Below are 86,747 nucleotides of genomic sequence, written 5' to 3' on the forward strand. Positions count from 1 at the left end.
CCCGGTCCGTCTCCCTCGATCTGTCCCCCGGTCTGTCTCTCCCGGTATGTCTCCTTGGGAAGTCATCACCGACGGGACAACGCATATGTCCCCCTCGAACACACTCGTTCGCATGGATCCACCGCAGACGATCGGGATCGATCCGTCCGTGAGCGATCTGTTTCCACCCGCCGTACTCGTCGAGCGCCTCGAGGACGTCCCCACGACGATCGCGGTGATCGACGAGGGTGGCGATCCGGCCGGGTACGACGGCGTGATCACCTTCGAATATCGCGAGGCGCAGCTTTCGGCCGACCCGTCCTGGATCCACTGTGTCCTCGCGGGCGTCGACGCGTTCCCGCTTGCGGCGCTTGAGGCGCAGTCGATCGCGTTGACGAACAGTACCGGCATTCACGGTGACGCCGTGGGCGAAACCGTCCTCGGTTATATGCTTCAGTTCGCCCGCCGGCTCCACCGACATCGGGATGCCGAGGATGCCCGCGAGTGGGAGTATCCGGACTGGAACGTGCCGTTCACGCTTCGCGGGGAGACGGTTTGTGTGGTCGGGCTTGGGACCCTCGGCCGCGGGGTCGCAGCGCGTGCCGACGCGGTCGGCATGGACGTCGTCGGCGTCCGACGAACGCCGACCCCCGTGGAACACGTCGATCGCCTCTACACCCCGGATTCGCTCTCGGAAGCGGTTTCGGAGGCCCGATTCGTGGTCCTCACGGTCCCGTTGACCGATCGAACGCGGGGACTCGTCGGCGCCGACGAACTGGCCGCGATGCGCGAGGACGCCTACCTCGTGAACGTCGCACGAGGGCCGGTCGTCGATCAGGACGCGCTCGTCGAGACGCTCCGGACGAAGGGGCTCGCCGGGGCCGCCCTCGACGTCACGGATCCCGAACCCTTGCCCGACGACTCGCCGCTTTGGGAGATGGACGATGTCGTGGTGACCCCGCACGCCGCCGCGGCCACGCGGGATTACGTCGATCGGGTGGCCACGATCGTTCGCGAGAATCTTCGACGGCTCAAGGCAGGCGAGTCGCTCGCCAACCGGGTGGTCTGAGCGCCACCCGCGCGAGTCCGCAGGGGTCTCGTGAGCATGGCGGACGGGACCAAGCGAGAAAACGAAGTGAGTGGACTCGCGGAGAACGTGATCGATCCTGGAGCATCACTTTTGACGGATGGCGACGTAGTCAGACACATGGCCAATGACGACACCGTGGACGACCTGCTCGATGCGGAGACGATCGTCGTCGTCGGCTGTTCGCGCTCGCCCGAAAAGGACGCCCATCGGATTCCGAAGTATCTCAACGAACACGGGTACCGGATCGTTCCGATCAACCCTCACGCCGAATCGATCCTCGGCGAGACGTCCTACGACCGGCTCACGGACGTCCCGGAGGAGATCGAGATCGATGTCGTCGATGTGTTCCGACCGAGCGAGGCGGTTCCGAACATAATCGAGGACGCGCTCTCGAGACGAGACGAAGTCGGCGACGTCCAGGGCATCTGGCTCCAGTTGGGCATTCGAAACGACGAGGCTGCCGCAAGCGCCGAGTCGGCGGGGATCGCGGTCGTTCAGGACCGCTGTATGAAGATCGAACACGGACGGCGGCGGTGAGAGTGTCGAGAGCCACGCGGTCGTCCACGTCCGCGTGCCGGGACCGACCCAAACGGTATCAGCTCTCCCACTCCTCGTAGGAGCGGTAGACGCCCTTCGAGAGGTATCGCTCGGCGGAATCGGGGAAGATCGTCACCACCGAATCGTAGGGGACGTCGAGGTCGCCGCGATCGATACGCTGTGCGACCGCTCGAGCGGCCACGCTGTTGGCCGCCGAGGAGGAGGCGACGAGGTGTCCCTCCTCGGCTGCCAGCCGGGACATTTCCTCGTGGGTCTCCCGATCCGGAACCGTCTCTATCGCATCGATCAGCTCCGGATCGAACAGATCGTTCGTCTCGATATCGTGGGTGCCGATCCCCTCGGTTTTGTACGCCTCGTGATCGACGTCCTCACCGAAGAATTCCCGATATGCTGACCCTTCCGGCTCGACGGCGACGATGTGGGTGTCGGGATCGTGCTCAAGAAAGTACTCGGCGAGACCCATGAGCGTTCCGCCCGTGCCGCATCCGACCACGACTGCGCCGATCTCGCCGTCGAGCGCGTCGTCGATCTCGGGGGCGGTCGTCTCACGGTGCGTCTCCGTGTTGAGCGGATTGGAGAACTGCTGTGGCACGGCGGCGTTGTCGAGTTCCGCCGCGAGTTCGTGGGCGCGGTCGATCGCGTAGCCCATTCCCTCCTCGCTTGGCGTGTTGATCACGTCCGCCCCGAGCGCGCGCATCAGCTGCTGTTTCTCGACGGAAAACCGCTCCGGGACGACGAACACCGCCTCCAGGTCGAGTTGTCCCGCGGCGATCGCGATCCCGATCCCCGTGTTTCCCGCGGTCGGCTCGATGATGGTGCCGCCCGGCTCGATGTCGCCCCGTTCGAGCATTCGTTCGAGCATGTACTTGCCGATGCGGTCTTTGATGCTCGCACCCGGATTGAACGACTCCAGTTTCGTATAGACTGGCACGTCATCCGGAGCGGCGTGGACGTGCACGAGGGGCGTCTCGCCGATCGTCTCGTTGACCGACGAGATCGGCTCGCGGCGGGGATTCATGGTCCCAGCAAGGAGGTGCCGCCTTGTGTAGTTATCGTCCCGAACGGTCGATAGTCGGGGCATGCTGGATTCTCTGTATCCGACCGGTATCCACCATGCTGCCTCCGCAACGATTAGGAAGCCTCCGGTTCCAGTTGGAAACATGGTTCATTCCGACTGGGGCGATTGGCTGCCGCGGGCCGTCGCGGATGCGGATCCCGAAACGGTCTCGCTTTGGTACCTCGGCTGCAACGGCTTTGCGATCAAGGGGTCGAACGGAACGGTTCTGTGGATCGATCCGTACCTGGGAACCGGCAATCCGCCGCGAACCATCCGCATGATCCCCGTCCCCTTCGATCCGGAGGACGTGACCGTCGCCGACGCGGTGTTCGCCACTCACGAGCACACCGATCACACCCACGGTCCCTCCCAGGCCCCGATCCTGGCGAACACCGACGCGGAGTTTATCGCGCCCGACGATTCGATCGCGGTCGCTCGCGGGGAGAACTGGACCGATCGATGGGACGTCTCCGCCGATCAGTTCACCGAGATTCAGGAGGGGGATACCGTTCGTGTCGGCGAGTTCTCCGTCGATATCGTCGAGGTGAACGATCCTGATGCGACGCATCCAGTCGGCTACGTCATCGAACACGACTCGGGAACGATCTTCCATGGGGGAGATACCAAGCCCGCCGGCACCTTCGACGAGATAGGCGACCAGTATGACATCGACCTCGGGATCCTCGCGTTCGGATCGGCCGGAACGGTTCCCGACAAGGAGACGGGGGCGCCACAATACACGACATGGTACGCCGATGAGAACGGGATCGTGGAGGCGGCTCGCGCGCTGGACGTCGATCGCCTCCTTCCGACCCACTGGGACATGTGGAAAGGGCTCACTGCTGACCCGACCGCCCTCCATTCGCACGTCCGGAGCTTCGAGCATCCGAGATCGCTCCGGATCGTGGAGATCGGCGACCGCACCGAACTCTAAGCGAGGAGCAAGTCTCAGCGAGGAGCGATTCTCTCGCGTGCCCTTTTGGCCCCACCTTTTAAGATGCTACTCGTGAACCGATACCTCATGAGCGATTCGCAAACGACGGAGGAACGTGTGCTTGAGGAGGACGGGATCACCGTTCGAAAGTCGTTCTCGACCGACGAGTTTCCCGTCCCCGCAGTCACGTTTCGTCTCGAGTCCGATCGGAGCGAGCCCGTTCGCATCCGATTGACCGATACGATTCCGGAGTCATTCTCGATGGATCGAATCGGGTTCCATCCGGAGTTCGAAAGCGAACACTGGACGGCCTACAGCGACCACCGCGTCGAGTTCGAACGGCTCCTCGAACCCGGGTCGACGATTCAAACCGTCTTCGGCATCCGCGGCGATGATATCGATCCCGAACCGTTCCTCACCATGCCGTCCGTCGATCACGTCCCGGCGGGCGAGACGATGGAGGACGTCCTCGGGACCGACGGAACCGATCCGGTCCGAGAGGTCCTCTCCGGGGACCGGGAGTCACTTCCCGGCATGGACTCGACGTCGGAATCCGCGTCGAACGACGAGGACGAAGTTGACGGTGACAGTGACGGTGAGACGGAGGGCGACGACGAGACGACGGTCGAAGCCGATCCGGACGTCGACGCATCCGGACCGGCTCCGCACTCGATGGATCCCGGTACCACCCCGGCGGTGACTGACGCTTCCGAGGCGTCCTCGGCGGTCGATCACTCCGTTCGGAGTGGGACCGAACCGAGAGCGGAGGACGACTTGGAGGCAGAATCGGGCGAAGTGGAACCTGCCGGCTCGATCGCCGCCGCGCTGGCGTCGGAGATCCGTGCCGGAGAAGTAGACGACTCCGATCTCGAGGTCCTGCGTTCGGAACTCGACATCGACACGCAGGAGAGGGGTGTTCCCCGAAGCGTCGACGTCCGGATCGGTCGACTCCAATCGCAAATAGGGGATCTCGCGGCCTACACCGACGCACTGGAGGCGTTCATCGACGAGCAGGGAACCGCCTCGGGGGTCCTTGAGGAGGCTCAATCGGCGATCGAGGACGTCTCGGATCGGATCGGCGTCGTCGAGGAGCGGATGGACGACGCGGACGAAGAGCAGTCGGTCCTTGCGGACGGCCTCGAGGACGTCGAGACGGAACTGGACTCGCTCGCGGGCGATCTCTCCGAAGCGACGGATCGGGTCACCGATGTCGAGGATCGCCTCGCGGAACTCGATGGGATCACCGAGACGGTCGAGGACGTGGAGGAAACGGTCGGGAGTCTCGACACGAAACTCGACGACGTGCGCGATGATATCGCTGATCTCGACTCGCGGGTACTTGGAGTAGAGGACGCCGTCCACGACGACGTTGCCGACCTCGAGACGGAGATCGATCGGATCGACGAGGAACTCGCCGATCTCGAGGCGTTCCGCGAACGGCTCAACGACGCCTTCGGAACGTAACCGAGATCCAGTCCGCGATCTTGGCTTCTGGTCCCCGATCTCGTCGGTCCGCTCGTTCGGAACGCAACCCGTTTGAACGTCGAGCACGGAGTGGCGACGATGACTACGCCGGTACCGATCGCGGTTCCCCGCAAGGGGCGTCCGCTCGAGGCCGTCCTCGACCGCTTTGCGAACGTGGTCGGCCCCGAGGTGGAGTCGCTGGCCGACGACGTGAGTTCGACCCTCCGCTATGAGAAGGCCGTAACGAAGGACTCCCTCTCCGACGACCGAGGCCCCTACGAGCGACTCGCCGCCTACTCGACGCCCGAGGATCCCTACGCCCCCGAGTACACGCTCCTTCGCGACGATCGGGAGGGGATGCCGCGTCGGATCGTCTTCGATGCGGTCCGGATCGACGTCGGCGGCGTTCCCGTGGAGCTTATTGGCCGCGAGGAGCCGTTTCGATCGCTTCGAACCCACGAGTTTGCGCTCGGGTTCGACTCGGCCGACCTCGTGTTAGAGGAGGTCGTCGAACTTCGCCCCTCCGGCGTCGAGGGACTTGAGGACGTTAACGACCGTATCGACCCCCGCGAGTCCGACGTGCGCGTCGTCACCGGGCTCGGTGATACGGTGTATCACACGCTCATGGCCACGCCGGAGTTGCTTCCGGCGGGTGCCGATCTCGACCGGTCGTTCGTGACCGACTACGAGGGAACCTTCTGTATCTCCCCTCGCTACGAGCGACTCGTGACGGCGGTCCTTGGTACTGACGCGACCGCCGACGTCTCGTTTACCTATCCCGGCGCGGATCACGGCGAGGAGGAGGCCGCGATCGCGGAGACAGGTATCGGCGTTTACTTGACCGTCACGGGATCGACCGCGCGCGAGCATGGGCTCGTGCTCGGCGAGCACCTCTTTCCGAGCGAGACCGTCCTGATGAGCAACGCCGCCGAAACGTCGAGGACGATCGACCGTGTTCGCGATCAGCTCGTCCGACCCGAATCCGCCTCCGTCCTCTCGGTGTAACCGGTGACGTGGACGATCGGATCGCCACAGCAGTTAATGCGGTGTGGCACCACGTAACAGTATGGTCGACGAGGGTGATCGATGTCTCCGGTGTAACGAGCGCTTTGAGTACGACCGCGGAACCTGTCCGAACTGCGGGTGGGACAGCCAGGCATTTCGGGATCGAGGCCGCTACGGTCTGGCTCGACCGGGAACCGGCGAATGGAGTGGTGACTGACCGGTAGCGATAGGGACGACCGACGATCCGGTTCCCGAGGAGAATTAAATCGGATTTCGGCCGAAGTTCGAACCGGGTTTCGAGCCGAAATTCGAATCCGGTTCGGGACCCATTCACTCCGCGAGCGCGGACTGTCTGGCCTCGTGGAGGGCATCACAGACGCCCCCCTGTCCGTCCATGTTGACGCGTGCCAACCGGGCGCGCCGATGGACGAGTTCGGCGTTTTCGGGATCGATCAGGGTGCCGTCCGGCGTCCGAAACAGTCGTTCCGTCCGCTCGAACCGGCCCAGCTCCTCGGCTTTTTCGAGGTACCGCTCCAGCGGTTCGGCCGGTACCGTCACTTCGAACTCCCGTCCGGGAACACTGACGGCGATCCGATCGTCAGCGATCCCCCGATCCAGATCCCCCCGATCGAGAACCGCGATCTGATCGAGGTCGATTCCGGCCGCGAGGAGTCGTTCGACCGCGACGTACTGTCGCGACAGAACGGCCTTTTCGTCGAGGCTCTCGCGCAGGTCACCGATCCCGTCTTCGGCGTCCGGGAACGCCTCGGAGAATGGAAGCCCGCCGTTGACGCCTCGATTGACCTCCCGTTCGTGCATGTGCTCGCGAAGCTCGATCGTACAGTCGGCCACCTCCGGAAGCGACTCGACGGCCTCGCGAGCGTCGGTCGCCATCATCCATGCGAACGCCGGCGAACACCACGCCGTGGGCAGGGTGAACGCAACGTGAACGCTCACGTCTGTTTCCCCCTCGATGCGGATCTCGTCCGGATACTCCAACTCGACGATCGACCGATCGAGTTCGGGATCGGTGACCGATTCGAGCGTCTCCAGGACGTGCTCGCGGGAGGGTGGATCGGCCGTTTGTCTCGCTCTCTCGGCCATCGTCAGTCGGCCGCCGATCCGGTCTCGGCGTAGTGCGTCTCCAGACCGAACTCCTCCGTGATCGCGTCCTCGCGGAACTGTCGTTTTTGCTCCTCGATGTCGATATCGTAGAGTCGGGCCGCGTTTTCGCCCATGATCTTTCGCATTACGTCGACTGAGAGCTCCGTTCCGTACTCGTCTTGTTGTTCGTCGGTGAGTTCCGCGTTCATGACGCAGTCGACGAGCCAATCGGGGTTCCAAAGCGCGTAGTCGCTGCCGAAGAGGAGCCGATCCTCGCCGAGCCAGTAGAGGAGTTCCCCCATTATCTCGCCGAACTTTCGCGGGCGGTTCTGTGCCATGGGCGCTGCCACGGCGAGTCCACCGTAGACGTTTGGTTCCTGGGCGGCGATCCAACAGAAGTCGTCGAGTCGCGGGAGCCCGACGTGTTCGACGATGAAGTTGAGTTCGGGGAAGGAGCTCGCGGCATCATCGACGTCCGCGACGTCGAACGCATCGCGGTTCAGCGGGCGGATAGTCGGCCCCTTGTGCGGATGGATGTTCTCAATACCGAGGTCGGAACATTTCTCGAGGTATCGGAAGGCCTCCTCGCTGTCGAGACGCCACCCCTTGGAGTCACCGCGCCACTCGGCCGTGTAGAGTTTGACGCCGTCGATGTCGTATTCCTCCTTTTGACGTTCGAGCTCCCGGAGACCAGCCTCGCCCTCGCGCGGATCGAATCGACCGTTGGTGATGAACCGCTCCGGGTGGTCGGCCGCGAGCGCGGCGTTGTCGTCGACGGTATTGAACCCCTCGTCGTAGAACTCATGGAGATGGGTCGGTTGGAAGATCCCCATGTCGACGGCCCCGTTTCCGAAGAGGTCCGTCAGCATTCGGTCCGCCGAGTAGTTGCGATACTCATCGAGTCTCCACTCGCGTTCGGAGGGCGTAAAGCCCGTGTGGTAGTCGTAAAAACAGCGAATGAACTCCTCGCCTCCCTCGTGGATGACGTTCTTTTCGCTTGCGTCCCAAAAGTGCAGATGGGAATCGATAACGAACACGTCCTCTCCGTCTTCTGTCTGATACATACGTTGTACCATGGTTGGTGATACCATATAAACATCATTGTTTATCATGTTTCATTTGGAGCGTATTCATCGCGAACTTTTATGTAAATTCCATCACCAGCTACTGATAGCTATGGAAGCTGCGAGACTCCACGAATACACCGAGGAGATGTCCGAGGCGCTCACGATCAACGAGATCGATCGTCCGGAAGTCACCCGATCGGACGACGTCGTCGTCGAGGTGCACGGCGCCGGGTGGTGCCAGACGGACAACCACATCATCGAAGGGATGTGGGCGGATTACGTCGAGCAGGACCTTCCGCTGACGCTCGGCCACGAGAACGCGGGCGAAGTCGTCGCGGTCGGTGAGGAGGTCGAAACCGTTTCGGTCGGCGATCCGGTCATCTGTCATCCGGTGATGACCTGCGGGACGTGTCGACAGTGCCGGCTCGGCGAGGATATGTACTGTGAGAACCTCTCGTTCCCCGGTCTGACGACCGACGGCGGGTTCGCCGAGTACCTGTTGACGAGCGAGCGCGCGACGGTCCCCCTTCCCGACGGAACCGATCCGATCGACATCGCTCCCCACGCTGACGCCGGCATTACCGCCTATCACGCCGTAAAGAAGGCGGTCGACGAACTGAACCCCGGTGACCCGGCCGTGGTGATCGGCATCGGCGGACTCGGACATATCGGCCTCCAGTGTCTCGACGCCATGAGCGCGAGCGACATCATCGCGCTCGACGTCAAACGGAGTGCACGCGAGATGGCCGAGGAACTCGGCGCCCGCCACACGATCGATCCGGCGAGCGAGGACGTTCCGGCCATCATCGCCGATCTCACCGACGATCACGGCGCCGAGCAGGTACTCGATTTCGTCGGCGCCGACGTGACGACCGGATATGCTCCCGATATCGTTGCACCTGGAGGCGACCACCACGTCGTCGGCTACGGTGGCCACATTCACGAGCCGTCACAGTCGCTCGTGGACGGGGAGTTCTCCTACCGAGGTACCCTTGTCGGGCGGTACACGGAACTACAGGAACTCGTTCGACTCGTCGACCGTGGCGACGTCGACCTCCACACCTCCCGATACGATCTCTCGGAGATCAACACGGTCGCGGAGATGCTCGAACACGGCGAGATCGACGGTCGAGCGGTCATTACCCCCTGATCGTCGTCGATCGGATTCCAATCGGCCCAAGAGTATAATAGCTTACCACCGAACCTATTTCTTGTGGGATCGGACCTATTTGCAGTCACGCGCCGGACGGCCATCGTCGGAGCGGGCGTGCTCACGAGCGGCTGCCTCGACGGCGGCTTCGACGAGGGCCAAGACGCGACCGAGAGCGATAGCGGCGAGTCCGGTGTCTCGCCGACTGAAGCCGAGACTCCCACGACTGGAGAGACAGAACAGATGAGCGATCTTACACTCACGAGCCCGGCGTTCGATGACGGCGAACGAATTCCCCACAAATACGGCTACGAGGCCGAAAACGTCAATCCACCCTTGGAGATCGAGAACGCTCCCGACGGGGCCGAGTCGATGGCCCTCATCATGGACGATCCTGACGCGGTCGAGCCGGCAGGAAAGGTGTGGGATCATTGGATCGTGTGGAACATCCCTTCCGAGACGACGGCGATCCCCGAGGATTGGGCACCGAGCGAGGCAACGGAGGGAACGAACGACTACGGCACTGTCGGTTACGGTGGACCGAACCCGCCCGACAAAGAACACAGGTACCGATTCCAACTCTTCGCGTTGGAGACGACGCTCGAACGCTCCCCCCAGACGGATGCTGAGGCACTGAGATCGGCAATGGAGGGTCACGTGATCGAACGGACGCAACTGAACGGAACGTATCCGGCCTGATCGCTTGTGAATCAGCTGTCGGTGGCATTTTGCGAGCCAGTGTCACTGGAGGGATACGATAATCATACTCCACTGTTGGAACGGCTGTACTTCCCATCCGTTACTCGCTGAACGAGATCCGACCATCCGCACCATCCGAAACGTGGTCGGACCGACTCATCTCGTAGCGTCGGTGGTTGCTTCTCTCCGGGTCTCCGTTCCGGAGAACACGGCGATATCTCGCCCATCGATACCTATTGTAACGCGATCGTTCACCTCAGGTGGGGCTCGTCTCCGTTCTGCGGTCACTTCCTCTCCACACTCCAATCGCACGCGGACATCGTACCGGCTTCCGATATCCGTCACAGCTCGGACCGTTCCTGGAAGGTTGATATCGGTTTCCAGACTCCCTGTAGAGTCAATGATGATGTCTTCCGGTCGCACGTGAACGATCGGCGCTCTCTGGTCATCGATATCGTTCGTCAACGCATACGTTGAATCGTTGTCTCACCGATCGTCAGCGTTGGCGGGTGCCGATCCGTGAGCGTCGCCGAAAGCGTGTTCGACCGCCCCAAAAACGACGCAACGAATCGGTTTGGTGGTGATTCATAGAGGCTGCGTGGATCCCCAACTGCGGAAACGCTCCCGTCACGCAGTATCACGAGCTGATCGGCGAGTGACATCGCCTCCTCTTGATCGTGCGTGACAAACAGGGTCGTAACCCCTGTTTCCTGCTGTATCCGGGTGATCTCCTCTCGTAGTTGGGTTCGTAGTGTCCGATCGAGTGCGGACAGCGGTTCATCGAGCAGCAGTACATCCGGTTCGGGAGCTAACGCACGAGCGAGTTCCACTCGACGTTGTTGTCCACCACTCAACTCCGCCGGATAGGACTCATACTGCTCCGTGAGTTCGACCAGTTCGAGATACTCGGTGACGATCTCATCCCGACGGTCCGGATCGATATCTTGCGCATGAAGGCCGTAGGCGACGTTCTCGGAAACGGTCATGTGGGGATACAGCGTCGACCGTTGAAAGACGATGCCAACCTCACGCCTTTCGGGTGGACTGTCAGTGACGTCGTCCCCGCGCAAGAGCACCCGTCCCGTTGTGTGGGTGATATGGCCGGCAATCGCGTGAACGATCGTCGTCTTTCCGCACCCGCTTGGCCCGAGAAGCGCCACCAGTTCCCCCTCCGGGAGGCCGAATGAAACGCCATCGACTGCTGTCTCGCTCCCGTACTGGTGGGACAGGTCATCGAGTTCGAGAATCATCGATTCACAACCGTCGGGATCTGGGCAACCCGCTGGATCGCTGCGACGACGAGCAGCGTAATCCCTAACAATGCAAGTGCCAGTGGCACGATGGCGTCGATCCCGCCGGAAATGAAGTCCACCCAAATTCGGGTGGGCATCGTTCGAGGGTTATACGCGACCATCATCGTCGCTCCGAACTCGCCTATCGCTCGTGCGAAGGTAAGAGCGATACCTGCGAGTATCGCGCCGCGTGCAAGCGGAAGGGATATCTGCGTGTGATGTAGCTATATTAGGTCACTATTCGAGAGTAAGCCGAGAAACGTCACTGTCGGGTCTTGCTCACAAGCACGTTTCCGACTGTGCCGATTTTCACGGTGGACGAGTTCCTCTCTCGAAATGAACGACACAGCCACGGACAAACCAACGGTGGTTTTTATTATTCGACCGTCGACGATCCCCGTATGAGACTGGCCGATCGTCCCGGATCGACGAGCCAGGATCACCGTTTTGTGGGCCAAAGCACCCGTTTAATTCTCACGAAGGAGAACGGGAACCGGCCATGCTAGTATTTTCGGAGGAGTTCTACTGGATCGCGGGATTTGCCATCGTCGCCGCTCTCGTGAACGGGGCAGGAATCATCGCGATATTCCGACATCAAGAGTGGGCAGAACGATCGCTTCCCTACCTCATGTGCTTTGCGGCGGGGATTCTCCTTACAACGCCGCTGTTGCATGCACTCCCGAACGCGATCGCGAAAACCCCTGCGGCGGGATTCAGTGCCCTGGCCGGATTCCTCTTCATGTTTCTCTCAAATGACCTTATCAAACGTCGCACCGGAGAGGCGACTCTCGCCTTCGGGGTGACGGCCGCGGAAGGCATCGGAGTCCACTCGCTGGTCGACGGGGTCGTCTATACCGTCACGTTCAACATTTCCCTCCTGACTGGCGTCCTCGCAGGGACCGGATTGATCGTCCACGAGTTCGCGGAAGGAGTCATCACGTATCTCGTCCTGGTAAAAGGAACTGTGACGGAACGAACGGCAGCGACATACGCGTTTTTCATCGCAGCACTGACGACACCGATCGGCGCCTTCCTCGCCTATCCGCTGGTGAGTGGATTGGGGCCACGCTATCTTGGTCTCCTGCTTGGATTCGTCTCCGGGGTTCTACTCTACGTCTCTGCGGCCCACCTCCTCCCCGAGGCACGGTCTTACGAGAAGGAACACTCCATCCTCACTTTCCTGGCTGGCGTCGGCGTGGCGTTGTTCATCGTGTTCTCGCGGACGATGTGAGTCGCTCGCGGTCAAGCTTCATGCGAAACTGTCGACGGAGGCCAGCAAGCAGGACGCTGTCGACGGAGGCCAGCAAGCAGGACGCTGTCGACGGCGATCAGCGTTCACGACGCTCGGCCGCTCCTCGTTTCGGAGTTCGACTGGCTGTCATCGATCTCGAGGACTGATCTGGGATCGATCATTCAGTATTTTTAATATCTCCTGTGAGACTACCAGGGGTATGCGCATCGCACCTGTATCCGACACTGAGACCGCCGAACCGATCGAGGACGTACACCTGACCGTACTGGGCGACGGCGAGAACGTCACCATGCAACACTTCCGGATCGAAAGCGGTGCGCTCATCGAGGAACACTCGCACCCGAACGAACAGGTCGGATTCCTCTTTGAGGGCGAACTCGTCTTCTTCGGCGACGGCGAAGAGCGGGTCGTCGAGGCCGGCGACGGCTTTTTCATCCCCGGCGACGAGCCTCACGGCGTCGAGAATCGGACTGATTCCCCCGCGATCGGGGCCGAACTCTTCTCCCCGCCACGCGATAGCTTCCCCTGGGAGTAGCGACCGCGGAGCGATTCGATCGTCGAATTCGAATCGCTCCGTCCGCGGATCGTTTCGATCGTCGACCCTCCTGGAGTCACGGTTGCCGACGCGGCGGCGATCGTTTGGAAGCGGCGGTTCCAGAGCCGTCCTGAAGAGACACCGACGGTGAACGGAACCTCCTCCACAAGAGAGTTCCGCGTTTCCTCTCCCCCCAACCCCGCTTCGAGCGAGTGAGGGCCGGCAATAGGTTATTACGTCCAGCTATCGAAATGTTAGTTGAGAGATGGTTGATTACTACGACCAGATCCTCATCGGGACCGCCGTGGCGATAGTCGCCGGTGTCTCAGTAAGCATCCACCCGGCGGTCGCGATCTATCAGGGACTCGCCGGCGGGAGCCTGATAGCGACGGTCCTCCTCCTCGATACCCTCTTTCGGAACCCGCCGACGGAGCCCACTCCGTCCAAAACTATCAGCTCGATTCTCCTGGGCATATGCTGGCTCCTCTCGATCCTGTTGTATCTGTGAGGCCCTGCTTTCCGGCACGTGTAATTTGTTCCCACGTCGTCGGAATCCCCCGGTTCTTGATTGGAATACGGAGGCGAATATCGGTGAGGAGTTATGGTCGAAGTAACCTACTACGGGGTCGACACAGGGTTGTTCGAAGGCGGCGAAGATCTGGTCGGTCGGATCCTTGAGAACGTCGATGACCCTCCCCGGCTGGAAGACGGCGACGTCGTCGTCTCTTCGAAGGTGGTCTCGCTCGCCGAAGAACGGCACGTCGATCTCGAATCGATATCCGTCTCGCCGCGAGCGGAACGAATCGCGGAACGTGCGGGTCTCGACGAGAAGGAGGCCGAGCTGGTCTTGCGCGAGTCGACGGTCGTCGGTGCGATTCCGGTGGCCGATCTCGCGGCCGACCACCTCATGGAACAGACGACTCACGAGGAAGGGGCAGACCAGGCCATCGAAGACCTTCCCTCCTTGCTCGTGACGGTCCGTAACGGACGTCTCTGTACGAACGCCGGAGTCGATCTGTCGAACTCCCCGGAAGGAATGGCCACGCTACTTCCGTCGGATCCCAACGCGAGCGCTCGTCGGATCCGCGAAGCGCTTCAGGAACGTGCCGACGTCGATGTCGCGGTCATCCTGACGGATTCGGAGGTCAGTCACCGGGGCGGATCCGTGGACATAGCGATCGGCTGTTCCGGCATCAAGCCGATCGATCGGAACTTCGGGGCGAGCGACCTCTATGACAACCCGAAACTGGGCGGCGTCGACCTCATTGCGGACGAAATCGCCGCGGGAGCCGTCCTGTTGACCGGCCAGGCGGCCGAGCGGACACCAGTCGTCATCGTCCGCGGTCTCGAATACGATTCCGGAGACGGTATCGAACCGGACGCGGAGTTCCTTCGGGATGCGATCGTCCCGACGCTGGCTCAGTCCATTCGAGTGAAGTTGGCCGAACGAGTGCCGGTGTTTTGACGTCGACGTGGATCGCTGTCGTCGATGATACGGCCGCATTCCGGCTCAGCGACTAGTCGTTGAGCATCAGAATCGGCCGTGGCCGGACACTGAACGAGACGTCCGTGCGAGGAGAACGCTCGTGACCCCAATTGCCGTGGCTACCACCCCCGTCGTGACGACGATCCATCGGAGGGCGCTCTCGAAACCCAAGACGGGTTCGACACGCGTGAGCGCGATGCCGATCGCGATCGGAGTAAGCGTCGCAACTACTCGACCCCCGGATTCGGCGATGCTAACGAGACCGCCTCTGAACTGCGGTGGTGCCAGCCCCGTAATGATACTCCGGTACAATGAGAACGTGATTCCGACGCCGACGCCCATGGCGACGACTGGGAGTCCGGCGACGAACACGGATCTCGAAAGTGCAAAGGCCGCAAGTCCCCCGCCGAGAAGGACGTTCGCGCTGACGAGCGGAACGGTCGGTCGGTTGAAATGGGCGACGATTCGCCCCGCCTGCGTCGCCGTTATCGCATACACGATACTGAACAGCGCGACGAGAAATCCGGCCTGACTCGGTGTTCCGCCCTGGAGGCGGGTGATGACGAGCGAGTTGTACGTGAGAAATCCGATGAACGGAAGGACGACAATACCTCGGGCTACCAGATACGGTACCACGCGAGGGCGACTCGCGGTCTGCCAGAGGTGAACGACGTACGTCCCTTCAAACGACTGCTCGTCGGATTCCGTATCGTCGATATCGGCGGGCTCGTTGAAAAACAAGAATACGAGGAGAGCGATCGGGATGGCGAGCCCATATATGAGAAAGGGATACTGCCAGGCGAAGCCAACGATGACTCCAGCGATGGCCGGAAAAACCGCCTGTGAGAGGCCGCTGACTCCAAAGCGAATCCCTTGTGCGGTCGTTTCCGAATCGGCCTCATAGAGATCACCAATCGAGGTGATAATAACCGGTGTTATCCCCGCAAACCCGACCCCTTGTAACGCTCTGAGCCCGAGGACGACCTGAAAGCTGGTGGTAAAGGCGATCCCGAGTCCGCCGATACCGAAACAGAACAGACCGGCAATGAGAACGGGTTTCCGACCGATTCGATCGGTAAGCAGTCCAAAAAGCGGGATTAAAACGATCGGCGGCGCCGCAACCGCAGTCACGACCAGCCCGATCTCCGCTGGGGAGACACCGAGCGGCTCCGTCAATGAACTCAACACCGGTGAGATGAGCGCGGTTCCGAGTGCGCCGATCGCATTCGCTGCGAGGAGTAGACGAAAGTCGTCGTCGGAAACCATCTTCGCGTTCTGTCCGAACAGGCGTCCAACGAGGGTCACGACGGAACTGTTCTCACGTATGGCAATTGCAAGGGTGAAGTACCTCGGGGTCAAGCCCCGAGGCTTCCTGTTTCTACGACAGAACTTGCAGAAACACGCTCCCGGTGAGGTATTTCCACAGCGGTTCCAGTCTCCGCAGGCGTGGATTCGGAGGCTCCCACTCCTATTCGGTGGCGACGGCACAGCGTCTGACCGTCCGTATTTTTGGACTTGAAGCCAGACACAAGTAGTGCCATCTCATCTCGGTGTTTAGTACATCGCTACTTAATAGTTTGCGTCAACGTTGTCGGCTTCATCCACGGGGTCAAGCCCCGTGGCATTCGCCTTGAACCGCCTGTAAACCTGCCTTTCAGGATGCGGAGACGATCGACGATTCTCACGCTGACTCGCCGTCGGCCGTCCCTCACTCGCCATCGACCGTCTCCTCACTCACTGTCGGTCGTCTCGTTGGTTTGTGCCCGTTCGTCGCTTGGATCGACGATGGTCGCTCCCTGTCCGCGTTCGACGGGGATCCGTTCGATCACGGTTCCGTCCTCATCGGTTATGAGAACGTAGTAGATGATATCGCGTTCATCCCCGTCCGCGACCGGTTCGAGGTCATCTTCGGTTACGTCCCCGCCGATGAACGATCTGACTGCGGCATCGTCCCGTATTTCGACCGTCCTCCCCGTGTCGGCATTGACGAAGACGTTGCGCGTCACGTCGGTGAAATCCGTCGGCGAGACCTTGATGTGCCACCACAGGTCGCCATCGATCGTAACGGGGACCGGCTCGGTGACGACGAAGTTTTGCCCCCAGTTCGTTCGTGAATCCGCGGACCGGGCGATTCCCATGGCGCGCTCCGGTCCGGTCAGCGTTTCGTCCTCGGTTCCAAAGTAGGTATACTCGCCGGTCTCGGCATTGGCGAACCACACCTCATCAAGCCCGCGCGTGTCCTCCCCGTACGGCTCCAGCGCAGTTACGTACGACATCCGTTCCCCTTCCAGATCGATGACGAACGGTTGGGCGTTGTCGGCCTCCGAGGGAAGCCGAGCCAGCTCGACTTCCTCGGCGTGTGCGCCGACCACGGGAAGTTGGTTGATGATGCCATTGCGGTAGCCAAGCGATCCCATCTCGGCGCGCGTAACGGTCATCGGATACAGCCGCTGGCCGTCGAGTGTCGGGTGGTTCCGGGCCTCCTCGGGGGTGAGATGCTCTATGTCCCCGTCAGGATGGACCAGCGCCCCGCCATCCCAGGTCGGCGTCGTGTGGGGAAACGGCGTCAGGTGCCACTCGTGGGCCGTTTTCGGGTAGTACATATACGGCCGGCCATCGTGGCTAAACTCGACGGCGTCGTCGTCGTACTTCGTGATGTAATCCGTTTTCTTGAGGTTCCAGTCGGCCGATCGATGAAGCAGCATCCCCTCGCCATAGGTGAACTCCTCCTCGTAGACGGTGATCTGTCGATCGTCCATACGTGTCATATCCGTCACGAGCACCCCGCGCTGGTTCTCGATGAGCATGTTCCGCAGACCGTCGGGCTGGATCGCGTACGACCACGCAAGCGTCCCCGCTTCCGTGCGGGCAATGTCACTCGTTCCGAGTCTGTGTTGGCGATACGAGACTGAACCCCGCGTCGTGATGTCCGCTACCTGGCGAGGAACGACGCGTGGATTCTCCGGGTTCGCTTGCGGAAACTCCTCCACTTCGGTCGCGTCGGTCATCGTCTGTTGCGCCAGCGTCCGTTGTTCGAGGGCCGTCGCCGGCACGCTGACGAGTAGTGAGAGAACGAACAACACGCCCACGATAACGGTGAACAGTCGGATCTTCCGATCACGTGAGCCCGAGACTCCGAATAGCAAATCAAGCGGCTTCTCCGCCTCGTTCCGTGTTTTCCTCGACGATCGGGGTGGCCGTCCGTCCACGTCGAATGGTGGAATAACCCACAGGACGACTGCCGTTATGATAGCTCCACCACCCAGCACTGCCAACCCCGGAGAGTGGAGGATACCGTAGACGATGCCGTGCCAGAGCGGTCGGGTAAAATACCCGACGAGCAACACGATGCCGAGGCCCACGGTTCGTGTGGCGAGGTGCGCCCGGAGCGAGCGGCCTCCGGGATCACTCGCTGACTCGGTACCCGGTTCAGGGTTGCCGTTCCCGGGTGTACTGTCGTCTCCCATTACATAAACTACATCGCGCTCCCGGATAAACGTCGGCGTCGCCCCCGCTCTACAGACGCACCTCGTCGGACGTCTTCTGCAGTCCGTACGTCTCCCCAGCACGGTAAACGTGCCCGATGTGAAGTCACCGACGAGGACGGGAGATCCCAGACGAATTGATATAGCACTATATGATTTATATGATCGATCTCGCTCGTCACGAACGGCGAGTTCACCGCCTCCGATACGAGCGAAGACGACGTTGAATGCACTCAGTGGGTGGGACGGTACATCTATGGATTCACAAACGCCATTAAGACGGAAATCGACGTGAGCGATCATGATGCCCGACTACAGGGATCGATAGTTCCAGAGTAATCGTCCGGGAGGATTCCAGATTGGCCAAGTCCCTGCAAAAGCAACGCCTCCGACCAATTTTCGGCAGCATTCGGGGAGACGAACTAACCGAATGTGAAAACCAAACTGGGTATCCACCGTTTTAATTCAGAAACGACACGTCGACGGCATCTCGATTCCCTGTGGTACCGGCTGGAATCGACACCCGTGGCGGATGGCAGGACGGCTGCACCCACGGAGTGCCGTCGCCGAGAACGGTTGTGGTGGCACCTTGACGGTTCTCACGACGTTCTACGAGAACTATCGCGGTGATGGTCTCGTCGGATAGAACCGGCCTGTAGTCGGCGAGTCATGTCGGAACGACACCCCACCTCTCGTGACCGGGCGCGGGACCCGAAAGTGCTGAGCTGAGCCCAGCTACGCGCGCGCGGAGTCGGATGTCGAGAAAGACCCGTGGTTGACCGTGGCTGAGTCACAGCCCTCGACGTCGTGGAGAACGGTCTCCGGCGTCGAGAATCACATGGTGCCGTATCAAGAATCCATTCGGAACGTTCTGTGTCTCCATCGGATGGAGAACCATCGCGAGGGAAGACGACTGAGCGATCGGGAACCGTCCACGAACTTGAGGAGCCGCGCGAACGGGACCCTGATCCGGTCACATCCACGAGACGCGAGTTTCGATCGTTCCGATCGTATAGTGAGTATTTGACGTCGCTCAAACACGAGGAGCCGTGGCTGGTGATCCCGTTCTCGTGAAGACCGATCGGAGGGGAAGATACGGATCGACGGCGATCAGCCTCATTCAGAAAACGAGAACTCACACTGTCCAGGAGGTGAACCTTGAGCACCGGGAGATACTTATGCAGAAATGTGGTACCCTGGAAGCTATCGTATAGATCCGGAGATGAATACCTAAATATGTATTATCCCACTAATCTAGCACCCCAACTGCCGGGGAATATAGTGGTATATCAGGGGATAAGAGCCCTTATCGTAATTTGTGGGGATAGTTTGATACTCCTTCGGTGTGACCGAACCAATGTCGATGAACGACGATCCGAATACCGATCGAACGTCGATCAGAACCTACGTTCCCGCATATCAAAAAGACGAGTGGGTCACACACGCCGAGGAACTCGGGATGTCCCAAAGCGAGTTCGTGCGAACGATGGTCCAGGCCGGACGGCGCGGAGTATCGATCGAGGGAAACACCGATCCGGAACCATCCGAGGAACCCGACGATCCCAACTTGAACCCTGGGGGTAATGACCTCGAAGACCATGTCCGGAATGTCCTTGAGAGCGAGGGTGTGCTCTCCTGGGAGGAACTTCTCGCTGCGGTTACCGCAGATCTCGAGACCCGACTGGAGGACGCACTCGATCATCTCCAGGACGACGGGACGGTTCGCTATCGTGGACGTGAGGGAGGATACGTGTTGATCGATGAGTAGCCAGGATGCAGACCCGGATCTCGAGGATCCGATCGGCTACTTCCTCGAGGATCTCACCTATCACGGAAAGACTGACCGGACGAGACGCTCCTACGAACGCGTTCTGCGCCGCTTCGAGTCGTTTCTGTCCGATCGGGATAGATCGCCCGCCTCGACCGCCGAGGCAAGCCATCGCGACTGTATGGCGTTCGTTCATTCCCTCCGAGGTGATCTCGCCGAGAGCACGATCGCGACGTATGCGGCGTATCTCCACCGTTTTTACGCCTATATGACCCAGATCGGCGTCTTCGAGGCGAATCCGATGACGCTCGTGATGGAGGAGATGGACGAATCGATCGATAAGGATCCGGCCCGCCGTGAGATCGACGTCTCGACGATGCGGACCTTCGTTGCTGGCGTTCGACATCCACTCCATCGGGCGATCGTCGTGACTCTGTTGAAGACGGGAGTACGCGTCGGCGAGCTCTGTAACCTGGATCTCCGGGACGTGGCGATCGACGATCCCGACCTCGGTGCTGTCTACGATCTCGGCACACGTGTCACACTCGATGGCCGACCGAATTCGCTGTACGTCACCGGGGATGCCCGCGTTGGTGAGCCGCTGAACGGCGAGATTCGTACTGCAGCGAACAAGCGAAAACGCGAGACGGTGATACCGATCGACGACGAGTTACGGACCGTCCTGAAGGCGTGGCTCGCGATCCGGCCGGATGCGGTCTCATCGGCGGACCCTCTTTTCGTCTCCACTGCGGACGGGTGGGGCGAGCGGATCGACCCTGAATCGGTTCGTCACGTGATCGAAGGATACGCTCGCGACTACGGCTGGTACCGTACCGGCGGCGGAGCAAGCGAGAACGTTACCCCGCACTACTTTCGACACTTCTTCACCACCCATCTTCGGGAACGAACCGGGGATCGTGGCGTCGTGAAGTATCTACGAGGAGACGTCGCCGACGACATCATCGATACGTATACCCACAACTGGGGCGACCGTGTTCGCGAGATCTACGAGGCAAACGTCTACCGTCTGTTGTAGTTCGCGTTGACGATTCCATCGTGATCGAGAACCGATGACGTTCGAACTTCGATCGATGTCGAACGTATAAATCTCATAATGCTATATAGAAATTGTTCGGATGTCTGCTGATCGAACGCATCCAGTAGTCGCTTCAGAAGGGATCGTTCCGACGGATCAGGACCGTTCACGGACCGTTCCGCCGGTCAGGCCGTCCCACTCGACGCGACACCCGAGCCGGGACAACGCCGCGCTCGTGTCGTCGATGCCGGCTTCCGCCAGGATGGACTCCACCTCCGCAAGGGACATTCCAGGTTCGATCCGGTCTTTCAGATCCGCGAGGATCCCGGGTCGAACGAACGTTCCGCCGACCCGTTCGTGTTCCGGGGCCGGTATCCCGCCGAGAGCCTCAGTTGCAACGTCATATCGCCTCGCGAGGGCATCCATCGTCACGACGTCCTGATCCGGACGGAGGACGTCAGGAAGGACGGATGCCGCCTCCGCGAGGAGATCGGACTCGTACTCACGGAGCACGTCGACCACGTCTTTTACCCGAACGGTCCGCGAATAGGTCACGGCTCGGTGGTCACGTGCAGCGATCTCCTCACCGACTCCGAGGGATTCGTCGACCGCCACGATCAGATCGACCGATTCCACCGTCTCGAGTTGTGAGAGCTTCTTTTCGACGTACTCCGGCGTCCAAAAGCCCATCACCTCGAAGAAGACGCGAAAGTCGGCGTGGTCGTATTCAAACGAGAAATCCGGGATCATCACGCGCGTTCCCGCCTCAAGCGGCTCGGGCTCGCGAACGAGCGTCCAATCGAGATCGAGCGACCGGAACCGTCCGGCGAAGTCGGCCTCGACGCCGCTATCAAAGGCCGGCTCCGCGAGCGGTTCAACGCCGGGAACCGTCACGTCGGTCTCGGTGAGCGTCATCGTCCGTTCGGTGCCGCGGTCGTCGATCGTGGCCGTCAACCGCCATTCGGGTGTCTCGGCGATCGATCGGAGCAGTCGGGCGAAGGCAGTACCGTACCGACGGGTACCCCGAAACAGGGAATCGGGGCCGGTAACCACGAGTTCCCGTCCCTCCTCCGTCATTTCGATCTCGTACATCAATCCGAGCCGCTTGGTCGCGCTTACGAGCCGTTTCGGATCAGTTGAACGGACGCGAACCTCGATCGCATCGAACAGGGAGGTCTGGGCCAACGACAGGTTGTACCGATCAACGAGTGTGTCCGGGTCCCACCGCGGTTCGAAGCCGGTCATGACCTGCTCGTCCTCGCGGTCGGCATACAGCGATGCCTCGATGTCGGCCGGATCGACGCTGAGTCCGTCCGCCGCAGTCTCTACGGCGAGTTCGCGCTCCGCGGATGTGGTGACACCGACCGATTCGGCGGCCTCGAACGCCTTCCGGCGTGCCCTCCGCGGCGGGAGCGGCGACCGAGTCTGGAAGGTCGCCTCGCGCTCCAGCAGTGCCGCCATCCCTCGAACGAGCTTGAAGTCATCGGCGTTGGCTTCGATATCCTCCAGACGAGCCTCGAGTTCTGCGTATCGTTCGCCCACGTGGCTCCGAAACGTTTCGAGTACGCGGGCCACGAGCCGTCGCTGCTCGCGATCGATGAACTGTGGAGCATACTCACCACCCGCCCTGGAGACGCGGAGATGGTCCTTTCGAAGCACAGGCGTGTCTCGTCTCGAAATCGGTAAAACCCACCGGATGCGATCGTGGGTACTCGCTGGATACGATCGTGGATGCTCCGGGTCACCCACGAACGGGGGACAATACATTTGTATCCCCGAACGGACCCTCGGGTATGCGACGACGAGGCGTTCTGACCGCCGCGATCGCGGCGACGTTTGCTGGCTGTGTCGGGGAACGGCCACCCTCCGGTCCCCGCGCCCCGCCGACCGCCGAGACGTCGTCGGATTCCGGATCGACGACTACCGATCCCCCGCCGGGGTTGCGGCTAGTGGATCGCGACTTCTCCGAGCGAGAGGATGGGATGCTCCTCATCGAGGCGATCGTGACGAACACGGCCCCCGAACAGCGTGCGGGAACGCTCGTCGTAACGGCGGCGACCCCGACCGAGGAAGTCACAAAAACCCGCGATCTGGAGGTCGAACCGGATATCGAAGTCGAGATCGCAATCGAATTCGAGTTACCCTACGCGGAGTTCATAAACGGCGGGAGCCTCTCGATGGATATCGAAACGTGATCGTCCACAGCCGTCACCGACGTCTCTCCGCGACGCGCTCTTCGGCCGTATCCGCGGTGACGAGTTCATACAGGATAGCCCGACCCCCGTCGTCCTTCGGCCGGAGGACCCGTCCGAGTCGCTGGGTGAACTCGCGTTCGCTTCCCGACCCCGAGAGGACGACGGCGACGTTGGCATCCGGTACGTCGACGCCCTCATCGAGCACGTTCGCTGCGAGTATCCGCGAGTAGGTGCCGTCACGAAACCGATCGAGGATCTCGCGACGTTCGGGCGTCCCCGTTTCGTTGGTGATCGCCGGCAGCAGAAACCGCTCCGAGAGTCGATACACGAGGTCCGTGTGTGCCGTAAAGACGATGATCCGATCGTCGCGATGTCGGTCCAACAGCCTTGCGAGCGTCCGCCGTTTGTTCTCGGCGTTCATCATCACCTGACGAGCCTCCTGTTTGGCCAACAGGGCCTCACGAGCACGCGGGTCCCGGCCCGATCGCATGACCAACTTTCGATAGTCGCTCCCGCTTGAAAGCGTGAGTCCTGAATCACGGAGATACCGAACGAACGTCCCTTGCCGGTCTTCGTACCGATCACGTTCCTCGTCGGTCAACTCCACCTCGATCCGCCGAACGTCGTAGGGTGCGAGGTGATCCCCTGCGAGGTCGTCGACCGCGATGTCGTGAACTCGCGGTCCGACCAACTCTTCGATGACGCGATGGGCACCATCCGGTCGTTCGAAGGTGGCGGTCAGTCCGAGCCGTGCCGGCGCGGCGAGAAGTCGCGCGATGTCGCGATATCGCTCTCCTCCAAGGTGGTGTACCTCGTCGAAGACGACGAACCCAAAGACGTCGCCGACGTCGTCGGCTTTGAGATACGCGGAGTCGTACGTCGACACCGTGATCGACTCGCGATGCTGTGTTCCCCCGCCAAACCGACCGATCGGTACCTCGAATTCCCGTTCGAGTTCGCGGACCCACTGTTCGAGGAGGTCGATCGTCGGCACGACGACGAGCGTCGGAACGCCTAGTTCGGCCATTGCGGCGATCGCGATCACCGTCTTTCCGGATCCCGTGGGTAGTTCCAGAACGCCGCGGTCGTCATTGGCGTGCCACGCGTCACGGGCCTCGCGTTGATACTCCCGCAACCGGTAATCCGTCGACAGCGACATCACCGGGTGATCGAACACGTCGTCGACGACGGAGACGCCCGCAACCTCGAGCGCCGTCAGGATCTCATCGTAGTGGACTGCGGGAGCTCTGGCACTATCGATCCGATCGTCGTGTTCGACCCCGGGAAGCGGCGGCAGCTCCTCGTCGGTCTCGATCCGAATGGTCCCGTCCTCGTAGGTGAGCCGTACGGTCATCGGCGCATACGTCCTCTCGAAGATCCACGTATAAAGGCACACCGTCCGGATTGTCGACGGCCGAACGTTCAAACCGGATCGGGAGCCACCGAACCCGTGGACGTTCGATCGGCTCGGCGCGGGATGCGGGTGTGTGGTACGGACGCGCCGAGCGTTCCACGAGCGTAGTCCGTCCCACCTGTTCGCCATGATAAAGGGCCTCCGTCGACGAAGAGAACGTATGCCAGTCGTTGCCTCGATCGTGGCGTTCCTCGTCAGTCTGCTCGTCGGGGGACTCGCGATCTTCATCGCCGCGAGCATCGTCGTCGACTCGCGAAGCTACGAGCACGCGGTCGTCACCGCGTTGATCGGGGCGATCGTCTGGGCGATCGCCGGCGCGTTCACTGGCGTTCCGCTCGTCGGGGAACTCCTTCCACTCCTCGCATGGATCGGCGTCATCAAGTGGCGATATCGCGCCTCGTGGATAGACGCCGGAATCATGGGATTTCTCGCCTGGGCGGCGGCGATACTCGTGTTGGCGGTCCTTCCGTTTGCCGGCATTGACGCGTTCGGCGTCCCGTTCACTTCGACGACCCAGCTGTGACCGAGGACTCCGCTGTGACTGACGACCTCGCTCTGATCGGATCGATCGAGGTCCCGTGATCGAGCCGGATCATCCCCCGGATCAAAAGATCGATTCGCTCACATCCAGGACGTGTGCGGGGCCGCCAACCGACCAGACGTCCGTGTCGATCCCGATCTCCGCGATCCGCGATTCGACCTCCTCAACGTAGGGCTCCCGCGTGTTGACGTACACCGAGGCGCCGGTGTCGGTCGAGAAGTAGACCGGTACGTCCGCCTCTCGGAGTTCTCGAACGGCGTTGAACACCGCGATCGTCTCGGGTTGCCAGTAGACCCATCCGGCCGGCCCCGTCATCGTCGTCGCCGTCAACGATAGCGAGTCGTGTTCGGCCAACTCAAAGATCCGCTCGAACGAGCCCGCACGGAGTGCATCGGTCATCTCGATCAACTGACCGTGTACGTGAGCCATCCGCGCATCGAACATGTGACTCGCCTCCGCCTCCCGGTGGGCCTCCTCCGTCTCCTTGTAGGACGGAACGTGTGCGGCAACGATCCGGAGATCTGATTCGGGATCGAATCCGTCGTCGCCCTCGCCGACTGGAAGGCGGCGAGCACGACAGTCCTCGTCGTTGAGTCCTGTCTCGAGGATCGAGTAGGCGCCGGTCACCGCACGGGCCGCCGACGACGATCCACGTCTGGCGACCGTGGATATCTCCGGCCGGGACATCTCAAGGCCAGCCGCCTCCGTGAGCGCCATCGCCGCCGCTGCGAACCCCGAGGAGGACGACCCGAAGCCGATGTTCGAGGGGAACGAATTCTCACTTTCAAAGCGGACGGCGTGGTCGAATCCGGACAGATCGCGAACGTGATCGACGACCGAGTCGATCCGTTCTCTCGCTCTCCCCTCCACGTCGTCGCCGTCGATGCGGAACACGTCCTCATTGGCATCCGGTTCCCACTCGACGGTGGTCGTAGTCGCCGTTGGGGCTGTACAAAGGCTGATGCTGTCGTGATACGGAAGTCGAAGTTGCTCGTCGCGCATCCCGTGGTACTTGACGAGCCCCTGGATCGGATGCGCTCGTGCCGTGGCTTTCATATCCGGTATGTTCGGGTAACGGGGGATTAGCGTTGCGAATGATCGAGGAAATCGACTCCGAAGCCACTGGAGATCGATACCATGACAGGATCGATGCCATGACAAGAGTTTTGCCGCCCGTACGCGGATCAGATCGGTATGACCGACTACACCGTCAAGTTCGTCGGGACCGGCGAGACGATCGAGGTATCCGACACGCAGACGATCCTCAACGCCTGTCTGGAGGAGGGCATCGCCCAGGAGTATTCCTGTCGGGTCGGCATGTGTCTGGCCTGTTCGGCGGAGATCGTCGAGGGCGAGGTGACCCAGCCTGCGGCACGTGGGCTCACTGACGAGGAGGCGTCCCACTACGCCCTGACGTGTATGGCGCGCCCGAAATCCGATCTTCGACTCGATCGAGGGGTCTATCCTCCGAGCATCGAGAACGCATCGCCCGGGAACGAACCGTCCGCGGCTGACGACTGACGGTGTACTCGCGGCTCACGACGGCGCCCGGGACCATCCGGAGAACGACTCCGCGGGATGACCCGACGGATTCAAGACGGTTCCAACCCGCGAAGTAGACAATGCGTCAGGACCACCTCATCACCGCGACTCAACTCTCGCGGGCGGACATCGAGGCGGTGCTCGACCGGGCACGGACGATCGACGAGTCACGGTCGGCGTTCACACAGCGATATTCCGGATCCGTGCTCGCGTTGTGCTTTTTCGAGCCGAGCACGCGAACGAAGATGAGCTTCGAGACGGCGGCAAAGCGGCTCGGTGCCGACACGATCGACATGGGATCGATCGAGTCGTCATCGGTAAAGAAGGGCGAATCGCTTGCCGACACCGCTCGGGTGATCGAGGGATACGCCGACGCGATCGTGTTGCGCCATCCGAGCGAGGGCTCCGCGAAGATGGCCTCGGAGTTCGTCGACGTGCCGGTGATAAACGCCGGCGACGGAGCCGGACAACACCCCTCACAGACGCTCCTCGATCTATACACCATCCGGGAACGGCACGGCCTCGACGATCTCACGATCGGGATCATGGGTGATCTCAAGTACGGCCGGACGGTTCACTCGCTGTCGGCGGCGTTGACGAACTTCGACGTCCGACAACATTTCATCAGCCCCGAATCGCTTCGACTCCCACGGTCGGTTCGGTTCGACCTCCACGAGGCGGGCGCACAGGTCCGCGAACACACCGACCTCGAGGCGGTCCTCTCCGAACTTGATGTCCTGTACGTCACCCGGATCCAGCGCGAGCGATTCCCCGACGAGAACGAGTACCGGACGGTCGCCGGTGAATACCGGATCGACGAGGAAACGCTCTCTACTGCCCGTGATGACCTGACGATCATGCATCCACTTCCCCGCGTCGACGAGATCGCACCGACGATCGACGAGACCGATCACGCCCGGTATTTCGAACAAGCACACAACGGCGTTCCGGTGCGGATGGCACTTTTGGATATCCTCCTTGGAGGTGAAGACTGATGAGTTCCGATCGATCCGAACACGAACTCCGCGTCTCGAAGATCCGCAATGGAACCGTGATCGACCACATCGCGGGCGGGCAAGCGCTCAACGTGCTCGCGATCCTCGGAATCGACGGATCCGAGGGATTCGGCGTCTCGATCGGAATGAACGTCCCCTCGGATCGCCTCGGCCACAAGGACATTCTCAAGGTGGAAGGCAGGGAGTTGAGCCAATCGGAGGTCGACGTGCTCTCGCTCATCGCGCCGGAGGCGACGATCAACATCGTCCGCGAGTATAACGTCGTGGAGAAGAACCGAGTCGAGCCCCCCGAGGAGGTCGTCGGCGTGCTATCGTGTCCAAACCGAAACTGCATTTCTAATGACTCGGAGCCGGTGGAAACCCGCTTTGAGGTGCTCGATGAGGGGGTTCGCTGTGATTACTGCTCGGAGATCATCCGCGAGCAGATCGCGGACCACATCGACGTCTGAGGGCGGCGATCGTCGCGTTCGAAACGGTGATCGTCCCGGTAGTTTTTAGCCGTCTCCGACCAACATTCAATCATGGCTTCGAAATCAAAACTGGTAGTCGCATTGGTCCTCATAGCCGTCGTATACTTCCTCATCTCCGGCGACAAGGAGCCGGTTGAGGTCGAATAGCCGATCCCGTAGGCGACACCGATTCGGTTCCGGATCGCCCGGGTCCGCCGCGCACGCGAACGTCCTTTTTAACACTGCTCGTCGAGTAGCCGGCGGTATGTACGGGATCGTCACGCGAAACGCCGACGACGTCACGATGGACCAGTTCGATCGCGGCTTCTATGAGGTGAAAGACGTCACCGGGCGGGCAGCTGATCCTCTCACGAACGCGGTGAACATGGTCTCGTGTTTCGGCGATAACGCGGCCGCAAGCCAGAACCCCGATCTGGTTCCGGTTAACGACCGCGGGGAGACGGCGACACGCGACCGATCTCACTTCGATTGGGCGTACGTCTGTCCGACACATCCGGAGTACCGCGATGGGTTGCTGGAGATCGTCGAGGACTGTGCGGAACGATATCCGGACGTTCGATTGGACGACGTCGGATTCCCACGGGAAGGGTACTGTCGATGTGACCGGTGTGAACGATCGTTCGCCCGGAGCGACCACGAGGACTGGGCGGACTGGCGCGCCGAGGTGATAACGGAGTTCGTCGCGGAGGCCAGCGATCGCATCCCCGGACGAACGTACCTCACGCTGTATCCGGATCCCCACCCGGGACACCTGTATGAACGCGCCGGTCTCGACCTCCAGGCACTCACCGAGTACGTCGATGAGTTCGTCGTCCCGCTTTATGACGTCGAGTACGGCACGACCTACTGGCTCGAGGCGATCGCACGCGGATTCCGATCGCGGCTCGGTGGCGATTACGACATCCATGGTGCCCCGCCACGAACGCCCTTCTCGGTCGAATTGTATGCGGTCGACGTCGACGTCGACGCGCTCGTGCATGCGACTGAGGTCGCGGAAGTCTACGCGAAGGACGTCTTCTTCGGATACGATGCGGGAAACGCCGCGGCCGCAGTCCGGCGTAAGGATGCCGACTCACGGGGTGGCGAGACCCACCGACCCGACGATTCGTGACTGGACGGTCGATGGTGAACATCGAGACCGTCGATTCCCGATCTCACTCGAGTCGAGCGAGGAGGTTGAGCACGTAGATCGTTCGCAGCATCTCCGCGGACTGTCCCGCCTTAAAGGTAAGACCGTCGGTATCCATGACGTGTGAGAGCACGTCCCGTGAGGCGTGTTCGGGAGCCGCGGAGAGACCGGTCCCGTTCGCTTCGGCCCAGCGCATCATCCTGAGATCGGATTTGCTGTCGCCCATTACGAGTACGAACGGATCGTCGATCCCGAGCACATCGAGTGCGGCCGTGATGCCCTCGACCTTGTTGAGTTCGAGCGAGCTGATCTCGGCTGCGTCGGCGTGGTAGTAGCCGACGTCGATCAACTCGAAAAGTTCGCGAACGTGATCCGGGATCGCCTCCACGTCGCGGTCACTCATCTCGCCGGCCGCCTCGAGAACCTCGCTGATCTCCGGATCGAGATGCCCGTAGTGTGTACGCGCCCACTGGCCGCCGATCTCCGGGTCGACGTCGTCCGCTCCGTCCCGTTCGGATCGAACGTCAACGACCGCCGCTCCGAGGAGATCGAGCAGGTGGACCAGTCCACGATCGATGACGGTCTCGGCGTCGGAACTTCCCGTCTCGAAGTTCGGCTTGAGCGTCACGTTGAACTCGTTGCCTTGGAGGTGGCACCCGCGTCGGACCGCCTCCGGAGCTTCCGAGAGAACGCGCGTCCGAACCGACTCGAAGACGGAGCGGATCTCGTCGCCGAGATCCTCATAGAGGAGCTGCTTCGTTCGCGATCCGTGACCGGGCGTGAACACGCCGTTTCCGGCCTCATAGACGATCGAGAGGGTTCCGGAGTGGACGAGTTCGTTCCCGAGTCCCTGGATCATGAACCCCTTCACGTTCTCGAGAGTCTGTCCAGTACAGATGACGATCGGCACGCCCCGTTCGTGAAATTCCGTGAGCAGATAGAGGGTCTCGCGGGGGATCTCGTTGTCGGTCCCGCCGGCCGATCGAAGCGTCTCGTCGACGTCGAGAACGAGCGCGTTGACCGCCCGCCCGTACCGATTTAGGAGATCGAGGGAGGTGAACGCGATCTCGCGGTTCGCGTAGGCCGCGATCTCCGCGAAGGTGGTGCCTGCGGGAAACGCCTCACGGATCGCCGTCTTCCGCTGGTCAAGTTCGTCGCTCGCCTCCTCCCAGTGTTCGAGAGCCACCCGGGAGTCGACGGGCGGAAAGAGGTCGACGAAGAACTGGTACTCGCGGAGGGTCTCCGTGTCGAACTCCTCGTAGAGACGATACAGAAGGTCGTACCGTTCCATACGGGTGCGTCACGCTCGGGGGTTAAGAACGTACTCAACCGTCGACTGGAATCCGGATACCGCCGACACCGATCCGCGTGGGTCGGGAACTCACGCGTTCGCCTGCAGCCACTCGATCGCGTCATCGAGGTCCGTCTCCGGCGGCGAGCAGGCAAATCCGCGACAGGCGTAAACCGTCGGCTCCCCGTCGATCGCGTCGCGGCCGGCCCAGACGGGCGGAACCTCGGAGAGTCCCAGTCGGTCACACCACTCGTCGAGACGCTCGTCGTCCGTCGGTCGCGGCGCCACGACCGCACCCGGAAGGGATGTCTCAGAGAGCGTCTCCCACCAGTCGCTCGGGAGGTCCGGGCCGACGACCACGATCTCGGTTCCACCGCGCTCGAGTCGGTCCGCGACGAGAGCCAACGAGACGTGTTCGAGCGGACTCGCCCGGATCCGATCGGCATGCGTCTCGACCACGCGCTCGGCAATCGTTCGGTAGGGTCGTTCGGAGTCACTTCCGACGAATCCCTCCAGATCGGCGAGCAGTCCGGCTGCGATCCCGACGTTCGAGGGGAGCGACCGGTCCGTCAGATCCCGGGGACGAACCGAGAGACGGCTCCCGTCGGCGTCGGTTTCGGTTTCCGCCGGGGTCGTATACATCGTCCCGGCTTCCTCGTCGTAGAAGGCGGAGACGATACGGTCGGCCAGATCGATCGCGAACTCGAGGTGGGCGATCTCTCCGGTGATTTGGTAGGTATCGAACGCACCACGCGCCAGATATGCGTAGTCCCCGAGGTAGCCGGGGCCCTCCCGATCGCCGTCGATGATGCGCCGATCGAGTCGGTTCTCATCGGCGTCCCAGAGGGTTTCACGGAGAAACTCGATCGCCGACTCCGCCCGCTCCGCGAGCGACGGATCGAGGACCTGTGCGCCGGCGGCGAACGCCGATATCATCCGCCCGTTCCAACCGGCGATGATCTTCTCGTCGCGTGCGGGGCGTGGGCGCTCCTCGCGAGCCTCGTACAATGCCGCACGTGCGTCCATCAGGCGTTCGCCGATCGACGTCCGATCGAGGCCGTACTCGTCCGCGAGATCGTCCATCGATGTCGAGATCGTCGGGACGGTCGTTCCTCCCTCGAAGTTGCCGCCTCGCGAGATACCATAGCGATCGCGGACGATCGAGGCGTCAGGGTCCTCGAGGACGGTATCGACTTCATCGGGCGTCCATGTGTAGAAGGCACCTTCTTCCGGTTCGAGAGCGTCGGCCGGACCGCCCGCTGCCCGCCGTGACTGCGGCGGAACGCTCCGCGCATCGAGCGTGCCGTAGAACCCTCCTCGATCGTTCATCAGTTCCTGCTCGACGAACGCGAAGGTCTCGCGAGCGACCCGTGCGTACGTGGGATCGCCGGTCTGCTGGAAGGCGCGCAGATACACGCGTGGGAGTTCCGCGTTGTCGTAGAGCATCTTCTCGAAGTGCGGGATCGTCCAGGATCGGTCCGTCGCGTATCGATGGAAGCCACCGCCGACGTGGTCGTACATCCCGCCCGCGGCCATCGCGTCGAGCGTTCCGGTGGCCGCCTCCAGGATCTCATCGCGGCCTGAAACCGCGTACGCGCGACAGAGCATCTCGATCCGACCGGGAAGCGGGAACTTCGGCCCGTCACTGCCGAACCCGCCGTGTTTCTCGTCGTACCCACGGATAGCAGCGGTCGCCGCCTCCTCTAAGATCTCGCTACCCGGCGACTCGCCCGGCTGTTCGGGGACGGATTCGACGCGATCGCGTGCCGCCTTCCTCCACTGGTCGGCACGCGTTTTCATTTCGGCGCGCTGGTCAGGATCGTTCCAGGAATCCGCGATCCGTTCACACAGCTGTGTGAATCCCGGCCGTCCGTGGGTTGACTCCGTTGGGAAGTAGGTCCCGATATAAAACGGGTCTCCCTCGGGCGTACACCACGCCGAAAGCGGCCACCCGCCGCCACCAGTCACCAGTTGACAGATAGTCATGAACACCGAATCGACGTCGGGGCGTTCCTCGCGGTCGATCTTGATCGGGACGAACGACTCATTGAGCAGCCGGGCCACCGACGGGTCCGAGAAGCTCTCCTCCTCCATCACATGACACCAGTGACACGCCGAGTATCCGATCGATACGAAGACGGGGACGTCGTGTTCCTTCGCGATCTCGAAGGCCCGATCGTCCCAGGGTTGCCAGTTGACGGGGTTGTCCGCGTGCGCTTGCAGATACGGACTCGCCTCCTCCGTCAGTCGGTTTCGATCCGTCGGAGTGGACATATCACGAATAGCGGTTCCACCGTGAAAAGACGCCCTAACACGGACGCCGCTCTCGACGGCGATATCCACATCTATGGATCGGTGTTCGGTTTTCAAGGACAAGGTTTACACTACCGTGAGCAAACCTCTCGCGTATGACCGAGACCGTCCTGCTGGTCGGTGGCGGCGGCCGTGAGCACGCGATCGCGCGTGCGCTCGCGGACGACTGTGACCTGTATGCGTGTGCGAAAAACGAGAATCCGGGCATCGTTCGGATCGCTTCCGGTTTCGAGTCCATCGACGAGACGGACGCCGACGCGATCGTCGAGTACGCGGAGTCGATCGGCGCCGACGCCGCGATCATCGGCCCGGAAGCGGGACTCGCCGCCGGCGTCTCCGACGCCCTTGACGCGGCGGGGATCTACGCGTTCGGTCCGCGCTCGGAGGAGGCACGGATCGAGACGGACAAGGCCTTCCAGCGGCGGTTCATGCGTGAGAACGCGGTCCCCGGTTGCCCGGATTTCGAGACCTTCGAGGACATGGAGGCGGCCTGTCGATATATCGACGAGTACGACGGCGATCTCGCCGTCAAGCCGGCCGGCCTGACCGGCGGCAAGGGCGTGAAGGTGATCGGCGACCAGGTCACCGCGGCGGAGGCGAAGACGTACCTCCGGGAGTCCGACTACGATCGGGTCGTCCTGGAGGAACGGCTCGTCGGCGAGGAGTTCACGATCCAGGCGTTCGTCGCGAACGAGGAAGTGCGAACCACCCCCGCAGTCCAGGACCACAAACGCGCCTACGAAGGCGACGAAGGGCCCAACACCGGCGGGATGGGCTCCTACTCAGATACGGGGTTCTCGCTCCCGTTCATGGATGAGGGCGATTACGAGGCCGCCGTCGCGATCATCGAGGCAGTCGTTGATGCCTTACCGGCGTACAAGGGGATCCTCTACGGCCAGTTCATGCTCACGGAGGAGGGACCGAGGGTCGTCGAATTCAACGCTCGATTCGGCGATCCGGAAGCGATGAACACGCTGCCGGTTCTCGAGACGCCGTTTCTCGACGTTATCACGGCCGCACGCGACGGGAATCCCCTTCCTGAACTCGAGTTCACCGGGGAGGCGACCGTCTGTAAGTACGCGGTACCGGACGGGTATCCGACCGATCCGGACGCGGGCGCCCGTATCGACGTCGACGAGGAGAGCGTGGGTGATGCGCTGTTATTCTACGCAAGCGTGGAGGACCGCGGTGACGGGATCTACACCACGACCTCACGGGCCTTCGCCGTCGTCGGGCTCGGCGAATCGATCGCCGTCGCGGAGGCGTCCGCCGAGGAGGGGCTTGCCGCCGCGGGCGATCGCGTCCGAATCCGCCATGACATCGGCACCCGAGATCTCGTCGAACGCCGGATCGACCACATGGACGCGATTCGGGAGTGATTGCTTCCGGATGTGATTGCTTCCGGATGTGATTGCTTCCGGATGTGATTGCTTCCGGATGTGATTGCTTCCGGATGTGATTGCTTCCGGATGTGATTGCTTCCGGATGTGATTGCTTCCGGATGTGATTGCTCCGAGAGAGACCGCGTACCCTACCGTCAGGTCGAGGGATGTTCGATGGGGGTCCTCGCCCTCAGCAACCGTCGGCCATGCGCTCGGGCGACCGAGGTGGCCGCTCTCGGCTCGTGCCGGTTTGGACGACGGTCGGAGACATCACGGACGCGTCGCCCGAGCGAGCCAGGTCTCCGGATTCTGTCGTTTGACTTCGAACGACTCCAGTCCGTCTTCCGCCTCGTCGCCGAGTATCTTCCGTAGATAGCCCCGAACTGGCGTGGGATCCCGATCGCTGACGACGTACAGTCGTTCACCGGAGTCGACCGATTCGAACGCATCCTTCACTCGCTCACGTCGTTCGTCCGACGGAACGTCGCGTAGATCGACCGCGTTCTCCGGCACGTCGATCTCCCAGACCTCGTCGAAGCGCTCCGTCACGGCGGCGCCGAGGTCCCGAGCATGCCGTGTGAGTCCGTCCGGCGTCGGCCGTGGCGTCTCCTGCATCGTGGGCGAAAAGGGAATTTCTTCGAGGATCGGCACCTCCAACGACTCGATCGGATTCGGTCCCTCGAAGAGGTCGTGGGGATGATCACACTCATCACAGACGAACGTCCCCATGTTCGCGACCACTCCGAGTACCGGCACGTCGTTTTCCTCGAACAACTGGACCGAGCGATGGGTGTCCGAGACCGCCGCATGGAACGGCGTCGTGACGAGGACGACGCCATCTATGGGGACCTCCTGGAGCGTCGTTAACGCGACGTCGCCGGTGCCGGGCGGCATGTCGACGACGATAGTGTCCGGGTCGCTCCACGCGGTGTCCTCATAGAGGTCGGAAAGTGCGTCGTGCGCCATCGCTCCCCGCCAGGCAAGCGGTCCGCTGTCGGACAGCAGTCCCATGCTCATCACTTCGAGGCCGTCGACGTCGATCGGGACCGGCTTCCCGTCGTCATCGCTGTATACGGGACCGGTCGCTTCGAGGACCGCCGGGACGTTCGGCCCGTAGATGTCCGCGTCGAACAGCCCCACGCTGGATGAATCTTCGTCCGCGTGGTTGGCGTCTTCGTCGACGGCGAGTGCGCACGCAAGCATGGTCGCAACCGTGGTCTTCCCGACGCCGCCCTTCGCGCTCGCGACCGCGATGACGCGATCCGCGGTTTGGATGCCGGACGCGCGCCCATCCAGATCCGGACTCGGGTCGATCTGCTCGACGTGCACCCCGGCGACCTCCTCGATGTCCGAGACTGCGCGTACCATCGTCGCCGATACTTGTTCTGCACTCTCTCGCGGGAACTCACGGAGGTCGGCCTCGATCGTCACGCTCTCACCGGATATTTCGAGGTTCTCCACGAGGCCGGCATCGAACACGGTTACGTCCGATTCGGGATCGCGAACCCGTCGGAGCGCCGCCTCGACCGCATCCTTCGAGACCGGCTCGTCGGGATTCGTCGGTTCCTCCGGGTCCGACGCATCACCGCGGGATCCGTCGACAGCGTTCTCGGCGTCCGATTCGTCCGCAGCTGATGGGTTGGGAGTGTCCTGGGACATCTTAGAGATCCGGTCGTCGGTTCAGCGTGCTTTCGCCGGGGAGCGCGGTGCTGTCGTTCTCGGTGCCGCCGGTGAACTGGCGACGGAACTTCCCGGGATCGGCATCGAGCGCGCGCGCGGCAGTACTGCGGACGACCTTGGGTTCCGCGTCGTCATTCGCGACGGTTTCCAGGCGTTCGGTCGCGCGCTCGTCGTCGACGCCCGCAAGGAGGTGGACGGCCCATTCACGGAGGCGTTCACTCTCCGCGCGCGAGCACGCCAGGAGTACCGGGAGGAGGTCCTCGCCCCGGCGTTTGAACAGCGAGACCATCGCGTTCCGTACCACTGCGTGGTGGCCGTCGTCGAGCGCGCCCTCGATCGCATCGGCGTACGCCGCGCGGTCGATGCGGTCGAGCGCGACGACGGCTTCCGCGCGCACCCACGGGTCGTCGTCCTCAAGGGTTGCGACTGCCGCTTCGCCCGCGCGTTCACCACCGAGGTCGCCGAGAGCTTCGACCGCGAACTGGCGGACGTCGTCGTCCGCGTCCGCGAGACCGTACTCGACGAGCGCGTCGAGCACGGCCTCGGTGCGTCGTTCCTCGCCGAGCGCGAGCGCGGCGCGCCGACGTTCGACGGGATCGCCCTCACGGAGGTCCGCGATCTTCGATGCGGCGGACTCACTCGCGATGGGCGCGATGTCGGTCGCCTGGAGCTCTCTCGGCGTCGCCTCGCCGATCGTGACGTCACGACTCACCTCGATGTCCGAGAGGCCGTCGGCGTCCTCACCGAACCCAGGGCTCTCCTCGGGATGTACGCGGGGGTCGGTCGGCCCGTCGGTCGCCTCGTCGGGGTCTCTCATTCGGCAGTCACCTCCGTCGTGGACCCGTCTCCGGGAGCATCCGCGAGCACGTCGTCGAGATCGGTGCAGGCGAGCATCGTGCCGAGGAGGATTGCCATCGCGGCCCCCGGCGTCGCGGGTGCACCAGCCAGGAGCAGGATGGTAGCTCCGGCCACGAGCGCAGGTGCACCCCGGCGGAGGCCAGCGATGACCGCGGCAACCCCGCCGAAGACGGCGGTCGCGACGAGCAGATGTGCGCCGTCGACGACGCCGAAGCCGACGAGAAGCGCGCTCCCCGCGAGATACGGTGCACTCGTACTGGCTGCGATGACCGCGAGGAAACCAACGGCGCCAGCGACGAGCGCGATCGGATCGCCGCCGGTTCGGATCACGAGAAGCGTCAATGCGGCGAGGAACAGGCTAGTTCCGAGTCCACGGACGCCGACATCGACGATCCCCGTGGTCGTCGCGAGCGAGATACCGATCGCGGCCAGGAATCCGGCAGTGACGAGTCGGCGCCTCACTCCGCGGTACGAGCGTGGGAGTCCGAGTGCACCGGCCAGCGCGAGGGCACCACCGCCCGTGATCGCGACGACCGCGGGGAGCACGGCCGCATCGGCGAGCACGCCGAACACGCCGAACACGCCCGCAAACAGGAGACCGACGCGAACCACGGCATTCCGCGTGGCGAAGGCGGTCGTCCCGAGGGCGATACCCACAAGGACTGCCGCGAGGGTGCCGACGCCAACGAGAACGCTGCTCGGGAACTCGATCGGATCGAACGGGACGTTGTACAGCACGCGGAGCACGGTCACAGTGGCGACCGCAACGGTGGCGAGGCCGCCCACTACGAGTACGCGCTGGCGCGGCGCCTCAAGTCTCGATCGCACGCTGGCGAGCGCTCGCTGGGCACTCGCGCCGCCCGATCCGGAACTGCCGTCGCCGTCGAGATCGGTCGTCCGTGAGCTCAGCGGCCCTCACCTCCGTTCTTCGCGTTGTCGCTGCTCGAAGCGGTTGCGGCGCGTCCGGCGCCGACATCGAGGCGTGCATCGAGGTCGTCGACGTCGGCTTCGGTGAAGTCGTCGAGGAACGCTGTGAGACGGCCGTAGATGCTCGTGCCGGGTTCCTCGGCGAGGGCGTCGTGTAGCCCCGTGACCAGGATGGTGAGATGGCGGTCGTGGAAGTCGAGTCGCGCGCGGTCGACGTCCGCACCGCCCGCGACGGCGTCGGCTGCGGCGAGTCGGCAGAGGTAGCCCGCGAACTCGAGTTCGAGCCGGACGTGGTCGTGGTGGCGGCGTTCCTCCTGGTCGATCTCGCATCCGAAGTACTCGTAGGCGCGAGCGAGGTCGAGGTTGACGTCGTTCCAGGAGACCGCCGAGCGGTATGCGGACTCATAAAGCGACACGGGCGGACCCTGGTTGTCGATCGTGCCGTCGGTCCCGTCGATGACCTCGGAGTACCCGACGACGAAGAGGTCATTGTACCGCGCGGCGAGCGTGTTGCGGTCATCGTCGACCGTGAGATCGGGTGAGTCGACGGCCAAGCCGGTGTGGTCGACGAACGTCGCGAACTCCTCGTCGAACGATCCGTCCGCGAGAGCGCCGTACAGTTCCGGGTCGGGTTCGCCGAACGCGCGCGCTGCGAGGGCGTACACGGCGCCACGGGCGCCGGTCTCGGTGTCGATCGCGCCGAGCACGGGCTCGTCACGCTCGCTTTCGACATCATCGTCGGCCATGTTCGAGACGTCGTCACGCTCCGCGTCGTCCGCATTCGTCTTCGGCGTCGTCATCGGTCACTCACTCCCCGTGCGGCGGACGCCTTCAACGGTGACGAGCGTCGTGAAGACGATCGCGAGTCCGGCGATCGTCCAGAGGATCGCCTCGTAGGGCGGCCCGCCGGTGTCGGGACCGAGCGCGAGGTAGTACCACTCGCTTGCCGCCTTCTGACCGGAGCGTTCCATGTTCGACCCGTTCCACACCGCGAGCGCAACGTCCATGTCCTGGTCGGTCGGGATGTCCGTGGCGTTCGCCCGGTCGGATGCGAGCGGCCGCGAGAACACGACGTTCCAGCGGTCATCGGTGTGAGTCGCGGTCGTGGTCATCGCGCTGTCTTGAACCTGGGTTGTCGTCCCGGCACCGCCGGCCAGCAGCGACTGGCTCTGGCCGTCGCCGCTCCAGTACCAGATGGTCACCCGGTTGCTCGTCGATCCCATCGCGATCGGCGGACGCTCGCTCTCGTTCACGGGGAACTGAAGTGCAGCAGCGTCGGCAAACTCGCGGAGCGAGTCGGTTGAGGTGTCGCTCGTCGCGTCGGCCCAGGAGAGTCTAACGTAGAGACGGTCGTTCGTTCGTGCCACCTCGACGCGCATCTGCTCGATGGTCGTGTCCTCCGCCTGCGGGACGGCTGCACCGGCACTGCTCAACGGGACACTCGCCGCCGGGACGGTCTCCCAGGACTCGCCAGTCGGCTCCTGCAGGTCGCCTTCGCTCGTCCGATAGTCGACCGGAATCTCGTAGGCAGGACGTGCATCGACGAGCAGGGGGAGCGTCGCGACCGCGGCGACGATCACGAGTGCGAGTACGCCCGCGATCGCCAACTCCTTCGATCGCAGGAATGTTCGTCCCCTGGTCGATCCCCCGTCGTCAGTCGTCATCGCTGAACACCTCCAGACGGTACTGATCCTCCGTATCGACCGTCTGCAGAATGTTCATAAGCTCGCTCTCCTCGCCGCGTCGGACCTTCTCACGCTCGCGACTGATCGTATTGAGCGCGTCGTTGACCTTCGGGCCGAATAGTTCCTCGAGGTAGTTCCTCGGGATGCGTTCGGCGTTCAGCGTCTCGCCGGCGTCCGACGTCTGCGGCGGCGCGAACGGCGGGATGTAGTACACGTTCGGCTCCGTGCGGTACTCGGGGTGGAGGCGGACCGCGACCTCGTATTCGTTCACGAGCGCGTGGATCGGCCCGTCCTCGTCGTCGAGGAACCCGACGTGTCGGAGCTGTGGAGGGCAGTCTTCAGCACAGGAGGGCGGTCGCACCTCGCCTTCGGGGCCTTCCCCTTCGATCCGGGGGTAACAGAAGATGCACTTCTCGCTCATCTTCGTCTGGGCGTTGTAGTACACCTTCTTGTACGGACAGCCTTCGACGCAGTATCGATAGCCACGACAGCGGTCCTGGTCGACGAGGACGATGCCATCCTCCTCGCGTTTGTAGATCGCGGACCGGGGACATGCCTCGACGCAGGACGGATGCGTGCAGTGATTGCAGATCCGTGGGAGGTAAAAATAATACGAGTTCGGATACTCGCCTGCGCCTTCGTCCTCGTCCCAGTTTGGTCCCCACTCGGCGTTCTCAAGCGGTCGGAGCGGCTCGTCGCTACCCTCGTACATGATCGCCTCGTGGTTGAAGTCCCACGCGCGACCGTATTCCTCCTGATCGGGGAGATCGCCCGGCGTGCGTTCCTCGCCCTCGTCGTCCCACCCGCCGCCCATTTCCTCCCAGTCGCGGGGGTAGCCGGAGCCGGGTTTCGTCTCCACGTTGTTCCAGTACATGTACTCGCGGCCGCCCGATTCCGTCCAGTTCGTCTTACACGCGATCGTACACGTCTGGCAGCCGATACATTTGTTCAGGTCCATCACCATTGCGACCTGATGGTCGACGCCGTCGGCGAGGTCGACGTTTCCGTCCTCGGATTGGCTCATCAGTCGTCACCCCCGAGCAGGTTCGATAGCCCACCGAGCGTCCCGGTCGCGATCGATTCGGCGTCGCTTACCGATTCCGATGCACTCTCGACTTTTTCGACTTCGATTCGAACGTCGCTGTTCACGCCGGTCGGTCCCCAGTAGTTCGGGAAGAAGTGCAAGTGCTCTCCGGTATCCTCGGGGTACTGGACGAGCTGCGTCGGCTTCATGTACATCGGGACGAGCGAGTTGAAGTTGTTCCGATCGGGATACTGGAAGCGCTCCCAGCTGAAAAAGTGCCGGACCGTCCCGGGTTCGCCGCTCGGATAGATCTTCGCCTGCACCTCGACGCTGTCGAGGTCGTTGTACACGCGGACGGTGTCCCCGTCCTCGATTCCACGTTCTTCGGCGTCGTCGGGGTTCAAAAACACCGTCGGTTCCCCGCGCTGGAGGCGGAGCATCTTCGAGTTGTCGCGCCACGTGGAGTGGATCGCCCAGCGGCTGTGTGGCGTGTTGTACCCGAGCGGGTATTTGGACTTCTCCTGGAGCACGGGGGCGTCCTTATGCGTCGGCAGGGCTTCCCCGAGTTCGAGGAACCAGTCGTGGTCGATGTAGTACTGCTGGCGGCCCGTGAACGTCGGCCATGGGTTCTTGTCCTGTACGTAGTCCTGCCATGGCGTGTACGCTTCCCCGTCCTCGATGTCCGACGTCCAGTGATCGCCGGCCTCCAGGAGGCGGCGTGGTTGCTCGTCGAGATCGTCGAACGTGAGCTGCTCGGCGGAATCCGCGGGATTTGACTCCTCGGAGTGTTCGAGGATGAACTCGGCTGCTGCTTTGTCCTCCGCGAGTGCGCCGGGTTCATCGGCGAGCCAGTCGCGGGTGTAGTCCTCATGCACCGATTGGAGGTCGATCTCGCGGTCGAATTTCCGGTCCTCGATCGCTTCGATGCCGCGTTCGCGGGCCAGTTCCTGGATCTTCGCCGCGATCTCGCGGAAGATCTGCCAGTCCGTCTTCGACTCGCCGAGGGGTTCCACCGCGGGGGTGAACGGATGGACGTACGTGTGCATGTCCGTCACTGAGAGGTCGTGTTTCTCGTAGTGGCTCGCCGCCGGAAGGACGATGTCGCTGTTCAGCGCGGTCGAGTCCATCCGGAAGTTGATGTCGACGACGAGATCCAGTTTGGGCCAGAGCACCTCCTCCAGCGCGAGGTTCCCCTTCGCCTGGTTGAAGTAGTTCCCCCGCCAGATGAACATCAATCGTGGATCCGGGCGATTGCCGTCGTCGCGCTCGCTCGGATACAGCGGCATCCAGCCCTTGTCGATCGACTCCTGGATCTTCGCAGCCGTATCGGGGTCGGTGTTCTCCATGATGCCGGCGTGATAGTACGTCCAGAGCGTCGTCGGCACTCCGCGGACGCTCCCGGTCGGGAACGACAGCGACTTCCAGCCGTTGAACGTCCAGATCTTCTCCTGGCCGACGTAGTGATCGACGCCGGTTCCTTGCCGACCGAGGTTCCCGGTCAACGTCACGAGAAGCTGGATCGCCCGATTCCCGAGGTCATTGTGGTACCAGTCATTCACCCCCTTGCCGTGGATGATCTTCGCACGATCGACCTCCGCGAACTCCCTGGCGATCTCCTGGTGCGTCTGCCGTCCAACGCCTGTAACCTCGTTTACGTGTTCGGGCGTGTATTGGGAGAGTTCGTCGCGGAGGTTCAGCCAGACCGTCCGCGTGTCGACCCCGCCCTCGGTGGTTGTCACGTCGGGGTCGGCGTCGAGTTGTGGATCGAAGTCGAGTTCGATGCTCACGGAGTGATCGTGTTGGCCGTCGCGCTCGCCGAGCGACCCGGGTGCCGTGCGGAGGTCACCGTCGGCGTCCTGCATGACGAACACCTTCTCCGGTCGGTCTGCGTCGACGTCAAGACGAGGGACTTCGCTCGCGCGCAGGAATTTCCCGGTGTCCTCGCGCACGAGCAGCGGCATGTCCGTCTGCTCTTTGAGGTGTGCTTCGTCGTAGCGCCCTTCGTCGACGATGGTTCGTGCCATCCCGAGTGCGAGCGCGGTGTCGGTGCCGGGTTCGGGCCCGATCCACTCGTCACAGTGGATCGCGGTCTGGCTGTAGTCCGTAAAGATCCCGACGCGTTTCGTCCCGTTGTAGCCGGCTTCAAGGAAGTACTTCGCGTCCGGGATGCGCGTCACGTTGATGTTCGATCCCCACGCGATGAGGTAGTCCGCGTTATACCAGTCCGCACTCTCCGCGTTGTCGGTCTGGGTCCCCCACGTGATCGGCTGTCCGGGCGGGAGGTCCGAATACCAGTCGTAAAACGAGTGACTGACGCCACCGAGAAGATTTACGAGCCGACTCCCCGCGGCGAACGACACCGGGCTCATTGCGGGGATCGGCGTGAACCCGCTGATGGCGTCGTACTCCTCGTCTTGGACGGTGTCGAGGACCTCCTCGGCGATCTCGGTGAGCGCTTCGTCCCACGAGATCCGCTTCCACTTCCCGTTCCCGCGTTCCCCAACGCTCCGCAAGGGGTGGGTGACGCGCTGGTCGGCATTCACGTAGTCCGTAAAGCACGCGCCCTTCTGGCAGCCCCGCGGGTTCGGATCGGGGAGGGATTCGTCGAACCGGGGGTAGTCGCCGGCCTGTTCTTCGCGCCATACCTGGCCGTTTCGCGTGTACACTTGCCACGAGCAGCTGCCCGTGCAGTTCACGCTGTGTGTGGATCGGGCTTTGTCGTCCCAGTCCCATTCCTCGCGGTAGAGGTCCTCCCAGTCCCGGTAGGGATACGAGCCGATCGGATCGTCGACGACCTGAAGTCCATCCATCGCCAGTTGCTCATCAGCCATGGCGACGCCGGAGATTCCCAGCGTCGCACTGAGGCCGATCCCTTTCAGGAAGTCACGCCGGGCGGTTTCGGTTCCAGCGGTGGTCGATTCCGAATCGTCGTGAAGCTCGTTACTGTCGCTCATTGTCTGTTGATAAGTACGGTCAGGAGTCCCGAGGCAACACCAAGCGCCGCGACGGTGAGGCCGGCTGGTGTCCCACCACCAAGGTGGAGTCCGGTGGCGATCAGCACGACTCCGAGGATTTTGCTCGCCCGATCCAGAACGTGGTATCGCCGTACGGGCGGCGTTCTCGGCCCGCTATCGTGTCGATCGCTCACGCTTGTCCCTCCGACCGATCGGCGTCGTCGTCTGCCGACGACGCCCGTTCGGACGCGACCTCGTCTTCGAGGTGACCGTCGTCCGTGCCAGCGTCGTCACCAGTGGCCGGTTCGTCGGGACGGTCATCGTCTTCGTTCCCACTCAGGGCCGCGTATGTGGCCCCGCCTGCCAGGATCGGTCCTGCGATCAGCGCCAGCGTGAGGTACGGCTTGAGATCGGCCGTCGTCGAGCCCAGGATCTCGGCGACGATAACGTCCATTCCGGCGATGGAGGCCAGCATAATGAATACGACACCAGCGACCCCGACCGCCGTGGGAACCGGTCGATCGAGGGGGTTGGCTCCAAAGTGGGTCGGCTCGGATTCGTAATCGATGAAGGGCCAGAGAACGACTGCGACAAACACGAGCCCGGGCAAGACGAGCCCTCCGATGAACTCGGGACTGACGTGAATACCTAGTAGATCGACGCTCATCCAGGAGGGGGTCAGCTTCAAGAACCCGTATCCCCACATCAGGAACCAGTCCGGCATCACGAGCGACGGCGTCGCAGCCGGATCGTTCGGTCCATATTCGGCGATATTGTGAACCGGGAGGAAGCCCGCCAAAAGCGACAGCGTGGCCAACGTCAGAAAGAAGACGACGGCGCTGACCGCGGCCTGATTCGGTACCATCGGCAGCCCCACGACGACGCTATCGTCATCCTGGTCGACCGATTCGCGACCGTCCACGTCCGATTCGCGTGGGGCCTCCGTGTGTTTCTGACGGATGAGGATCAACATGTGTATGCCGAGCAACCCCGCGATCGCCAACGGTAACACGAGAACGTGGAGGAAGTACAGCCTCGGTATCGTCGCACTCGATGGGAAACTTCCCCCGAAGACGATCTGTCCAAGGGCGTCCCCGATCAACGGAACGGACGTGGCAACGTTGTAGCCGATGCCGGCGGCGGTACTGGCGAACTCGTCGAACGGAAGCGCGTAGCCGGTGTAGGCTGCGAACATTGCCAAGCCGGCCAGCCCGGAGCCGACGACCCAGTTGATCTCCCGAGGGTTGCGATACGCGCCGGTGAAAAACACACGGAGCATATGTAACCCGATCGCGGCGATGAACAGGTGGGCCGCCCAATGGTGCATCCGTCGGATCAACATCCCGAAGGGCACGTCGTAGGTGATGTTGAGGACGCTTACGAATGCCTCCGGCATCTCCTCACCCTGGTACTGCGCCACGCTGCCGTCGTACTCGACGCTGCTCGTGCTCGGCTCGAAAAAGAAGCCGAGAAAGATCCCGGTCAGCACCAACAGGAGGAAACAAAAGGCGGCGATCTCACCAAGCAGGTAGGAGTCCTCCGCGGGGAAGGCCTTTCCGAGGAACGTCCGGGCCGTATCGAGTTCGAGTCGATCGTCGAACCAGCGATAAAGGTGATCGAGTCGTTCCATCTCATTCACCCCCCGGGCCAACCGTTCCCTCGAAGTCGCCGACTGCGACGAGATACCCCTCACTGGAGATGGTGATCGGAAGCTGCGGGAGCTCCCTCGAGGGAGGGCCACCCGTGACGTCGGCGCCGGAGAGTGGATCGAACCGGCCGGAGTGACACGGACAGACGAGGATGTCGCCGTCTCGATCATCAACCATACAGCCCGCGTGGGTACAGACCTTTGAGTAGGCCGCGTACCCGGCAGCGGTGAATTCGAGTCGCGTATTCCCGCCATAGGCATCCTCCGGGAATCGAACGAGCAGCGTCGGTGCCTGCTCGATACCTGGACGAACCTCCGGAAAAACGGTCAGCAATTCACCCTCCGCGAGCTGATCCTCCTGGATTCGCTCGCCGTTCTCGTCGACGAGCGCGACCCCATCCGAATAGATGGGGCCGGTGTAGGACCGTTCGAACACGTGCGTGAGGCTGGCGAGCGGAGCGATGAGGCTGCCGGCAGCGGTGAGTCCTCCGAGAGTCGCCAGGATTTTTGCGTAGTCCCGGCGTTCCATCCGTGCGCGGCTGTCCCGCCAGAACTCCCCGTAGATGCTCGGCTCTTCTGTCCCTTGCTGGGCGGCACAGGGACAATCATCTACGGGGTTCGATTCCGCGTCCGTGACCTCGTGGCTGGCCTCCCCAGGACCGCTGCCGTCGGGGATCACGGACGCTCTCTGACGTGGATCGTCGTCGGTCCCATCACTCATGAGTGTTCCCTCCGTTCGGCCACCTCGATGTGTGGCATAAACCAGGCGTAATACGAGACGGTCAGTCCGGCGAGTGACATAAACATCCCAAACGCGTAGATGCCGAAATACTGGGTCCGGGCCAGCGTGAGATATTCACCCGTAAACAGAGCCGCGAAGGTGATCGTCAGGGCCGTCAACCCCCCCATCGCGATCAGCCCCTCGACGGCATCGCTTGGGGAATGGTAGTTAACGACCCACCGATTCTCGGCCTCGATCCAGGGGAGAGAGAGGGTGCTTCCGTCGGTGACGGTTGCGTCGCTGTCGACGTCGGGCCTGGCGGCCCTGTCCATAAACCGATGGAAGAACGCCGTGACCCCGACGAGACCGAAGAGTGCGACCCAGACGATCACCCCCACCTGGCTCGGTGACAGCTTGTTGGGCGTGTCGACGATACCGTCCAGTGGTCGGATCTCACTGACGCTCTGATCGATTTGGATCTCCTCGGACGGTGGTTCGCCGTGTACCGCGACGAACCACATCGGAAGGAGCACCGCGAGGAGAATTCCAACGATGAGGATGGTGCGACGGTCCATGGTTGAGGGAAGGGTGATCAGAAGACAATTGGTATTCGTTTGACAATTCGTCTTCTTTCGAAGAGATACACGGCTGTTTGTTAAAGATTACCCCGATTCTACGTTGTTCGGATTCGGCTTGTTGATGGACTCGTACCGACGGCTAGCCGCCGATGACGCAAGCCCGACTTCTGTTGGGGGCGGAATAGAACTAGCGGACGTCGTCGATGGACCGACGGTCACCGGCCTCTCTCACGTGTGCGTTCACCTACATCCCGGCGTGTTCGAACGCCTCCTCCAGGGATTTCCCGTCGTCGATGTGACGTCTCACCGCTCGTTCGGTCTCCTCGATCTCCCTTGCATCGGCGAGTATTTCCTCGGCGGCGTTCCGATCGATGACGGCGACGCCGGATTCGTCACCCATCACAATGTCTCCCGGTTCGATCACCGTCTCGCCGAGAGCTATCGGGACGTCCCGTTCGATCTCCGCGCTTCCGCTCGGCCCGCGAGGGGTACGCGCCGGTGCGAAGACGGGAAATCCGAGATCTCGTATCTCGGAGATGTCCCGCACGGCACCGTCAGTGACCATTCCGGCAACTCCGATCGTTTCCGCGTACGTGGAGAGCAACTCGCCCCAGACCGCCTCCTCGATACAGCCACCGGCATCGATCACGATGACGTCGCCCGCGTCGGCGTCGACGAGGGTTTCGACGGGGGGCCAGATCGCTGACGGATCCACCCTTGTCGTCCGAGCCGCCCCGACGACCGAACAGCCGGCGTGAATCGCCTCGATCGAGCCGCTCAGAACGGCTACACCCTGGTGTTTCGTATCGGCCACGACGGGCGTCGATAGCTCCCGAAATCCGTCGAGCAGCGTTTCGTTCACCGGATCCGTGCGTGTTGGCATAACGGATTCAACGAGTAGGGGATATAAATGATCTCTGCCGGTAGAACCCGGGGTCGACCACGAGAAACGACGAATGTGGACCGATCGACTCGTCCTCAAATCGCCATGGTACTGATGGGCATAGGTTTATATATGTCACCCGATCAATTTCCAATAGGAGGCATCCATGATGACCAAGCACGTACGGGTTCGGGGGGAGCCGGATCGTGACTACGAGCGGGAAGCCGAACGGCTTGTCGACGAGTTCGCCGATCGGGGGTTGCTCGATGGAGACATTCGGGAGGAGGCCGAGAAGCTCCTTGCGAATGATCGGCCGATCGAGGCGCTTCGCAGAGTCACGGAGTACCGACAAAACGTTCGGTGATCGGTCGCTCGACATCGACGACTGACGGAGTTCACCACTCCATTGACCAGCGACGCATCGATTTGTGACCGCCCTCGTCAACGGACTTGTTGAATACCCGAACGATTCTTGTACTCCCCGACTCTACGGAAACATATGCCCATCTCCACCGACAGCATGCTCGGGGTCACCGGCAGCGATCGAGCCGCCTCCTCGCCGATCGGCGTGGTCTTAATGGTCGGGTTAACCGTGATAATCGCTGGCGTATTGGCGACGATGGTTCTCGGGATCGACATCACGGTGATCGCGGATCGAGTGGCTGATCTAATCGATGATGGGTATTACTAGCACCTTCAGTCCCTGATCGGTTTTTAGTTTCAATTCTGCTATCTCGACCAGGCTCCTTATCCAGACCACTCCGATAGAGGCGATCGTCAGTGCAGGAACGTCCAAAGATTTTACACCATCGACGGCTAACTGGGAGAGTGAAACCGTCTCGGTCAACTGGCAGGCCTCGGACGGCGGCTCCTCGGCCACACTGGGATATCTCTCTCCCGTTCACCGGCAGCGACACCGGGAGATTCTCTCGCGATAGTGGCCATCCGTTCAGCAGCCACAGCCACACTCGGACTCGACGTCTTCCGAGTGGCTGAAGAAGTTCTGAACGTTCGACGAGAGTTGGTCGGCCTCACCATTAGGCGAGGTGTCAAACCGTGTCTGGGTCGGACCGATCGCCCGAATCAGGGCCTCGATAATAAGTCCGACAGGCGCGGTCGTGTACTCCTCGCCACGATATCGCCAGAGCCGGCAATCGACATCATCCGCACAGTCACGGAGATCACCACACGGTTCACAGGTACTTTCACGATAGTCCGGTTGGATATCGTGCCCATCGATGCGTATCGTGGGCGAGACCGCCAGTTGTGTCGCCTTAGCACCCTCCAGCGTAGACACGTGAATGTCTCGGACGGTAATACCAACATCCAGTGGTTCAACGATCGGCTCGATCCGTTTGATCGCCGTTTCGAGTGCGTCTTCAGTCCCGACACATCGGTCACAGGACTCGTTGTCGAGATAGAGGAGATCAACGGTAACCGTCCGCCGTGTGTACTCTTCGGCCGATGACTGGACAACCGAAATAGCGCCGCCAGCTGTGGGATCTCGCATTACAGGTCGTGATACATCCCGGCGGCCCATATATTGTCAGGTGATTGAATATTTAGGAGGTTTGCGTATTGAAACCGTCCGTAGTGAAAAACGGGCAGGGACCACGAATGTATATCAATCTACAGGACTGATAATGCGACAATGGGAGAGAACGAACGGTGGCAAGAGAAATGGCACGGATTGCAGGACGTTCTCGGACCGAAATGGTCCCTTCACATACTTCGGCTACTATCAGAGGGGTCACATGGGTTCAACGCGATACAGCATGAACTCAGTGGTCTGACTGCGCCGATGCTTTCCCAACGACTTACAGAACTCAGTTGCCACGGGCTGATTGAGCGGACTGTCGAGGAGACGAGGCCACCAACCACGGCGTATTCGCTCACCGAGCAGGGAGCACAGGTCGCCACCCACCTTCGCGAACTGGAGTCACTCGTTGAACTCCATGGCCGAACGGACGGCGATCGTCGACAGGACTGTTCAGAGACGTCGGAGGAGTGTCGCAACGAAGCCCTCTCAGATGGATGTGTAACAGTAGTAGACCAGTGTTGACGCTGCCTCGTAGCTCGTAAGGCGATTTCTATCCAATCTATGGGCGGAGCAGGCCGAGTGCCTCGGAGTCGCTCGAAAATCGAAGATTTCCCTGATGACGGGACACAACGTCTCGAATCACGTGACCCCGAGGCGGTTCACTGACCCGATCTTCCGCCAGTACACGGCGGAGCGCTTTTTAAGTATCCGGTCCTAATAATTGTATGAGCGTCGATCGGATCCTTCTCACGAACGACGACGGGATCGATACCGTCGGTTTCCGGGCCCTCTATGAGGCGCTCGGGGATGCCTACGATGTCGTCGCCGTCGCTCCCGCGGCCGACCAGAGCGCGGTTGGCAGATCGCTTTCGAACGATGTGGTCGTCCACGACCACGAACTCGGCTATGCCGTCGAGGGAACGCCTGCCGACTGTGCGATCGTCGGCCTTAGCGAACTCGTTCCCGATGCCGACATCGTGGTCGCCGGCTGCAACGAGGGTGCCAACCTCGGTGAATACGTCCTCGGTCGATCCGGGACGATCTCTGCAGCCGTCGAGGCGGCCTTCTTCGACGTTCCAGCGATCGCGACCTCGCTGTACGTCCCGGTCGACGAGGACCTAGCGGATCGGTCGTTCGATCAGACCGATTTCGCTCACGCGATGGCAGCCACCGAGTACCTCGTCGACCACGCCCTCGACGCGGGAGTCTTCGATCAGATCGATTATCTGAACGTGAACGCGCCGATGGCCGACGGCGAGACCGGTCCGCCCCCGACCGAACGGGCACCGATGGACGTGACCGAACCCTCCCGGCTCTACGAGATGGGTGCAAGTCGCGCCGCGGATGGCAACGGCGTGACGATCCACGACCGGATTTGGGATCGGATGCGGACCGGAGAGGTCCCCGACCCGGAGGGAACCGACCGGCGAGCGATCGTCGAGGGACGCGTGTCGGTCTCGCCGCTCACGGCGCCACACGCGAACAGCCACCACGAGGCGCTCGACGGACTCGCGGAGACTTACGGTAGCGTCGACGTCGATCCGATGTCCCACGACGACTGAAACGGTGACACGGACAGGGACGGACCGAGTCGTCCGTCGAGGCCTATTGTCCGTCGCTGACGGTGACCTGTGCCTCGCGGATCACGGAACCATCCAACTCGTAGCCGGGCTGATAGACCTCGGCGATCGTCCCCTCGGGCTGGTCGCTTTCGACTCGGAGCATCACCTGGTGTCGGCGGGGATCGACGTCCTGACCGGGTTCGGGATCGATGGTCTCGACGTTCTCCTCTTCGAGGACCCGATCGAACTCGCCGAGCGTCGACTCGACGCCGGGTCGAATGTCGGTACCCGCCTCCTGGTCGAGCGCACGCAGGAGGTTGTCGCGGACGGGAACGATCCGCTCGATGAGGTCCTCGGCTGCGCGCTCTTTGATTTCCTCCTGACGGCGCTTCGCGCGCTGTTTGTAGTTTTGAAAGTCCGCCTGCTTGCGCTTGAGGCGCTCCGTGAGATCGTCGATCTCGGCGTCGCGATCGTCGAGTTCGTCCTCCAGCGTCTCGATTCGGGACTCCCGTTCCTCGAGTCGGGCCTCCAGATCGGCTACCTCCTCGGCAAGCGTGTCTGCATCCTCGGCGTCGAGATCTGCGATTCGGGCCGCGAGATGGGACTCCTCAGTGGTAGCGTCATCTTCGACGTTCACGTCTGATTCGCCATCGCGTTCGGCATCGACGTCGCCGCCGGTGTCGTCCCTCTCGGACGTCGAGGGGTCCCGATCTTCGTCCTCGAACTCGATCTCAACGGCGTCGTCCTCGCTCATGATCGATCGGTGGTCATCGGCGGGCATAAGACTTGCAAAAACGAATCGGCCGACCGCGATCGCTTTCGCCGGTTTATAACTCCTCGCGTGATGAATCGGGCATCATGACCGCGCCGAACCGGAACGTGCTGTGGGCGAACGCGATCGTCGACGAACTGGCGAGCGCCGGGGTCTCGGCCGCCGTGATCTCGCCGGGCAGCCGGTCGACGCCACTGACGATGGCGTTCGCACGCCACGAGGACGTCCACGTGTTCTCACAACTCGACGAGCGGTCGGCCGCCTTCTTCGCGCTCGGACGAGCCCGCCGAACCGGCGAGATCACCCCACTCGTTTGCACCTCGGGGACTGCCGCCGCCAACTACCATCCGGCCGTGATGGAGGCCGATCGGGGGCGCGTGCCCCTCCTCGCGCTCACCGCCGACCGCCCTCCGGAGCTGCGCGATTCGGGTGCCAACCAGACGGCGGACCAGGAGAAGCTCTACGGAGACGCGGTCCGGTTCTACAAGGACCTTCCGGAGCCCGCCGCGACCGACCGGGCCCTGACTTCGGTCAGGACCACGATCGCCCGGGCGATCGAGGCAGCCGAGGGCGTCGATCCGGGCCCGGTCCACCTCAACGTCCCGTTCGCCAAACCCCTGGAGCCGACTCCCGTCCCGGACGACGTACCCGCGGACCTCGATCCGGCGGCCGAGACCGGACGGGAGGGCCCGTACGTCGATCGAACGAGCGGGGCGACGAGGATCGACGATCGCGATCTGCGAGCGCTCGCGGACGACCTCTCGGTCGATCGTGGGCTGATCGTCGCCGGACCGGCCGACCCGCCTGGGCTCGATCCGGAGGCAGTCACCGCGCTCTCTCACGCCACCGGTCACCCGATCCTCGCCGATCCGCTTTCGGGGGTCCGGTTCGGGGGACACACTCGCGTCGCTCCCGTGATCGGGGGCTACGATGCCTACCTCTCGGCCGACCTGGCGGGGACTCCGCCGGAGACGTGGCGCGACCCCGATGTCATCCTCCGGATCGGCGCCTCGCCCACCTCGAAGCGCCTCCGGAAGTACCTTGCGGCGGTCGATGCTGACCAGTACGTCGTCGACCCCATCGGTCGCTGGCGTGAGGCGGAGTTCACGGCGACCGATCTCGTCGTCGCCGAGCCGAACCGTCTGTGTGGCGACCTCTCGCGGCTGGTCGCCGGCGGTGGAGCAAGCGCCTGGCGTACCCAATGGGAACGTGCCGACGAGCGTGCCTTCGAGGTCCTCGAGGAGTCCTCGGAGTTCTTCGAGGGGCGTGCAGTCGCGACGATCGCCGAATCGGTCCCGGATCCCGCGACATTGTTCGTCTCCAACTCGATGCCGGTTCGTGATCTCGATCGGTTCGCTCGGCCGACGACGAGGAACCTCACCGTCGATGGCAACCGTGGCGTCTCCGGCATCGACGGCATCGTCTCGACGGGACTCGGTGCCGGGTCGGCGACGACCGACGACCTCACAATCGTTCTCGGGGATCTCGCCCTGTATCACGACTCGAACGGGCTGTTGGCGCTGGAACGCCTCGATCTCGATGCGACGGTCGTCACGATCAACAACGACGGTGGCGGGATCTTTCATCAACTACCGATCGAGGAGTTCGATCCCGAGTTCACGGAGTGGTTCAAAACGCCTCACGGCCTCGAGTTCGAGTCGCTCGCCGATCTTCACGGCTTGACCTACGAGCGGATCGACGCTCGCGGGGACGTCGGCCAGGCTGTCGATCACGAGGGTGGAAGCGGCGAGACCGTCGACGGCGAGGATAGCCATTCGAGCAAGGCTGACACCGACCCGACCGCCGCACTCGTAGCGGCGTATCGGGCGGCGCGCGAGCGCTCGGGGAGCACTCTGATCGACGTCCGGACCGACGCCAAGGCGAGCCATCAAACCCGCAAACGGCTTCGTGAACGCACAGTCGAGGCCGTGTTGGACGGGAAGTGAAGTCGGGCGGGAGTGAAATCGGATATCGCGTGAACGGTGGCGTCGTGATCGAGCGAACAGTCACCGTGACGGTGAACGCTCACGAGGTCTCGGCACGATGACGAGCACTCACGAGAGGAATCTCGGCGCGACGGAGGGTCCGCGTGCGTTCTCAGTCGTCGGCCGTGGCCGGACTCGCGTCCGGTTCGGCGAGTTCGCCGGCGCGTTCGAGTTCCGTGAGGTATTCGTCGGCGTCGATCGCGGCCTTGCTACCCATGCCGGCGGCGGTGACCGCCTGCTGGTAGTGGTAGTCGACGACGTCGCCGGCACCGAACAGTCCCTCGACGCCGGTTCGGGTCTGACCGGCACCGGAGCCACCCTCGGTTCGCAGATATCCATCCTCGTTCAACTCGACGTCGGTCTCCGTCAGGTAATCCGTGTTCGGCGTGTGGCCGATGGCGAAGAAGACGGCCCCGACGTCGAAGTCGTACACGTTGACCTCGTCCGCGGTCTCGGGATCCTCGAGTTTCTCGGTTGGATGACCCGCCGGATGTTCGACGAGCGTCACGTAGTCGATCCCCTCCTCCTGTGTCCCGTGGAGCGCCGTGACTTCCGTGTTCTTTCGGATCTCGATGTCGCCCTCCTCGACCTGCTCCATCACGCGGTCGATCCAGACGTCCTCCGCTCGGAATTCCTCGCGGCGGTGGATGAGATAGACGGTATCAGCGAACTTGGTGAGGAACGTGGCCTCCTCCATGGCTGCGTCCCCGCCGCCGACGACGAGCATGTCCTCTCCGCGGAAGAACGCGCCGTCACAGGTGGCACACGTCGAGAGGCCATACCCCATGAGTTCGTCCTCGCCGGGGATCCCGAGCGTCCGCGCTGACGCGCCGGAGGCGGCGATAAAGGCGTCGCAGGTGTAGACGTGGCCGTTCTGTAACCGGACGCGGAAGGGGCGTTCGGAGTCGTCGATGGATTCGACGATCCCGTGTTCCGTCTCCGCGCCGAACTTCGTCGCCTGCGCTTTCATCTCGTTGATCAACTCGGGGCCGGAGATTCCCTCCGAAAAGCCCGGATAGTTCTCCACGTCGGTGGTGAGCGTGAGCTGTCCGCCCGGTTCGTCGCCCTCCAGAATGAGGGGTTCGTTGTTCGCTCGTGCGGCGTAGATCCCCGCCGTGAGCCCGGCGATCCCAGTTCCGGCGATGATCAGCCGTCGGTGTTCGTCTGCGTCCTCGCTCATACCTACTGATTTGCGATCGGGGCGTATGTAGGTTGCGCCCGAGCGGCTCGATGACCGGTTTCAGTCACGATCCCTCGACGAGTTCGCCGCCGCGATCGCGCCACTCGGCGAGGCTTCCCTCGTAGATGTGGACGACCTCGAAACCGATCCACCGGAGTGCGACGTACGTGTGTGAGAGCCGACGAGCGGTGTTACAGTAGAGTACGACGGGACGGTCCGGCGTGATCCCGCGCTCGTCGAAGCGCTCGCGGAGGTCAGCCTTTCCGCGAAATCCGCGCGTGTCAGGATCGACGGCCTCAGTCCAGTCGAACCTGATGGCACCCGGGAGATGTCCGGCCGCGTACTCGTCGGCATCGCGGGTATCCACGAAGACGGCGTCGCTATCGGGAGTCTCGCCTAGTTCGAGGACCTCGTCGTATCCCACGATCGGCGAGTCCGGTCCCTTGACGCGACGAGGTTCCACGGGCACCGATTCGGGAGAGACGGACTCGTCGTCAACCGGATGATCGCGCTTCCAGGCGCTCAGATCTCCGTCGAGCAGGTGGACGTCCTCGAAGCCGTAGACGAGCGCGGTGACGAGAAACCGCGCGGCAAAGACGCCGTTTGTGTCGTCATATGCGACGAGGGTGTCCTCCCGGGAGAGGCCCGCAGATCCCAGAAGTTCCGCGAACGCCTTCGCGCCGGGAAGAGTGCCCGCGTCGGGCCCCTCCGCATCGCGAAACTCCTCGAAAGGGATGTTTACCGCGCCGGGGACGTGTCCGAGCGCATCGTACTCCCAGTTGTCACGGACGTCGACCGCGTGGACATCCGGATCCTGACGGTGCGCTGCGAGCCACGCGATCGGAACGATGATCTCGGTCATCAATACCCCCTTTCTCCTCCGGACAGATTACTTCGCGGGCCCACGACGATTCGGCCGGCCCTTCCGGATACCGGCAACATTTGGAACCTCCGGTCGGTTTCAGCGCATGGGCCGCTTCGTCGACACTGAGATCGACGGCAGGCGGACCGACGCGGGAGATCGTTCGGCAACGATCTCGGTCGTGTCTCGCCGACGAACACGCAATAATTGCCACCGCTCCGAACGAGAGGCGTGACTGGCCGTGGTGTTTGGTTCCTTATAGGGTGAGCACGTAAGAGAAGACGCCATGGGAGATTCCGATTACGCGAATGACGTGCTCGTCTCCGCCGACTGGGTGGAGGCGCGACTCGAGGAGTTCGAAAGCGACGACGACGACCTGCGGCTCGTAGAGGTCGACGTCGATACCGAGGCGTACGACGGGGCGCATGCGCCGGGAGCCATCGGCTTCAACTGGGAAAGCCAGCTTCAGGACCAAACGCAGCGTGACATTCTCGAACAGGACGATTTCGAGACGCTGCTTGGCGAACACGGCATCAGCGACGACTCGACGGTCGTCCTCTACGGTGACAACAGCAACTGGTTCGCCGCCTACGCTTATTGGCAGTTCAAATATTGGGGCCACGACGACGTCAAGCTTCTCGACGGCGGCCGCGAGTACTGGATCGAAAACGACTATCCGACGACGGATGAGGTTCCCTCGTTCCCGGAGACCGACTACGAGGCGGGCGGTCCCTACGAGACGATCCGTGCGTACCGTGATGACGTCGAGAAGGGGATCGACCGCGGGGTCCCGCTCGTCGACGTGCGCTCGCCCGAGGAGTACAGCGGCGAGATCCTCGCACCCCCGGGACTCCAGGAGACCGCCCAGCGTGGCGGACACATACCCGGCGCGAAGAACATCTCGTGGGCGGCCGTAACGAACGATGACGGGACGTTCAAGACCCGCGATGAACTCGAGGCACTGTACGCCGACGAGGACATCCACGGCGACGAGACGACGATCGCCTACTGCCGCATCGGCGAGCGCTCCTCCGTTGCGTGGTTCGCGCTCCACGAGCTGCTCGGCTACGAGGACACCATCAACTACGACGGGTCCTGGACCGAGTGGGGTAATCTCGTCGACGCGCCGATCGAAACGGGCGAGTAGACGATACAGCGTTAAGTCGGTCCATCGCCTTCCGTTTTCTATGAGCGCAGACGACGTACTCGAGAGCGTCCGATCCAATCTCGCCACCGAACTGTCCAGACTCGGCTCCTCGAAGGCACTGTACGCCGCCACCGAGGGCGATCTCGATGCCGATCGCGTCCTGCGTGCGGCGGCAAACGCCGAACACGCGGCCGCCGAGACCTTCGACTCGTGGGCCGAAGACGAACCGAACGAGACTGCCCGGGAAATCTTCACTGCGATCGCCGAGGAGGAGCGCGCCCATTTCGATCGCGTCCGCGAGGAGATCGACGAGGCGGACAGCGACGGTTACGACGACGAACTCCCGGCGATCCCCGCCCACCTCCGGTCGATCGATGGGACCATCGAACGTGCCGGCGCGCTGCTCGGCCGGATCATGGTCGCCGACGAGTCGAAGTCCCAATACGTCGGCTACTTCGTGGGCGATGCCGATCCACAAACGGCCGCAGTCTTCCGCGAACTTCGCGAGGATCTCGAGGGACAACGCGAACGCGCGCTCGACGTGATCGAGGCCGTCTGTACGGACGAGGCCGATTTGGAGGCCGCGACCGAGGCGGCCGCGACGGTCGTCCAGGTCGCCTACGACGAACACGTCGAGACGCTGGAGTCACTCGGCGTCGATCCGAAGCCGGTCTGTTGAGGCGTCGCCATCCTTGATCAGGTTCCCTCACTCCCGCAGCCTCGCTCGCATTTCGCCGGATGGTTGACGATTCCCTTTTTATGATTCCGTCGTCGATCGACGTGTATGCCTGCCGATCTCGAGGAGAAGACCGATCGCTACGAGCGGATGCTTGCGGATGCGCTTTCGGAGGCCGAGGCAGTTGCGCCCGCCGACACACCACTGGGGGAGGCGGCCGACGAATGTCGCGAGATGGCCGAATCGTACCTCCGGGATGGCCGACATTTTCGCGAGACCGACGACCCGGTCAACGCGCTCGCATCGTTCTCGTATGGGTACGGCTGGCTCGACGCCGGTACCCGATTCGGGCTCTTCGAGATTCCCGAGGATACCGAACTATTCACGATGTGAATCGAAGCAGGCCAGAATCTCACGTCCGAGCCGGCTCGTCTTCGGGGGCTACGACGGTTTCGATCTCCTCAACGAGTTCCAGATCGCGGGCACGGTAGGCCTCCACGAGTCGGTAACAGACGAGATAGCTGGGGACGATCGTCGCGACCGAGAGGATCACGTTGCCGACCAACAGGCGGATCGCGATCGCGCGACCGGCGGAAAACGACAGCGACGAGAGACTCCCGAATCCCACGCTCGCGCCCTCGGCGGGCCCGAGAAGGAAGACACCGATCGCGAAGCTCGCGACATAGACGCCGGATTTCACGAGGGGGTTGATGAGGAGTGCGGAGGCCACGAACGCGAGTTTGCTTACTCCATCGAAGAGCCACGCCAACACGACGAACACGAGCAGTCCCACGCCGACCGTCGGCAACATCGTGACGAAGACACCGAAGGAGAAGCTCCCGGCGATCTCACGTGGCGTGTGTGTCTCGGCGAACGCGTCGTGGAGTCCCTCACGGAGCCGTCCTCGCCACGCACTCGCCCGCGATCGCATCCTCGTCATTTGTTATCCGAACGCCGTAGTACGCCGGAGCGAAAATACTTGTCGGCGGCAGATGTCAGTGGCTGGGCGTTTCGAGGACGTTCCGATCACTCGAAGCGGTAGGTCGGCCCTTCCGGACCGTCCTCGACCACGACGCCGATCTCCGCAAGCGCATCGCGCAGTTCGTCCGCGCGCTCGTACTCGCCCGCCTCGCGAGCGGACTCACGGAGATCCAGAAGGAGTTCGACGAGTTCGGCCGCGAGTTCGACCTCCCCGTCACCCCCGTCACGGGCGTCGAATCGGAGCCCGAGAACGTCCTCGCCGAATTCCTCGAAGGTCTCGATCGTCCGACGGAGACCGCGGTAGTCGTATCCGATGTCGGAGTCGGAGCTCACGTCCACTCCCGGCCTCCTCGCATCCTCGGCCGTGTCGAGGTGACGATTGACGGCGTCGGTGAGATCGAGCAGCGATGCCGTGGCCTCCCGGACGTTGAGATCGTCGTTCATCGCCGCCTCGAAGCCCTCGCGGGTCGCGTCGATCGCCGCCCGCAGATCGTCGTCGACCGTCTTCGTGTGCGCGTCCACGGAGTCCGCAGCCTCGACGGCACGATCGTAAGTTCGCGAGAGCCGGCCCCAGCGTTCCTCGGCCTCGGCGATCGACTCGTCGGTGAGCGCCTGCTCGGACCGGTAGGACGCGCCCGCATAGAACGTCCGGAGGACGTTGACCCCGAGGTTCTCGAGCGCGTCGGGAACCGTCCAGAAGTTGCCGATCGACGAGGACATTTTCTCGCCCTCCATCGAGAGCAGGCCGGCATGCATCCAATAGCGCGCGAACGTCTCGCCGGTAGCCGCCTCCGATTGGGCGATCTCGTTTTCGTGGTGGGGAAACACGAGATCGCGTCCGCCCATGTGGACGTCGAGCGTCTCGCCCAGATGTGCCATCGACATCGCCGAGCACTCGACGTGCCAGCCGGGACGTCCCTCGCTCCAGGGCGACTCCCAGGTTTTCCCCTCGGGCAGATCGCCGTCATGTTCGTGTTTGCGGTGTTCGCGTACCGCCGTCTCGCTCACGCCGCCGGCCTTCCAGAGCGCGAAGTCCGCCGGATTCCGCTTTTCGGAGCGTTCGTCGGGCTCGCCCTGGGCCTCTAGGTCCTCCGGATCCTGGTTGGAGAGGTCGCCGTACCCCTCGAAAGCGGTGACGTCGAAGTAGACGGACCCGTTCGACTCGTAGGCGTAGCCGGTCTCGACGAGCGACCCGACCAGATCGATGATCTCCGGGACGTGCTCGGAGACCCGGGGATACACCTCCGCCCGAAGCAGATTGAGCCCGCGCATGCTCTCGAAGACCGTAGCGGTGAACGTCTCCGCGACGTCGAGTTCGCCGTCCCACTCCTCGCGTTCACCGACACGTGCGGTGATCTTCTCGTTGACGTCGGTCACGTTTTCGACGTGGCGGACGTCGTACCCGAGGTGATCGAGCCACCGGTGGAGGATATCGGCGTGGACCCACATCCGGGCATGACCCAGGTGGGGGTCATCCGAGACCGTCAACCCGCAGACGTACAACAGCACGTCGTCGCCGTCGACCGTGAACTCCACGCGTTCGTCCCGAAGGGTGTCCGTCACGGAGAGGGTCATTACGGCCGGTTTCTCGTGGCGAGCCTTTCAACGCGTCGATCGGTCCGATCGGGAGACTGCGGATGGCACTACGGAGAGTACGTGTCCGACGTAATCGTTATCCGATCGAGGTGGTAGATATTACCATGGACGAGGATACCGATCACACGGGGCCTGTCGGACGACTCGAGGTGTGGTGTGCCGGGGAGGAGTGGTGTCCGGTCACGACGACGTCGTCGCTGATCGGGAAGAAGTGGCATCCGGTCATCGTTCACCGACTGCTCGAACACGGTCCAAGCGGATTCAACGAGCTCAAAGAGCACGTCGACGGCGTCTCGAGTAAGGTCCTTTCGGACAGTCTCGACGATCTCGAGGAGAAACACCTCGTCGATCGCGACGTGATAAATGAAAAACCAATCAGGGTCAAATACTCACTTACGGACCACGGTCGATCGCTCGAACCGGTGATCTACGCGATGCGTGACTGGGGGCTTGAACACCTCGAGGAACCGGATACCGACGATCCGTCCGCAATCGATCGGTAGGGCGTATCGGGCTCTCGGGAACCGAACGGCGGAGTTGGCTGTATGCAGGCGCTAAGCCCCCACCCTCAACGAGCGCCGGGCTTCCGACGGGTGTCGGAAGCACAAGCGAGTAGGGTGGGGATACAGCGCCTGCATACAGGTAACGCGGATCTATCTCGGGACCGAATTCGGCGTGGCCGTGACCGGGTGTGCTCGAGGTAACCTGATTACGTTCCCCTCAGATTACAGTTATGTATCGGGATGCTGTTGGTGTGAGTACTCATGGCAACTGAGACCCGATCGTCCGACGTAACGATGGGAGTCGCCTCCGAACAGTGGATCGCCGGAGCGGTCGGCGGATTCCTTGGCAGCATTCCGTTCGGATTACTGATGATGTACGTGATGCCGCCTCCGCTGTTGGAGATCGTGATTCCAGCGATGTACGGGATAGAAAGCCCGGCGCTGATCGCCGGGTGGGCTCTTCACCAGTTCCACGGCGTCGTCCTGGGAGTGGTCTACGTCGCGCTCGTTCAGGCGGGATGGTTCCACGAGACCGCCCGATCGCTTCGCGGGGCGCTCGGGCTGGGGGTCGCATACGGCATCCTCACTACCGTCGTTCTCGCGGTCATCGTGATGCCCTTGTGGCTCGGAGTTGTCGGCTTCCCGAACGCGCCGCCGTTCCCGAACTTCGGGATCCCGGCCACGATGATTTCCGGACTCGGGCACATTATTTACGCCATTCCGGTTGCGGTCCTGTACGCGAGATCGGTCTCGGAGTGAGCGTTTCCGAAGAGTGATCGTTCCCGAAGTGGGACCGGTTCTCTCCACGTTCGACCCCGATGGCCGGCGACCGAACGTCGGGGGATACATCCGCGACCACAACGCTTTCGCCGGTTCATCGAATACCGGTCTTCGTGACTACACGTAGTGACCGGGTTTCGGATGAATCCCCCGACGGCCGCCGCAGTTGGATCGTGGCGATCTTCGGGGCGGTGGGGATGATCTTTACCTTCGGAACGCCGCTTTCCTATGGCGTTCTTCGCGATCCGCTCAGCGAGACGTTCGGCATCTCGCCGATCGCGCTCTCGACCGTCTTTTCGGTCATGCTTTTCACCTTCTTCATCGGATCGGGGACGATCGGCGTCTTTTCGGCCCGGTTGCCTGCCCGGGGCGTACTGCTTGCGTGTACCGCCGCGACTGGGCTCATCGCGCCCGCCCTCTTCGTCGTCGGATCGTACGCCGGACTGCTCGTCGTTTTCGCCGTCCTCGGGCTCGCGCTCGGTACCGTGTTCGTCCTTCTCGCATCGATCGTTCCCCGCTGGTTCGAGCGACGTCGTGGGGCCGCGACCGGTCTCATCTTCGTCGGCAACGGTCTCGGCCTCTTCCTGTTGCCGCCGATCTGGGAGTACGCGATCGCCACCGTCGGCATCCGCCGTGGATTTCTCGCGATCCTGTCCGTTACGACCGTCGTGTTCCTGCTCGTCGGGCTCGTCTGTCGCCGCCCGCGGTGGGCCGAGCATTCGACCGCGACGCCGGGCGAACTCATCGGGTGGGTCGGTGGGCTGGTCCGAACGCGGCGGTTTCGGCTTCTCTTCGTCGGGATCGGCCTCGCGTTCGCGTGGTACCAGTTGCTTGCGGCGTACGCGATCGACCTCTTTGCCGCCCGAGGGCTGGCCGGTGCCACGGCCTCGGCCGCGTTCGGCGCCATCGGCGGCGTCAGCATCATCTCGCGGATCGGTGGCGGATACGTCGCGGACGTTATCGGAGCCAGACGCGCCTTCCTCGGCTCGTTGGGCTGTACGACCGTCGGGATCACGGCGTTCCTCGCACCGTCGCTGCCGACGATGGCGGTCGGCATCATTCTCGTCGGGCTCGGGCTCGGAGGCTGTGCGACGCTTTACGTCCCGCTTTTGATGGGGGTCTACGACCCCGAGATGGACACCGCCATCGTCGGCGTCTTCAACGTCGCCGGCGGGGTCGGTTCCCTGGCCATGCCGCCGCTGGGAACCGCCAGCGTCGCCTATACGAACGGGTACACCGCTGCCATCCTGTTGACGCTGGCCGCGACGATCATCGGGTTCTTCGCGATCGCGTTCGGAACCAGCACGTGAACGCGGGGCGCATCGCCATCGGGATCACGTGCTCGCTGCTGTATCCGCTGTTGACCCGTCCTCTCCGGCCGCCTCGACGCGATCGGCGTACGACTCCAGTTCGGCGGCGAGTTCGCGCGCCTCATCGGCGGAGAGGGTCACTCGATCGGCGTGTGCCGGAAGGTCGGTCAACTCGGCGTTGTCGAGTTCCAGTTCGAGCGTGAGGTGATCGGGATCCGTTCGGGGGGCGGTCACGTTCAACACGGCGTAGGCCTCCTCCTCGAAGTCGTGGCCGGTCGCGACTCCATCAAGCAGGTCGAAGGTCGTGTAGGCGTTCACCCGGATGAGTCGATCGGGCATCGACGGGACTCAATCGTCTCCGGTACTGGCCGTTCCGTCCGCCCGGGCTGGCGCGGGACTCGCGTTCAACTCGTCCTCGTCGGCGTAGGGATACCACGTCATCTTCGTGTTGTGCATATAGGGATCCTCGTAGCTCGTTTCCTCGGGCTCGATCAACTCCTCTAGGGTCCCCTCCGTCTCCGACCGCTCGATGAACTCGCGAAAGCTCTCGGTCCCCTCGCGACGGTCAGCGAAGTGACCGATCAGGTTCGCGATCGCCCCGGGAACTTCGTCGGCGGGAACGCGCTGGCCGACCCACTCGGCGAAGCGGGGATCCTCGCCGAGCCCGCCGCCGAGGCCAATGTCGAGCGCCTCGACGGGTTCGCCGTCCTTTCGAGTCTTCATCCCCCGAAGGCTGATGTCGGCGATCTGAGGCTGGGCACAGGAGGCGGTACAGCCCGACAGGTGGATATGGAAGTCCTCGACGCCCGCCGGAAGCTCGACGTTCTCCGTGAGCCAGCGAGCGTACCGGACCTGCCGGTTCTTCGTCTCGACGATCGAGAGCGAGCAGAACTCCGTGCCCGTACAGGCGATCGACCCGCGCATGAACGGGTGCGGATCCGGCGAGTAGTCCTCGAGGAGCGGCTCCGCGAGCAGGTCGTCGAGGTTCGATTCGGGAACGTCGGTCACGAGAACGTTCTGACGCTGTGTGATCCGGATCTCTCCGGAGCCGTACTCGTCGGCGATGTCGGCGAGTTCGAGGACGTCATCGACGCCCTGCCGCCCGACGAGCACGTTCAGGCCGACGTAGTAGTTCCCGTCCGCCTGTTCGTGAACGCCCACGTGATCGCTGTGGCCGCCGTTCGGGAGATCGTCCGCGGACCGACCCGCGTTGTAGGTGTACTCTCCGCGGAGATCCTCACCGGCCGTCTCGAGTTCGAAGTCGACGAACTCCTCCTGGAGGATGTGACGAACCTTCGTGGCCCCCCACTCATCGACGAGGAACTTGCTGCGCGCGGAATAGCGGTCCTCGCGGTCGCCGTATTCACGAAACAGCGCCGAGAGGCCACCCGCGACGTCCTCGGCCCGATCGGGTTCGACGAAGACGTCGATGTCGCGGGCGAGTCGGGGCTCGTTGCGTGCGAGGCCGCCGCCGACGCGGACGTTGAATCCCTTGCGGCCGTCCTTTTCGGCGGGCTCGAACGCGAGGTCGTTGATGTCGCCCTGTCCGCACCCCTCACGGCAGCCCGTGACGCTCACCTTCCACTTGCGCGGGAGGTTGGAGTGATCGTCGTTGCCCTTGAACGTCTCGTGGAGATCCATCGCGACCGGTAGCGCGTCGACGAACTCATATCGGTCCTTGCCGGCGACCGGACAGCCGACGATGTTGCGCCAGGAGTCGCCACACGCCTGCTGGGTCGAGAGGCCGTTGGCCTCCAACTTCTCGAAGATCGCGGGGACGTCCGCTAAGCGGATCCAGTGGAGCTGGATCGACTGGCGGGTGGTCCAATCGCAGTAGGCTGCTCCGAACTCCGGATTCTCGCCGGGTCCGCGGGCGTATTCGTCGGCTATCTCGCCGACGACGCGCACCTGCCCCGGTTTCAACACGCCGTTCGGAGTGCCGATCCGCATCATGAAGTAGCTCTCCTGGCCGTTCCGCTGGTGGTACAGTCCCCACCACTTGAAGCGCTCGAACCACTCGTCGTGTTCGTCCTCGGGAATCGACTCCCAGCCCTGCTCGGCGAACTCGAAGAGGTGCTCGCGTATCTCGTTGCCGTACGTCTCGGATTTCCATCGCTCTACGTCCGTGGGCATCTCTGATTCTCCCTCGGAACGGGACTTCCCTAAAGCGTCCCTCGCCGTCAATCCTCCCCGGAGCTTCCGGATACCGGAGAGTCTTTCCGAACCTCCCGTCGTCCGCCGGGACGTCGGACCGCAGCCGTCGCGAGTGGCTCGTAGCGTCCCTCCCTCACCCGTCCGATCGGGATCGGGCCGGTCGACGTCGAGTGTCCACACTGGATACAGCGCCCGTACGTCTCCGCCGCGATCGTTCCCCCGTCGACCGAGACGTCCGTGATTCCCTCCACGACGAAATCGGCGATCGGACAGCCACAGATACCCTTCACGTACCACAGCTCGCTCGTTCCGGCGCGTCGCTCGTCGTTCAAAGACACCCACGCGCCGTCATCGAGCGTCCGCAACGAGACAGTCATATCCGACGAGAGGGCGTCCGTGGGGGAAACACCGTCGGCGTCCGTAACCATCGTCGTGAACCGTGACGCGGTATCGCGCTGAGATCGATCGATGACGCGCGGATCGGATGGTCAATCAGCGTTCGAGATACCTGCAAGGACCCCCGGTTTCGACAAGCGCCGGTAGTCCTTGTTCGGGAGAGTTCGTTTAATCCGATAGGGCCCATACCAACGTTCGATGACCGCAAGATCCCACAGGGAACACGCCTCCGCCGACGTCGCACCCGAACTGTTCGATCGCCTCCCCGAGGGGGACGAGGCCGAATGACCGAAAACGCCGCGTCGATCAACACGGAGTCGCCCGATGTGGAACCAGTCACTGCCGAGGAGGGCGAGCATCTCCGTGAGGTACCGACCGGTGCGGGATGTACCGAGATCTGGGAGCAACTGAGCGAACAGCGTGAGAACAACGACGATGCCGACACCGATGGCGGCGAGCGTGGAGACGGTGACCGCGGAAACGCGGTAACCGATCTCGACGATTGACATCCTCCTCGACGGGAACGCCGGGCTTTCTCCTTGCTTTTCCGTAACCCGCCCGAGAACGGTCACCGTTCTCGAGGAAACGTTCAGTAATCCGTAACGTTTCAGGATGGCTAGTGATAGAGTAAACAGCAGAACAGGGACAGAAGCCATTTAAACGTCGTTTTTGTCGGATCCACTCCGTGCCTGAGAATATGTGTCAGCGGGAAGGGTTAAGTATCTCTCCATCCAATATCCATAAGTAACAGTTCCCCGATCGCCCCGAGCTGCGGGACACGATTCTGCGTCGTGTTCCGGCGTCTCGGTCGCGTCCGGTTCGGATCACCATCCCATGAAAATCACGACACTCTTCAGCGACGAACGCGCGGTCTCGCCGGTCATCGGCGTCATTTTGATGGTGGCCATCACTGTCATTCTCGCGGCCGTGATCGGTACCTTCGTGCTCGGCCTCGGCAACGATCTCCAGAACACCCAGCCGACGGCGAGTTTCAACTTCCAGTATGAGGACAACGGAGAGGGCACAAACGACAACGTTACGATCACTCATGCTGGTGGCGACACGATCGACGGCTCCTCGGACGTCGTTCGTCTCACCGAAAGCGCCGGAGTCGGATTTACGAGTGGGGAAACGTGGACCGACTCAAGCATCTCTGCGGGGTCGTCACACATCGCCACGCTCGACGGCGACTGGAGCGGCCAGACCGTCCGCGTGAACTGGGAATCCGCGAACGGCGAGTCGTCGGCGACGCTCGCCACCAGTACGGCACCCGACTACTCGGCCTGATCATCCGACTCTGCTGATGGCAGTTCGTTTTCCCGTCCTTCATTCCGTTTCCAGTATTCCGGATAGTTCACTCTCCGAGAGAACCCGATCGGGACGAGCCCGGGAACGTTCGACCTCGATCGAACCGAGAGCGAACAATAAAGACGGATAGCTCATATAACGGAGTATGCTCCTCTTGGAGGTTCCGGGGATCGTAGTCGTCTTCCTCCTCATTCTCGGGACGCTCGTGGCGTTCCTCACCGAGATCGTTCCCAACGACGTCACCGCGATCGCGGTCATGGCGACGCTCGTCATTCTGGAGCCGTGGACCGGCGTCGGCGCCCGCGAGGCGATCTCCGGGTTTGCGAATCCCGCAACCGTCACGATCATCGCCATGTACATGCTGAGCGCGGGCATTCAAGAGACGGGAATCGTCGAGCGGCTCGGCGTCCATCTCGCCGACTTCACCGCGGGCAAACAATATCGAGCGCTCGTCGCCACCGTCTGTACCACGGGCCCGATCGCGGGATTCGTCAACAACACGCCCGTCGTCGCGGTTTTCGTCCCGATGGTCACGAAGCTTGCAGAACAATCGAACCTCAGCCCCTCGAAACTCCTGTTGCCACTCTCGTATGCTGCAATTCTCGGCGGAACGCTCACGCTCATCGGAACGTCGACGAACATCCTCGCGAGCGACTTCGCCCGACTCCTGATCGACGGCCGCGACGGGATCGGTATGTTCGAGTTCACGGGACTGGGTGCGGTACTCCTGTTCGTCGGGATCGGATACCTCCTGACGATCGGATGGCGGCTGACGCCCGCCCGAATTCCCCCGGATGCGGAGGCGGTCTCGGAGTTCGATCTCGAGGATCACCTCACGTTCATGCGGGTTCGTTCGCAGTCGGTCGCGGTCGGAGCGTCGGTCGCCGAACTTGACGCCGACCGTCCTGATGTCCGGATTCTCCAGGTGCGTCGGGAGGGCGAGGCGTATGCCGGGCCCCGTTCGGATCGACTCATCGAGGCGGACGACATCCTCGTCGTTCACGGATCGTTACAGGCAGTAAATCGCTTTCGCGAGACGGCTCACCTCAGCCAACTCGTTCGCGAGCCGGTCACCGATGACACCTTCGAAGCGACGGCAACGAACGGCACGCTTGCGCGGGCGATCGTGCCCGACGGCTCACGATACGTCGGTGAGTCGGTCGCGGAGACGGGTCTCGAGGAATACCACCGGACGACCGTGCTCGCCGTACGTCGCGGCAGCGATCTCATCCGAACCGGGATCGCGGAGACGACGCTTCGATCCGGAGACCTGCTTTTGGTCCGGACGACACCGGCGTCGATCCGGTATTTCACCGATACGGGCGAACTGCTCGTCGCCGACGAGACGGCCTTCGATCGGCTGGCCACCGGTGACATCGACGAGATCGCACCGATATCCACGAAGGCTCCCATCGCCATCGGCATTCTCGCCGTCGTCGTCGCGCTCGCGGCGTTGAACGTGCTCCCTATCGTGATCGCTGCACTCTGCGGCGTGGTCGGCATGGTCGTTACGGGCTGTCTGCGGACGGCTGACGCCTACCGTGCCGTCTCCTGGAACGTAGTCTTCCTGCTTGCGGGCGTCATCCCGCTCGGTATCGCACTTGAGGAGACGGGTGGTGCCGCGGTGGTCTCGTCGTTCCTCGTCGCCATCGCCGACGTCCTGCCGCTTTTCGGCGTGGTGTTGGTTCTGTACCTCGTTTCGGGAGCGCTGGCGAGCGTCATCACTCCGGTCGCCACGCTAGTGTTGATGATCCCTGTCGGAGTCGATGCCGCCGTGCGACTCGGCGCCAACGAGTTCGCGTTCCTGCTGGCGGTGATGTTCGCCTCCGCGACGTCGTTCATGACGCCGGTGGGCTACCAGACGAACCTGATGGTGTACGGTCCCGGCGGCTACGAGTTCAGGGACTTTCTCAGGGTTGGCGGCCCGCTTCAGCTCCTGTTGGCGATCGTCGCGACGATCGGGATCACCGTCGGCTGGGGACTGTCAGGGTAACGCGACGTGCCGGGTATCGATCACGGCTCCTGAGCGTCCGATCTTCGTCTCCGCTTCTGATCCTTCGATTCTCGTCACCGGCACTCGACGAAAGGCCGGGTCAGCGAAGCCGACCGAACAGTTCGTAGTCGCGATCGGGGACGTACCGCTGGAATAACAGACTGTTCGTCAACACGGAGACGCTGGAGAATGCCATCGCGGCAGCGGCGAGCACGGGCTGGAGCAGCCCGAGCGACGCAAGCGGGATCATCAACGTGTTGTAGCCGAGCGCCCACACGAGGTTCTGTTTGATCTTCTGGAGCGTCGCCTCGGAGACGCGGATCGCCTTCAGAACGTCCATCGGATCATCACGCATTAACGTCACGTCCGCCGCCTCGATCGCGACGTCGGTTCCGGAGCCGATCGCGGTCCCGACGTATGCGACCGCGAGTGCCGGGGCGTCATTGACGCCGTCGCCGACCATCATTGCTCGGCGCCCGGTCTCCTGAATGCGTTCGACGGCGTCGGATTTGTCCTCTGGAAGGACCTCCGCGCGGACGTTCTCGGGATCGATACCGACCTGCGTTGCGACCGCACGGGCGGTCCGCTCGTTGTCACCGGTGATCATCATGACCTCGGTACCCCGGTCGCGAAGTGCCCGTACCGCTGACTCGGCGCTTTCTTTGATCGTGTCGGCGTCGGCAACCACGCCGACGAGGTCCCCGTCGGCGGCGACGAGCATCGCGGTCTTGCCCTCCGATTCGAGACGCTCCATCGTCTCCGCTGCGGGTGCCGGATCGACTCCGTGTTCCAGCAGGAGCGTTCGATTGCCGACGAGTACCTCGGCGCCGTCGACGAGCGCGCGGACTCCCTGCCCCGGAACGTTCTCGAACTCGTCAGGTCCGGTCACCTCAAGGTCGCGCTCCTCCGCCTCGTCGACGATCGCTCGGGCGAGCGGATGTTCGCTGTTCCGTTCGGCTCTCGCCGCGAGTTGGAGCACGCCGTTCTCGGAGCGCCGATCGCGTGCAACGCGGCCGTCCTCGACGTCCGTCTCGTCGGAGCGGGACTCCGCCGACGGATCGCTCGCGGTGCTTGCGGCGCCGCCGTCAGGGACCGGCTCCCCGTCCTGATCGATCACGACCACGTCGGTCACCTCCATCTCTCCTTTCGTCAACGTTCCCGTCTTGTCAAAGACGACCGTGTCGATGTCCTTGGCGCGCTCGAGGACGTCCCCGCCTTTGAACAGGACGCCGTTTTGTGCGCCGATGCTCGTTCCGACCATGGTTGCGGCGGGCGTCGCAAGCCCCAGCGCACAGGGACAGGCGATGAGCACCGCGGAGGCGAAGACGATGACCGCGAACTCGAAGACCGAGACGGTTCCACCTGCCGGGGCGGGGCCACCGGCAACCGTTCCCCAAAGCGGAAGCCCCTCGACGAAGCCGGCGAGCAATTCGGGAAACAGGAACCAGACGATGCCCCACAGGAGGGCGTTCGCGATGACTGCGGGTACGAAGTACGCCGAGATGCGGTCAGCGAGGTTCTGGATCTCCGGCTGGCGCGATTGGGCCCGTTTGACTGTCTCGACGATCTGCTGGAGCGCCGTATCGGAACCGACCTTCGTTGCCTCGACGATCAGCACGCCGTTCTCGTTTATCGTCGAACCGACTACCTCGTCCCCAGTCCCCTTCTCGACCGGTACCGATTCCCCGGTGACCATCGACTCGTCGACGGCGGACTGGCCGTCGACGACGACGCCGTCGGTCGGGATCCGTTCGCCCGGCCGAACCTTCATTCGGTCGCCGACCTCGACGTTCTCGAGGGGAACCTCCGTCTCACCCCCGTCCTCGTCGACGAGCGTGGCCGTCTCGGCCTCCATCTCGAGAAGCTTTCGCAGAGCCTCGCCGGCCCGTCCCTTCGACCGAGCCTCGAGGTAGTTCCCGAGCGTGATGAACACGAGGATGAACGCAGCCGTATCGAAGTAGAGCCCGCCCGCGATCAGCCCCACGAGGACCGTGATGGAGTAGAGATACGCCGTCGAGGAGCCAAGCGCGATCAGGACGTCCATGTTGGCCTGACGGTTCTTCACGAGCGCCGTGTAGGAATTCCTGTAGAACTGCCAGCCGAGGATGGCCTGAACGGGCGTCGCGAGGAGGAACTCGATCCATCCGATCTCGACACCGAAGACTACCTCGGGGACGAGCGTCCCCCCGAGGAGGAAGCGATCGGCGAGGAACACGAGAAACGGCAGGGAGAGGGCGGCTCCAAAGAGGGTGAGCCGGAGCTGGCGGCGAATCTCCGCCTCTCGAGCGGCGTCTCGGGCGTCCTCGCCCGATCCCTCCGCGTCGGGGTCCTGCTCACGGACCGGCGAATAACCGGCGTCCTCGATCGCCGCATACAGGTTCTCGATCGAGGTCGCGGCGGGAACGGAGGTCACCTGCGCCTCGTCGGTGGCATAGTTCACCTCCGCGTCGATCACCCCCGGCGTGTCCGCAAGTGTGGATTCGATCGTCTCCGCACAGTTGGCACACGACATGTCGCTGACCGCGATCGTGGCCGTCTCCGTAACCGGATCATAGCCCGCTTCCTCGATCGCCCCGAGGATCACGGCCAGCGACACCTGGTCGGGATCGTAGGTTACCGATCCCTCGTCAGTGGCGAAGTTGACCGTCGCCTCCTCGACACCCTCGAGGTCCTCCAGTGTGTCCCTGATCGTCGCCGAACAGTTGGCACAGGACATCCCCGAGATATCGAGGCGGATCGTTTGTGTAGCCATGGCTTGGATATGAATATGGGCTCCACGTTTAGGACGGTTTCCACTTTGAGAGTCGTGTTATCACGGTTCGAAAGTTTGGATATCCTATTCCATCGCGAAAAGCGCTTTTGATTCCAAACCGTGACTCCACCAATCGATCCGTGAAGCACCGATCGCCTCGTCACCGTCACTCGGTGACCGCCGAGGGTGCGCCCGCGAACTCGACGATCGTCTCCTCATACCGGCAGTCCTCGAGGGCGTGTTTCGCCGCGAACCCGGCCTCGTGTGCGGATCGGCCGTATCCGACGCCGACCTTCAACTCGACGTCGGCGGCCTCGTTGACGTGATCGATCGCCGCACGGTAGTCGGCGGCACCGAGATCCGGACAGGTCGCGATGACGTTGTCCCCGCCGACGAAAAACGACAGCGCGCCGTGTTCCTCGCGCATGTACCGCATCAGCGTGGCATACCCCTGTTCGATCCGGATGAACGAGTCGAACTCGTTGAGTCGATCGGTGTATTTGCCCGTCGCGTTGTTCACGTCGAAGTGAGCGATGGCGACGTCCTCGTCGGCGCCCGGATCGCGATAGGTACCCGCGAGTACCTCCCTCCGGTCGCGGTCCTGTGCGCTGCCAGCGTCTTGGACGCGCTGGGTGGCAGCCTCGAGGGCATCGATCGGCCGCTCCGCGACGTCGACGCCGAGACTGACGGTGACCGGATACCGATTTCGGATCGACGCTTGCAGTCGCTCATGAGCGGTCGCATCGAGGCCGTTCGTCACCGCCACCATGTTGTCGAATCGAGTGAAAAATACATACCCATCACGCGATCCGACGAACTGTGCGAGGTCCGCAAACAGACGCGATTGTAGCGTCTGGAGGTCCATCTCCCGGCGCGGTTCGGGGGTGACCGTCCAGGGCCCGTAGTTGTCGATCTGGACGAGCGTTACCTGGGTAGTCGTCACGATGTTTTCGTGTCGGGCCCACCACCGCTTGAGGGTTCCGCTATCAGATTCGTGCACGCCGTCACGGATCCGTGATGAACTCGAGTCAGATAGGGGCGAGCGGGACGATATCCGGCGTTGACGGCGTCCCGGAACCAATACCAGCCTTGCGCCTCTGGTTTAGATATGGACTACGAAGGGATCGTCTTCGACGTCGACGGAACCGTCGTTCGCGGTGACGAGCCGATCGACGGCGCACCTGAGGGGTACCGGATCGTCGAGGAGGCGGGGATCGATTCGACGTTCGTCTCGAACAACCCCACGAAGCCTCCCGCAGCGTACGTCGACCGTCTTGGCTCGGCCGGGTTCACGGTGGACGTCGATCGGGTGGTCACAGCGGGAACGGTGACGGTCGAGTACCTGAAGCGACATCACGCTGCCGACGACCTGTTCGTGATCGGCGAATCCGGACTGTTCGATCTGCTCGCGGCCGCCGACCTCTCAACGACTGATTCGGTGGACGACGCTGACGTGCTCCTGGCCTCCCTCGACCGGGAGTTCGACTACGAGGATCTCTCGCGAGCGCTGTGGGCGCTCGAGCGTGATATCCCCTTCTTCGGAACCGATCCGGACGTCGTTATCCCCGCACCCGAACGTGATGTTCCGGGATCGGGGGCGGTCATCAACGCGATCGCAGGCGTCGCCGAACGGGAGCCGGACCTCGTGCTCGGCAAACCGTTTGAACCGGCGATCGGAATGGTGACGGAGCGGCTCGGAGCGGATCCCGAGGACTGTCTTATGGTCGGCGATCGACTCGACACGGACATCGCCTTCGGCGAACGGGCGGGGATGACGACCGCCCTCGTGTTGACCGGCGTGACGGACGAGAGGGCCCTCGCCGAGAGCGACCACGATCCGGATCACGTCTTCGATTCGCTGGCGGACATCGATCGCCTGATCGACTGAGACTCACGACTAACTCCCTGGTTCCGTTTTGGGCCCCATGCTCGTGTCTCTCTACCAAAGGTTTATCAGCAATACCTGCCGACTGTTCTGTATGGAGTGGTTCGATTCGCCGTACATCTGGCGTCGGAACCGGATCGACGAACCGAAGGAGTCGAAGGAGTCGATCGAGACGACCGGGGACGACGCTCGGGAAGTCGCCGAGTCGTCAGGAACACGAACGTCGTAGACGGCGGATCGGTCGATCGGGTCGATTCGGACGACGAATCGCGGCCTCTCAGAACGCGTCGCCGTAGGCGGAGATGTCGGCTCGAAGCTCCTCACGGAGCGCGGAATGGACGTGGCAGATATCCTCGCCTCGCTCGACGATCTCCTCCATTTCCTCGTCGTCCAGGTCCGCCTCAACGTGGAGATCGAAGGCGATCGACGCGAGATCGTCGTCGTCATCGAGCTCGGCGGAGGCGTCGATCTGTACTTTACCGAGGTCGTCGACACCGCGCTGTTGGCCGCCGACGCGGAATGCCGGGATATAACAGGAGGCGTAGGTGGCAACGAGCGTCGTGTTCGGGTCCGGGCCGGTCTCGCCGGTCGCATCGACCTGCAAATCGAACTCGCCGACCTGACTCGTACACGCGTAGCCCTCCTCGCTCACAGTCGTGGTTTCGATGTCGGACATGACGTCCGTAACTCCGGCGGAGACGTCCTAAAGGTTACCGTCTCGATCTCGATCGACGTCCCGTCCGACGTCGTGACCGAAACTCAAAGCTCGTAGATCTCCTCGGTTCTCAAAGCTCGTAGGTCTCGTCGCCGTCGAGGACCACGGCCTCGGTCGGGGTACCGGTCGCCTCGACCTCGCGGACGAACTCGTCGGTGTCCATCTCGATGGGCGGGAACGTGTCGTAGTGCATCGGGAAGGCGACGTCCGCCTCGACCCAGTCGGCCGCGATCGCCGCCTGCGCAGCCCCCATCGTGAAGTGGTCGCCGACCGGAACCGCGGCGGCGTCGGGTTCGAGGAACGGACCGATGACCTCACGCATCTCGACCATCAGGCTCGTGTCCCCTGCGTGATAGAACGTCGACGTTTCCCCGGCGGGCTCGTGAGTCGGCTTCCTATCGGAGACCACGAATCCCGTGGGCATCCCGGCGGAGTATTCATAGTCAGTGGCGATCCCGTTCGAGTGGTCCGCCCGAACCATCGTCACCCAGGCGTCGCCGCACTCGACGGTTCCGCCGATGTTCATTCCCATCCCGCCGACTGCGTCGGAATGACCGTGTTCGTCCTGAAGATAGCCCACGAGCTCGGGAGTCGCAACGAGGGTCGCGTCGGGATATGCTCCGGCGTCGCCGATGTGGTCGGCGTGGCCGTGCGTCAAAAGCAGGTAGTCGGGGTCGAGCTCCTCGGAAGTGACGTCCGTCTTCGGATTGTCGAAGAACGGATCGATGAGCAGATCGGTTCCGTCGACGGAGACGTGCCACGTGGAGTGGCCGTGCCAAGTGAGCTCCATGGTCACGTGAAACGTCGAACGGATGCATAATAAATACCGGCGGCGATCGAGGAATCGAAACACAAAACCGGATCGACGCCCTCGGATCGGCTTCCGGATACTACGAAATCGGCCTCCGGATGCTGCACGCTTAAGGGCGACGACCGCTCACTGGAGCGTATGCAGCCACGGGACCTTTCCGATCACTCCCCGTACGTTCCCGGTCGTGGCGACGAGGAGGTCGCCCGCGAACTCGGGATGGATCCCGAGGAGTTGATCACGCTGTCCTCGAACGAAAACCCCCACGGTGCAAGCCCCGACGCCGTCGCCGCCATCCGCGAGCACGCCGAGGCGATACGCGTCTACCCGAAATCCTCACACGCCGATCTCAGGGCCCGGCTCGCCGAACGCTGGGACGTGAGCGACGAAGGGATATGGGTGTCCGCGGGGGCTGACGGGTCGATCGACTACCTCTCGCGAGCGATGCTTGAGCCCGAGGATCGGGTTCTCGTCCCCGATCCCGGATTCGCCTACTACGGGATGTCCGCGCGATATCACCACGGCGAGGTGTCGACGTATACCCTCGATCGAGCCGAATCCTTCGACCAGACCGCCGAGACCGTTCTGGATGCCTACGGCGGCGAGCGCATGGTCTATGTCACCTCCCCGCACAATCCCTCCGGATCGACGATGTCACTCGATCAGGTGCGCCTTCTCGCCGACGCGACGGCCGAGGAGACGCTCGTCGTTGTCGACGAGGCCTACGGCGAGTTCGCCGAGATGCCCTCCGCAGTTTCGCTGCTCGATGAGCGCGATGACGTCGCAGTCCTGCGGACGTTCTCGAAGGCCTACGGGCTCGCTGGCCTTCGCGTGGGATACGCGATCGTCCCGGAGGAATGGGCCGATGCCTACGCTCGGGTCAATACCCCCTTTGCGGCCAGTGAACTCGCCTGTCGAGCCGCGCTGGCGGCACTCGACGACGACGACCACCTCGACAGATCGATCGAGTCGGCGCGATGGGGACGGGCGTACATTCGCGACCACCTCGATGCTTCGACCTTCGAATCCGCCGGAAACTTCGTGCTCGCCGCGGTCGGCGACGCCGAACGGGTGACCGAGGCCGCCCAAGCGGAAGGCGTCATCGTTCGCGATTGCACCTCGTTCGGGCTCCCCGACTGCATCCGAATCACGACCGGAACACGCGAGGAGACGCGGACGGCAATTGAGACGATAAACGGCGTCCTCGAACGGCTGGAACTTGGTGTGTACGCGTGATGCGTCTCGCCGTCACCGGGACGCCCGGCACGGGAAAGACCTCCGCGACGAGGCTTCTGGAGGACGAGGATGACCCGCGAGGTCCGGACCGAACCGTTCCCGTCATCCACCTCAACGAGCTGATCGAGTCCGACGATTCCCTCTGGATCGAACGCGACGAGGACCGAGGCTCGCTGGTCGCCGACATCGATGCGATCGCTGACCGGCTCGGCGAGTGGGAGGGTATTCTCGAGTCGCATCTGGCACATTACTTTGCGGCCGATCGCGTCGTAGTGCTTCGGTGTGCGCCGTCGGTCCTCGAGGACCGGCTTCGGGAGCGAGGCGAGTCCGCAGCAAAGGCGCGTGAGAACGCCGAAAGCGAGGCACTCGACGTGATCCTCTCGGAGGCGGTCGAGCGGTTCGGACTCGAGAACGTCTATGAGATCGACACGACCGACCGCGATCCGGCGGCCGTCGCGACTGAGATCGCCCGGGTCATCGACGGCGATCGTGAACCGAGCGCCGGAACCGTGGATTTCACCGGGTATCTGTAGATGGACGGCCAACGATGACGCTCGACCGATTTCGTTCCGTCGCGGACCGCCTGCTCGCGCCGTGTGTTACCGCCGCGGATCGGCTGGGGTTGACCCCCGATCGAGTCAGCATGCTCGCGTTCCTCGCGGCCATCGCCGCCGGCGTGACGTTTTCGCTTGCGACGCCGCTCGGATATCTCTCGGGAGCACTGCTCGTCTTCGTGAATGGCTGGCTCGACCTCGTCGACGGCGCGCTGGCACGCCTGCAGGGCGTCGATTCCTCCGGCGGGGATCTCCTCGATCACGTCCTCGATCGGTACGCCGACATCGCCATCCTCGCCGGTCTCGCCGCCGGGATCGGCAGATACGGGCTCGGACTCGCCGCCGTCACCGGCGTGTTGATGACCTCCTATCTCGGGACGCAGATCCAGGCAGTCGGCCTCGGTCGCGAGTACGGCGGGCTGCTTGGCCGAGCCGATCGGCTCGCACTCGTCGGGATCGGTGGCGTTCTCGCCGCGATCGTCCCGGACCCGATCGTCTCCGGGGTCGGGATCGTGGGCGTCCTCCTCGCTCTGTTTGCCGTCGTCGGTCACTTCACCGCAGTCCAGCGCTTTTGGGGCGCTTGGTCGGATCTGTAAGCGTGGTTCGTTTATTGCTACTATCTACAGGCGGTGCAAGGCGAGTGCCTCGGGGCTTGACCCCGAGGCGGTTCACTAGTAGTGGGTTACAAATATCACCGTTCCGTAATCGTCATTCAGTATGTTGTCACCAATTCTGATTATCGGGGGGTGGCTTGTCGACGTCCTTCGTGAACTTGCAATGTGGGGTGGCGTTCTGCTGTTGCTTGCCAGCAGTCTTTCATTCTATACGGGGTGGAAACAGCGCCGGAAAGCAGCTCTGGTTACTGAGACGCCCCGAACAGCGGTTGCGGATGTGGAGTCAGCGGGCGTCACCCGAATTCGAGGGACGGTCGTTCCGAAATTCGAGAGGGATACGTTCACGTCTCCTGTAAAGGGTGATCGAGAGTGTGTCCTCGCTGCGTGGGAGATCGAGGAACTGTACGATACATCGAAAACACGAAGTTGGGAGTCCGCAGCATCCGGTGTTCACTCCGTCCCGTTTTATATCCAGGATGAAAGCGGGAAGTTGCTCATAGATATTGACGATCGAGTTGTCGGGAACGAAACGGACGAGGTATTTACACCGGAGCGATTCCTTGAGCCGGACGGCGTCTCCCTGGAGGGACTGTGGTGTGAATTTGACTCGTTCGACGTCCACGTCGAAACCGGTTACGAGGAATCGCCACCACCACGGGTTGCTGACTTCGTGGATTCGACCCAGGGTATCCGTTTGGATCCGATGGCGACGGAGTGGGTCGTCGACGCGAGTAAACGACAGTATTACGAACAGACGCTACAGCAGGGAGACAAGGTTAGTGTTCTCGGATACGCAACTCCGCGACACGATGTCGTGGGGTCAGCGACACATCCGGACCGATTCATCATGACTGGATCTGAAGAATCGACCCTTCATTTGTCCACTCATCCGTTCGACGATGTTTCCCGTGGCGGTGGGGGTCTGCTCTTTGGTCTCCTCACTGGGTTGGCCGGCCTTGGGCTCATCACCGCAGTTGTGCTGATGTGAGCTGTCGTGGTGACGAATTCACCCCGGTAATCGGCCACACAGAGCCGGTATCGAGATCGATCTCGGCGATTATAATCTCCTCCTTGAATTCCTACATGGTAGGAATCATACTCATCTATTATGTGATACTGACCGAATCATTCGGTGAGGAGAATCCAAATGCCAATCGAAGATCTAGCCCGAAGCGACGTCGTAACAGCCGATCCCGAAACGTCAGTTGCCGGCCTCGCAGCGACCATGGACGAAGAGGGCGTTGGAAGCATCGTGATAACGAGCGGGGACGCGCCGGTCGGTATCGTCACGGATCGAGATCTGACCGTTCGCGTCCTTGGGGAAGGAGTTGACCCGGCGGGCCAGACCGCCGAAGACGTAATGACCAGCGATCTCTGTACAGTCGAGTCCAACGCCGGCTTCTATGAGGCCAGCAACCTGATGGCTGAAAACGGAATCCGGCGGCTCCCCGTCTGTGAGGGCGATAGCCTCGTGGGGATCATTACCGCCGATGACCTGAATGAACTGCTTGCCGACGAGCAACAGCAGTTCGCGGAGATCATCCGGGCCCAGCGACCCGAATACTGACGAAGCGCTCCGCGATCCGGCTGCCCTTCGTGGACGCACGTCCCGGAGGTGGCCCGCGGCGCTGATCGTGGTCCGCGATACTGATAGTCGATCTCGTGGCCCGCGGCGACGGATTCGTCCGACGTGAACCCTATCAACGCTGTTTTGCAGAATCGTAGCCCAGTTGCCAACGAACGGAATCCGTCCCGCCGGACCGCCAGGCGGGATCGGTGTCAGATCACCGAGTGAGAAGCCGTCTGAGGACGTAGTGGAGAATCCCTCCGTGTTCGATGTACGTCACGGCAGCCGGCGTCCCGACCTGTGCCGTCACCGGGAACTCGACGATCGACCCGTCCTCACGCTCGGCACTGATTGTTAGTTCGTCCATCACGTCGAGACCGTCGTCGAGACCACGAATCGTGAATACCTCTGTCCCGTCCAACCCGAGCGATTCCCACGAATCATCGTTCTGGAACTGCAAGGGTAACACCCCCATCCCGACGAGGTTATCGCGGTAGATGCGCTCGTAGCTCTCGGCGATCGTTGCACGGACACCCAACAGATCCGTTCCTTTGGCCGCCCAATCCCGGCTGGACCCGGTTCCGAACTCCTCGCCAGCCAGTACAACGAGCGGAACCCCCTCTTCTCGATAGCGCTGACTGGCTTCGAAGACGGTCGTTTGTTCTTCGGTCGGGTGATGGATCGTATACCCGCCCTCGACGTCGTCGAGCATCTCGTTTTCGATGCGGACGTTGGCGAACGTCCCCCGCATCATCACCTCGTGGTTGCCACGGCGTGATCCGTAGGTGTTGAAGTCGTGTGGTTCGACGCCGTGGTCTTGTAACCACTGTCCGGCGGGGAGGTCCGATCCGAACGGTCCGGCTGGACTGATGTGATCCGTGGTAACGGTATCGCCGAGCGTCAACAGACAGCGGGCGTCCTCGATGTCGTCGACACCGGGTTTCTCCAGCGGGAAGTCCTGGAAAAACGGCGGTTCGCGAATGTACGTCGAGTCGTCGTCCCACTCGTAGACGTCACCGGTTGGCGCGTCGAGAGCGGCCCAGCGCTCGTCGCCCTCGTACACGGAGGCATACTTCTCCTCGAACATCTCGGGCGAGACGGTGTCGTGGATAGCGGTCTGCACTTCCTCGGTGTCCGGCCAGATGTCCGCCAGATAGACCGGCTCCCCGTCTTCGTCGGTTCCAAGTGGCTCCTGTTCGAGATCGATATCCATCCGTCCAGCGAGACCGTAGGCGACGACAAGCGGCGGGCTCGCGAGGTAGTTCGCCCGGATCTTCGGGTGGATGCGCGCTTCGAAGTTGCGGTTCCCCGAGAGGACGCTCGTCGTCCAGAGGTCGTGGTCGTCGATAGCCTGCTCGATCGGGTCGGGAAGCGGTCCCGCATTCCCGATACAGGTCGTACAGCCATAGCCCACGACGGCGTACCCGAGTGCTTCGAGATAGTGGAGGAGGTCCGATTCCTCGAGATACTGCGTGACGACTCGGCTGCCGGGTGCGAGACTCGTTTTGACGTAGGCAGGCACGTCCAGCCCCTTCTCGACGGCATTCCGAGCGAGCAAGCCGGCCGCGATCATCACGGACGGATTCGACGTGTTCGTACAGCTCGTGATGGCGCTGACGAGGACGTCTCCGTGTCCGATCTCGACCGGTTCTCCGTCGAGGTCGACCTCAACGCGCTTCGTCAGCGGGCCCAGATCGGGGTCTGCCTCGACCTGGACGCCGCCATCGGTCTCTGCACCGGCCGCACCACCTTCGCCGAGCCACCGCTGGAGGGCATCCTCGTCGACGTCGTCGAGGTGTTCCTCGAACTTACCGTGGAGGAGCCCCCGGAAGCTACGTTTTACGTCCCCCATCGGGATACGGTCCTGGGGGCGCTTGTGACCAGCGAGGCTCGGTTCGACCGTCGAAAGATCGAATTCGACGACTTCGGTGTAGTCCGGCTCCTGTTCTCCGAACAGTCCCTGCGCTTTGAGGTACTCGCGGACGAGCTCGATATGCTCGGGGTCACGACCCGTGAGTTCGAGATAATCGAGCGTCGTCTCGTCGACCGGGAACATGCTGATGGTCGAGCCCTGTTCGGGTGCCATATTGGCGATCGTCGCCCGATCGGGCACGGTGAGATTCTCCACGCCGGGACCGAAGAATTCGACGAACCGGTCGACGACGCCCACCTCCCGGAGCGTCTCGGTGATGTGGAGCACGAGGTCAGTCGCCGTCGCGCCATCCGGAAGGTCGCCCTCAAGTTTGACGCCGACGACTTCCGGGAGCTTCATCGTGATCGGTTGGCCGAGCATCGCCGCTTCCGCTTCGATGCCGCCGACACCCCAGCCAACGACGCCGATACCGCCGATCATCGGCGTATGGCTATCCGTGCCGACGAGCGTGTCAGGCACAAGCCAGTTCTCGCCGTCCCGTTCGCGAGCGTGGACGACACGACCGAGGTGTTCGAGGTTGACCTGATGGACGATCCCCGTTCCCGGCGGGACGACGTTGAAGTTCTCGAAAGCGTTCTGGGCCCACTTGATCGCCCGATACCGCTCCGCATTACGCTCGTACTCCAGGTCCACGTTCTTCTCGTAGGCGTCCTCGGAGTCGAAATAGTCGACCTGGACGCTGTGGTCGATCACGAGATCACAGGGGATCTCCGGCTCGACGAGCGTTGGATCTCGGCCTTTGCGGTCGGCCTCCGATCGAAGCGCAGCCAGATCGACGACCGCGGGCACGCCGGTGAGGTCCTGCAGGACGACCCGAGATGGCGAGAAGGGGACCTCCGCGTCCGGAACGTCCGGTTCCCAGGCGGCTGCATTCGCGACGTCCGATTCGGTAATCGTCGTTCCGTCGGCGTTCCGGAGAACTGATTCCAGAAGGATCCGAATGCTTACCGGAAGCGTATCGAGATCACAGAGCCCCTGCTCTTCGAGCGCTCCGAGATCGGCCATCTTGTAAGTGGTGCCGTCGACTTCGAGTTCGCGAACCGCATCGAACGGAGCTGTTCCGGTCATAATGACTTGTACTTCGGTGGGACAGAGCATTAATCCGTCCCCGAATCCAGCGCAGTGAGAAATCGTCGTGGGGACTCGGCGAGGCGTTTCGAGAACTGAGCGTCGAGCGTCGCGGTTCGACTACCGTGGATACCACGCGAGGGGGTGGTCCGCGACGAGATCGACGGTGACCGACTCGTCGAGATCGAACTCCTCGGCATGGTTGTGCAGGCAGTGGACCGACTCGCCGGAGGCCAACTCGACGCGGTAGACGAACGAGGGGCCGACGTACTGTCTGGAGACGACCGTCCCATCCGCCGTCTCCTCGCTTGAGGGGGACGCCCGGAGGTCGTCGGGTCGGACGAGGACATCGACGGGCGCGCCGTCGTAGACGGTGTCGTACCCCTCCAGCGTGGCGGCGTTGAACCGGCCGATCCCGGTCTCGACGGTGCCCGAACGGAGATGCCCTTTCAGGAACGACGCTCGACCCAAAAAGGACGCGACGAACTTCGATTCCGGCTGTTCGAACACCGACTCCGGCGTTCCGATCTGTTCGAGTTTCCCGTCCGCCATGACGGCGATGCGATCGGAGATCGAGAGCGCCTCCTCCTGGTCGTGAGTGACCGAGACGGCGGTGACGCCCGCTTCCTTGAGGATGCGGCGGACCTCCTCGCGCATCTCCACGCGGAGCCGGACGTCGAGGTTCGAGAAGGGTTCGTCCAAAAGCAGAACGTCCGGCTCGGGCGCGAGCGAACGGGCGAGTGCGACGCGCTGTTTTTGCCCGCCGGAAAGCTGGTCCGGAGTCTTCTCGCCGTGATCGGGCATGTTCACGAGTTCCAACAGCTCGCTTACCCGTTCCTCCGTCTCCGTGGCCGACAGCTCCGTGAGGCCGAAGGCAATGTTCTCACGGACGGACAGATGGGGGAACAACGCGAAATCCTGAAAGACGATGCCGACGTCGCGATTCTCGGGTGTCACACACAGGTCGGGATCGGCGACGCGGGCGTCCCCGATCGTGATCTGACCCTCGCTCGGCGTCTCCAGCCCGGCGATGAGACGGAGCATCGTGGTCTTCCCACAGCCGGAGGGGCCAAGAAGCGTCAACAACTCGCCGTCTCGAACCGCCAGATCGACTCCCGACACGGCGGATTCGGGGCCGAACCGCTTGTGGATACCGTCGAGCGCCAGGACGGTCTTGCTGCCGGCCGCGATCGGGGTCGACTCCGCCGTCGTCTCGGACACGGAATCCGAGATCCCGGCGACGTTCGAACTCGATCCCGCGTCCGGTTTCGGCGGCGACGAGTCGGCAGAATCGGCGTCGACCGCCCCACGAGCCTGTGAACCTTGTTGTGACATGGACGAGTTCCCACCACGCATCTCGAGTGGTCGTTACTCGATGGTATTTTAGGAACACCTAAAAACGTGTCGCTCGCGGTCAACGAATCCGGACGGGCGGACTCTCACACCCGGTCGATCCTCCTTCAGTCAGGCGATCTCTCGTTCGAGCACGTCCCGAACGTCCCGGATCGACTCGGCAGTCGCCGCCACGTGCTCGTCGTCAACGGTCAGATCGAGTCGACCGTCCGTGGTGACCGATCCGAGTCGAAGGACGGGCACGTCGTCGGCAATATCGGCGACCGCCTCGGGATCGGTCGTCTGGACGACGAGTCGCCCGGGCGTCTCCTCGAAGGCGGCTACGTGATCCGGAAGTTCGACGTCGGCGCCAGCCTCGGTAGTCACGAGTTCCGCGATCGTGACCGCGAGCCCTCCGTCACTCACGTCGTGGGCGGCGACCGTCGACTCCGCACGTGCGATCCGAGCGAGGGTGTCGACCAGATCCGCCGGATCCTCCGGCAGCGACGGGAATCGGTCGGTTCCGCCGATCTGCGAGAGATACTGTGATCCACCGAGCGCGCCCCCGCCTTCCCCAACGAGCAGGAGTTCCGACTCGTCAGCTACGTCCGCATCGAGTGCGGCCGGCGGGGCGTCGTAGCCGCGTTTCGTGCCGATAATGGCGAGCGTCGGCGTCGGCGGAATCGGGCCGGCGACGCTGTCGTTGTACAGGGAGACGTTCCCGCCGACGACCGGCGTCTCAAGGGCCGCACACATCTCGGCGAGTCCGTCGACGATGGCCTCGAAGCCGCCGTAGACCTCGGACTTTTCGGGATTCCCGCCGTTGAGACAGTCGACGGCGGCGAGAGGAACGGCACCTTTTGCGGCGAGGTTCGTCGCGTTCTCAAGTGCGACCGCACGGGCGCCGTCGTGGGGATCGGTCTCCGTCCAGTCGGGATTGGCGCCCGATGAGAGCGCGAGTCCAACTCCCGTCTCCGAATCGGCCTCCGCTTTCGTGCTCGTGTCCGTCGCGTCGTCTCGGTTCCCATCGGCTGCCTCCCTGATCGCCATGATCGCCGCGTCGTCGCCGGGAGTGAGTGCCGTTCGGACGCCGACCTCGTGGTCGTACTGACGATAGACCCATCGCTTGCTTGCGGTCGAGGGCGCAGAGATAACGGCCTCGAAGGCCTCCTCGAGTCCGACCTCGGGGCGGTCACGCGAGGGCTCCGTTGGCGAGACGGATTCGAGATCGTTCATCGGCGCGCCGTCGGCGAGGAACTCGGCGTCCACGTCGACGACCGTCTCGCCTTCGAAGGTGCAGGTGTAGGTCCCGTCCGTCACTTCGCCGATGACGGAGCACCCGAGGTGGAAACGATCAGCCAGTTCACGGACGCGCTCGACGTTCTCGGGGGCGACCTCATAGCACATTCGCTCCTGGGACTCCGCGAGGAGAATTTCGAGCGCCGACATGTTCGGCTCGCGCTGGTGGACGCGTTCGAGTTCGATGTGGGCGCCGAGTCCCCCCTTCGCGACCAATTCCGAGGAGGCGCCGCCGAGCCCGGCCGCACCCAGATCGCGAGCGGCGAGGACGAGGTCCTCGTCGACGAGCGCCTCGTTGCACTCGATGAGTAGCTTCTCGGTGTAGGGATCGCCGACCTGCACCGCCGGTCTGTCCTCCGTCTCCGCGTCCTCCGCGAGGTCTTCGGAGGCGAAGGAGGCGCCGCCCAGACCGTCCCGGCCAGTGGCGTTGCCGACGAGCATGAGTTTGTTTCCGGGTTCCGTCGCGGTCGCGGTCACGAGTCGGTCGTCGGTCGTGAGTCCGACGCAGGCGACGTTGACGAGCGGGTTCCCCTCGTAGCCGTCGTGGAAGGCGACGCTCCCGCCGACGGTCGGAACGCCGATGCAGTTGCCGTAGTGGGAAATCCCTTCGACGACGCCTTCGAGGAGGTATTTCGTGTGATCTCGATCGAACGCGCCGAAGTATAGCGAGTCGAGCAGCGCGATCGGGTAGGCGCCCATGCTCATCGTATCGCGGACGATCCCACCGACGCCGGTCGCAGCACCGTCGAAGGGATCGACGTAGGAGGGATGATTGTGGCTCTCGATCCCGAAGGTGACGTAGGTGCCGCCGTAGTCGTCGGCGTCACGGTCGGCGGGGAACGTCTCCGCGGCCTCAGGGGTCGGCAGCGCCAGCACGGCGGCATCGTCGCCCGGACCGACGACGACGGCATCGCCCTCGCTCTCGAAGGCACCGAGCAACGGTCGCGAGGAGCGGTACGCGCAGTGTTCGCTCCAGAGGTTTTCGAACAGCGCGGCCTCGGCTGCGGTGGGATCACGGCCGAGTTCCGCGCGGACGAGTTCGGCGTCCGAATCGGACAGGCTCATTCACCTGTATGGTTACTTTGGGCGTTCTAATGCTTTTTCATGTGCACGTACGTGGATACTGACTAATCGTCGAGGGATCCGTTCAGCACTTTGGCCGCCACGAGGACTGGATCCCAGACCGGGCTGAACGGCGGCGCGTACGCGAGGTCGAGTCGCTCCATTTCCCCAACGGTCATTCCGCCCTCGATCGCCGTCGCAAGGGTGTCGATGCGTATCGCGGCACGGTCGCTCCCGACGATCGTCCCACCGAGAAGTCGGCCGGTCCCGCGATCCGCGACGAGCGTGACGGTCGTTTCGGCGGCACCGGGGTAATAGCCGGAGCGGGAGGAGGCAGTAACGGTCTCGCGAACGGGATCGAAGCCGGCGTCTCGCGCCCGTTCGAGGTCGATGGTCCCCGTTCGAGCACATTCCATCTCGAAGGCCTTCACCGCCGCCGTCCCCACGATGTCCCCGACGGGTGTGGGATCGCCCGCGACGGTTTGTCCGATCGCCCGGCCCGCCCGGTTGGCTGTCAATCCGAGCGGGACCCACGCCGGCTCGCCAGTCACGGCATGTCGCATCTCCGCACAGTCCCCGGCGGCGTAGACGTGCTCGCGGTTCGTACGCCCGAACTCGTCGGTAGCGATCGCACCGGAGTCGCCACACTCGATGTCGGTTTCCTCGACGATCTCCGTGTTCGGTTGGATCCCGATCCCGACGAGCGCGACGTCGACGGACGTCCGACCGTCATCGGCGATGACTCCCTCGACCCGCTCGTCGCCGACGATCTCGTGGACCTCCGTTTCGAGGTGGAGTCGCACCCCGTGTTCGCGTAGCGTCTCGTTCACCCGATCGCCCACCGCCTCACCGAACGGCATCAACACGCCGTCGTACTTATGAAAGAGGTGGACATCGAGATCGTGTGCCTGGAAGGCCTCTACCATCTCGATGCCGACGTATCCCCCGCCGATGACCGCCACCGACTCCGGCGGTTCCCGGTTCGCATAGGTCTCGACGCGATCACGATCGACGTACTCGTCGTCGACCGTCTCGGGATCGATCTCCTCCGGCGGAGTGAGGAAGGCTCGAAGCGCGGCGGCGGCATCCATTCCGTGCATCGTGAATGCGCCCTCCAAATCGGCGCCCTCGATCGGATCGGAGATGGCATGGGCCCCTGTCGCGATGAGGAGATCGCCGTACGGAAGCGTGTACTGATCGGTTTCGGTTCGGACGCGGACCGTCCTCGCGTCCGGATCGACGGCAGTGACTTCGTGTCCTCGCCGGAGGTCGATGTTGCGCTCGGAAATCGCCTCCGGCGACAGCGACAACAGCTTGGTGATCGACCCGATATCGCCTTTCACGTAGTACGGCATTCCACAGTGGGCATACGACACCCACTTGCCGCGTTCGAGAACGATGGTCTCCCGGTCGGGATCCTCCCGTTTCAGTTTGCTAGCAGCGCTCAATCCCGCTGCGTCTCCGCCGATGATCACGAACGGATCGGACATACAGGCCGTTTGAACCACGGCCACCTAACTGTTCGAGGTACTGGGACCCTCCGGGTTCGTCTTCGGTTTGTTCTCGGCCCCGGTTCGTCCTCGATCCGGTTCCGCTCGTCCTCGATCACGCTTCCTTGACGTACCGGTTCCCGTCGGCGATCGTCTTGAAGAGGGCGCCGATCAGGCCGCCGAACAGTAGCGCGCCCGCGATCACGACCACGACGAGTCCGATCGCCATCCCCGTGGCTTGCCGGATCGTTCCGCTGAATCCCACGAGGAACTCCGGCGAGAAGAATATCGCGAGCCCGACGGGCAACAGGAGCCAGCCGAACAGGAAGACGACGATCAGTCGGCGCATGTCCGGGCTCAACGCGTAGGCGAACGCGTCATCGAACTTGACCGCTTGGTCCGCGAGTACGTCTTCGACGTTCGTCATGCTTCGATCGACCACGCCGCGTGCCATAACCGTACCGGCGGTCCGCGC

General features: G+C 62.8%; 83 protein-coding genes and 2 pseudogenes. 42 read left to right on the plus strand and 43 right to left on the minus strand.

What is annotated here, in order from left to right:
- Positions 1-112: 112 nt before the first annotated feature.
- Positions 113-1,048 (plus strand): D-2-hydroxyacid dehydrogenase, encoded by a 936-nt coding sequence (ddh, locus tag ACERIT_RS02750; RefSeq protein ID WP_373673276.1) that lies wholly within the window; start codon positions 113-115, stop codon positions 1,046-1,048.
- A 138-nt stretch (positions 1,049-1,186) separates the two neighbouring features.
- Entirely contained in the window at positions 1,187-1,606 is a 420-nt protein-coding gene (locus ACERIT_RS02755) for a CoA-binding protein (RefSeq protein WP_373673364.1), read from the plus strand.
- 58 nt (positions 1,607-1,664) lie between these two features.
- Here ACERIT_RS02755 and ACERIT_RS02760 read toward each other — a convergent pair whose 3' ends face one another.
- Complete coding sequence (locus ACERIT_RS02760) at positions 1,665-2,645, minus strand: PLP-dependent cysteine synthase family protein (RefSeq protein WP_373673365.1); 981 nt, start codon at positions 2,643-2,645, stop codon at positions 1,665-1,667.
- A 142-nt stretch (positions 2,646-2,787) separates the two neighbouring features.
- Between ACERIT_RS02760 and ACERIT_RS02765 the strand changes: the two genes are divergently transcribed.
- The 4 genes from ACERIT_RS02765 (at position 2,788) to ACERIT_RS02780 (ending at position 6,304) form a co-directional block, all read left to right on the plus strand.
- A complete protein-coding gene (locus tag ACERIT_RS02765) occupies positions 2,788-3,618 on the plus strand; it encodes an MBL fold metallo-hydrolase (RefSeq protein ID WP_373673277.1) in 831 nt (276 codons plus the stop codon).
- An 87-nt stretch (positions 3,619-3,705) separates the two neighbouring features.
- The gene (locus ACERIT_RS02770; protein ID WP_373673278.1) at positions 3,706-5,082 is read left to right on the plus strand and encodes a hypothetical protein; all 1,377 of its coding nucleotides are present in this window, start codon (positions 3,706-3,708) and stop codon (positions 5,080-5,082) included.
- 99 nt (positions 5,083-5,181) lie between these two features.
- Positions 5,182-6,087, plus strand: a complete 906-nt coding sequence (locus ACERIT_RS02775; protein WP_373673279.1) for a hypothetical protein — start codon at positions 5,182-5,184, stop codon at positions 6,085-6,087.
- A gap of 61 nt (positions 6,088-6,148) precedes the next feature.
- Positions 6,149-6,304, plus strand: a complete 156-nt coding sequence (locus ACERIT_RS02780; RefSeq protein WP_373673280.1) for a hypothetical protein — start codon at positions 6,149-6,151, stop codon at positions 6,302-6,304.
- A gap of 113 nt (positions 6,305-6,417) precedes the next feature.
- Here the strand turns inward: ACERIT_RS02780 and ACERIT_RS02785 are convergent, their stop codons facing one another.
- Positions 6,418-7,191, minus strand: a complete 774-nt coding sequence (locus tag ACERIT_RS02785) for an iron-sulfur cluster assembly protein (protein ID WP_373673281.1) — start codon at positions 7,189-7,191, stop codon at positions 6,418-6,420.
- 2 nt (positions 7,192-7,193) lie between these two features.
- On the minus strand, positions 7,194-8,255 hold the full coding sequence (locus ACERIT_RS02790; RefSeq protein ID WP_373673282.1) for an amidohydrolase family protein: 1,062 nt from the start codon (positions 8,253-8,255) through the stop codon (positions 7,194-7,196).
- Positions 8,256-8,367: 112 nt separating this feature from the next.
- Here ACERIT_RS02790 and ACERIT_RS02795 point away from each other — a divergent pair, with 112 nt between their 5' ends.
- On the plus strand, positions 8,368-9,408 hold the full coding sequence (locus tag ACERIT_RS02795) for an NAD(P)-dependent alcohol dehydrogenase (RefSeq protein WP_373673283.1): 1,041 nt from the start codon (positions 8,368-8,370) through the stop codon (positions 9,406-9,408).
- Positions 9,409-9,651: 243 nt separating this feature from the next.
- Positions 9,652-10,107 carry a YbhB/YbcL family Raf kinase inhibitor-like protein gene (locus tag ACERIT_RS02800; protein WP_373673366.1) on the plus strand — a complete coding sequence of 152 codons (456 nt, stop codon included), beginning with the start codon at positions 9,652-9,654 and terminating at the stop codon, positions 10,105-10,107.
- A 156-nt stretch (positions 10,108-10,263) separates the two neighbouring features.
- Here the strand turns inward: ACERIT_RS02800 and ACERIT_RS02805 are convergent.
- Together ACERIT_RS02805 and ACERIT_RS02810 are read right to left on the minus strand one after the other, a co-directional pair.
- Positions 10,264-11,357 (minus strand): annotated as a pseudogene (locus tag ACERIT_RS02805) (ABC transporter ATP-binding protein).
- Positions 11,354-11,608: pseudogene (locus ACERIT_RS02810) on the minus strand (sulfate ABC transporter permease); the annotation flags it as partial. The pseudogenes ACERIT_RS02805 and ACERIT_RS02810, both read right to left, overlap by 4 nt.
- Before the next feature lie 290 nt (positions 11,609-11,898).
- Here ACERIT_RS02810 and ACERIT_RS02815 point away from each other — a divergent pair.
- The 4 genes from ACERIT_RS02815 (at position 11,899) to ACERIT_RS02830 (ending at position 14,651) form a co-directional block, all read left to right on the plus strand.
- Positions 11,899-12,630, plus strand: coding sequence for a ZIP family metal transporter (locus ACERIT_RS02815; protein ID WP_373673284.1), 732 nt, complete (start codon positions 11,899-11,901; stop codon positions 12,628-12,630).
- Between the two features lie 220 nt (positions 12,631-12,850).
- The gene (locus ACERIT_RS02820) at positions 12,851-13,186 is read left to right on the plus strand and encodes a cupin domain-containing protein (RefSeq protein WP_373673285.1); all 336 of its coding nucleotides are present in this window, start codon (positions 12,851-12,853) and stop codon (positions 13,184-13,186) included.
- Between the two features lie 265 nt (positions 13,187-13,451).
- Positions 13,452-13,694, plus strand: a complete 243-nt coding sequence (locus ACERIT_RS02825) for a hypothetical protein (protein ID WP_373673286.1) — start codon at positions 13,452-13,454, stop codon at positions 13,692-13,694.
- 93 nt (positions 13,695-13,787) lie between these two features.
- Entirely contained in the window at positions 13,788-14,651 is an 864-nt protein-coding gene (locus ACERIT_RS02830; RefSeq protein WP_373673287.1) for a coenzyme F420-0:L-glutamate ligase, read from the plus strand.
- A 66-nt stretch (positions 14,652-14,717) separates the two neighbouring features.
- Here the strand turns inward: ACERIT_RS02830 and ACERIT_RS02835 are convergent, their stop codons facing one another.
- Together ACERIT_RS02835 and ACERIT_RS02840 are read right to left on the minus strand one after the other, a co-directional pair.
- On the minus strand, positions 14,718-15,938 hold the full coding sequence (locus tag ACERIT_RS02835) for an MFS transporter (protein ID WP_373673288.1): 1,221 nt from the start codon (positions 15,936-15,938) through the stop codon (positions 14,718-14,720).
- Between the two features lie 464 nt (positions 15,939-16,402).
- Complete coding sequence (locus ACERIT_RS02840) at positions 16,403-18,139, minus strand: hypothetical protein (protein ID WP_373673289.1); 1,737 nt, start codon at positions 18,137-18,139, stop codon at positions 16,403-16,405.
- 1,381 nt (positions 18,140-19,520) lie between these two features.
- Here ACERIT_RS02840 and ACERIT_RS02845 point away from each other — a divergent pair.
- Together ACERIT_RS02845 and ACERIT_RS02850 are read left to right on the plus strand one after the other, a co-directional pair.
- Complete coding sequence (locus ACERIT_RS02845; protein ID WP_373673367.1) at positions 19,521-19,925, plus strand: DUF5805 domain-containing protein; 405 nt, start codon at positions 19,521-19,523, stop codon at positions 19,923-19,925.
- Positions 19,918-20,961 (plus strand): tyrosine-type recombinase/integrase, encoded by a 1,044-nt coding sequence (locus ACERIT_RS02850; protein WP_373673290.1) that lies wholly within the window; start codon positions 19,918-19,920, stop codon positions 20,959-20,961. Before ACERIT_RS02845 ends, ACERIT_RS02850 begins: the two co-directional genes overlap by 8 nt.
- Before the next feature lie 156 nt (positions 20,962-21,117).
- Here ACERIT_RS02850 and ACERIT_RS02855 read toward each other — a convergent pair whose 3' ends face one another.
- Positions 21,118-22,620 (minus strand): DUF790 family protein, encoded by a 1,503-nt coding sequence (locus tag ACERIT_RS02855; RefSeq protein WP_373673291.1) that lies wholly within the window; start codon positions 22,618-22,620, stop codon positions 21,118-21,120.
- Between the two features lie 134 nt (positions 22,621-22,754).
- Here ACERIT_RS02855 and ACERIT_RS02860 point away from each other — a divergent pair, with 134 nt between their 5' ends.
- Positions 22,755-23,156 carry a hypothetical protein gene (locus ACERIT_RS02860; protein ID WP_373673292.1) on the plus strand — a complete coding sequence of 134 codons (402 nt, stop codon included), beginning with the start codon at positions 22,755-22,757 and terminating at the stop codon, positions 23,154-23,156.
- A gap of 13 nt (positions 23,157-23,169) precedes the next feature.
- Here ACERIT_RS02860 and ACERIT_RS02865 read toward each other — a convergent pair whose 3' ends face one another.
- Complete coding sequence (locus tag ACERIT_RS02865) at positions 23,170-24,510, minus strand: DEAD/DEAH box helicase (RefSeq protein ID WP_373673293.1); 1,341 nt, start codon at positions 24,508-24,510, stop codon at positions 23,170-23,172.
- A gap of 220 nt (positions 24,511-24,730) precedes the next feature.
- On the opposite strand from ACERIT_RS02865, the gene ACERIT_RS02870 reads away from it, so the two are divergent.
- On the plus strand, positions 24,731-25,093 hold the full coding sequence (locus ACERIT_RS02870; RefSeq protein WP_373673294.1) for a hypothetical protein: 363 nt from the start codon (positions 24,731-24,733) through the stop codon (positions 25,091-25,093).
- An 81-nt stretch (positions 25,094-25,174) separates the two neighbouring features.
- Here the strand turns inward: ACERIT_RS02870 and mvaD are convergent, their stop codons facing one another.
- Positions 25,175-26,167: a phosphomevalonate decarboxylase MvaD gene (mvaD, locus tag ACERIT_RS02875; protein WP_373673295.1), complete on the minus strand. Its 993-nt coding sequence runs from the start codon at positions 26,165-26,167 to the stop codon at positions 25,175-25,177.
- Positions 26,168-26,305: 138 nt separating this feature from the next.
- Between mvaD and ACERIT_RS02880 the strand changes: the two genes are divergently transcribed.
- From ACERIT_RS02880 to ACERIT_RS02895, 4 genes are all read left to right on the plus strand, one after another.
- Complete coding sequence (locus ACERIT_RS02880) at positions 26,306-26,632, plus strand: 2Fe-2S iron-sulfur cluster-binding protein (RefSeq protein ID WP_373673296.1); 327 nt, start codon at positions 26,306-26,308, stop codon at positions 26,630-26,632.
- 101 nt (positions 26,633-26,733) lie between these two features.
- The gene (gene pyrB, locus ACERIT_RS02885; protein ID WP_373673297.1) at positions 26,734-27,648 is read left to right on the plus strand and encodes an aspartate carbamoyltransferase; all 915 of its coding nucleotides are present in this window, start codon (positions 26,734-26,736) and stop codon (positions 27,646-27,648) included.
- Positions 27,648-28,118 carry an aspartate carbamoyltransferase regulatory subunit gene (gene pyrI, locus ACERIT_RS02890; protein ID WP_373673298.1) on the plus strand — a complete coding sequence of 157 codons (471 nt, stop codon included), beginning with the start codon at positions 27,648-27,650 and terminating at the stop codon, positions 28,116-28,118. The genes pyrB and pyrI overlap by 1 nt, the downstream gene beginning before the upstream one ends.
- Before the next feature lie 265 nt (positions 28,119-28,383).
- A complete protein-coding gene (locus tag ACERIT_RS02895) occupies positions 28,384-29,250 on the plus strand; it encodes a family 10 glycosylhydrolase (protein WP_373673299.1) in 867 nt (288 codons plus the stop codon).
- 43 nt (positions 29,251-29,293) lie between these two features.
- On the opposite strand, the gene ACERIT_RS02900 is transcribed toward ACERIT_RS02895, so the two are convergent.
- Both ACERIT_RS02900 and ACERIT_RS02905 read right to left on the minus strand, forming a co-directional pair.
- The gene (locus ACERIT_RS02900; protein WP_373673300.1) at positions 29,294-30,559 is read right to left on the minus strand and encodes an HAD family hydrolase; all 1,266 of its coding nucleotides are present in this window, start codon (positions 30,557-30,559) and stop codon (positions 29,294-29,296) included.
- A 90-nt stretch (positions 30,560-30,649) separates the two neighbouring features.
- Positions 30,650-32,833 carry a thioredoxin domain-containing protein gene (locus tag ACERIT_RS02905; RefSeq protein ID WP_373673301.1) on the minus strand — a complete coding sequence of 728 codons (2,184 nt, stop codon included), beginning with the start codon at positions 32,831-32,833 and terminating at the stop codon, positions 30,650-30,652.
- A 134-nt stretch (positions 32,834-32,967) separates the two neighbouring features.
- Between ACERIT_RS02905 and purD the strand changes: the two genes are divergently transcribed.
- Positions 32,968-34,251, plus strand: a complete 1,284-nt coding sequence (purD, locus tag ACERIT_RS02910) for a phosphoribosylamine--glycine ligase (protein WP_373673302.1) — start codon at positions 32,968-32,970, stop codon at positions 34,249-34,251.
- A gap of 273 nt (positions 34,252-34,524) precedes the next feature.
- Here the strand turns inward: purD and ACERIT_RS02915 are convergent, their stop codons facing one another.
- The 12 genes from ACERIT_RS02915 to ACERIT_RS02970 all read right to left on the minus strand — a co-directional run bounded on the left by ACERIT_RS02915 (position 34,525) and on the right by ACERIT_RS02970 (position 47,212).
- Entirely contained in the window at positions 34,525-35,913 is a 1,389-nt protein-coding gene (locus ACERIT_RS02915; RefSeq protein WP_373673303.1) for a P-loop NTPase, read from the minus strand.
- A gap of 1 nt (position 35,914) precedes the next feature.
- Positions 35,915-36,751: a HEAT repeat domain-containing protein gene (locus ACERIT_RS02920; RefSeq protein WP_373673304.1), complete on the minus strand. Its 837-nt coding sequence runs from the start codon at positions 36,749-36,751 to the stop codon at positions 35,915-35,917.
- Positions 36,748-37,620, minus strand: a complete 873-nt coding sequence (locus ACERIT_RS02925) for a phosphate ABC transporter permease (protein WP_373673305.1) — start codon at positions 37,618-37,620, stop codon at positions 36,748-36,750. Before ACERIT_RS02925 ends, ACERIT_RS02920 begins: the two co-directional genes overlap by 4 nt.
- A 77-nt stretch (positions 37,621-37,697) precedes the next feature.
- The gene (locus tag ACERIT_RS02930) at positions 37,698-38,519 is read right to left on the minus strand and encodes a molecular chaperone TorD family protein (RefSeq protein WP_373673306.1); all 822 of its coding nucleotides are present in this window, start codon (positions 38,517-38,519) and stop codon (positions 37,698-37,700) included.
- A gap of 3 nt (positions 38,520-38,522) precedes the next feature.
- The gene (locus ACERIT_RS02935) at positions 38,523-39,383 is read right to left on the minus strand and encodes an ethylbenzene dehydrogenase-related protein (RefSeq protein WP_373673307.1); all 861 of its coding nucleotides are present in this window, start codon (positions 39,381-39,383) and stop codon (positions 38,523-38,525) included.
- Complete coding sequence (locus ACERIT_RS02940) at positions 39,373-40,428, minus strand: 4Fe-4S dicluster domain-containing protein (RefSeq protein ID WP_373673308.1); 1,056 nt, start codon at positions 40,426-40,428, stop codon at positions 39,373-39,375. The genes ACERIT_RS02935 and ACERIT_RS02940 overlap by 11 nt, the downstream gene beginning before the upstream one ends.
- Positions 40,428-43,382, minus strand: a complete 2,955-nt coding sequence (locus ACERIT_RS02945; RefSeq protein WP_373673309.1) for a molybdopterin-dependent oxidoreductase — start codon at positions 43,380-43,382, stop codon at positions 40,428-40,430. The genes ACERIT_RS02940 and ACERIT_RS02945 overlap by 1 nt, the downstream gene beginning before the upstream one ends.
- Complete coding sequence (locus ACERIT_RS02950) at positions 43,379-43,576, minus strand: hypothetical protein (protein WP_373673310.1); 198 nt, start codon at positions 43,574-43,576, stop codon at positions 43,379-43,381. Before ACERIT_RS02950 ends, ACERIT_RS02945 begins: the two co-directional genes overlap by 4 nt.
- Positions 43,573-45,012, minus strand: a complete 1,440-nt coding sequence (locus tag ACERIT_RS02955) for a cytochrome bc complex cytochrome b subunit (RefSeq protein WP_373673311.1) — start codon at positions 45,010-45,012, stop codon at positions 43,573-43,575. Before ACERIT_RS02955 ends, ACERIT_RS02950 begins: the two co-directional genes overlap by 4 nt.
- A 1-nt stretch (position 45,013) precedes the next feature.
- The gene (locus tag ACERIT_RS02960; RefSeq protein WP_373673312.1) at positions 45,014-45,751 is read right to left on the minus strand and encodes a ubiquinol-cytochrome c reductase iron-sulfur subunit; all 738 of its coding nucleotides are present in this window, start codon (positions 45,749-45,751) and stop codon (positions 45,014-45,016) included.
- A complete protein-coding gene (locus tag ACERIT_RS02965; protein WP_373673313.1) occupies positions 45,748-46,326 on the minus strand; it encodes a hypothetical protein in 579 nt (192 codons plus the stop codon). Before ACERIT_RS02965 ends, ACERIT_RS02960 begins: the two co-directional genes overlap by 4 nt.
- Before the next feature lie 247 nt (positions 46,327-46,573).
- Positions 46,574-47,212 (minus strand): RraA family protein, encoded by a 639-nt coding sequence (locus ACERIT_RS02970; protein WP_373673314.1) that lies wholly within the window; start codon positions 47,210-47,212, stop codon positions 46,574-46,576.
- 169 nt (positions 47,213-47,381) lie between these two features.
- Here ACERIT_RS02970 and ACERIT_RS02975 point away from each other — a divergent pair, with 169 nt between their 5' ends.
- Positions 47,382-47,576, plus strand: coding sequence for a hypothetical protein (locus tag ACERIT_RS02975; protein ID WP_373673315.1), 195 nt, complete (start codon positions 47,382-47,384; stop codon positions 47,574-47,576).
- Positions 47,577-47,711: 135 nt separating this feature from the next.
- Positions 47,712-47,903: a type IV pilin gene (locus ACERIT_RS02980; protein WP_373673316.1), complete on the plus strand. Its 192-nt coding sequence runs from the start codon at positions 47,712-47,714 to the stop codon at positions 47,901-47,903.
- Here the strand turns inward: ACERIT_RS02980 and ACERIT_RS02985 are convergent.
- Both ACERIT_RS02985 and ACERIT_RS02990 read right to left on the minus strand, forming a co-directional pair.
- Complete coding sequence (locus ACERIT_RS02985; protein WP_373673317.1) at positions 47,880-48,092, minus strand: hypothetical protein; 213 nt, start codon at positions 48,090-48,092, stop codon at positions 47,880-47,882. The genes ACERIT_RS02980 and ACERIT_RS02985 overlap by 24 nt on opposite strands.
- Positions 48,093-48,161: 69 nt before the next feature.
- Positions 48,162-48,722: a DUF2703 domain-containing protein gene (locus tag ACERIT_RS02990; RefSeq protein WP_373673318.1), complete on the minus strand. Its 561-nt coding sequence runs from the start codon at positions 48,720-48,722 to the stop codon at positions 48,162-48,164.
- 141 nt (positions 48,723-48,863) lie between these two features.
- Between ACERIT_RS02990 and ACERIT_RS02995 the strand changes: the two genes are divergently transcribed.
- Entirely contained in the window at positions 48,864-49,274 is a 411-nt protein-coding gene (locus ACERIT_RS02995; protein ID WP_373673319.1) for a winged helix-turn-helix transcriptional regulator, read from the plus strand.
- Positions 49,275-49,477: 203 nt separating this feature from the next.
- On the plus strand, positions 49,478-50,314 hold the full coding sequence (gene surE / locus ACERIT_RS03000) for a 5'/3'-nucleotidase SurE (protein WP_373673320.1): 837 nt from the start codon (positions 49,478-49,480) through the stop codon (positions 50,312-50,314).
- A 43-nt stretch (positions 50,315-50,357) separates the two neighbouring features.
- On the opposite strand, the gene grpE is transcribed toward surE, so the two are convergent.
- Entirely contained in the window at positions 50,358-51,068 is a 711-nt protein-coding gene (gene grpE / locus ACERIT_RS03005) for a nucleotide exchange factor GrpE (protein WP_373673321.1), read from the minus strand.
- Positions 51,069-51,172: 104 nt separating this feature from the next.
- Between grpE and menD the strand changes: the two genes are divergently transcribed.
- On the plus strand, positions 51,173-53,032 hold the full coding sequence (menD, locus tag ACERIT_RS03010; protein ID WP_373673322.1) for a 2-succinyl-5-enolpyruvyl-6-hydroxy-3-cyclohexene-1-carboxylic-acid synthase: 1,860 nt from the start codon (positions 51,173-51,175) through the stop codon (positions 53,030-53,032).
- 151 nt (positions 53,033-53,183) lie between these two features.
- Here the strand turns inward: menD and ACERIT_RS03015 are convergent, their stop codons facing one another.
- Together ACERIT_RS03015 and ACERIT_RS03020 are read right to left on the minus strand one after the other, a co-directional pair.
- The gene (locus ACERIT_RS03015; RefSeq protein ID WP_373673323.1) at positions 53,184-54,251 is read right to left on the minus strand and encodes an NAD(P)/FAD-dependent oxidoreductase; all 1,068 of its coding nucleotides are present in this window, start codon (positions 54,249-54,251) and stop codon (positions 53,184-53,186) included.
- A gap of 64 nt (positions 54,252-54,315) precedes the next feature.
- Positions 54,316-55,116, minus strand: a complete 801-nt coding sequence (locus tag ACERIT_RS03020; protein WP_373673324.1) for a sulfurtransferase — start codon at positions 55,114-55,116, stop codon at positions 54,316-54,318.
- 283 nt (positions 55,117-55,399) lie between these two features.
- Between ACERIT_RS03020 and ACERIT_RS03025 the strand changes: the two genes are divergently transcribed.
- From ACERIT_RS03025 to ACERIT_RS03035, 3 genes are all read left to right on the plus strand, one after another.
- On the plus strand, positions 55,400-56,260 hold the full coding sequence (locus ACERIT_RS03025) for a sulfurtransferase (RefSeq protein WP_373673325.1): 861 nt from the start codon (positions 55,400-55,402) through the stop codon (positions 56,258-56,260).
- Between the two features lie 40 nt (positions 56,261-56,300).
- Complete coding sequence (locus ACERIT_RS03030) at positions 56,301-56,939, plus strand: rubrerythrin family protein (protein WP_373673326.1); 639 nt, start codon at positions 56,301-56,303, stop codon at positions 56,937-56,939.
- Between the two features lie 105 nt (positions 56,940-57,044).
- Positions 57,045-57,329 carry a DUF357 domain-containing protein gene (locus tag ACERIT_RS03035; RefSeq protein ID WP_373673327.1) on the plus strand — a complete coding sequence of 95 codons (285 nt, stop codon included), beginning with the start codon at positions 57,045-57,047 and terminating at the stop codon, positions 57,327-57,329.
- Between the two features lie 19 nt (positions 57,330-57,348).
- Here the strand turns inward: ACERIT_RS03035 and ACERIT_RS03040 are convergent, their stop codons facing one another.
- Together ACERIT_RS03040 and cysS are read right to left on the minus strand one after the other, a co-directional pair.
- On the minus strand, positions 57,349-57,876 hold the full coding sequence (locus tag ACERIT_RS03040) for a DUF2062 domain-containing protein (protein WP_373673328.1): 528 nt from the start codon (positions 57,874-57,876) through the stop codon (positions 57,349-57,351).
- An 86-nt stretch (positions 57,877-57,962) separates the two neighbouring features.
- Complete coding sequence (gene cysS / locus ACERIT_RS03045; protein ID WP_373673329.1) at positions 57,963-59,492, minus strand: cysteine--tRNA ligase; 1,530 nt, start codon at positions 59,490-59,492, stop codon at positions 57,963-57,965.
- A gap of 125 nt (positions 59,493-59,617) precedes the next feature.
- Here cysS and ACERIT_RS03050 point away from each other — a divergent pair, with 125 nt between their 5' ends.
- From ACERIT_RS03050 to ACERIT_RS03060, 3 genes are all read left to right on the plus strand, one after another.
- Complete coding sequence (locus ACERIT_RS03050) at positions 59,618-60,016, plus strand: winged helix-turn-helix transcriptional regulator (RefSeq protein WP_373673330.1); 399 nt, start codon at positions 59,618-59,620, stop codon at positions 60,014-60,016.
- 261 nt (positions 60,017-60,277) lie between these two features.
- Complete coding sequence (locus ACERIT_RS03055) at positions 60,278-60,775, plus strand: hypothetical protein (RefSeq protein WP_373673331.1); 498 nt, start codon at positions 60,278-60,280, stop codon at positions 60,773-60,775.
- A 218-nt stretch (positions 60,776-60,993) separates the two neighbouring features.
- Positions 60,994-62,106: an MFS transporter gene (locus ACERIT_RS03060; protein ID WP_373673368.1), complete on the plus strand. Its 1,113-nt coding sequence runs from the start codon at positions 60,994-60,996 to the stop codon at positions 62,104-62,106.
- A 24-nt stretch (positions 62,107-62,130) separates the two neighbouring features.
- Here ACERIT_RS03060 and ACERIT_RS03065 read toward each other — a convergent pair whose 3' ends face one another.
- Genes ACERIT_RS03065 through ACERIT_RS03075 form a run of 3 tightly spaced genes read right to left on the minus strand, consistent with a single transcriptional unit; the run spans position 62,131 to position 64,637 of the window.
- Entirely contained in the window at positions 62,131-62,445 is a 315-nt protein-coding gene (locus tag ACERIT_RS03065) for a DUF6360 family protein (RefSeq protein WP_373673332.1), read from the minus strand.
- A gap of 9 nt (positions 62,446-62,454) precedes the next feature.
- Positions 62,455-64,239 (minus strand): nitrite/sulfite reductase, encoded by a 1,785-nt coding sequence (locus tag ACERIT_RS03070; protein WP_373673333.1) that lies wholly within the window; start codon positions 64,237-64,239, stop codon positions 62,455-62,457.
- A 47-nt stretch (positions 64,240-64,286) separates the two neighbouring features.
- On the minus strand, positions 64,287-64,637 hold the full coding sequence (locus ACERIT_RS03075; RefSeq protein WP_373673334.1) for a hypothetical protein: 351 nt from the start codon (positions 64,635-64,637) through the stop codon (positions 64,287-64,289).
- Positions 64,638-64,940: 303 nt separating this feature from the next.
- On the opposite strand from ACERIT_RS03075, the gene ACERIT_RS03080 reads away from it, so the two are divergent.
- From ACERIT_RS03080 to ACERIT_RS03090, 3 genes are all read left to right on the plus strand, one after another.
- Positions 64,941-65,162, plus strand: a complete 222-nt coding sequence (locus ACERIT_RS03080; protein WP_373673335.1) for a hypothetical protein — start codon at positions 64,941-64,943, stop codon at positions 65,160-65,162.
- Positions 65,163-65,490: 328 nt separating this feature from the next.
- Entirely contained in the window at positions 65,491-65,943 is a 453-nt protein-coding gene (locus ACERIT_RS03085; RefSeq protein ID WP_373673336.1) for a type IV pilin, read from the plus strand.
- A 166-nt stretch (positions 65,944-66,109) separates the two neighbouring features.
- Entirely contained in the window at positions 66,110-67,957 is a 1,848-nt protein-coding gene (locus ACERIT_RS03090; protein WP_373673337.1) for an SLC13 family permease, read from the plus strand.
- A 100-nt stretch (positions 67,958-68,057) separates the two neighbouring features.
- On the opposite strand, the gene ACERIT_RS03095 is transcribed toward ACERIT_RS03090, so the two are convergent.
- Together ACERIT_RS03095 and ACERIT_RS03100 are read right to left on the minus strand one after the other, a co-directional pair.
- On the minus strand, positions 68,058-70,709 hold the full coding sequence (locus ACERIT_RS03095) for an HAD-IC family P-type ATPase (protein ID WP_373673338.1): 2,652 nt from the start codon (positions 70,707-70,709) through the stop codon (positions 68,058-68,060).
- 166 nt (positions 70,710-70,875) lie between these two features.
- Positions 70,876-71,652: a GTP cyclohydrolase III gene (locus ACERIT_RS03100; protein ID WP_373673339.1), complete on the minus strand. Its 777-nt coding sequence runs from the start codon at positions 71,650-71,652 to the stop codon at positions 70,876-70,878.
- A 165-nt stretch (positions 71,653-71,817) separates the two neighbouring features.
- Between ACERIT_RS03100 and ACERIT_RS03105 the strand changes: the two genes are divergently transcribed.
- Complete coding sequence (locus ACERIT_RS03105; RefSeq protein WP_373673340.1) at positions 71,818-72,597, plus strand: HAD-IIA family hydrolase; 780 nt, start codon at positions 71,818-71,820, stop codon at positions 72,595-72,597.
- A 91-nt stretch (positions 72,598-72,688) separates the two neighbouring features.
- Positions 72,689-72,823 (plus strand): hypothetical protein, encoded by a 135-nt coding sequence (locus ACERIT_RS03110; protein WP_373673341.1) that lies wholly within the window; start codon positions 72,689-72,691, stop codon positions 72,821-72,823.
- Positions 72,824-72,871: 48 nt separating this feature from the next.
- Here the strand turns inward: ACERIT_RS03110 and ACERIT_RS03115 are convergent, their stop codons facing one another.
- Positions 72,872-73,270, minus strand: coding sequence for an OsmC family protein (locus ACERIT_RS03115; RefSeq protein ID WP_373673342.1), 399 nt, complete (start codon positions 73,268-73,270; stop codon positions 72,872-72,874).
- 109 nt (positions 73,271-73,379) lie between these two features.
- A complete protein-coding gene (locus ACERIT_RS03120) occupies positions 73,380-74,099 on the minus strand; it encodes a metal-dependent hydrolase (protein WP_373673343.1) in 720 nt (239 codons plus the stop codon).
- A 159-nt stretch (positions 74,100-74,258) separates the two neighbouring features.
- Here ACERIT_RS03120 and hisC point away from each other — a divergent pair, with 159 nt between their 5' ends.
- From hisC to ACERIT_RS03145, 5 genes are all read left to right on the plus strand, one after another.
- Positions 74,259-75,353 carry a histidinol-phosphate transaminase gene (hisC, locus tag ACERIT_RS03125; protein WP_373673344.1) on the plus strand — a complete coding sequence of 365 codons (1,095 nt, stop codon included), beginning with the start codon at positions 74,259-74,261 and terminating at the stop codon, positions 75,351-75,353.
- Positions 75,353-75,886 carry an adenylate kinase family protein gene (locus tag ACERIT_RS03130; protein ID WP_373673345.1) on the plus strand — a complete coding sequence of 178 codons (534 nt, stop codon included), beginning with the start codon at positions 75,353-75,355 and terminating at the stop codon, positions 75,884-75,886. Before hisC ends, ACERIT_RS03130 begins: the two co-directional genes overlap by 1 nt.
- Before the next feature lie 14 nt (positions 75,887-75,900).
- Positions 75,901-76,503 carry a CDP-alcohol phosphatidyltransferase family protein gene (locus ACERIT_RS03135; protein ID WP_373673346.1) on the plus strand — a complete coding sequence of 201 codons (603 nt, stop codon included), beginning with the start codon at positions 75,901-75,903 and terminating at the stop codon, positions 76,501-76,503.
- A gap of 121 nt (positions 76,504-76,624) precedes the next feature.
- Complete coding sequence (locus tag ACERIT_RS03140; protein WP_373673347.1) at positions 76,625-77,509, plus strand: hypothetical protein; 885 nt, start codon at positions 76,625-76,627, stop codon at positions 77,507-77,509.
- A 159-nt stretch (positions 77,510-77,668) separates the two neighbouring features.
- Entirely contained in the window at positions 77,669-78,088 is a 420-nt protein-coding gene (locus tag ACERIT_RS03145; RefSeq protein WP_373673348.1) for a CBS domain-containing protein, read from the plus strand.
- 217 nt (positions 78,089-78,305) lie between these two features.
- On the opposite strand, the gene acnA is transcribed toward ACERIT_RS03145, so the two are convergent.
- The 5 genes from acnA to ACERIT_RS03170 form a co-directional block, all read right to left on the minus strand.
- Entirely contained in the window at positions 78,306-81,089 is a 2,784-nt protein-coding gene (acnA, locus tag ACERIT_RS03150) for an aconitate hydratase AcnA (RefSeq protein ID WP_373673349.1), read from the minus strand.
- 120 nt (positions 81,090-81,209) lie between these two features.
- On the minus strand, positions 81,210-82,424 hold the full coding sequence (locus ACERIT_RS03155; protein ID WP_373673350.1) for an ABC transporter ATP-binding protein: 1,215 nt from the start codon (positions 82,422-82,424) through the stop codon (positions 81,210-81,212).
- A gap of 129 nt (positions 82,425-82,553) precedes the next feature.
- On the minus strand, positions 82,554-84,785 hold the full coding sequence (purL, locus tag ACERIT_RS03160) for a phosphoribosylformylglycinamidine synthase subunit PurL (protein ID WP_373673351.1): 2,232 nt from the start codon (positions 84,783-84,785) through the stop codon (positions 82,554-82,556).
- Positions 84,786-84,847: 62 nt separating this feature from the next.
- Entirely contained in the window at positions 84,848-86,272 is a 1,425-nt protein-coding gene (locus ACERIT_RS03165; protein WP_373673352.1) for an FAD-dependent oxidoreductase, read from the minus strand.
- A 115-nt stretch (positions 86,273-86,387) separates the two neighbouring features.
- Positions 86,388-86,747 (minus strand): hypothetical protein (locus ACERIT_RS03170; protein WP_373673353.1); only part of this gene is annotated, 360 nt, incomplete at its 5' end.

It is taken from the genome of Halopenitus sp. H-Gu1 (assembly GCF_041821145.1).
Taxonomy (GTDB): Archaea; Halobacteriota; Halobacteria; order Halobacteriales; family Haloferacaceae; genus Halopenitus.

What these genes read in the sequence shown, in the direction of transcription:
- ddh (WP_373673276.1), top strand. Translation starts at nt 113, where the DNA reads ATGGATCCACCGCAGACGATCGGGATCGATCCGTCCGTGAGCGATCTG.
- ACERIT_RS02755 (WP_373673364.1), top strand. Translation starts at nt 1,187, where the DNA reads ATGGCCAATGACGACACCGTGGACGACCTGCTCGATGCGGAGACGATC.
- ACERIT_RS02760 (WP_373673365.1), bottom strand. Translation starts at nt 2,645, where the DNA reads ATGAATCCCCGCCGCGAGCCGATCTCGTCGGTCAACGAGACGATCGGC.
- ACERIT_RS02765 (WP_373673277.1), top strand. Translation starts at nt 2,788, where the DNA reads ATGGTTCATTCCGACTGGGGCGATTGGCTGCCGCGGGCCGTCGCGGAT.
- ACERIT_RS02770 (WP_373673278.1), top strand. Translation starts at nt 3,706, where the DNA reads ATGAGCGATTCGCAAACGACGGAGGAACGTGTGCTTGAGGAGGACGGG.
- ACERIT_RS02775 (WP_373673279.1), top strand. Translation starts at nt 5,182, where the DNA reads ATGACTACGCCGGTACCGATCGCGGTTCCCCGCAAGGGGCGTCCGCTC.
- ACERIT_RS02780 (WP_373673280.1), top strand. Translation starts at nt 6,149, where the DNA reads ATGGTCGACGAGGGTGATCGATGTCTCCGGTGTAACGAGCGCTTTGAG.
- ACERIT_RS02785 (WP_373673281.1), bottom strand. Translation starts at nt 7,191, where the DNA reads ATGGCCGAGAGAGCGAGACAAACGGCCGATCCACCCTCCCGCGAGCAC.
- ACERIT_RS02790 (WP_373673282.1), bottom strand. Translation starts at nt 8,255, where the DNA reads ATGTATCAGACAGAAGACGGAGAGGACGTGTTCGTTATCGATTCCCAT.
- ACERIT_RS02795 (WP_373673283.1), top strand. Translation starts at nt 8,368, where the DNA reads ATGGAAGCTGCGAGACTCCACGAATACACCGAGGAGATGTCCGAGGCG.
- ACERIT_RS02800 (WP_373673366.1), top strand. Translation starts at nt 9,652, where the DNA reads ATGAGCGATCTTACACTCACGAGCCCGGCGTTCGATGACGGCGAACGA.
- ACERIT_RS02815 (WP_373673284.1), top strand. Translation starts at nt 11,899, where the DNA reads ATGCTAGTATTTTCGGAGGAGTTCTACTGGATCGCGGGATTTGCCATC.
- ACERIT_RS02820 (WP_373673285.1), top strand. Translation starts at nt 12,851, where the DNA reads ATGCGCATCGCACCTGTATCCGACACTGAGACCGCCGAACCGATCGAG.
- ACERIT_RS02825 (WP_373673286.1), top strand. Translation starts at nt 13,452, where the DNA reads ATGGTTGATTACTACGACCAGATCCTCATCGGGACCGCCGTGGCGATA.
- ACERIT_RS02830 (WP_373673287.1), top strand. Translation starts at nt 13,788, where the DNA reads ATGGTCGAAGTAACCTACTACGGGGTCGACACAGGGTTGTTCGAAGGC.
- ACERIT_RS02835 (WP_373673288.1), bottom strand. Translation starts at nt 15,938, where the DNA reads ATGGTTTCCGACGACGACTTTCGTCTACTCCTCGCAGCGAATGCGATC.
- ACERIT_RS02840 (WP_373673289.1), bottom strand. Translation starts at nt 18,139, where the DNA reads ATGGGAGACGACAGTACACCCGGGAACGGCAACCCTGAACCGGGTACC.
- ACERIT_RS02845 (WP_373673367.1), top strand. Translation starts at nt 19,521, where the DNA reads ATGAACGACGATCCGAATACCGATCGAACGTCGATCAGAACCTACGTT.
- ACERIT_RS02850 (WP_373673290.1), top strand. Translation starts at nt 19,918, where the DNA reads ATGAGTAGCCAGGATGCAGACCCGGATCTCGAGGATCCGATCGGCTAC.
- ACERIT_RS02860 (WP_373673292.1), top strand. Translation starts at nt 22,755, where the DNA reads ATGCGACGACGAGGCGTTCTGACCGCCGCGATCGCGGCGACGTTTGCT.
- ACERIT_RS02865 (WP_373673293.1), bottom strand. Translation starts at nt 24,510, where the DNA reads ATGACCGTACGGCTCACCTACGAGGACGGGACCATTCGGATCGAGACC.
- ACERIT_RS02870 (WP_373673294.1), top strand. Translation starts at nt 24,731, where the DNA reads ATGCCAGTCGTTGCCTCGATCGTGGCGTTCCTCGTCAGTCTGCTCGTC.
- mvaD (WP_373673295.1), bottom strand. Translation starts at nt 26,167, where the DNA reads ATGAAAGCCACGGCACGAGCGCATCCGATCCAGGGGCTCGTCAAGTAC.
- ACERIT_RS02880 (WP_373673296.1), top strand. Translation starts at nt 26,306, where the DNA reads ATGACCGACTACACCGTCAAGTTCGTCGGGACCGGCGAGACGATCGAG.
- pyrB (WP_373673297.1), top strand. Translation starts at nt 26,734, where the DNA reads ATGCGTCAGGACCACCTCATCACCGCGACTCAACTCTCGCGGGCGGAC.
- pyrI (WP_373673298.1), top strand. Translation starts at nt 27,648, where the DNA reads ATGAGTTCCGATCGATCCGAACACGAACTCCGCGTCTCGAAGATCCGC.
- ACERIT_RS02895 (WP_373673299.1), top strand. Translation starts at nt 28,384, where the DNA reads ATGTACGGGATCGTCACGCGAAACGCCGACGACGTCACGATGGACCAG.
- ACERIT_RS02900 (WP_373673300.1), bottom strand. Translation starts at nt 30,559, where the DNA reads ATGGAACGGTACGACCTTCTGTATCGTCTCTACGAGGAGTTCGACACG.
- ACERIT_RS02905 (WP_373673301.1), bottom strand. Translation starts at nt 32,833, where the DNA reads ATGTCCACTCCGACGGATCGAAACCGACTGACGGAGGAGGCGAGTCCG.
- purD (WP_373673302.1), top strand. Translation starts at nt 32,968, where the DNA reads ATGACCGAGACCGTCCTGCTGGTCGGTGGCGGCGGCCGTGAGCACGCG.
- ACERIT_RS02915 (WP_373673303.1), bottom strand. Translation starts at nt 35,913, where the DNA reads ATGTCCCAGGACACTCCCAACCCATCAGCTGCGGACGAATCGGACGCC.
- ACERIT_RS02920 (WP_373673304.1), bottom strand. Translation starts at nt 36,751, where the DNA reads ATGAGAGACCCCGACGAGGCGACCGACGGGCCGACCGACCCCCGCGTA.
- ACERIT_RS02930 (WP_373673306.1), bottom strand. Translation starts at nt 38,519, where the DNA reads ATGACGACGCCGAAGACGAATGCGGACGACGCGGAGCGTGACGACGTC.
- ACERIT_RS02935 (WP_373673307.1), bottom strand. Translation starts at nt 39,383, where the DNA reads ATGACGACTGACGACGGGGGATCGACCAGGGGACGAACATTCCTGCGA.
- ACERIT_RS02940 (WP_373673308.1), bottom strand. Translation starts at nt 40,428, where the DNA reads ATGAGCCAATCCGAGGACGGAAACGTCGACCTCGCCGACGGCGTCGAC.
- ACERIT_RS02945 (WP_373673309.1), bottom strand. Translation starts at nt 43,382, where the DNA reads ATGAGCGACAGTAACGAGCTTCACGACGATTCGGAATCGACCACCGCT.
- ACERIT_RS02955 (WP_373673311.1), bottom strand. Translation starts at nt 45,012, where the DNA reads ATGGAACGACTCGATCACCTTTATCGCTGGTTCGACGATCGACTCGAA.
- ACERIT_RS02960 (WP_373673312.1), bottom strand. Translation starts at nt 45,751, where the DNA reads ATGAGTGATGGGACCGACGACGATCCACGTCAGAGAGCGTCCGTGATC.
- ACERIT_RS02965 (WP_373673313.1), bottom strand. Translation starts at nt 46,326, where the DNA reads ATGGACCGTCGCACCATCCTCATCGTTGGAATTCTCCTCGCGGTGCTC.
- ACERIT_RS02970 (WP_373673314.1), bottom strand. Translation starts at nt 47,212, where the DNA reads ATGCCAACACGCACGGATCCGGTGAACGAAACGCTGCTCGACGGATTT.
- ACERIT_RS02975 (WP_373673315.1), top strand. Translation starts at nt 47,382, where the DNA reads ATGACCAAGCACGTACGGGTTCGGGGGGAGCCGGATCGTGACTACGAG.
- ACERIT_RS02980 (WP_373673316.1), top strand. Translation starts at nt 47,712, where the DNA reads ATGCCCATCTCCACCGACAGCATGCTCGGGGTCACCGGCAGCGATCGA.
- ACERIT_RS02990 (WP_373673318.1), bottom strand. Translation starts at nt 48,722, where the DNA reads ATGCGAGATCCCACAGCTGGCGGCGCTATTTCGGTTGTCCAGTCATCG.
- ACERIT_RS02995 (WP_373673319.1), top strand. Translation starts at nt 48,864, where the DNA reads ATGGGAGAGAACGAACGGTGGCAAGAGAAATGGCACGGATTGCAGGAC.
- surE (WP_373673320.1), top strand. Translation starts at nt 49,478, where the DNA reads ATGAGCGTCGATCGGATCCTTCTCACGAACGACGACGGGATCGATACC.
- grpE (WP_373673321.1), bottom strand. Translation starts at nt 51,068, where the DNA reads ATGAGCGAGGACGACGCCGTTGAGATCGAGTTCGAGGACGAAGATCGG.
- menD (WP_373673322.1), top strand. Translation starts at nt 51,173, where the DNA reads ATGACCGCGCCGAACCGGAACGTGCTGTGGGCGAACGCGATCGTCGAC.
- ACERIT_RS03015 (WP_373673323.1), bottom strand. Translation starts at nt 54,251, where the DNA reads ATGAGCGAGGACGCAGACGAACACCGACGGCTGATCATCGCCGGAACT.
- ACERIT_RS03025 (WP_373673325.1), top strand. Translation starts at nt 55,400, where the DNA reads ATGGGAGATTCCGATTACGCGAATGACGTGCTCGTCTCCGCCGACTGG.
- ACERIT_RS03030 (WP_373673326.1), top strand. Translation starts at nt 56,301, where the DNA reads ATGAGCGCAGACGACGTACTCGAGAGCGTCCGATCCAATCTCGCCACC.
- ACERIT_RS03035 (WP_373673327.1), top strand. Translation starts at nt 57,045, where the DNA reads ATGCCTGCCGATCTCGAGGAGAAGACCGATCGCTACGAGCGGATGCTT.
- ACERIT_RS03040 (WP_373673328.1), bottom strand. Translation starts at nt 57,876, where the DNA reads ATGACGAGGATGCGATCGCGGGCGAGTGCGTGGCGAGGACGGCTCCGT.
- cysS (WP_373673329.1), bottom strand. Translation starts at nt 59,492, where the DNA reads ATGACCCTCTCCGTGACGGACACCCTTCGGGACGAACGCGTGGAGTTC.
- ACERIT_RS03050 (WP_373673330.1), top strand. Translation starts at nt 59,618, where the DNA reads ATGGACGAGGATACCGATCACACGGGGCCTGTCGGACGACTCGAGGTG.
- ACERIT_RS03055 (WP_373673331.1), top strand. Translation starts at nt 60,278, where the DNA reads ATGGCAACTGAGACCCGATCGTCCGACGTAACGATGGGAGTCGCCTCC.
- ACERIT_RS03060 (WP_373673368.1), top strand. Translation starts at nt 60,994, where the DNA reads ATGATCTTTACCTTCGGAACGCCGCTTTCCTATGGCGTTCTTCGCGAT.
- ACERIT_RS03065 (WP_373673332.1), bottom strand. Translation starts at nt 62,445, where the DNA reads ATGCCCGATCGACTCATCCGGGTGAACGCCTACACGACCTTCGACCTG.
- ACERIT_RS03070 (WP_373673333.1), bottom strand. Translation starts at nt 64,239, where the DNA reads ATGCCCACGGACGTAGAGCGATGGAAATCCGAGACGTACGGCAACGAG.
- ACERIT_RS03075 (WP_373673334.1), bottom strand. Translation starts at nt 64,637, where the DNA reads ATGACTGTCTCGTTGCGGACGCTCGATGACGGCGCGTGGGTGTCTTTG.
- ACERIT_RS03080 (WP_373673335.1), top strand. Translation starts at nt 64,941, where the DNA reads ATGACCGAAAACGCCGCGTCGATCAACACGGAGTCGCCCGATGTGGAA.
- ACERIT_RS03085 (WP_373673336.1), top strand. Translation starts at nt 65,491, where the DNA reads ATGAAAATCACGACACTCTTCAGCGACGAACGCGCGGTCTCGCCGGTC.
- ACERIT_RS03090 (WP_373673337.1), top strand. Translation starts at nt 66,110, where the DNA reads ATGCTCCTCTTGGAGGTTCCGGGGATCGTAGTCGTCTTCCTCCTCATT.
- ACERIT_RS03095 (WP_373673338.1), bottom strand. Translation starts at nt 70,709, where the DNA reads ATGGCTACACAAACGATCCGCCTCGATATCTCGGGGATGTCCTGTGCC.
- ACERIT_RS03105 (WP_373673340.1), top strand. Translation starts at nt 71,818, where the DNA reads ATGGACTACGAAGGGATCGTCTTCGACGTCGACGGAACCGTCGTTCGC.
- ACERIT_RS03110 (WP_373673341.1), top strand. Translation starts at nt 72,689, where the DNA reads ATGGAGTGGTTCGATTCGCCGTACATCTGGCGTCGGAACCGGATCGAC.
- ACERIT_RS03115 (WP_373673342.1), bottom strand. Translation starts at nt 73,270, where the DNA reads ATGTCCGACATCGAAACCACGACTGTGAGCGAGGAGGGCTACGCGTGT.
- ACERIT_RS03120 (WP_373673343.1), bottom strand. Translation starts at nt 74,099, where the DNA reads ATGGAGCTCACTTGGCACGGCCACTCCACGTGGCACGTCTCCGTCGAC.
- hisC (WP_373673344.1), top strand. Translation starts at nt 74,259, where the DNA reads ATGCAGCCACGGGACCTTTCCGATCACTCCCCGTACGTTCCCGGTCGT.
- ACERIT_RS03130 (WP_373673345.1), top strand. Translation starts at nt 75,353, where the DNA reads ATGCGTCTCGCCGTCACCGGGACGCCCGGCACGGGAAAGACCTCCGCG.
- ACERIT_RS03135 (WP_373673346.1), top strand. Translation starts at nt 75,901, where the DNA reads ATGACGCTCGACCGATTTCGTTCCGTCGCGGACCGCCTGCTCGCGCCG.
- ACERIT_RS03140 (WP_373673347.1), top strand. Translation starts at nt 76,625, where the DNA reads ATGTTGTCACCAATTCTGATTATCGGGGGGTGGCTTGTCGACGTCCTT.
- ACERIT_RS03145 (WP_373673348.1), top strand. Translation starts at nt 77,669, where the DNA reads ATGCCAATCGAAGATCTAGCCCGAAGCGACGTCGTAACAGCCGATCCC.
- acnA (WP_373673349.1), bottom strand. Translation starts at nt 81,089, where the DNA reads ATGACCGGAACAGCTCCGTTCGATGCGGTTCGCGAACTCGAAGTCGAC.
- ACERIT_RS03155 (WP_373673350.1), bottom strand. Translation starts at nt 82,424, where the DNA reads ATGTCACAACAAGGTTCACAGGCTCGTGGGGCGGTCGACGCCGATTCT.
- purL (WP_373673351.1), bottom strand. Translation starts at nt 84,785, where the DNA reads ATGAGCCTGTCCGATTCGGACGCCGAACTCGTCCGCGCGGAACTCGGC.
- ACERIT_RS03165 (WP_373673352.1), bottom strand. Translation starts at nt 86,272, where the DNA reads ATGTCCGATCCGTTCGTGATCATCGGCGGAGACGCAGCGGGATTGAGC.